Source organism: Rhizobium sp. 01N424 (genome assembly GCF_056399485.1).
The window spans coordinates 110,550-224,789 of record NZ_JBFTRK010000006.1; the positions used below are offsets into that span (position 1 = coordinate 110,550).

Here is a 114,240-nt window from a genome sequence, read left to right on the forward strand (position 1 = left end):
GCCGCGGACGTTGATCTCGTGGCTCTCGATACCCGTCATGTCGGCGCCGGCGCGCTCGGCAACCGGTTCGGAAATGACGATCGCCGCGTCGAATTCCTTGGCGGCATGTTCCAGGCGGCTGGCGACGTTGACGGTATCGCCGACGGCGGTCAGGCTGCGGACGCGGCCGTATCCCATCGTACCGACGACCGCCGGACCGGTGTGGATGCCGATAGCGATCTGCAGCGGGATCGACAGCTCCTCGGCCAGCTCATGGCCAAGCTTCTCGATCTCTTCGGCGATGGTCGCTGCCGCCTTCAGCGCCTGCCTGCAGCCCTCTTCCGGCGAGGTGTTGATGCCGAACAGAGCCATGGCGCCGTCGCCAATGAACTTGTCGACACGGCCGCCGGCCTGCTCGACAGCCTTGCCGACCAGCGCGAAATAGCGGTTCAACAGGAAGACGATATCGAAGGGAAGACGGGGCTCCGTCAGCGCCGTGAAATTGCGCATGTCGCAGAAGAGTACCGCGATATCCCGCTCGCGGCCGGGGCTCGTTTCCTGCGTGTTGGCAGGTAGAGTCGCCTCCGTTGCCGGGATCAGCAGCGGCACGACGGTCAGGTCATGGTTCGGCCGCAGCTGGCAGGCAAGCCGGACATCCGGGGCGGCATTGATCCGCCGGAGCGTCGTCTGTTCCATCTTGTCGGGTGGCGGCAGGCTCTCGTAGTCGCTGAGGATCTGGACGCGGCAAGTGGAACACTGCCCCTTGCCGCCGCAGACAGAGTAATGCGGCAAGCCGCCAAGACGGCTCGCCTCCAGCACGGTGAAGCCGCGCGGCACATGGATCGTCTCGCCAGCCGGGTAGTGGACAGCAATCTGATCGGTGGCTTCCTTCCATTTGCGCAGGCTGCGGGCGAGGACGACCGAGAGCAGCGCCAGCGAAAAGCTGCTGTAGAGACCGGCGCGGATCAAGGCGATCTGCCTTTGCGCTTCCGGGTCGGAATAGTAGCGGCGGTTCAGGTTCTGCAGATAATGGCCGGTATCGACGAGACCCTCATAGGCAGGCTCGGCGATCGTCCGGCCCATTTCGGCGAAGCCGAGAAGGGCGAGCACTGGAAGCAGGATTGCCAAAGCCAGAAGCAACGGCGAAAAAGCCTGATACCACGGGCGATAGCGCAGCCAGAAATGCAGGCCGATGCATCCGTGAGTCCAGACGACGACGACCGCAAGCGCCTGGCGCACACCCGAACTCGGCGAATTGATCCACAACAGACTGACGATCGTTTCGTAGTTGTCGGAGTAGTGAAACAGCTCGTGGACGATGCGCGTGCCGATCACATGGTCCATGATGATCAACGGGATGGCCAGGCCGAGAGCGATCTGCGCCAGCTCACCCTTCGGCATAACGAGGCTGCGCCGGATATAAAGCGAGCGCAGCGCCAGCGTCATGTGGGTGAGGATGGCGCCATAAAGAGCAACCGTCCCGACCGGGTTGCGCCACAGCATCATGAACAGCCGGCGGCCATCCTCGGCGGCTCCGACCGAAATCAGCCCGAGCGCATGGTTCGACAGATGCAGCGTCACGAACAGGAACATGATCAGCCCGGCGCCCAGCCGGGCACGCCGGATGTTCCGCTCCGTGAAAATGCTTGTGTCTGCGACGGCGGCCATTCATTCCCGTTCTTGAAGATCGAATCTCTTATGCAATAGAGATGTTCGAAGAGAAGCGGAATGCCGTCTTCTTCAACTGCGATCACATTCTATATGTTTATCAGCAACTCTTAAGGAAGCGGACCATAGCGCAGAATTTCGCCGCGGGCTGGATCGGGAATTGGAAACGCTCTGTCTCGGCGAGCGCTCGGTGATGAAGATTGCCTTTTACGCGCCGTTGAAGTCTCCCGGTCATCCGGTCCCCTCCGGCGACCGGCTGATGGGCAGGCTTCTGATGCGCGCGCTCGATCTGGCAGGCCATGAGGTCGAACTCGTCTCCAGCTTCCGGAATTTCGCCGCAACACCGGAGGCCGCAGCGCTCCTGGAAGAGGGCCGCCAGAGCGAATTGCAGTGGCTGCGGGCAGAGTTTGCTGCCGGCGCTAAGCCGGACCTCTGGTTTTGCTACCACCCCTATTACAAATCGCCGGATCCGTTCGGTCCCGTCCTTTGCGGTGAACTCGACATTCCCTATGTGACGGTCGAGGCATCCTATTCGCCGAAGCGTGATCAAGGCCCCTGGCAGCCGTCCCAGGCGCTGGTCGCCAGCGCTATCCGGCAGGCGGCGGTTAACATCGCGATGACGGCGCGGGACCGCGCCGGTGTCGAGCGGGCGATTCCCGAGGCACGCATGGCCTCGATCCAGCCATTCATCGATCCGGTGCTCTATGCAGAGCCCGGCACGGTTGCCGATCCAACGCAGTTGATCGCGGTTGCGATGATGCGCCCGGGCGACAAGATGCAAAGCTATGCGATGCTTGCTGCCGCCTTGCATCAGATCCGCGATACGGCCTGGACACTGGCGATCGCCGGTGACGGTCCTGAAAGGCATGCTGCCGAAGCGCTGTTTGCCGGTTTCGAACCCGGACGCGTCGAATGGTGCGGTGAGCGCAGCCCGGAAGATATTGCCGCGCTGCTGAAGCAGTCTGCGATATATGTCTGGCCGGGTTGCGGTGAGGCCTATGGCCTGGCCTATCTGGAGGCGCAGGCCGCCGGGCTTCCCGCCGTCGCCCAGGATACCGCGGGTGTCCCGGCGGTGATCGGCAACGGCTCCACCGGCGTATTGACACCTGAAGGCGACGTGGCGGCCTATGCTGGCGCAATCCGTGAGCTGCTGGAGCGCCCGGAGAAACAGCGTAAGATGGGGGCCGAAGCGCGCCGGTTCGTTCTCGAAGAGCGGTCGATCGCCACCGCGGCAGCGGCCCTCGACGATATCTTGAAGACCTATGCAGGAGTGAAGCGATGAGCGGCAATATGGCCTGGGAACCCCTTCGCGGCGAGTTGGCGCGGTGGACTGCCGCGGGTCGCACCGCGGCCTTCTGGTGGCGCGATGACGATGCGATCGAACCGACCGACGCGCTCGACAGACTGCTAGGCCTCGCCAATCGCTATGACGTCCCTCTGACGCTTGCCGTTGTGCCGGCGAAGACCGGACCGGCGCTGTCGCGGCGTCTGGCCAACGAGAAGAATGCAGCCGTCGCAGTTCATGGCTGGGCGCATCAAAATCACGCCCCGGCGGAGGAGAAGAAGCAGGAGCTTGGCAGCCATCGCCTGGCCGAGGCGGTGCTTGGCGAGCTCTATCACGGCTTCCTCAATCTGAAGCAGCTTCACGAGACGTCTTTCGTGCCGATGCTGGTGCCGCCCTGGAACCGGATCGACGATGCGCTGATCCCGAAGCTTTCCGCACTCGGCTTCGAGAGCCTTTCCACCTATGGACAAGCCGCGCCGGATCAGCCGATCGGCATCCTGAACACCCATGTCGATATCATGGATTGGCATGGTACCCGCGGCGGGCGGCCGGAAGAAGAGCTGATTGCAGAACTGGTCGCCGAGCTGCAAAGCCGCTTCGAGGGCAGCGACGAGCCGATCGGTCTTCTGACGCACCATCTCGTCCATGACGCCGCAGCCTGGAATTTCTGCGATGCGCTGTTCAGGGAGACAGCCGGGATCAAGGCGGTCGCCTGGACGCCCGCCGCCAGCTTGCTCAAGACCTAGATATCGATAACCTGATTGTCGCGGGCGGCAAAGGATGCCGGGAAAGCGGCCTGCGCCTCACGCTCCATCTGGCCGAGCTGCTGGTCGGTACGCGACGGGGCGTGATGGAAAAGCGCGAATTGCTTCGTGCCCGCCATCTTGGCCAACTCGACGCCGTGCTGCCAGGTCGAGTGACCGAAGCCCTTGAAGCGCTGCATCTCGTCTTCGTTGTAGGTGCAGTCGTAGATCGCCAGATCGGCGTCCTTCATCATCTCCAGCGACACCGGATCGTAAGAACCCGGGATGTGCTCGATATCGAAGATCAGCGCAACGGACCGGCCACCCCATTCGATACGGTAGCCAATGGCGCCGCCCGGATGGTTCAGCATGTAGGTCTTGATCTTGATGCCGTCGCGCGGCGACAGGACTTCGCCGGCGTGGAAATCGCGGAAATCCATCGTTGCCTGGCAGATGTCGGTCTTCACCGGGAACCAGGGCGGACTGATGAACTGGTTGACCATCTCCTTGGTGGTCATCTTTCCGTCCAGATGTCCTGACCAGATGTTCAGGTGGATCGACGGGTAATAGATGGCCTTGAAGAAGGGCAGACCGATGATGTGGTCATAGTGGCAGTGGCTGAAAAATAGATCGACGTCGCTGACGCTCTCGTTGAGCATCGCGAGCCCGGCTTCGCGCAGGCCGGAGCCAGCGTCGAAAATCATACGGTGGGCGCCGCAACGGATTTCGATGCACGTGGTGTTGCCACCATAGTGATCGAACTCGGGTCCCGAAACCGGGATGCTGCCCCGGACGCCCCAAAACTTAACCTGAAATAGTTCTTTGCTCATTCTTTCGTCGATCGGACGTTCCCGTGGATGCGATCGTAACCACAAACTGATCTGGTTGCGAAGAGCACCATGCTACGGACATGCCGTTTCCTTACCAATCCGCCTACCGCTACAGGCAGAACAAGTAGATTTTCCTAAGCAAGCGGTTTTCGCCTTGGATTGCAACTGGATATGGTTTGTTTTCGGTAAACGGAAGCGGCCGGGCCTGCAAATGGCGGAGAACGGATCCGTGTTTCCTGACATTAGATGGGTTCTAATGTCGCAAATTGCAAATTGGCGCCTAATGCGAGCTTCGTCTACACCGGACTGGTCTCGGCGCCGGAAAGAATAGGCACCGGGCCAAGCACCCTGCGATCACGCCTTGATGATGTGATCGCCAGCCAGGCCGAGGCGCGCGAATACATTGCGTGTATCGACGATCAGAGGCGCGCTCTCAGCCAGCACGCCGTAGTCAACCGCGTCGTGATCGGTGGCGATAAGAACCACATCATAGTCCGCAAGCGTCTCGGTGCTGATCTCAACGGACTTACGGCCCTTCAGCGCCTGGTATTCGCGCGTCGGCGGGATTTCGGCCACGAAAGGATCGCTGTAGTCGGCCTTGCCGCCGCGCTCCTCGATGATCTCGATCAGCCTGAGCGACGGGCTCTCGCGAATATCGGCGACGTTCTTCTTGTAGGCGAGACCGATCACCAGCACCTTGCTGCGGCTCAGCGCCTTGCCGGCGCGGATATCGAGCGCCTCGGCAAGCTTTCCGACCACATAGCGCGGCATTGCGGAATTGATCTCGCCCGCCAACTCGATGAAACGGGTCGGAAGCTCGTATTCGCGGGATTTCCAGGTCAGATAGAAGGGGTCGATCGGAATGCAGTGCCCGCCGAGACCGGGACCGGGATAGAACGGCATATAGCCGAACGGCTTGGTCTTGGCGGCGTCGATCACTTCCCAGACGTCGATACCCATGGCTGCGTAAACGGTCTTCAGTTCATTGACGAGCGCGATATTGACCGAGCGGAAGATGTTCTCCGTCAGCTTGACGGCTTCAGCGGTCGCATTCGACGAGACAGGGACGACTGTCGAGACGGCCGCCCCGTAGAAGCTCTTCATCAGCTCCAGCGCATCCGGCCCGTCACCCGCGACGACTTTGGGAATGGTCGCCGTGTTGTAATGCTGGTTGCCGGGGTCTTCGCGCTCCGGAGAAAAGCCGATGAAGAAATCGGCGCCCGACTTCAAACCGGTCTTTTCGAGGATTACTTTGACGACGTCGTCGGTTGTCCCCGGATAGGTGGTCGATTCCAGCACGACCAGCTGGCCCGGTCGCAGGTGTTCGGCAATGGCGCGCGACGTCGCCTCGACATAGGAAAGATCCGGATCCCGGTGCTTGGTCAGGGGCGTCGGCACGCAGATGACGATGACATCGCAGGCTTTCAGCCCGGCAAAATCGGTGGTTGCCGAAAAGCGGTGTGCCTCGATCTCAGCGGCGAGAGCCACATCGGTCACCGCATCGATGTAGGATTTCCGCGCATCAAGCGCGACGATCTTCTTCGGATCGATGTCGAAACCGGTGACCGGAAAGCCGCTGCGGGCGATCGCCATCGCGAGCGGCAGGCCGACATAGCCGAGGCCGATGATGCCGGCGCGGGCGGTGCGATCGCTGATCTTTGCGGAAAGGGCGGCTGATGTCTGTGAGGTGGCCAAGACGGGGTCTCTTCTGACGAGGAAAGTCATGGGTGAGATAATGCAAGATCGCAATGATTTAAACCCGCCTTCTGCCTGACAGGATGGTGAAGCGGTCGTGATCGGCGTCGCCCGATACAAGCCGTAATCGCAACGCACCTCTTTTGCACTGTGGCCGAAAAGACTCGCTGGCCGCAGACATCGAAACCGGAGGCAGAAAATTATCCGGATACCATTGTTTCGAACCCGCCAAATGCCTATTTAAATGAGATAATGAACCACCAGAAAGGACACCCGTCCTCGCTCTTTTCGGGCTCTGACAGGTAGGTTTGCCGGGTCTTCGGCAGATCGTTGACACAATAATACCGCTCGTCCATCTTGACCCCCGCCCTGCGCGTGACCGCGCTGCAGGCAGGTTTTTCGTCGCTTTCAGGAACGGACGTGCTTGATGAGGATAATACCAAAAATGAGCACGATCGAATCCAGCGTGTCCTCCATTCTTCTGGACCGCGTCGCCGAATGGCTGACCAATTCTTCGCTGGCCGGGGATGATCTGGAGAATATCGTTCGCGGTTTCTGCGAGCGCATCGCCGCTGCCGGTCTGCCGATCGCCCGCGTTCACCTGACCTTTTCCATGCTGCATCCGCTTTATGATGCGCTGAGCTTCACCTGGCGGCGCTCGAGTGGCGTCACGATCGAGGGCTACCGGCATTCGGCAGGCGCCAAGCCGGATCGTTTCCTGCAGAGCCCCTATTACTACCTGCTCGACAACAACCTGCAGCATATCCGCCGCCGGATGAGCCAGGAAGGACCGGCAGAATTCCCGATCTTCGACGACCTCCGCAAGGAGAAGATCACCGACTATCTCGCTTTCGTGCAGCCGTTCGGCGATGGCTCGGTCCAGGGCATGATGGGCTCGTGGTCGACGGATGCGCATTCCGGCTTTTCCGACGACATGATCGAAGCGCTGCTGCGCATGCAGAATCATCTGGCGGTCGCGGCCAAGATGGCGGTGCTCGGCAAGCTCGCCAACAACATGCTGACCACCTATCTCGGCGGCGATGCCGGCAAGCGGGTGCTGAACGGCCAAATTCGCCGCGGCGACGGCGAGACGATCCGTGCGGCCCTCGTCATGGGTGACATGCGGCAATCGACGATGTTCGCCGAAAAGGAAGGCCGCCAGGCCTATATCGATACGCTGAACGAGTTCTTCGACGCGATCGCTGCACCCTTCAACCGCAATGGCGGCGAGATCCTGAGCTTCCTCGGCGACGGCTTTCTCGCCGTCTATCCGTGCGGCCGCCACAAGGACCCCTCGAAAATTGCTGCACAGGCAGCACTATCGGCCGTCCATCAGGCACAGTCGCGTGTTGCCGAGCTTAACAATGAGCGCGCCGGAAAAAACATGAGCCCGGTGCGCTACGGCATCGGGCTGCATATCGGCAACGTCATGTTCGGCAATGTCGGCCTCAAGGACCGGTTGACGTTCTCGGCCTTCGGTTCGGCCGTCAACGAAGTCCAGCGCCTGCAGTCGCTGACCAAGAAGTATAATCGCGAGGTCGTCGCCAGCCAGGCCTTCGCCGGCTATTGCGGCGGCGAATGGACGACGCTCGGCGAGGAAAAGCTGCGCGGCATCCGCCAGAAAGTCACCGTGCTGCAGCCGCGCATCACGCCGCCGCCGCTCGCCGATGGCGGAACCTTCCAGGACGTCGCCCAGAATGGCCTGTCCGAAGCCGAACAGGTGATCCTGCTGCATCGTGACGCGAAGAAGCAGGAGAAGCGTCCGATGGTTGAAAGGTTCGTTCAGTAAGCGGCACTCAAAGAGGCCGATTTTTGCTTGAATATCAGCGCTAAAGCGCCAAATTCTCCAAAGCTGTCATAAACTGGACACCCCGCTTACGGTAGGCTAGTGTGCCTTAACGGGAACAGAATAAGACTGGGGAATATCATTGGTATGGCGTCCGCGTCCGACTTGTTGCGTATCGAGAATCTCGACGTCTCATTCTCGGTTTTCGGGGACAAGCTGCGTGTCGTAAAAGACGCCGGGCTACGTATCCTACCGGGTAAGGTCACCGCACTTGTCGGTGAATCCGGCTCCGGAAAATCCGTCATCAGTCAATCGATCATGGGCATTCTACCGACGCCGGCCAAGGCGACGGGCAAAATCCTGTTCACCGATCCCCTCGACGGCAAGACCACCGATATTCTGCAATATGGCCGCGACAGCGAGCAGATGCGCGATCTGCGCGGCAAGCGCATGGCGACGATCTTTCAGGAGCCTATGACCTCGCTTTCACCGCTCCATACGGTTGGGAACCAGATCAGCGAGTCGCTGCTGATCCACACCGACGCCGACAAGAAGGAAGCGCGCGAGAAGACCGAGGAGATGCTTGGCCTCGTCGGCTTCGCCAATCCGAAACGCACCTACGACATGTACTCGTTCGAGCTTTCTGGCGGCATGCGCCAGCGCGCGATGATCGCCATGGCGCTGATCTGCCGGCCGGCGCTGCTGATAGCCGACGAACCGACGACGGCGCTCGACGTGACGATCCAGGCGCAGATCTTGGAACTCCTGCGCGACCTGCAGCACAAGCTCGGTATGGCGATGCTCTTGATCACCCACGATCTCGGCGTCGTCGCCAACATGGCCGACGAAGTGGTCGTCATCTATCATGGCGAGATCATGGAAGCCGGGCCGGTCAAGGAAATCTTCCGCAACCCGCAGCATCCCTATCTCAAGGGCCTGATGGCCGCGGTCCCGCATTTCGACATGAAGCCCGGCGAACGGCTGAAGGCGCTACGCGACGTGCCGGTCAATCTCGAATCGCTGATCGGCAAGAAGAAGTCGTCCGTCGATCACGACGCGCCGAAGGTGCTGCTGTCGGTCAACAATCTCTCGAAAACCTATGCGATCCGCAAGCGCGGCCTTTTCGGCCAGGGCGAAAAATCCGTGCTGCGCGCCGTCGATGACGTCAGCTTCGACATCAGGCGCGGCGAGTGCCTGGGTCTCGTCGGCGAATCCGGATGCGGCAAGACCACCGTCAGCAAGATCCTGATGCGGGCGATCACACCGGATAGCGGTTCGGTGATCTTCAACGACGGCAAGGAAGTCATCGACGTTCTGACCGTCAAGGGCGACGAGCTGCAGGAGCTGCGCACCAAGATCCAGATGGTGTTTCAGGATCCGGTCTCATCACTCTCACCGCGCATGACGGTGCGCAATATTCTCAGCGAGCCGCTCGAGATTCACGACCGCGGCGACAGCGAGGAGCGCAAGCGTAAGGTCGAAGCGCTGATGGGCGCCATCGGCCTCGACCGCCGCTATCTGAGCCGCTATCCGCACAGTTTTTCCGGCGGCCAGCGCCAGCGCATCGGTATCGCCCGTGCGCTTGCGCTCGGTCCCAAGCTCGTCATTCTCGACGAGCCGGTTTCGGCGCTCGACGTCTCGGTTCAGGCGCAGATTCTCAACCTCTTGAAGGACCTGCAGAAGGAACTCGGGCTGACCTACCTGTTCATCTCGCATAATCTCGCAGTGGTGGACTATATGGCCGACCGCATCGCCGTCATGTGCAAGGGGCGCATCGTCGAGATCGCACCGCGCGAAATCATCCTGCGCGATCCGGTTCATCCCTACACCAAGTCTCTGCTGGCCGCCGTCCCCTTCCCCGATCTCGACCGGCCGCTCGATTTCGAAGCGTTGCGCAAAAATGGTGCTGCCGACAAGCAGAACTGGGGCCTGACCTTCACCGCCGAGCATGACGACGCTTCCGAGCTTGCCTATGCCGATCTCGGCGAAGGCCATTTCGTGCGCGCCCGAAAGGGTGCCGACGTCAAGGAGCTGCGCGCATGGTAACGCGTCGCACCTTCCTCGGCGGCATGATCGGCGCAACGGTTGCGCCTACCCTTGTCCGCGCCGCATCCGATGACCGCGACATCGAGCCGGAATTCCTGCGCGACCAGCTGCGCGCCGATGCCATTCCGCCCATGGCGCAGCGGCTGCCGAAGCATCCGCGCATCATCAACATGAAGGAAGCGGGCCTGGCGCCTGGCACCTATGGCGGCCAGGTCAAGACCATCATCGGCGGCCCGCGCGACGTGCGCTACATGACCGTCTATGGCTATTCGAGGCTGATCGGTTACGACAAGCACCTGCAGTTCCAGCCGGACATTCTCGGCGGCTACACGACAGAAGACGATCGCATCTTCACCTTCCACCTTCGCGAAGATCACAAGTGGTCGGATGGCAAGCCGTTTACGGTCGATGACTTCCGCTACTGGTGGGAGGATGTCATCCTCAACAAGGAAGCGACCCCGGGTGGCGGTGCGCTGGAGTTGCGTCCGCACGGCGACCTGCCGAAGTTCGAGGTGCTCGACGACCTCATCGTTCGCTACACCTGGGAAAAGCCGAACCCAAGCTTCCTGCCGGCACTCGCCGGTCCGCTGCCGCTCGTCATCTTCGGGCCGGCGCATTACCTGAAACAGTTCCACAAGAAGTATCAGGACGATTTCCGCCTATCGGCGCTGATGAAGGAAAACCGGGTCAAGAAGTGGGCCGACCTGCACATCAAGATGTCGCGCGCCTCGCGTCCCGAGAACCCTGATCTGCCGACGCTCGATCCCTGGAAGGTCATGACCAAGCCGCCGGCCGATCAGTTCATCTTCGACCGCAACGCCTTTTTCCACCGTGTCGATGAGAACGGCGTGCAGCTGCCCTATATCGACCGCTTCATCCTGAATGTCAGCTCGTCGTCGATCATCGCCGCCAAGGCGGGCGCGGGCGAATCCGACCTGCAGGCAACCGGCATCGATTTCAACGACTATACCTTCCTGAAGGAAGCCGAGCAGCGCTTCCCGGTGAAGGTCAATCTCTGGAAGCAGGCCCGCGGCTCGCGCGTTGCGCTGCTGCCGAACCTCAACTGCGCCGACGAGGTCTGGCGCAAGCTGTTCCGCGACGTTCGCTTCCGCCGGGCGCTGTCGCTGGCGATCGACCGCCACGAGATCAATATGGTGGCGTTTTATGGGCTTGGCACGCCGAGCGCCGATACCGTTTTGCCCGACAGCCCGCTCTTCAAGCAGGAATATGCCGACGCCTTCATCCAGCATAATGTCGATCAGGCGAACAAGCTGCTCGACGAACTCGGCCTGACCAATCGCGACGAAGAGGATATCCGCCTTCTGCCGGACGGGCGGCGTGCCGAGATCACCGTCGAGACGCCCGGCGAAAGCACGCTCGACACCGATGTGCTGGAACTCGTGCGCGATCACTTCCGCACGATCGGCATCGCGCTCTACACCCGTACCTCGCAGCGTGACATCTTCAGAAGCCGCGCGATGAGCGGCTCGATCATGATGGCGATCTGGTTCGGCATCGAGAACGGCGTGCCGACCGCCGACATGGCGCCGGTACAGCTTGCACCGACCGTAGACGATCAGTTGCAATGGCCGATCTGGGGCATGTACTACCTCTCGGCCGGCCAGGAAGGCAGTGCGCCTGATATCCCCGAGGTCGTGCAGCTCGTCGATCTGCTGAACCAGTGGGGAGCGACCGCCGACTTCAAGAAACGGGAGGAGATCTGGCACGAGATGCTGGCGCTCTATACCCAGCAGGTCTTCTCGATCGGCCTGATCAACGGTGCGCTGCAGCCGATCCTGATCTCGAAGAAGATGCAGAACGTTCCGGAACGGGCGCTCTACGGCTTCGACCCGACCTCCTTCCTCGGCATCTACATGCCTGACGCATTCTGGCTGAAGGAGGCGTGAGATGCTGAGATATATCCTCTGGCGCATCGCCGCCATGGTGCCGACGCTGTTCGTGATCTCGGCTCTCGTCTTCACCATCATCGAGCTGCCGCCGGGCGACTTCTTCGAAAGCCAGATCGCCGAGCTGCGCGCCCAGGGCGAAGCCGCCAACCTTCAGGAGATCGAAGAACTCCGGAAGCAGTACGGTTTCGACAAGCCAGAGGTCGTCCGCTATTTCTACTGGGTCGGCGGCATGCTGCACGGCGATTTCGGCTACTCGTTCGAATATCAGCTACCAGTCTCTGATGTCGTCGGCGACCGGTTGTGGTTGACGATCCTCGTCTCCTTCACCACCATCCTCGTCACCTGGCTGATCGCCTTCCCGATCGGCATCTATTCGGCCACCCATCAGTATAGCTGGGGCGACTACGGACTGACCTTCTTCGGTCTGCTCGGCATCGCCATCCCGAATTTCATGCTGGCGCTGATCCTGATGTATTTCGCCAATGTCTGGTTCGGCCTCTCCATCGGCCATCTCATGGACCAGCAATATCTGAACGAGCCGATGAGCTCGGAGAAGGCAAAGTCGATTCTGGCGCATCTCTGGATCCCGGTGATCATCGTCGGCACCGCGGGAACAGCGGGCATGATCCGCCGCCTGCGCGCCAATCTGCTCGACGAGATGCAGAAGCAATATGTAACGACGGCGCGTGCCAAAGGCCTGCACCCGACCCGGGCGCTGATCAAATACCCGCTGCGCATGGCACTCAACTTCTTCGTTGCCGATATCGGCTCGATCCTGCCGTCGATCATCTCGGGCGCCGAGATCGTCGCTATCGTGCTGTCGCTCGAAACGACCGGGCCGATGCTGGTCAAGGCGCTGCAGAGCCAGGACATGTACCTGGCCGGTTCGTTCCTGATGTTCCTCGCCTTCCTGAACGTTATCGGCGTGCTGATCTCGGATATCGCTCTCGGCTTCCTCGATCCCCGCATCCGCTTGCAAGGCAGGAGCACCAAATAATGTCGCCCTTGCCGCCACCAGGCGCCCCCCTGGAGCACTTTGTCTCGACCACGCCGTTCGATCCGCAGGCGCAGGAGACGATGACCTCTGCGCAGTCGCGCATTCATCTCGCGTCGCAGAAGCAGCTGATGTGGTGGAAGTTCAAGCAGCACCGCCTGGCGCTGATTTCCGGCATCTTCCTCGCACTAGTCTATTTCGCGATCCTGATCGTCGAATTCCTGGCGCCCTACGGCCTGCATAGCCGCAATGTCGACTACATCCATTCGCCGCCGCAGCGGGTACATTTCTTCGACAAGGGCGAGTTCATCGGTCCCTTCGTCTATGGCCGCTCGATGCGGCTCGATATCGACACGCTGCGACGCATTTACACAGAGAAACCCGATGACATTCAGCCGATCCGCTTCTTCTGCAGCGGCGATGCCTATCGTTTCTGGGGTCTGTTCGAATCCAGACGGCACCTCGTCTGCCCGGCCGAAGGCGGCCAGATGTATCTGCTCGGCACCGACCGTCTCGGCCGCGACGTGCTGTCGCGTATCCTCTACGGCGCACGCATCTCGCTGACCATCGGCCTCATCGGCATTACCATCAGCTTCGTGCTCGGCATCGTCATCGGCGGTCTCGCCGGCTATCGCGGCGGCGTCTTCGACCTGCTCGTCCAGCGCATGATCGAGGTGCTGCAATCGCTGCCGAGCTTGCCGCTCTGGATGGCGCTTGCCGCCATCATGCCGGTGACCTGGAGCCCGATCGTTATCTATTTCGGCATCACCGTAATCCTCGGTATCATCGACTGGACCGGGCTGGCACGTGCCGTCAGATCCAAGCTTCTGGCGCTTCGCGAAGAAGATTATGTGCAGGCCGCACAGTTGATGGGCGCCAGCACGCCGCGCATCATCGGCCGCCATCTGGTCCCCGGTTTTATGTCGCATCTCATTGCTTCTGCAACGATTTCCATCCCCGGAATGATCCTTGGCGAAACGGCGCTGTCCTTCCTCGGCCTTGGCCTTCGGCCACCGATCACCAGCTGGGGGATCTTGCTCACCGAAGCGAAAAGCGTCAGTGTCATCGCTTTCTACCCGTGGCTTCTGTTCCCGATAATTCCGGTGGTTCTTGTCATTCTTGCCTTCAACTTTCTGGGAGACGGGTTGCGCGATGCCGCAGATCCCTACAAATAACAACAAGCCCAGCGGATCATCGGCCCGCTGTCTCTTGGCCTCCGGCAAACGGGGGTGAACTATGTCATTCGCCCCAGAGGTACTCTCCATGGCCAGACGTGTTGAAGATGCACGTATCCTCATGTACAGCCACGACACGTTCGGTCTCGGCCATCTGCGCCGCTGTAGAACGATCGCCCATGCGCTGGTCGAAGACTATCGCGGCCTCAACATCCTGATCATCTCGGGCGCCACGATCGCCGGCGCCTTCGATTACCGAGCTCGCGTCGATTTCGTGAAGATCCCGAGCGTGATCAAACTGCGCAACGGCGAATATACGTCGATGGCGAGCCATATCGATCTGCAGGATACGCTGAAGATGCGCGAATCCAGCATTCGCCATACCGCCGAGACCTTCCAGCCCGACATCTTCATCGTCGACAAGGAGCCCATGGGTCTGAAGGGTGAAGTCGAGGATACGCTCGCCTATCTGAAAGCGCGCGGCACGACGCTGGTACTTGGTCTGCGCGAGATCATGGATGCGCCGCACCTGCTCGATGCCGAGTGGAAGCGTAACGGCATCATGCAGAAGATCGACCAGTATTACGACAGTGTCTGGGTCTATGGCCCGCCGGACTTCTACGATCCGCTGGTCGGCCTCGATGTTCCCGCCAATGTCCGACGCAAGATGGATTTCGTCGGCTTCCTGCAGCGCAGCGTTTCGAAGAGCAAGAAGTCGGTGAACACGCCGAAGGAAAAATACATTCTCGTCACGACGGGCGGCGGCGGCGACGGCTCCGATCTCGTCCATGACGTGATGAACGCCTACGAGCAGGATCCGACCCTTCAATTGAAGGCGCTGGTCGTGCTCGGCCCCTATATGCCGGCCGCTGAGCGCACGAAGCTCGTAAAGAAGGGCGAAAAGATCCCGTCCATCGAGGTCATCGAATTCGACAATCACATGGAAGAACTGATCGAGGGAGCAACGGGCGTGGTCGCCATGGGCGGCTACAATACCTATTGCGAGATCCTCTCCTTCGACAAGCCGGCGCTGATCGTGCCGCGCGTCAAGCCGCGTGAGGAGCAGTTGCTGCGGGCACAGCGCGCCAGCGAACTCGGCCTCGTCGATATGCTGCTGCCGGATCAGTCCGCCAATCCTGCCATTATGGCCGAAGCCCTGAAGCAGCTGCCATACCGCCAGCCGCCGTCGCAGAGCGGCTGTACCATGCGGCTTGAAGGGCTCGATCACATCTCGCAGACCGTTGGCCGCTGGCTCGACAATCGCGGCCGTCATCTCTCCCTCGTCGGCGCAGAGTGAAGACACCGACCTTGCCAGAGCGCCGGAAGATCCTCGTCGTCCTGAAAGGCTATCCACGCCTTTCGGAAACATTCATTGCCCAGGAGCTGCTTGGCCTCGAAAAGGCCGACTTCGACCTGACATTGATTTCCATGCGCCGCCCGACCGACAAGAAGCGGCATCCTGTTCATGACGAGATCAAGGCGCGCGTCGTCTATCTGCCGGAATATCTGCACGAGGAACCGCTTCGCGTCCTGAAGGGCTTTTTCGCCGGCTTTGGCAGGAAGGGGTTCGGAGCGCTGATGAAGCGCTTTTTCACCGACCTGCCGCGCGACATTTCCCGCAATCGCTTCCGCAGGCTTGGCCAGGCGCTGGTTCTCGCGCGTGAATGGCCTGATAACGGCCAGTGGCTGCATGCGCATTTCATCCATACGCCGGCCTCGGTAACGGAATATGCCAGCATTCTGACCGGCGTCCCGTGGACGGTTTCCGCCCATGCCAAGGACATCTGGACCTCGCCGGATTGGGAGCTGAACGAGAAGCTTTCGAGCGCCCGCTGGGCGGTGACCTGCACCCGAACCGGTTATGAACACATGCGGACACTGACCAGCCGTCCGGATGCGGTGCATCTCAGCTATCACGGGCTCGATCTTGCCCGTTTCGGCCATTTTTCCGGCGAGCGGTCGAAGCGTGACGGATCGGCCACCAGCGACCCGGTCTTCCTGCTCAGCGTCGGTCGCGCCGTCGAGAAGAAGGGTTACGACATCCTGCTCAATGCGCTGGCCCTGCTGCCGAAAGATCTGGCCTGGCGCCTCGAGCACATCGGCGGCGGCGACGAGCTTGCGAAGCTCAAGGCACTTGCCAGCGCTCTTGGTCTTTCTGAGCGCATCGTCTGGAAGGGCGCGCTCGCGCAGGAAGATGTTCTCGATCACTACAGACGGGCCGATCTCTTCGTGCTCGCCTGCCGGATAGCCGCCAATGGCGATCGTGACGGGCTGCCGAACGTGCTCGTCGAAGCATCGAGCCAACGGCTCGCTTGCCTCTCCACCAATATCTCGGGCGTGCCGGAACTGCTGGCGGACGACGAGAACGGCCTTGTCGTGCCTCCTGACAACCCGAAAGCGCTGGCCGTGGCGCTCGAGCGGGCGATCAGCGATCCGGCGCTACGCCACCGTCTCGGGGATGCCGCCGAGCAGCGGGTCCGGGCGCATTTCGACTATCATTCCAGCATCGCGCAGCTGACGCAGCTTTTTGAAGCCGAGTGGCAGAAGACCCCATGAGCGCCAAGCGAGCCTTCTTCTACGTTCAGCACCTGCTTGGCATCGGCCATATCGCCCGCGCGAGCCGGATCGCCAATGCCATGGCCAACGATGGCTTCGACGTCACCGTCGTCACTGGCGGCCTGCCGGTTCCGGGGTTTCCGGCCGAGGGACTGAAGACGATCGCACTTCCGCCTGTAGTCGCCAGCAATGCCGGTTTTTCCGGTCTTGCCGACGCAGACGGCAATCCGGCCACCGAAGCATTTTTGGCTTCTCGCCGCGACATGCTGCTTTCGGCATTTCGCGAGACCACGCCGGATGCAGTCATCATCGAAGCCTTTCCCTTCGGCCGCCGGCAAATGCGCTTTGAATTGCTGCCGCTGCTCGATGCGATCGCTTCGGTCAATCCGCGGCCAAAGCTCTTCAGCTCGGTGCGCGACATCCTGCAGGAAAACCGGAAACCCGGCCGCGACGAAGAAACGGTCAAGCTCGTCAAGGATCACTTCGATGCCGTTCTCGTTCACGGCGACCCTGACTTCGTGCGGCTGGAAGACACTTTTCCGCTGACTGCTGATATTGCCGATAAGGTGCGCTATACCGGCCTTGTCGCCCCACCCCCCGCCTCCGATCCGACAGAACGCTTCGATATCATCGCGTCAGCAGGCGGCGGCGCTGTCGGCCTGGATTTGATCCGCGCGGCCCGCGATGCTGCATCCTCGCTCCCCGTGTCCTATCGCTGGCTTCTGATTTCGGGCCCGATTCTTCCCGAACGGGATTTCGCAATGCTCCAGCACGAAGCCCCGGCAGACGTGACGCTGGTGCGGTTCCGCAAGGATTTCCCATCTCTGCTGAAGGGCGCCAAGGTGTCGATCTCGCAAGCCGGCTACAATACTGTCGGCGATCTTCTGCGCACCGATTGCCGGGCGATCCTGATCCCCTTCGTTGCCGGTGGCGAAACGGAACAGACCGTGCGCGCCGAACGGCTGAAGGCGATGGGTCTGGCCAGCATTCTTCCGGAGACCGGGCTGACAGCTGAGCATCTCGCAAGTGCCGTCTCCGAAGCCCTTGCGCGCGCGCCCCGGCAGGCCGCCGCGCTGGACCTTGCGGGCGCTGAAACCACAGCGGCGATCATTCGCTCAATGCTCGGCTGAATTGCTCACACTTTATGAAAGTCCTGTGATATAAACGGATTTCCGGCAGAATCGGCAGTTCGATGGCAGTCCGCTTCGCCTTGTTTTCGTTACGATATCCGGCGGTCCGGCGGCATGAACCTGTTTTCCGAATCCTCCTTCGTAAACGTCTCCGGACCCTCCCTTCAGGTTGACGGTTAGCAATGGAAAAGAGCCTCGCCCGCTACATCTGGTCGAACACCCGCCTCCAGCAGCTCTGGATTCTGGCGGTCGTTGCGGCGTCGATGATCCCCTACTTCCTGTCCTTCGATCTGCCGAAGCAGATCGTCAACGGACCGATCCAGGGCGACGGCTTCGACAATGCCAACGCCACCCAGACTTTCATGCATCTGGCATATGATCTGCCGCTGATTGGGCATGTCGAGTTCTTCCAGGGTCTGCAGCTCAACCGTCTGCAGATGCTGATGGCGCTCAGCCTGGTTTTCTTGGCGCTCGTGGTGCTGAACGGTCTCTTCAAATTCTACATCAATACCTACAAGGGCCGCCTCGGCGAGCGCATGCTGCGCCGGATCCGCTTTCAGCTGATCGACCGGGTGTTGCGCTTTCCGCCGGCGCATTTCAAGCGCGTGAAATCCGCCGAAATCGCTACGATGATCAAGGACGAGGTGGAGCCGATGGGCGGCTTCACCGGCGATGCCTTCGTCTCGCCCGCCCTGCTTGGCGGCCAGGCGCTGACGGCGCTCGCCTTCATCATCATCCAGAATTTCTGGCTCGGCATGATCGCCGCCGGCATCGTCGGCGTGCAGGCGATCGTCATCCCGCGCATGAGAAAGCGCCTGCTCGAACTCGGCCGCCAGCGGCAGCTGACCGCGCGCGAACTGTCGGGCCGCGTCGGCGAAATCGTCGACGGCATCGGCACCATCCATGGCAACGATACCTCAAACCTCGAGCGCGCCGATATCGCAGCGCGCCTCGGCTTGATCTTCTCGATCCGCTACGACCTCTACCAGTGGAAGTTCATGGTGAAATTCCTGAACAACTTCCTGGCCCAGGTCACCCCGTTCTTGTTCTACGCCATCGGCGGTTATCTGGCGCTTCAGGGCCGCCTCGACATCGGCCAGCTGGTAGCCGTCATCTCCGCCTACAAGGATCTGCCGGGACCGCTGAAGGAACTGATCGACTGGGACCAGATGCGCCAGGACGTTCAGGTCAAGTATCAGCAGGTCTACGAGCAGTTCAACGTCGAGCCGCTGATTGACAGCAAGATCCAGGACGTGCCCGCCGAAGCGATCGGCCCGTTGACGGCAGCACTCGTCGTCACCAACCTCGCCGTCAATGACGACAGTGGCGCGCGGCTGGTCGATCACGTCTCGGTGGAGATCAAGCCGAACGAAACGGTGGCGATCGTCGGCCCGAATGGAAGCGGCGCGGAAGCCTTTGCCGAAGCGCTCGGGCGCATCGTCTGGCCGGAAGGCGGGCGCATCAGCATCGACGGCCAGGATTTGCTTGCGCTGCCGGAATATATTACCGGCAGACGGATTTCCTACGTATCGTCGGATACCTACTTTTTCCACGGCACGCTCAAAGACAACATCCTCTACGGCCTCAAGCACGCGCCGCTGACGGATCCGGGCTACCAGGGTCAGGACGCTCTCGAATTCAAATGGCGAAACGCGGAGGCGCTGCGCGCCGGAAACCCGATTTTCGACCTCAACAGCGACTGGGTGGATTATAACGCCGCCGGTGCGACAGGCCCCGACGATCTGCTGAAAGCGATCCGCCCGGTGCTCGACGCTGTGCTGATTTCGCAGGACATTCTCGATCTCGCACTGCGGTCTTCGGTCGATACCAGCGTTCACGTGGCACTTGCCGAGCGCATCGTCGATCTGCGCGCCTCCTTGCGCGAGCGGCTGGAGGAAGAGAAGCTCGACACTATCGTCGTTCCCTTCGATTTCGACGCCTACAACGCTCAGGCGACGGTTGGCGAGAACCTGCTTTTCGGCACGATGAAGCGGCCGCACATGACCAACCGGCGTCTCGCCGCCCACCCCTATTTCCAGCAACTTTTCCGCGACACCGGCCTCAGCAACGATCTCTACGCGATGGGCCTGGAGATCGCCGAAAACGCCGTGGAACTGTTCCACGACCTGCCGCCGGATCACCCGTTCTTCCAGCAACTGACCTTCATGACCGCGGACGACATCCCCGCCTACCAGGCGCTGCTGCAGAAGCTGCAGAGCCGGAAGTTCGAGGATGCGACGGCCGAGGAGCGCTCAAGTATCATCCGCCTGAGCTTCGCCTATATCGAGCCCCGCCACCGCTTCGGTCTGCTGACCGACGAGCTGATGGAAAAGATCGTCTCGGCGCGCAAACAGTTCCACGAACATATTCCCAGTGATCTCTCGGCACTCATCGAGCGCTACGATCCTGAACGTTTCACCGCGTCCGCCAGCCTGATGGACAACGTGCTTTTCGGCCGCATCGCCTATCAGCAGGCCGATGCATCGGAGCATATCCGCTCGATCATGGGCGAGCTCTTCGACAAGCTCGATCTGTTCGACGACGTGCTGTCGATCGGTATGGAATTCGATGTCGGCTCTGGCGGCAAGCGCCTGACGATGGTTCAGCGCCAGAAGATCAACCTGGCGCGCGCGCTGCTGCGCCGTTCCGACTACTTCATCCTCAACCGGCCGCTTCTGGCCCTCGACCAGCGCGTCCAGGACCAGATCACCCGAAACGTGGTGACCGGCCTTCACGAGGAAGGCAAACGCCCGGCAATCATCTGGGTTCTGTCGAACGCGCGCCTTGCTGAGGTCTTCGACAGGATCCTGCTTTTCGAACGCGGTGGCCTGGCACAAGCCGGTGGCTATCCGGAACTTTCGGAGAAAAACACTATGTTCAAGGAACTGTTATCGTAATAATCTACTGGGGCGGCTGAGACGGCATTCTTGCGAGGGAATGCCTGGTAGAGTTTTAGAAAACGCTTTCTCCTTATACGAGAGGAGGCGCCAGGGGGTAAAACACTCATGCTGTTGAGAGATGAAGTCGAAATGCTGCGGCGGGTGCCGATCTTTTCCAGGATCGCGCCGGCAAAACTCAAGCTTTTGGCATTCACCTCCGACCGGATGACCTACAAGGCCGGTCAGAACCTTTTCCATCAGGGCGATCCGGGCGATGCAGCCTACGTGATCCTCTCGGGAACGGCCGACATTCTCGTCCATTCTCCTGCTGGCGATATCAAGGTCGCCGATGTCGAACTCAACTCGATCGTCGGCGAGATCGCCATTCTCTGCGACGTCTCGCGAACGGCAACCGTGCGCGCCACCTCGGGGCTCGAAGTCCTGCGCATCAGCAAAGAGCACTTCCTGAAGCTGCTCAGCGACTTCCCAGAAATGGCCGTCGAAATCATGCGCGTGCTGGCCGACCGCCTGAACCACACGACTGCCGAACTGACCGCGGCGCGCGCCAAGCAGCCACCGGAACCGGTTAACTGATCAGCATTAATCCGGCGGCCATTGCTGGGCGCCGTGAAGCAGGCGCAGGATCTGTATTTCCTGCGCGTTTTCATCGATGCGATAGATGATAAGATATGGACTGCCGGGAACCACAAGTTCCCGGGCTCCGTCCTTGCGTCCGCTGCGGCCTGCACGCGGGTGTGCGCTAAGGATATCCGCCTGGCTTCGTACAAGCGTCTCCAGCCGGATGGCGGCCTGCGGGTTCTGCTTAAAAACGTAGGATATCTGGCGCCGGCGATCGTTCAGCGCGCGAGGCAACCAGTTGACGATCACTTACCGTCTTCCTGTACGCGAGACATCAGGCTAGCCAGAAACGCATCCATTTCCTTGTTGGCATCTTCGTTACTGATCCAGACGGTATTCGGATCATCCGCCTCGCGAAGGCCGATCTCAACTTGCTCGCGGAACCAGCGGTCGTGTTCGGCCGCCTCATGCGCGCGCTTCAGCGCATCGGCTCGATCGGGACGCTTGCTGGATTCTGCGGCGTAGTCCGCAGCATCCACCTCGAATTGCGAGATGCCGACATCCTTGAGATAGGAGACAAGCGTCTCCATGCGCTTGAAAAGCCTGACCTGGCGGCTGCGCTGGGCGGCAAGCGAATGCTCGCTCTTTCCATATCGCACGACGATGGACCAGCCGCCGAGTTGTCCGACCACAAGGGTCTTGTCGATGGCGCCTGCTTCAGCGAGCCGCGAGAGGGTCGCATGGTCGATCATCGAATGGGTCATCAGAGCATCTCCTTGGTCTGGAAGGATATGCAATCAATTATAATTTGCAATGCGCCATTTAATAAAAAACCCGGTACGAAACCGGGCTCTTTTGTTCGATCAGGATATCAGGCGCTACTCGCGTTGTTCCAGCGCCTTGCTGAAAGCCAGCGCTGCAAGCGTGCAGATCGCGCCCGAGAGCAGGTAGTAGCCGACGAAGGTCAGGCCGAAGCTGCTGGAGAGGCTCAGCGCCACCAGCGGTGCAAAGCCGGCGCCGACGAGCCAGGCGAGGTCGGAGGTAAAGGCGGCGCCGGTATAGCGGTAGCCGCGGCCGAAGCGCGAGGAGATCGAGCCGGTGGCCTGACCGAAGGACAGGCCGAGCACTCCGAAGCCGATGATGACGAAGGCATCCTGTCCGGCATCGCCGGATGCAATCAGCATCGGCCCGACGAAGGAGAAGATCGCGATCAGCACCGCACAGACGGCGAGCTGGGCGCGGCGGCCGATGCGGTCGGCGATCAGGCCGGAGGCAATGATCGCGACGATGCCGACAAGTGCGCCGATGATCTGCACCACCATGAACGTGTCGAGCGGCTGCGTTCCATATAGACTCATCCAGCCGAGCGGGAAGATGGTGACCAGATGGAACATCGCGAAGCTCGCCAGCGGCACGAAGGCGCCGATCAGGATATCGCGGCCATGAACCTTCAGAACCTTGCCGATCGGCGCGGCCTCAAGCTCATGCTGTTCCAGCAGCGTGCCGAACTCCTGGGTCATGACCAGGCGCAGGCGGGCAAAGAGCGCCACGACATTGATCGCGAAAGCGACGAAGAACGGATAGCGCCAGCCCCAGGAAAGAAAATCCTCGTTGGAGAGATTGGCGATGAAGAAGCCGAAGATAATGCTCGCCAGCGCGAAGCCGATCGGCGCACCGAGCTGCGGGATCATCGCGTACCAGCCGCGCTTGTTCTGCGGCGCATTCAGTGCCAGCAGCGATGCGAGGCCGTCCCAGGCGCCGCCGAGCGCAAAGCCCTGGCCGAGCCGGAACAGGGCCAGAAGCGCAATCGCCCAGTAGCCGATCTCGTTATAGCCGGGCAGGAAGGCGATCGACGCCGTAGAACCGCCGAGCAGGAAAAGCGCAATCGTCAGCTTCGTGCCGCGGCCATAGAAACGGTCGATCGTCATGAAGACCACCGAGCCGACTGGACGCGCCAGGAAGGCCAGCGAAAAGATCGCAAAGGAATAGAGCGTCGCCGTCAGTCGATCCGGTGCGAAGGGAAAGATCAGTTGCGGGAAGACCAGAACCGAAGCCAGGCCATAGACGAAGAAGTCGAAGAATTCCGACATTCGACCGATGATGACGCCAAGGGCTATACTTCCGGGCGAAACCTTTTCGCCAGCATGGATCTGTCTTGCGTCGCGTTCGAGTGTCGTGGACGATGGTCCATAATTTGCTGCAGTCATTAACGCCTCCCTCGTTGAGACGCCGCGGCAAAGCGCCTCAAGACGATCTTGATCAAACCCGCAAGCTTATCAAGTCTGATGGACGTAAATAGTTCATCATCCATTCTCAAAATTAGATGTGGACGAGAAATCGGGCGTGATCCGGCGAATCGAGCCGCCGCCAGGTGGCCCTTTTCATTTTCACGGATATATTATGCCGCTAACATGCATGCGCCCGGGCCAAATCCTTCGTAATTTTATCAGGATTTCAAAGCCGTAGCGTCTTACAATTTTTGCCGCGCTGCGGCATCTTTGCTGCAGTGCGACCAAACACCTCATGTTGCCATCAGGTTCAGTGCTTTAGTCGCGGTTTGGATGAAACAACAAGAGCTTAGAGACGTGCAAAAACTCGTGAAGTTTTCCCGCCTTCTATCCGTGTTGCCGCTGATGATGCTGGCAGGATGCAATATGGTCGTGATGTCGCCGTCGGGCGATATCGCAAGTCAGCAGGCAGATCTCATTCTGGTCTCCACCTTCCTGATGCTGCTGATCATCGTGCCGGTCCTGTTCCTGACGCTGTTCTTCGCCTGGCGTTACCGGCGTTCGAACACGGCAGCGACCTACGATCCGGAATGGCATCATTCGACACGGCTGGAAGTGGTTATCTGGTCTGCGCCGCTGGCGATCATCATCGCGCTCGGCGCGATCACCTGGATTTCGACTCACAAGTTGGACCCATACCGCCCGCTCGACCGGATCGACGCGGAACGCAGCATTCCCGCGGACACCAAGCCGCTGACCGTCGAGGTCGTGGCTCTCGATTGGAAATGGCTGTTCTTCTATCCGGATCTCGGGATCGCTACGGTCAACGAGCTGGCAGCGCCGGTCGATGTGCCGATCAATTTCAAGATCACCGCATCGTCGGTCATGAACTCCTTCTACATCCCTGCCCTTGCCGGCCAGATCTATGCGATGCCGGGCATGCAGACCAGGCTGCACGCCGTCATCAACAAGGAAGGCGAATACGAAGGCTTCTCCGCAAATTACAGCGGCGACGGCTTCTCGCACATGCGCTTCAAGTTCCACGGCCTGAACCAGCAGGGCTTCGACGATTGGGTCGCCCGGGTGAAGAGCCAAGGTACGGCGCTGAATCGCGACACCTATCTGAAGCTCGAAAAGCCCTCCGAGCGCGAACCGGTTCGCTATTATGCCAGCGCCGACAAGGATCTCTACGACGCGATCCTCAATCTCTGCGCCGCACCCGGTAAGATGTGCATGAGCGAGATGATGCATATCGACATGATGGGCGGCGGCGGCAAGGAAAGTGCCGAGAACCGCGAGAAGCTGCAATATGACAACCGCCATGTGAAGAAGGGCGAAGGCACCAATGCCGCTACCTTCCCGGCAACCGGCACGCCTGCCCGCAGCGACGAGAAGCCCGCCGGCACCGGCGAAAATGGCCAGCAGCCGATGCAGAACGACATGCCTGGAATGGACATGAACGGCGGCGGCCACGATGGCCATTCGATGCCCGGAATGGACCACGGCAATGGCGATCCGGCTCCGGCCCAGCTGAACAACAATTAAACCTGGCGCTTTGCGTCGCTAAGACATCAATGAACGGGTTATTCCATGTTTTCCAATCCTGACCTCCTGAAGTTTATCTTCGGCCGGTTGACCCTCGATTCGATCCCCTATCACGAGCCGATCCTGGTCTTCACCTTCATCGGCGTGGCGATCGGCGGCATCGCTGTGCTGGGTCTCATTACCTATTTCAAGTTCTGGGGTCCGCTCTGGCGCGACTGGATCACCAGCGTCGATCACAAGAAGATCGGCATCATGTACATCATCCTCGCGGTGATCATGCTGCTGCGCGGCTTCTCCGACGCAATCCTGATGCGTATCCAGCAGGCCATCGCCTTCAACGGCAATGAAGGCTATCTGCCGCCGCATCACTATGACCAGATCTTCACGGCGCACGGCGTCATCATGATCTTCTTCGTGGCGATGCCCTTCGTCACCGGCCTGATGAACTTCGTCGTGCCGCTGCAGATCGGCGCGCGCGACGTCTCCTTCCCGTTCCTCAACAATTTCTCGTTCTGGATGACGACGGCAGGCGCGATCATCATCATGATGTCGCTGTTCGTCGGCGAATTCGCCCGCACCGGCTGGCTGGCCTATCCGCCGCTTTCGGGGGCTGATTATAGTCCGGGTGTCGGTGTCGACTATTATATATGGGGGCTCCAGGTCGCCGGTGTCGGCACGACGCTATCGGGCATCAACCTGATTGCGACGATCGTCAAGATGCGCGCGCCGGGCATGACCTTCATGAAGATGCCAGTCTTTACCTGGACCTCGCTCTGCACCAACGTGCTGATCGTCGCTTCCTTCCCGATCCTGACCGCAACGCTCGTTCTGCTGTCGCTCGACCGCTATGCCGGCACGAACTTCTTCACGAACGATCTCGGCGGCAATCCGATGATGTATGTGAACCTCATCTGGATCTGGGGTCACCCGGAAGTTTACATCCTGATTCTGCCCGCCTTCGGCATCTTCTCCGAAGTCGTCGCCACCTTCTCCGGCAAGCGCCTGTTCGGCTACGCCTCGATGGTTTACGCCACCTGCGTCATCATGATCCTGTCCTATCTCGTGTGGCTGCACCACTTCTTTACGATGGGCTCGGGCGCCAGCGTCAACTCGTTCTTCGGCATCACCACGATGATCATCTCCATCCCGACAGGGGCGAAGATGTTCAACTGGCTGTTCACGATGTATCGCGGCCGCATTCGCTACGAAGTGCCGATGCTGTGGACCGTCGGCTTCATGGTGACCTTCGTCATCGGCGGCATGACCGGTGTCATGCTCGCCATCCCGCCTGCCGACTTCGTGCTCCACAACTCGCTGTTCCTGATCGCCCACTTCCATAACGTGATCATCGGCGGCGTGCTGTTCGGCCTGTTTGCCGGCGTCAACTACTGGTTCCCGAAGGCCTTCGGCTTCAAGCTCGATCCGTTCTGGGGCAAGATGAGCTTCTGGTTCTGGCAGATCGGCTTCTTCTTCGCCTTCATGCCGCTCTACGTGCTCGGCCTGATGGGCGTGACCCGCCGCGTCTCGCAGTTCGAGGATCCGTCGCTGCAAATCTGGTTCATCATCGCCGCCTTCGGCGCCGGCCTGATCGCCCTCGGCATCGTTTCCTTCCTCGTGCAGATCTTCGTCAGCTTCCGCAAGCGCGAGGCGCTGAAGGACGAGACGGGCGATCCCTGGGAAGGCCGCACGCTGGAATGGGCGACGTCCTCGCCGCCGCCGGACTACAACTTCGCCTTCACGCCTGTCGTTCACGATCACGACAGCTGGTACGACATGAAAAAGCGCGGCTATGTCCGTCCGCACGAAGGCTTCCGTCCGATCCACATGCCGAAGAACACCGGCACCGGCGCGATCCTTTCGGCCCTCAGCATCGGTCTCGCCTTCGGCCTGATCTGGTACATGTGGTGGCTGGCTGCCGTCTCCTTCGTCGCAATCGTCGCCGTGTCGATCGCCCATACGTTTAACTACAAGCGTGACTTCTACATTCCCGTCGAGGAAGTCACCGCGACAGAGGACAAGCGCACCAAGCAGCTTGCGATGCAGGCATGACGACCATGACCGATCACACCATCGACTCGGCCGAAAAGCCCGTCTTCTATCTGACCGAGGATCATCATCCGGAGAGCAGCACCAATCTCGGGTTCTGGCTCTATCTGATGAGCGACTGCCTGATCTTCGCCGTGCTCTTTGCCACCTATGGCGTGCTCGGCCGCAATTATGCGGCCGGCCCGTCACCGAAGGATCTGTTCGATCTGCCGCTGGTGGCGATCAACACCTCGATGCTTCTGTTCTCGTCGATCACCTATGGCTTCGCCATGCTGCAGATGATGAGAGGCTACAAGGCCGGCGTGCTGTTCTGGCTGGCGATCACCGGCCTGTTCGGCGCCGCCTTCATCGGGCTCGAACTCTATGAGTTCGCGCATCTGATCCATGAAGGCGCCGGACCGTCGCGCAGCGCGTTCCTCTCGGCCTTCTTCACGCTGGTCGGCACCCACGGCCTGCACGTCACCTTCGGCATCATCTGGCTGATCACGCTGATGGTTCAGGTCTCGATGCACGGCCTGATCGAAGCCAACAAGCGCCGCCTGATGTGCCTGTCGATGTTCTGGCACTTCCTCGATGTCGTCTGGATCGGCGTCTTTTCCTTGGTCTATCTGCTGGGAGTTCTCGGATGAGCTCGAACACTCACGCCCACGACGCACATCACGACCACGGCCATGGCGGCCATGGTCACGGCGGTCACGATGCGGATCACGGCTCCTTCAAGAGCTACATGATCGGCTTCGTGCTGTCGGTCATCCTCACGGCGATCCCGTTCTGGCTGGTCATGGCAGGCGTCTTCGAAAGCCCGCTGGTAACGGCAGTCACCGTGATGGCGCTCGGCGCCGTGCAGATCGTCGTCCACATGATCTACTTCCTGCACATGAACACCCGTTCGGAAGGCGGCTGGACGATCATGGCGCTGATCTTCACCATCGTCATCGTCGCCATCGCGCTGGCCGGCTCCTTCTGGGTCATGCATCATCTGAACACCAACATGATGCCGATGAGCCCCGAAATGATGAAGAACATGCCGTAAGACAGATGCGGGCGGCCTCCGGGCCGCCCGCTGGATTTGACCATGACCGATCAATCAGGCTCCAAACTCACGGCACCGCGCTCGACCGCCAAGCTCATTCTGCTTGGCGGCCTGATGCTGCTGGCAATCGCTACCTTCGTGGCGCTTGGTATCTGGCAGGTGGAGCGGCTCTACTGGAAGCGCGATCTGATCGCCCGCGTCGATCAGCGCATTCATGCGGCACCGGTGCCCGCTCCCGAGGGCGCCGGCATCGACGCCACGGCCGATGAATACCTCCGGGTCTCCGCGACCGGCACATTCGACAACAGCAAGGAAACGCTGGTCTACGCCTCCACCGAGCTCGGCCCCGGATACTGGGTGATGACGCCGCTCCGGCTGGAAGACGGCAATGCCATCCTCATCAATCGCGGCTTCGTACCGCTGGAAAAGCGCGATCCGAAAATGCGCGCTGAAGGACAGCTTTCGGGACCGGTCAGCGTGACAGGGCTGCTGCGGCCAACAGAGCCGAAAGGTTCACTGCTGCAATCCAACGATCCCAAGACCGGATGGTGGTATTCGCGCGACGTGGCGGCGATCGCCGCGGACAAGGACATCGGCAAGATCGAACCCTACTTCATCGACGCCGATGAAGCTCCGAATCCGGGTGGCGCGCCGGTCGGCGGGCTGACGCGCGTGGTCTTCCCGAACAGCCACCTGAGCTATGCGATCACCTGGTTCGCGATGGCGCTGATGGTCATGGGGCTGCTTGGCGCCGCCGTTCGCAGCGAACTCCGCCGCCGCTGAGCGAAGCGACGGCTACATGGCCCGGCATTGCGGAAATGCACGGACCGCGACCTGTTCGGCAGCGGCATAGGCCTGGCTGACGATCTCCGGCACCAGATCGATATCCGGAAGGCTGCCGAGCCCGAGCGGACCGATGGCGAAAATCCCCTCGACGGACGATCCGTCGGCAAGATAGGGCTCGCCGCGCTGGTTGACGGCAATGCCGAGCGACAGTTCGTCCGGCATCGCAAGCCCTGAGGCAAACAGGCTCTGCATCAGCGGCACATCGAGGTCGGCTGCTCTGCAACGGCAATCGATCACCCGGTCGGCATGGATAACTTCCTCCGTTCGCGTACCTGAGGGCGTGAAGAAGATCCCGCTCAAGCCCTGACGGCCCGCCAGACCGCGGCGCAGAACGGTGTTGCCGCCTGCAAGCTCACGCTTCAGCCGCGCATACATCGCCTCCGGCAGTCTGTTCCGGTGGCTGTCGTAGATTGCCCGCAGATGCCGGTTGAATTGCTGCTTCTGGCGCGCAGGCAGCGAACGCCAGAGCGAACGCGCATGCTTGCGCAGGCCGTTCATCACGGATTGCCAGCTGCGGCCGCCCTCCTCGGCATCCCTGCAGGCCTTGCGGATGAAATGGAGAATGCCAGCGAGATCCTTGGGAAGCTCTTCGGCAGGGAAAAGCGGATCGGCGGAGTTCGGCGTATGGCTCTGCGGCAGGAAGCCATGTTTCGAAACGATGGAGATCTGGCCGGAATAGCCCTGATCCCGCAGCTGCAGCAACTGGTTGACGACGCGGATGCCGCTTCCGAGCAGAATCGTATGCGGACGGGCGACCAGCCGCTGGGCGCGCACCGGCGAAGTGTTCTCCGTCACGGCAGCGGACGGCGCAAGGCCATAGCCGGTGGCGAGGAAAACGGTGTCGAAAAGCGGATTGGCGGGACCGGCATGTTCCAGCAGGAAGCGGTTTCCGTGGCTCCTGCGGATTGCCACGACGGGCTCGTGGCAGACCTGGACGGTGATGTCCTTGCGGGTCGATAGCGCTTCGGAAAAGCGCTGGTAGACATAGTCGCTGAAAATTTCCTTGGGCACGAAGATCTGGCGGAATCCCGGGATCGCCGCCGGCACGGCAGCGCGGAATTCCGCGTTGCTACAGAGCCAGTCGTTGAAATCATCGGCATCTCCAGCCGACACCGAAAGGTCGCGGACGCGGGTGTTGAGGATGGCGGAACTCTTTGCCGACGACAGCGCCTGTCCGCCGCTGACGGAGGAATTCGGATCGAAGAGTTGCAGATGGAAGGGCGTACGCACCGTCTTCATCAGCGCAATTGCCGTCATCATCCCGGAAAAGCCGCGCCCGACAATGGCGATCCGTGGAATAGCCGATGGCTTTGCCGCAGCAGCGGCCTTCGCAGAGAAAAGTCCTTGAACCGTCATCTCAACTCCCTTGCGGTCATCACCGCATCCGTGTCTCGATCAAGGTATCGACGCAGAAAAATCAGGCTGCGTCGGCCGGGGTTCGAACCGCTATACCAGCAGTCGTCCGGAACTGGCCGGAAAGGAATTCAGGGGAGTGAGGTCTCCCGTCCATAGTCTATTAGACTAGTCGTGTATGAAAGCGCTAAAATGGCTTCGCCGCAAGCCTCTGATTTCCGCTGAGGCGAGAATGCGGGTTAAGGCATTGATTGCGGGTGCTGTTTTTTAGCTCTCTTCGCCGGGATATTGCTTCGCCTTGAGCAGTGCGGCTAGATGGGTGACGTTTCGCGCCAGCATCTCTATCATCGTGGTGACGTTCTCCGGCACCTGCTTCAGATCGGCGAAATTCGTTGATCCCATCGCTTCGCCGACCCAATAGGCAACGGCATTAGCCGGCACCGTGAAACCGACATCGTTCAGCGCCTGATAGAGTTCGGCCGAGACATGGTGCGCGCCGTCTTCATTTCCGACCACGGCGACCGCCGCCACCTTTCCATACGATACCATGCGCCCCTCCGCGTCGGTCTCCGATAGGAACGCGTCCATTCGTTCCAGGGCCCGCTTGCATACGCTCGACGGCTGCCCCATCCATATCGGCGTCCCGACAAGCAGAATGTCGGCGGTGAGGATCTTTTCGCGGATGCCGGGCCAATCGTCCCCCTCGCCTTCATCGGATGTGACACCGGGCTTGATGTTGAAATCCGCCAGCCGGAGAACCTCGGTCGTGACATCGTATTTCGCGAACTCGTCATTGATCAGCGCGATCATTCGTTCGGTCGATGACTGCTCCTGGCTTTCCGCGGTTTTCAGGGTGGCGTTGAGGGCGAGTGCTTTGAGAGACATGCGGTGCTCCATGGACTCGTATTGGTCCGTCACACGAACACGGCAAAGCATCGATTGTTCCGCCCGGAAACGGCGCGTGATCGCGCTCACGAGAAAATAACCAGTTGGTGAATTCTTTACTTGAACGACCAGGTGGAATCGGCAAAAGTAAGCGCACTATCAATCCCATCATGGAATTGCCGTGTTTTCGGGTCAGCGTCCGGATGCACTTATCTATTTGGAATCATTACCGTGAGCAGCGATGCGTCCTTAAGCGCGACGAAGCATTCGGCTTCGCTCGCGAAAGCAACTGCGGCAGGCTGGGGCAAGGGGCTCTATACACTGGTCCGCATCACCGTCATGGCCTTTAGGCATCCCTGGCAGGCAAGTCTGGCGATCGGCGCGACGCTTGTGGCTTCCACCTTTCAGCTGATGATCCCGCGGCTACTCGGCCAGGCGGTCGACCACACCCAGGTCGCCCTGAGCGGCGGCACCGTCGGCCAGGCGGCGCAGGACGCGCTGCTAACGACGGCGCTGATGCTGCTTGGCGCCAGCGTGCTGCGCGGCCTCTTCACCATGGTGCAGAACTATTATTCCGAAAGCGTCGGCCACCATATGGGCTATTCGCTGCGGCTGGCCTGTTACGAAAAGATCCAGCGGCTTTCCTTCAGCTTCCACGACACCGTGCATTCGGGCGACCTGATCACCATCGGCCTGCTCGATCTCGAGGGCGTGCGGATGTATTTCTCGACGGCGCTGGTGCGTGTCTTCCTGCTGTCGATGCTGATCGGCATCGGCGCCTATATGCTGATCACCACCGATCCGGTGCTCGGTCTCCTCGCCCTCAGCTTCGTTCCCTTCGTCGGCTGGCGTTCACCGGTCACGCAGCTGCGCCTGCGTGCCACATGGCTGGAGCTCCAGGAGCGTCTTTCGGTGCTGACCCGCATCATGGAAGAAAACCTCGGCGGCATCCGCGTCGTCCGCGCCTTCGCGGCACAGGACCATGAGATGGCGAAATTCCAAGCGGCATCCGAAAGTGCGATCGAACTCGCGCATCAGCGTGTCGGCATCCGTGTTGCCAATACGAGCGCCATGACCTTCTCGTTTTTCGTGTCGATGGGTCTCGTGCTCTGGGTCGGCGGCGGCAAGGTCATGGCCGGCGAAATCACCGTGGGCACGCTTGCCTCGTTCCTGACCTTCATGACCATCCTGCAGATGCCAGTGCGCCAGCTCGGCCTGATGGTCAACGCCTTTGCCCGGGCCTCGACCTGCGGCACGCGCCTCTTCAATCTTCTCGACCTCGAGATTGCCGTGCGCGATGCACCAGATGCGGCGGAGCTCAAGGTAACCGAGGGAACGCTTCGCTTCGAGTATGTGGATTTCGCCTATCCGAGCTCGGAGATGCACCAGGTTCTCTACGATGTCAGCTTCGAGGCGAAGCGCGGCGAAACGATCGGCATTGTTGGCCCTCCGGGTAGCGGCAAGTCGACGATCGCGCATCTGATCCCGCGCTTCTATGACGCCACCGGTGGCCGCATCACCATCGACGGTCAGGATATCCGCAAGGCGACACTGCAATCGCTGCGCCGCTCCGTTGCCGTCGTGCAGCAGGATTCCTTCCTGTTCACGACGACGATCGAGAACAACATCGCCTATGGCGACCCATGGGCGAAGGAGCCGCGTATCGAGCGCGCCAGCGAAAGCGCGCAGCTGCACAACTACGTTCTCGGCCTGCCGACTGGATATGGCACGGTCGTCGGCGAGCGCGGCGTGTCGCTGTCCGGCGGCCAGCGCCAGCGCCTGTCGATCGCCCGCGCCCTGATGCTGCGCCCCGCCGTGATGGTCTTCGATGACTCGACAGCTGCAATCGACGCGGCGACCGAACAGCGTATCCGCTCGGCGATGCGCAAATACGCCGCCGACCGGGTGACGATCATCGTCGCGCACCGGCTGAGCTCGCTGATGCATGCCGACCAGATCCTCTTCGTCGAGGACGGCCGCATCGTCGAGCGCGGCACGCATGCGGAATTGCTCGCTCTCGGTGGGCGCTACAAGGCGCTTTACGACCTGCAGGTACGGCCGGGAGATGAGGCGCTGAGTGCTTAGCACGAACAGGCGTTTGTGAGACTGTGTGTTTGCGTTTTGCTCCCTTATCCCTGTGCTTGTCACAGGGATCCAGCAGCGCCGCGTCTGCGGCGCGGAAGAACTCTTTCACGCGAAAGACTTCGCGTGGCTAGATTCCTGTGACGAGCACAGGAATGAGGGAAGAGAATTATGCCAGCCGCAGATAGAGGCATCTGCAGTGGGTCCAGACCACAAGAAGCCTCAAGACTAGGGAGTGGATGATGGCCGAGGAAATGGAAACCGAGCGCCCCGATCCGCGCGAAGACGGCAGGCGGCCGCCGCGGGCGGTGGTCGGTTCGCACCGGATCGAAGAAGAGATGTTCGGTACCGCCTTCGACGGCAACATCGTCAAGCGCATCTGGACCTTCGTCGATCCCTACAAGGACAAGATCATCTGGTCCGTCGTGGCGGTGTTGACCTTCACGGCCATGCAGCTGGTGATCCCGCTGATCATCCGCTACGCCATCGACCACGGCATGCGGCAGGGGGGCAGTTCCAACGCGCTCACCTGGTCGATCCTTGCCTTCCTCTGTGCCATCCTCGTCAACTATGCTGCCAGCTATGCGCAGGAGACGTTGGTCGGCGGGGTGGCTGAAAACGTGCTCTTTGACATGCGCAAGGCGATGTTCTCGCATCTGCAGCGCGTCTCGCTCTCCTTCATGGACAAGACCGAAGTGGGCCGCCTGATGTCGCGGCTACAGGGCGACGTCAACTCGATGCAGGAGTTTCTCGAAACGTCGGTGCTGTCGGTCGGCGATATCTTCCTGCTCTTCGGTATCGTCTTCGTGATGCTGTATCTCGATTTTAAGCTCGGATTGCTGACGCTGTCGGCCCTGCCGGTGCTCTTCGTCGTCCGCCTCTTCTGGCTGCCGCTGGCGCGCAAGTCGTTCATGGCCGCGCATGAAACGAACTCGGTGGCGAACGGCGCGTTGGCCGAGGCGATCCATGGCGTGCGCGCAGTCCAGAGCATGGATCGCCAGAGCGTGAATTTCACGCTCTATGACGACAAGGCCCATGCCAACCTTCTCACTCATCTGACGGCAGCGCGCTATGCGCAGGTGATGGTGCCGATCGTCGACAGCCTGACGGGCGTCGCCATGGCCCTCGTCATCGTCGTCGGCGGGGCGCGTGTCCTGAACCAGGCGCTTGACGTCGGCGTGCTCGTCGCCTTCCTGTTTTATATCCAGCGCTTCTTCGACCCGATCCGTTCGCTGACGCTGCAATATTCGGTGATGCAGCGCGCCATGGCCTCCGGCCAACGGCTGACAGAGGTGCTGGACGTTCCCGTCGACATCCAGGACGCCCCCGATGCCAAGGTGCTTTCGCGGGATATGGACGGCTCGGTCGAATTCCGCGACGTGGTCTTCGGCTACAACCCGAAGCATCCGGTGCTGAAACATGTGAGTTTCCGCGTCAATCCGGGCGAAACGGTTGCGCTCGTCGGACCGACAGGCTCCGGCAAATCGAGCTGCATGTCGTTGATCCATCGCTTCTACGATGTGCAGCAGGGGCAAGTGCTTGTCGGCGGCAATGACGTGCGGGATCTGACGCAGGATTCACTCGGCGACCAGATCGCCATGGTTCTGCAGGAGCCTTTCCTCTTCACGGGCAGCGTCTTTGAAAACATTCGCTATCACAAGACAAATGCCACCCGCGAACAGGTGGTCGAGGCGGCAAAGGCCGTCGGCGCGCATGATTTCATCATGCGGCTGGCAGAAGGCTATGACAGCATTCTCGGTGAGCGCGGCGGCAATCTCTCGCTCGGGCAAAGGCAGCTTCTGTCCTTCGCCCGCGCGCTCGTCGCCGATGCGAAGATCCTCGTTCTCGACGAGGCGACGGCCAATATCGACAGCTATACGGAAATGCTGATCCAGAAGGCCCTGGTGAAGCTGCTGGAGAACCGCACCGGCCTCGTCATCGCCCACCGTCTCGCGACGATCCGCGAAGCCGACCGCATCATCGTGCTGCAGAACGGCGAGCTGATCGAGAGCGGCAACCATAATGAGCTGATGAAGAACGGGAAGCTCTATTCCCGGCTCTATAATCTCAACTACGCGTCTTTCGACGATATTCCCGAAGACGTGCTCGAAGAGACGGCATCAGGCAGCTCGGCGACATAGAAGGCACGAGGCATGGCGTCGCCGGCCTCGTGCCCATCAGCACCATGGAGCTATCAGATATCCGCCCTGACGGCCTGCCGCTGGTTGCCGAGCTTTTCGATGCCGAGCTCGACGATATCGCCTGGTTTCAGATAGCGCGGCGGCTTCATGCCCATGCCGACGCCCGGCGGTGTGCCGGTCGAGATGATGTCGCCGGGATGCAGCGACATGAACTGGCTGAGATAGGAGACCAGATAGGCGGCGCCGAAAACCATGGTCTTGCTGGAGCCGTTCTGCATCGTCTCGCCGTTGACCTTCAGCCACATCTTCAGGTCTTGCGGGTCCGGCACCTCGTCCTTGGTGACGAGCCAGGGACCGGTTGGACCAAATGTGTCGCAGGACTTGCCCTTGGTCCACTGGCCAGAGCGCTCGATCTGGAAGGCACGTTCGGAGACGTCATGGATCGTGCAGTAGCCGGCAACATAATCCAGCGCATCGGCTTCGCTGACATATTTCGCCGTCTTGCCGATGACGATGCCGAGCTCGACTTCCCAATCGGTCTTCTCCGAGCCGCGCGGGATGACGAGATCATCATTCGGGCCAACGATCGCCGAGGTTGCCTTCATGAAGATGATCGGTTCCGGCGGCACGGTGGCGCGGGTTTCGGCAGCGTGGTCGGAATAATTGAGGCCGATGCAGATGAACTTGCCGGTACCGGCAACGCAGGGGCCGAGCCGCGGTGTTCCCTCGACAACCGGCAGCGTGCTGGTGTCGAGCCGCGACAGTTCGGCGAGACGATCGGGGTTCAGGGCCGCTCCGGCGAGATCGCCAAGCTGGCCGGAGAGATCGCGGATCTTGCCGCCGGCATCGAGAAGGCCAGGCTTTTCCTGGCCGGCTTCACCGTAACGAAGAAATTTCATGCGGATTCCATTCCTGTGTCGGTTCGAAGGTCAGATGGTCCAGCCGCCATCGATGGCGTAGGCCTGACCTGAGGTGTAAGTGGCGCCGGCGAGATAGACGGCGAGTTCGGCGATCTCTTCGGGGGAGCCCAGACGGCCCATCGGCTGCCGCGAGATGAAGGCGGCGCGCGCCGTCTCGTAATCACCCTGCGCCTTCATGCGGTCCTGCAGCGACGGGCTCTCGACGGTGCCGGGGCAGATGGCGTTGCAGCGGACACCCTGCGCCACGTAGTCGGCGGCAACGGATTTGGTGAGACCGATGACGGCGGCCTTGGTGACGCCATAGGCGAAGCGGTTCGGCACACCCTTGATGCTGGATGCAACGGAGGCCATGTTGATGATCGAACCGTCCTTGCGCTCGAGCATGCCGGGCAGCACGGCGCGGATGGTGCGGATCATCGCCTTGACGTTGAGATCGAGGGCGAATTCCAGATCGGCGTCCTTCATCTCGAGGATCGAGCCTGCATGGACGAAACCGGCGCAATTGAAGAGCACGTCGATCTGGCCGATCTCTGAGACCAGCGCATTGACCGCCGCTTCGTCGAGAACGTTCAACTTGTGGGTCGCAATCCCGGTTTCGGCCGTCAGCTGCGCCAGTGCATCGGTGTTGATGTCTGTGGCATGTACGGTTGCACCTGCCTGCTGAAAGGCGATCGCCGAAGCGCGGCCAATCCCCTGCCCTGCGGCGGTGGTCAGAACGGTCTTGCCGGTCAAATCCTGTGACATGATCTTATCCCTGTTTCTGTTGGCGCTCGACGAGCAGGATATGGTCTGCGGCCAGCACCACTTCATTGCGCTGGTTCAAAACCTCGCAGCGCTCGACGACGCGGCCCATATCCGGCCGCTTCGGATCGTCTTCCTTGGCCGAAATGGTCACCCGGGTGCGGATCGTGTCGCCGATATGGACCGGGCGGACGAAGCGCAGCCGGTCGTAGCCGTAGGAAAAGGCGACGGGGTTGATGAGCGTCGCCGTCAGGCCGATACCGATCGAGAAGACCATGGTGCCATGGGCGATACGCTGGCCGCCCGGCAGCGTCTTGGCGAATTCGGCGTCCATGTGATGCGGAAAGAAATCGCCGGTATGCCCGGCATGGACGACGAAATCCGTCTCGGTAATCGTGCGGCCGGTCGTCGTGCGCGACGCGTTCAGTGCGTAGTCTTCAAAATGGATGATCTGTTCCGACATCGGTCTATTCCTTCGGCAGCGGGCTGAGCGGGGTCGCCGGGCTGGCACTTGATTGATAGGCGGCTTCGACCAGCGCCATGGTCTGCCAGCCGTCCTCGACGGCGCCCACGAGCCTGTCGTCTTCGCCCGAAGCGAAGCGCTGTAGGTTCGCCATGCGGTTGGCGAAGGCATCGGGGAACCATGTGCCTTCGAGCGGCACGGAGACCCAGTCGCTGGCGCCCTCCGTCTCGATCCAGAGCTCGTCCGGCTCGCCGCGTGGATAGTCGAGATTGACTCCAAGCTTCAGGTAGGCGGCTCCCTTCGTCCCCGATATCCGGAACTCGCAGGCCTGGAAGCGGCGGCCGAAATCGTGGTCGTGGTTGATCGATAGCGCGCAGCGGATACGGTCACCGTAATCGAGGATCGCAGCCGTGCGCGTCTGCGCCACGTCATGGTTCGGATGGCCGATAGTTTTGGCGTGCACGCCGAGCGGATTGCCGAGCAGATCCCTGACGACATCGAGATAGTGGATCGAATGCATGGCGATCTCGATGCGCGGCAGGCCCTTCAGGAAAGGCCAGAGCCCCCACGGCGTTGCAAGCGCCAGCCAGGCGTCAAAATCGACGATCTCGCCGAGATGGCCCTTGGCGATCGCATCCTTGAGCGCCAGCATCATCGGCGCGAAGCGCAGCTGGAAATTGACCGCCGCCTTGATGCCGCGGGCGCGGCACAGCCTCAGGATCTCGGTCGCCTCATCGAGATTGCTGCCCATCGGCTTTTGCAGCAGAGCAAAGGAGCCCTCCGGCAGCTTCGACAGGATGGCGGCATGGGCCGCGGGCGGGGTGGCAAGATCGAAGATCGCACCTGCGGTTTGCAGAGCCTCGCTCTCGGAGGCAAAGGCCGTCGTGCCCCATTGCTCCGCCAGCGCGCAGGCCTTGGCGCGATCGGGATCGAAGATCCCGGCGACCGGGAAGCCGGCCTTCCTGTAGGCCGGCAGATGCGCGTCACCGACGATGCTGCCGGCGCCGAAGATGAGGATCGGGCGCGGCTTGGCGGGCCGCGGCCAGGATTGCTGCAGACGGCTGGGATCGAAGGTCTCAGTCATGATGGAAGACCTCCTCCATCATCGCCCACCATTCGCCGGGCTTGCGGGTTTCCAGCGGCTGTTGCTGCGGCATGCAGACGGCCCACCACTCCTTGTTCTTCGGGTGGTCGGCCATCTTCGCCATATCGGCCGCAAAGTCGCTGCCGGTATATTCCCAATAGCCGAAGAGCAGATTCTCCGGTTCCTTGAGATAGATCGAATAGTTGCGGATGTTGCATTCCGAGATCAGCGCCAGGATCTCCGGCCAGACGGCGGCGTGCAGACGCTTGTATTCGGCAATCTTCTCGGGTTTCAGCCCGACAACCATTCCCATACGCTGCATGGCCCGTCTCCTCAGCCGCGAAACTCTCGGGTGAATTCCTTGATCGACCGCTCCTCGACCGCATCCCAATCCCAGCTGATGCCGAGACCCGGTTCGGACGGAGCGATAGCCCGGCCGTCGCGGATTTCCATGCCCTTTGTGGTCAGCTGATCGAGCTGCGGAATGTACTCGACATATTTGCCGTTCTGCACGGCGCAGACGAGGCTGACATGCAGCTCCATCAGGAAATGCGGGCAGACCGGGATATCGAAGGCCTCCGCCGCATGCGCCACCTTCAGCCAGGGCGTGATGCCGCCGATGCGGGCGACATCGACCTGGACGATCGAGCAGGCGCCCTTCTGCATGTACTCACGGAAATGGCGGATCGAATAGATCGACTCGCCGACGGCGATCGGCGTCGCCGTCGAGCGCGACAGACGGATATGACCGTCGAGATCATCAGCCGGTAGCGGCTCCTCGATCCAGGCGAGATCGAGTTCCTTCAACCGGGCGGCACGGCGGATCACCTCATCGACCATAAAGCCCTGATTGCAATCGGTCATGATCTCGAAGCCATCGCCGACCGCAGCACGCACAGCCGACAGACGTGCATAATCCTCCGAGCCATGCGGCTTGCCGATCTTCACCTTGGAGCCGGAAAAGCCCTTCGACTTGGCGAGCAGCGCATCCTCGACGAGCGCTTCCTTCTCAATATGCAGCCAGCCGCCTTCGGTGGTGTAGAGCGGGCAGCTATCCTTCGCTCCGCCTACCAGCTTCCAGAGCGGCAGGCCCTGCTTTTTCGCCCTGAGATCCCAAAGCGCGGTATCGACGGCGGCAAGCGCCAGCGCGGTGATCGCGCCGATCGTCGTGGCGTGGGTCGCGAACTCCATCTTGCGCCAGATCGCCTCGATGCAATCGGCATCCTCCCCGATCAGCAGCGGGACGAGATGATCCGACAGCAGTCGCATGATCGACGATCCGCCGGTGCCGATCGTGTAGCTGTAGCCGATCCCCGTCGCGCCGTCGGAATCGGTGATCGTGACGATCGGCGTCTCCTGGCTGACAAAGCTCTGGATCGCGTCGGTGCGCTTGACCTTGGGAGCAAGGTCGACCATCCGGATGTCAATTTTCTCGATGCGGGCCATGTCTCTCTCCCCTCTCAGATCGCCAGCGTCTTGCCGGTGTCCGCAGCAAACAGATGCGCCTGTGACAGATCGAAGCTCATCCTGATCTGCTCGCCGGTTGCCAGCGCCCTTGGGTTCAACATGCGCGCCACCCATTCGCGGCCGGCGAATTCGACGAAAACCAGTGTTTCGTTGCCGAGCGGCTCGGTGATGACAACGGGCAGGCTGATTTCATGAACCGCAGATGTGCTGTCCGAGACCAGGCCGTGGCCGGTCGGGAACAGGTCATCCGGGCGCAGACCAAAGGTGACCTTCTGGCCATGAGCGACGGCATTCTTGAATTTCGGCGGCAGCGGCAGGCGATCGCCATTGGCGAAGACGATGCTGTCGCCATCGACGGTGGCATCGAGGATATTCATCGGCGGCGAACCGATGAAGCCTGCGACGAAACGGGTCGCCGGGCGCTTGAAGACTTCATCCGGCGTCCCGACCTGCTCGATATAGCCATCGCGCATGATGACGATACGGTCGGCCAGCGTCATTGCCTCGACCTGGTCGTGGGTGACGTAGATGACCGTCGCCTGGACCTTGGCGTGGAGTTTCTTGATCTCGGTGCGCATCTGCGTGCGCAGCTTCGCGTCGAGGTTGGACAGCGGCTCGTCGAACAGGAAGACCTCGGGGTTGCGCACGATAGCGCGGCCCATGGCGACCCGCTGGCGCTGGCCGCCGGAAAGCTGCGCCGGGCGCCGGTCCATCAGCGCCTCAAGGCTGAGAATGGCGGCCGCCTCGTTGACGCGCTGGTCGATCTTGGGCTGCGGAACCTTGGCGATCTTCAGCGAGAAGCCCATGTTCTCGCGCACGCTCATATGCGGATAGAGCGCATAGGACTGGAAGACCATCGAGATGTTGCGGTCGCGCGGCGGCAGATCGTTGACGACGCGTCCGCCGATCTCGATGTCGCCGCCGGAAATCGGCTCCAGACCGGCGACCATGCGCAAGGTCGTGGACTTGCCGCAGCCGGACGGGCCGACGAGGGCGATGAATTCCTTATCGGCAATATCGAGATCGATGCCGTGGACGATTTCGAGGGCGCCGTAGCGCTTGACGAGTTTTTTAAGAGAGACCTGAGCCATGGGAAATCAACCTTTGACCGCGCCGAATGTCAGGCCGGACACGAGATGCTTCTGAATGATGAAGGTGAGCGCCAGCGCCGGAACGATCATCACGACCGCAAGCGCACACATGCCGCGCCAGTCGATGGTGAATTCCGCCGTATAGTCGAGGAGCCCGACCGGGAGTGTCTTCGAATTGACGGACCGCGTCAGCTGAGAAGCCAGTGCATATTCGTTCCAGCAGGTGAGGAAGGCGAAGATGCCTGCCGACGCAATGCCGGGACCGGCCAGCGGAAACTCGACCTTCCAGAAAGCCTGCCAGCGGGTGCAGCCGTCGATCTGCGCCGCTTCCGCCAGATCCTTCGGCACCTGGCGGAAGAAGCCGTCGATCAGCCAGATCGTGAACGGTACGTTGAGCGCCACATAGGTCAGGATCAAGCCGAAATGCGTATCGATGATGCCGATGCGCGAATAGACGATGAACAGCGGCAGCGAAAGCGCGATACCGGGAACGGAGCGTGTCAGCATCAGGCCGAGGAAGGTTGCCGACTTGCCGGCAAACCGGAAGCGCGCGAAGGCATAGCCGCCGGACATGCCGATCACCAGCGCGATGACGGTCGAGGTGATCGAGATGATCAGTGAGTTGCGGAAGTAATCCCAGATCGGGATGCCGCCCTTGCCGATGCCGGAGAACATCGCTCTGTAGGCATCGAGCGACAATTCGTTGGGGATCCAGACCGGCGGCTTGGCCATGATCTCGACCGGCGGCCGCAGCGAGCTAAGAACGATCCAGAAGCCCGGCAGGCAGATGATCAGCATCGCAAGGAACAAGCCGATGAGATAGAAAACCTGGCCGATACGGCGGCGCAGACGTTGTTGAGCGTTGCGATCCATGATTACCACTCCGCGCCGATTTGGGTGCGGGCGAGCGCCAGCTTCCGGAAGAAATAGACGGTGAAGCCGATCGACAGGATGATCGAGACATAGGCCATGGCGTTGGCAAGGCCCATCTGCGCATCGGCATAGGCGGTGCGGCCGACCAGTGTCCAGAGCAGTTCCGTGCGCCGCGCCGGGCCGCCATCGGTCATGATCTTGACGATGTCATAGGCGCGCGCGACGTCGAGCGAGCGGATCGTCATGGCGATGAAGGCGAAGGGCATCAGGAACGGCCAGATGACATAGCGGAAGGTCTGAAGCGGCGTGCAGCCATCGACGCGGGCAGCCTCGACCGGCTCCTGCGGCATGGCGAGCAGCCCTGAGAGGATCAGGATCGCGAAGACCGACGTCGAGGACCAGACCTCGGCGACGACGATCGAAAACAGCGCCAGATTGCCGTCGATCAGCCACGGGATGGCATTGTCTGTCAGTCCGAGCGCCTGAAGCGCATTATTGATCAGCCCGACATTGTCGTTGAACATGAACTTGAACTGGAAGCCGACGAGCACGGGCGAGAACATCATCGGAAACATCATCAGCGTGCGCAGCACTCGCTGGCCCATCGTCGCCTTGTTGACGAGCAGCGCGAGGCCGAGGCCGAGCAGCATTTCCAGATTGAGCGCAATGGTCAGAAGCACGACGGTGCGGACGAAGGCGGCGAGGAAAACGGGATCGGTCAAGATGCGCACGTAATTGCGCAGGCCGACGAAGACGTAGAGCGTCTGCGGCCGGGTCAGGCGGAATGGCGTGAAACTGGAATAAAGCGAAAGCAGCAAGGGAACCAGGACCACTGCGACCAGCACGACGATCGCCGGTAGAAGCAGAAGAATGGGCGTCGGAATTTTTTTCAACATCGAGTGACCTGTCCACACCTGATAGGGCGCCGGGACCGCAAGAGGGAGCGCGGGAAGCGCTCCGGTCTTCCAAAAATGAGGCCCCGCACCCGTTGCCGGATGCGGGACCTGTTATGACAGGATTAGAGGGCGCCGGCGTCCTTGAGGATGCCGGTTGCCTTTTCGGCAGCCGCGTCGAGCGCTTCCTTGGAGGTCTTGTCGCCGAGGATGGCGGACTGCAGCTCCGGATAGACCGCGTTGGAGATCTCGATCCATTCCGGCGTGCGCGGAACCGGGAAGGCATGCTTCATGGCTTCCTGGAAGGCGCCGAGGGCTTCCTTCTTGTAAGGATCGCTGGCAGCCTGCTGGATATCCCAATCCCAGACAGCCTTGCGGGTCGGCAGCGTGCCGTTTGCCGCCTCGATCTTCTGCGAGTCCTCGTTGGTCAGGAACCAGACGAGCGAGGCCGCCGCATCCTTATGTTCGCAGGCTTCGGTGACCGAGAAGCCATGGTGACCGGACCAACCGGTCCGCTTGCCGGACGAGCCGGCAGGCTGGACGATCACACCGACATTGCCGGCAATCTTGGAGTTCTTTGGGTCGTTGAAGTAGGCGGCCCAGCCCGGCCAGTCGAGATCGAGCGCGACGGTGCCGGACGCAAAGCCCGCGCCGAGGTCGTCCCAGAGATAGTTGGTGGTGCCGGCCGGAACGGCCTTCGCCTTGTACATGTTGACGAACCAGTCGAGCGCTCGGATACCGGCTTCGGAGTTGAACGCAGGCTTGCCGTCCTTGTCGAGATATTCGCCACCTTCGGCGACCAGCATTTCAAAGAAGCGTCCGTTGATCGCTTCTTCCTTGCCGGGGAACTGCGTGCCGAAGAAATTCGGCGGGTTGGAGAAGAAGATCGCCTGATCCGAAACCTGCTTCCAGGTGTCCGGCGGCGTCAGATCGTAGCCGTACTTTTCCTTGAAAGCCTTCTTCTTGGCTTCGTCGGTGTAAAGGCTCTTCTGGTAATACAGCGCCGAAACGTCGAACTGGGCGCGCGGCAGCATCACCAGCTTGTCGTCGATCGTCGACGCTGAAATGGTGGAATCGACGAACTTGGCGATTTCTTCAGCCGGCAGAAGCGGCTTCAGATCGGTGTAGAGGCCTTCGTAGATCGGCGCGAAAGACGAGTGGTTGGACCCGACGCACCACTTGATATCGCCGGAAGCGATATCCGACTTCATTTCCTTGTCGAGCTCGAAATAGTTCTTCTTCGAGAGCACGTTGACCTTGGCGCCGGTCGCCTTTTCCCACTCGGCGATGCGCCCATAGAGCGGCTCGTACTGCTGTCCGCCAATCAGCTTGGCATCGATCGTCACGCCTTCGAACTTGCCCGGCAGGTCCGCAGCATTGGTAGAGCATGCAAACAGCGAAATTCCAGCCGCGAGGCTGGCTAGCAATCTTTTCATATTCCTCTCCTCCACAACGGCGATCTTGATGAGTTCGCCGACTCTCCTCACATATGAGTTTTATGTTTATATACAAACGACAAGAAAGTTGCGGCGTCAAGCGGAACTTTCCCTTCTCGAATGGTTCATCTGCGTATATGCAACTATCATTCATGGGAGATCGCACATGGACATGGACGACGCAGACCGTTACCGCGCGCCCGCGCTCGACAAGGGTCTCGATATTCTGGAACTGCTCGCCAGCGTCGAGGACGGCCTGACGCAGGCCGAGATATCGAAGCGGCTCGATCGCAGCCCGAACGAATTCTACCGTATGCTCGACCGCCTGGTGCGCCGCGGCTATGTCACCAAGCTGGAGGGCGACCGCTTCGCGCTGACGCTCAAGCTATTCGGCCTGTCGCAGCTTCATGCGCCGACAAGGCGCCTGGCATCCTTCGCAACGCCGCTGATGCGCGATCTCGCGCAAAAGACCCGCCAGGCCAATCATCTTGCCGTTTTCGACCGCGGCTATGCCGTGGTCATCGCCCAGCAGGAGGCGCCTGATTACTGGGGCATCTCGATCCGCGTCGGCTCGCATGTGAACCTTTTCGACACCGGCTCCGGCCATGTGCTTCTGGCCTTCCGTAATGCCGAAGAGCGTGAACTGATGATCTCGGAGCACGTCCGCAGCAAGGACGATCCCCGCCTGACGCCTGACTTTTACGAACGGCTCGATCAGATCCGCGAGCGGGGCTACGAGATGATGGCCAGCGCCCAGACGGCCGGCGTCTATAACCTTTCCGCGCCGATCATGGGCCCCGATGGCCGGGGTATTGCCGCCCTCACCTGCCCCTATATCGCGCTGGTCAATGCGCCGTCCGCGCCGGATATCACCCGGACGATCACCCATCTGCAGAAGACCGCCGAACAATTGTCGCTGCTGGTCGGATCGGACGTCAACGTCGCGCCCTGAGCGCGGTCCATTCATTGCAAAACGCGGAGGACGCTTTGCTTATCGATACCCATCTGCACCTGATCGACAGGTCGAAACTGACCTATCCCTGGCTCTCCGGCGTCCCGGCGCTGGACAGGGATTTCCTCTATAATACCTATGCGGCAGAAGCCCGCCGCTGCGGCATCGATGCGGCGCTTCACATGGAGGTGGATGTCGATGCCGGCGAGATGCAGCGCGAAACCGATGTGGTCAGGGAACTCTCGGATACCAGCGGCCAGCTGATCCGCGGCGCCATCGCTGCCTGCCGTCCCGAGGACGAGGGCTTTGCCGGCTATCTCGAGCGGCAGACGGCCGATCCCTTCGTCAAAGGCTTTCGCCGGGTGCTGCACGTCGTTCCCGACGAACTTTCAGAGGGTGCAGTGTTTCGCGAGAACATCAGGCGCATGTCCGGCTCGCGGCTGACCTTCGATATCTGCGCGCTGCCGCATCAGATGAGCCGGGTTTTAGCGCTCATCGACCTCGCACCCGAGGTTCAGTTCGTCCTCGATCATTGCGGCGTGCCGGCGATCAGCAGCGGCGCCTCAGACGCATGGAAGGACGGCATTCGCGAGGTCTCCAGGCGGCCGAACGTCGTCTGCAAGGTATCGGGCGTCGTGGCCTATGCCGATGCGGAGACCTGGGATGTCGAGACCTTGCGGCCCTATATCGAGCAGGTCACCGCGAATTTCAGCTGGGACCGCCTCGTCTGGGGCAGCGACTGGCCCGTCTGCACGTTGGGCGGTGGGCTCTCTACCTGGGTTGCGACCACGCACGCGCTGTTTGCAGGCAGCAGCGAAGCGGAGCGGACAAAGGTCTTCTCCGGCAACGCGAAACGGCTCTGGAATCTCTGATAACAGGTTCGCCCTGGCGCTCTCATCCTTGATGGATCGGAACGCCAGGGCAGCTCCCTAGAAGCTGGCGGCAAACAGCCTATTCAGATCGGCAACGATTGCCGCGGCACTTTCGCCACCCTTCAATCCGGCATTCAACCTGTCAGATCCCCGCTGCTGGAACGCCATGTAGCCATCGTGCCGTGGACGGACCCAGGCGCCTTCCAGCGTTGCGCGCGTGCCGCGATAGAAGTCGGCCGTTGCCAGATTGACCGCGTCGTCTTCCCATGCCGCCGCATGGCCCGGCTGGCCGCCGGCACTGGCATAGAGTCCACGCTGGATCCCCGCGGACGCAACCCAATAGGCAAAATCGACCGCCTCCTTGGGATTGCCTGAAAAGGCCGAGACGGCGATGCCCGTGCCGCCCAGCGCCGAGCCGACGGGCCCAAGATGACCTACAACGGGAATATCGGCAAACTTGATCAGCCGGTCGCGGAAACCCGGCATCGAATAGCTGACATAGCCGTAGATCAGCGGCACGCAGACGATCCTGCTATCGGCAGCCGCCATCTGCTCGAAGACCGCGATCGGATCCATCTCGAAACAGGCGGGGTCGATCAGCGCGGAGATTTCACGCATCATCTCAACGGTTTCAGCCCCCGCTTGAGGGTCGATCAACTGCCCAGCCTGCGTCCGACACGGATGCCCGCGGTTGGCCGACAGGGTGTAGAAGGTCATCAGCGTGTGAGGCGGGCGAAGCGGCAGAAGCACGCGTCCGTCCTTCGCCAGTGCGATCACCTCCTGCCAGGTCGCGGCCGGTTGCGGCAACCGATCAGGCCGGAGGGCCTGGACCTGCGTCGCCGCATCGATCGGGAAGGCCCATTGATGTCCCTGCCAGAGATAGCTCGGATAGGAGGCTCCGACGCTGCCCTTTTCGAGGGCCACGCGCTCTTCCTCACGTCCGGGAATGTCGAGCGGCAAGAGACATTTCTCGTCGGTGATCTGGCCGACATGCGGGTGATCGATGACGATGAGGTCATAGGCGCGCGCCAGCTCCTCGACCGGATAGGTCTCGAAATCCTGCAGCGAACGCTTCTCCCAATGGACCGCCACACCCGTCTGCTCTTCGAAGAGCCGCGAACAGGCCACCATCGGATCGTAACCGCGCGGATGGCTCCAGGTCATGCCTTTCAAGGTCACCTTGCTCACAGGCCGAACTCCTCGCGAATGGCAGCGCTATGCTCGCCGATCCGGGGAGCAGCGCGCTGGAAGACCGGGCGGGCGCCATCGACGCGCAGCGGCGAACGGGTCGTCAGGATCGAGACGTCGTCCTCGCGCGTCACCGTCTGCAGCATGTCGAGCGACTTGAAACCGTCGCTGTCCATAAGCTCGTTCCAATTCAGCACTTTTGCGCACCAGATATCGGCCGGCTCGAGCACTGCCAGCCACTCGTCGATTGTCCTAGTGGCGATCCGCTTGGCGATCAGTTCCTTGATACCATCGCGCTGCAGGAACCAGCTGGACGGATCGTCGCGATAGGGGTCTAGCTCGGGCATACCGAGGAGATCGGCGAGCTTCGGGATCGGCGTCATGGCGATCGCCAGATATCCATCAGAAGCGGCGTAAACACCGTAGGGAGCTGCGAGATAGGCATGGGCGCTGCGGAAGTTTGACCGCTTCGGCAGCCGCTTTCCGTCGTTCAGATGGGTGGTCAGCACCTCGAACTGGAAATCGACAAGTGCCTCCAGCAGGCTGGTCTCGACGAGCGCGCCCTTGCCAGTGATGCCGCGTCGCACGAGGGCCGCGAGAATGCCCTGGCAGGCAGCCGCTCCCGCCAGCATGTCGCCGATCGCCAGTCCGAACGGCACAGGCCCCTGGTCCTCGTCGCCGTTCAGCCACATCACGCCGGAACGCGACTGGGCGAGCAGATCCTGGCCGGGACGCTTCACCCAGGGGCCTTCATCGCCATATCCGCTGATCGATGCATAGACGAGGCGCGGATTGATTTCCTTGACCGCATCGTAGTGAAGGCCGAGCCGTTCGATCACGCCGGGGCGGAAATTCTGGATCAGCACATCCGCCTTCAAGAGCAGGGCGCGCAGCGCCTTCAGGTCGCTCTCGTTCTTCAGGTCGATCGCCAGGCTCTCCTTGGCGCGGTTGATCGCGTGGAAGATCGTCGAGTCGCCGCCTATTTCGGTGTCGCTGAGATAGAGCCGGCGCGAAAGGTCGCCGCCGTCGGGCCGTTCGACCTTGATGACACGCGCGCCGAGATCCATCAGGCGCAGTGAACAGTAGGGGCCGGAGAGGAACTGGCTCATGTCGACGACGACGAGGCCGTTTAAGGGAAGATCGCTGGATTGCGTCATTGCATCTTACTTTTCTGTCTTACCAGCGAAGTCGGCCGGGTTCTTGTACTTCACGGTTTGCAGATGCTCGCAGTAGAGCACCAATTCGCCTTCGCCCTTGAAGACCTCGTAGCTCGCGCGGATGAGGCCGAGCTCCTTGTAGCGCGGGCGTTTGTCGAGGTTCGTTCGGATCGTGTAGATCGTATCGCCGATGAAAACGGGTTTGATGAAGCGCAGCTTGTCATAGCCATAGGAAAAGGCGTTGACGCAGTTGGTGGCAACAAGGCCAAGCCCTGCCGAGAAGACGAAGGCGCCGGCGACGAGACGCCGCCCGAATACACCTTCCTTTTCCGCAAACATCTGATCCTGCACATAGGGATGGATGTCGGTCACCAGCACATTGAAAAGGTGGCTGTCGCTCTCCCCGATCGTGCGGCGGAGCGAGCGGATCTTCTGGCCCTCGGGCCAATCCTCGTAGAACCAGTTCTCGGCATTCCATACCGGCAGATCGGCATGCGCTTGCGGCATGTCGGACGGATGGGTGGACGAAATCCCGACTGTCGGCGCCTGCGCCACGATCACGCCTCCTCCCGGCCATGAATTTTCTTATGTGAAGATTATTTTCACATATGGGTTATCTTTGCAAGAGCTGTCGATTGTGCCAAGACACCATGGAAGATCAGCGCCGGACCGGCCGGCGCAATATCGGCAGCGAAATGCTGATGATGTCAGGCAGGTTCATCGACGGCGGCGTGCCGATGTGTATAAAGACGATAGCGGCGCGGCTCCCCGCCGGCGCCGCCACCAATTTCCAACCAGGGTAGCGCTTGCCGTCCGCCGGTGGCTCGCGCTTCTCGATCAATCCAAGCAAGCGACGCTCTGCGACAACGAGATTCTGGACACAAAAATGCGCCTTACGGATTGCCATAACTTCCACGACTTCCGCCATCTCGCGAAGCGCCGCCTGCCCGGCCCGATCTTCAACTACATCGACGGCGCGGCTGACGACGAGGTGACCTACCGGCGCAATACGGCCTCCTTCGAAAGCTGCGATCTGCTGCCGAGCGTGTTGCGCGGGGTTACCGATGTCGACATGTCCGTGACGGTCATGGGGCAGCGCCTGGCAATGCCGGTCTATTGCTCGCCGACGGCGCTGCAGCGGCTGTTCCACCATGACGGCGAACGGGCGGTTGCGCGGGCTGCCGGCAAGTTCGACACGATGTTTGGCGTCTCCTCGCTCGGCACCGTCAGCCTTGAGGAAGCGCGGCGGATTAGCGGCGCGCCGCAGGTCTATCAGTTCTATTTCCACAAGGACCGTGGCCTGAACCGCGAGATGATGGCCCGCGCCAAGCAAGCGGGCGTTCAGGTGATGATGCTGACCGTCGACAGCATCACCGGCGGCAACCGCGAGCGCGACAAGCGGACCGGCTTCTCCATCCCCTTCCGTCTGAACCTCGCCGGCATCGCACAATTCGCGGTCAAGCCGGGCTGGGCACTCAACTTCTTCACCCACGAGAAGTTCAAGCTGCCCCAGCTCGATAGCCACGTCGATATGGGCAGCGGCACCATGTCGATCAGCCGCTATTTCACCGAGATGCTCGACCCCGCCATGAACTGGGATGATGTCGCCGATATGGTGAAGACCTGGGGCGGCCAGTTCTGCCTCAAGGGCATCATGACCGTCGAAGACGCCAAACGCGCCATCGATATCGGCTGCACCGGCATCGTACTTTCCAACCACGGCGGCCGCCAGCTGGATGGCTCGCGCAGCGGCTTCGATCAGCTGGCCGAGATCGTCGATGCGGTCGGCGACAAGATCGACGTGATGATCGATGGCGGTATTCAGCGCGGCACCCATGTTCTGAAGGCATTGTCGCTCGGGGCCAAGGCCGTCGGGCTCGGCCGCTACTACCTCTTCCCGCTGGCCGGAGCAGGTCAGGCGGGCGTCGAGCGCGCGCTGACGCTGATGCATGCGGAACTCGAACGCGGCATGAAACTGATGGGTTGCTCGTCGATCGACCAGCTCACCCGCGCGAATATCCGTTTCCGCTAATCAGCGCCTTGCCGTTCACGATTGAGAGAGCGAGCGTTGTGTGTGACGGCACAGCGCGATAGATCTGGCGTTGTCTTTTGAAATGGAGGATTTTCAATGGATTATCGCAAGCTTGGTCCGAGCGGCACAATCGTGACCGCCTATTGCCTGGGGACCATGACATTTGGCGCAGAGTCGGATGAGGCGACCTCGCACAAGCTGCTCGACGACTATTTCGCCTGGGGCGGCAACTTTATCGATACCGCAGATGTTTACAGTGCCGGCGTTTCCGAAGAGATCATCGGCCGCTGGCTGAAGGCCCGCCCGGCGGAGGCCAACCAAGCCGTGATCGCCACCAAGGGCCGCTTCCCAATGGGCGACGGGCCCAACGATATCGGTCTGTCGCGGCGCCACCTTCACGACGCGCTGAACGCATCGCTGAAGCGTCTCGGCGTCGATTATATCGATCTCTATCAGATGCATGCCTGGGACGCGCTGACGCCAATCGAGGAGACATTGCGCTTCCTCGACGACGCCGTATCGTCGGGCAAGATCGGCTATTATGGCTTTTCGAACTATGTCGGCTGGCATATCGCCAAAGCCTCGGAAATCGCCAAGGCACAGGGCTATACCCGCCCGGTGACGCTGCAGCCGCAATATAATCTGCTGATGCGCGATATAGAACTCGAGATCGTCGCGGCCTGCCAGGACGCCGGCATGGGCCTGCTTCCCTGGTCGCCGCTCGGCGGCGGCTGGCTGACCGGCAAGTACAAACGTGACCAGATGCCGACGGGTGCAACGCGCCTCGGCGAGAATCCGAAGCGCGGCGGCGAGGCCTATGAGGCCCGCAACGCGCAGGAACGCACCTGGAATATCATCAGCACGGTCGAGGAAATCGCCCGGGCACGCGGCATCAGCATGGCGCAGGTGGCACTTGCCTGGGTCGCGGCTCGCCCGGCAGTTACCTCGGTCATTCTCGGCGCCCGCACCACCGAACAGCTGGCCGACAATCTCGGCGCCGCCGAGCTGACGCTGTCGGATGAAGAAACGCAGCGGCTGACCGACATCAGCGCCCCGACGCCCGGACAATATCCCTACGGCGTCAACGGCACCAACCAACGTCATCGTAAGCTGGAAGGCGGACGCTGACAATCGAAGGCGGCGTCAGATCCTGACGCCGCTCGTTTCGTCGAAGAGATGAAGATGGGCGGGATCGACGGTCACGCCGATCGTCTCGCCCGCGTGCGAGCCACTGCGGCCGGTCTGGACGATCGTCATTTCGGGCGTGGTTGCCGTAGCGACGAAGGTCGATGAGCCCGTCGATTCCACAAAAGCGACAGGCACATCGAAGGTCCCCTGCCCCTGCCCGGTGATGCCGAGATGTTCAGGCCGCAGCCCCGCCGTCACCCTGGCGCCCGGCTGCAGCTGATGGTTGGAAGCGATGGTTTGCTTCACCGTTCCGAAATCGAGAACCAGGCTGCGTCCATCTTCGCCGGCGATTGCCGGGATGAAGTTCATCGCCGGTGAGCCAATGAAACCGCCAACGAACTTGTTGGCCGGCTTATCGTAGAGATCGAGCGGCTTGCCCTGCTGTTCGATGATCCCGTCACGCATGACGACGACATGGTCGGCCATGGTCATGGCTTCGATCTGGTCGTGTGTCACATAGACCGACGTCGCATGCAGCCGGTCGTGCAATGCGCGGATCTCCTTGCGCATCGAAACACGCAGCGCGGCATCGAGATTGGACAAGGGTTCATCGAACAGGAAGGCCTTGGGATTGCGGATAATGGCGCGACCCATGGCGACGCGCTGGCGCTGGCCGCCGGATAGCTGCCGGGGATAGCGATCGAGCAGGCCGGTCAGCCCCGCGATTGCCGCGACCTCCTGAGCCTTCTGCTTTGCTTCCGGCTTCGGAACCTTGCGCATGCGCAGCGAGTAGGTGAGATTCTGCTCGACAGTCATATGCGGGTAGAGCGCATAGGATTGGAAAACCATGGCAATGTCGCGCATGCGCGGCGGCACATCGTTCATCACGTCGCCGGCGATCTTCATCGTGCCGCCAGTGATCCGTTCGAGGCCCGCGAGCGATCGCAAGAGCGTCGATTTTCCGCAGCCGGATGGCCCGACCAGCGCCACGAACTGCCCCTTCGGGATCGTCAAATTGATATTCTTGAGGGCGTGGTAGGCGCCGTAGTGCTTCTCGATTCCGGAGAGTTCGATCTGGATGTCCTGATTCATGCGAGGCGACCTGTGATTGGAACGGAGAGCGGATTGTTCACGAGCATCATTTCACGGCTCCCACGGCAATGCCGCGCGTCAGAGTGCGCTGGAAGATCAGGAAGAAGATCAATGTCGGCGCAATGCCGAGCAGAGCTGCGGCAGCCGTCGTCGTCGGCGTCTGTACAAACTGGCCGTTGAGCACGCCCATCGATACGGAAACCGTCTGGTTGACATTCGAGACCAGCAGCACCAACGGCAGCAGGAACTCATTCCACGTCCAGATGAAGAAGAAGGTCGCCAGCACCGCCAGCGTCGGCATCAGCATCGGCACGACGATCGTCCAGAGAATTTTCCACGGTGTCGCGCCATCCATCTCGGCCGCCTCGATGATCTCGCGCGGGAATGCGGTCATGACCGACGAGAGAAGATAGGTGCCGAAGGCGCTCTGCAGGACCGAGAAGACGATGATCACCGACCAGATCGTGTCGAACAGTCCGACGGCCTTGGAGAGATAGTAGATTGGATAGATCAGCGATTCATGCGGGATCATGATGCCGACGAGCAGGATCGTCAGCATGTATTTGCTGCCCTTGACCTTGCCGATACCGAACGCATAGGCATTCAACAGACTGAGCAGCACGGCGATAACGGCTGTCGATGCGCTGATGATCGTGCTGTTGATCAGCTTTTGCGTGAAATCGACATTGTTCCAGAACGTCTTGAGCGCTGTCAGGTCGAAGCTTCGGGGAATAGCGAGTGGCCCGTAGGTGCCGTAGTCCTCAGGTGTCCGGATCGCGTTGGTGAACGCCAGCACGAAGGGGCACAGGAAGAGGATGAGCGCGAAGGAAATAGCGGCAAGCACCCACCAGCGCGATGATCCATACATCGAGCCGGTCGATGCCGCATGCGCCGGCCGGCTGGCCGTGTCGAGGGAGATCGCTGCTTCGCTCATCGATCGTTCTCCGTGTGACGCGACTGGATGCGGATGAAAATGAAGCAGATGACGAGGGTCATCAGCATCTGCGCCGTGGTGATCGCCGCACCATATCCAACGCGGTTGGTGGCGAAGAATTCGTGGTAGGACATCTGCGACGGCACCATTGTTGCGTTGTCGGGTCCGCCAGAAGTCAGCACGAAGATCGGCGCGAAGACCTTGAGCGCAGCGATGGTCGTGGTCAGGCCGACGACGAAGATCTCGGGTTTCAGGAGAGGCACGGTGATCGTCCAGAAGCGTTGCAGCCAGGCGGCACCATCGAGCTCTGCCGCCTCCTGCAGCGAGGGATCGACGCGGGCAAGGCCGGACATGAAGACGACGAGGCAATAGCCGAGCTGCAGCCATACCATAACGACCATGATCGCCCAGAGCGCCAGCTGCGGCTCACCGAGCCAGTTCTGCTTGAGGCTGCCCATACCGGTTGCATCGAGGATGGCGTTGATGATGCCGAACGGGTTCAGCATCCAGCCCCAGAGGATGCCGGCGGCCGAGACCGGCAGGATCTGCGGCAGATAAAAGCCGGCCCGGAAGAAGCTGGCAAGCGCGTTGGAAAAGCGCGAACTGATGTAGTCGAACAGAAGCGCGGCAAGAAGAACGCCGATCGCGGTCGGGATGATCGCCATGGCGAAGACGAAGGCGGCGGTGTTGACCAGCGAATGCCAGAACGTATCGTCCGTCAGCAGCCGTTCGTAGTTGCGCAGACCGGCGAATTTCGGAATGCCGATGCCCTTCCACGTCGTGAAGCTGATTGCCAGGTTCATGACGAACGGGATGAGAATGATGGTCACGAAACCAAGCATTCCGGGTATCAGGTAAAACCAATAGACCCTGCCCGGCTGTGCGTCCGCGGATGCGCCCGACATATTTCCTCCGGCTTCATTTGAGAGGGGAAGCAGGGCGCCGTGGCGCCCTGCCGGTCAGGATGACTTACTGGTCGCCCTGCACTTCGTCGTAGGGTTCCTTCAGGCGTTCGGCGAATTCCTCGGGCGTGACCGAGCCGCCGATGACAGCCTGAGTGGCCTTCAGCATGACGTCGTAGTAGCCGGGAACCGGCCAGTCCGGATAGAAGCCGAGGCCATTCTGGGCGACGAGCTTGTTGAAGAGCTCAACCTCGATCTTGCCGACCGGATCGGTGACCATGGCCGGATCGGCGGCGATGGGCAGGCCGCCGGAATTGCCGAACAGCGCCTGGTTATCCTTCGACAGCGTGATGTCGATGAAGTCGTATGCGAGGTCCTTGTTCTTGGCATTCTTCGGCACGACCCAGATATTGCCGGTCGAAGCGGGCGAAATGACATTGCCCGGGAACAGGAACTGGCTGGCTTTGAAGTTCTTGATGGCGCCGAACTGGGCACCGTACCAGGTACCGGTCACCACCATCGGCGACTTGCCGGTTTCGAACAGGTTCGCCATGTCAGGCGCCTTGAGGCCAGTCGAATCCTTGGAGATATAGCCCTTCTTCACCCACTCCTGCAGCTTCTGGCCGGCATAGACGAAGGGGGCGGTATCGAGCGGCGTGCGGATCGCCTGGAAGTCGTTGACCCACTTCGGATCGGCCTTCGACAGCGCGAAGAGATACATCAGATGCTGGGCCGGGTAATCGTTGGCAGCCTCTGCGATCGGCGTGACGCCCTTCTTGACGAAGACGTCCATCACCTTTTCCATCTCTTCGAGGGTCTTGGGAACCTCGACGCCGGCTTCCTTGAACATGTTCTCGTTGTAGAACACCGAGACGAATTCGCCGTAATTGGCGACGCCGATCAGCGGACCGTTGCCGTAGATTCCCTTCTCGTCGTAGCGGCTCAGCTGGTTGCTGGCATCGGAGAGAACCTTGTCCCAGCCGCGCTGCTTTGCAACGTCGCCGAGATCGGTCAGCAGGCCCTGCGAGGCGGCGAGACCGGCAACGGCATTGCCCTTGTTGTATTCCATCAGATCCGGCGCTTCGGCCGAGTTCAGGATCATGGTGCCGGATTTGGTGATCTGGTCGAAGGTCTTCAGCTCGAACTGAACTTTGACGTCGGGATGCTTCTCCTGGAAGGTTTCAAGTGCCTTCTTCCAGGTGATACCGGCGGCACTTGCCGCGTCTTCATACCACCAGATCTTGAAGGTCTTGTCCTCGGCATGAACGGTGCCGGACAGCAGCATCGAAACGCCGAGCGCCAACGCCAGTTTTGATATCGCTTTCATACTTTCCTCCCAAAAGCGGCCATGCCGCGAAAGCTTAAATGATCGCGTTGCACGCCTGGCCTCCTCCGCCGGCGCACGCCGCACGATAGGTCAGTCAAACCGGATCGGCAACAAAATCGCCGCCCCGGGCATGCTTTAGGTGGTTCAGCGCATGGACCTGACCGGTCATCTCCAGCGCGTCGCGGTAAACAGGGTCATGCCAGCCTTCGATATCGATCGAACCGGACCATCCGGCGAGGCGCAGTTCGGAGATGATATCGGTCCAGTTGCTGTCGCCGAAGCCCGGCGTGCGCATAAAGACGAACTTCTCCTTGCCGAAAATGCCGTGCTCCTTGATCACATCCCAGCGGATCGTCGCGTCCTTGCCGTGAACGTGGAAGATCTTCGAGGCCCATTTGCGGATCTGCGGCAGCGGCTCGATCAGATAAACCATCTGATGGCAGGGTTCCCATTCGAGGCCGATATTGTCATCGGGTGTCTCGTTGAAGATCAGTTCCCAGGCATCCGGATTATGAGCGATGTTCCAGTCGCCGGTCGCCCAGTTGCCGTCCATTGCGCAGTTTTCGAAGGCGATCTTGACGCCCTTGTCGGCTGCCCGCTTTGCGAGATCACCGAAGACCTGCTTGTAGCGCGGCAGGCTGTCGGTCAGCACCTTGCCGCGGAGACGGCCCGTGAAGCCGGCAACGCAGGTGGCGCCGAAATGATGGGCATTGTCGATGCAATCCTTCCAGCCCTGCAGCGTCTGCAGGTCGATATCGGTCTCTTCGAGCGGGTTGCCGAACATGCCGAGAGTCGAGATGGTGATGTCGCGGTCGCCGATCGCATCCAGCGAGCGCTTGCCGAGCTCGGCGAGATCCTGGCCGTTGGTCGTCTGCCAGAAGAACGGCTCAAAACTTTCGAAACCCATATCGGCGATCTGGCCGATGCGCTTGTCAGCGCCGCCCTTGGAAGCGCTGATCATGGTGCCGATGCGGATGGACTTTGCGGGGTTGCTCACGATCTCATGTCCTATGCTGAAATTTCAATGCGCTTGCCGGTTCTGGCGCTCTCGATGGCGCCGAAAACCATGGCAAGACTTCTGATATTGTCGGAACTGACGGTCTCGGGCCGTTTGCCGGAGCGGATGGCCCCGACGAAACTGGCGATGACGCTGGCATGGCCATGCGTCTCGTCATCATGCTCGGGCTGTGGAACCTCGACGGCGCTGAAGCCATGCAACAGGCCGGGCTCCACGCCCGAAACGGCTGCGCTGAAGTTCTCCGCACCATCCCAGGTCAGCATGCCCTTCGAGCCGACCAGCCGCCACTCGCTTTCCCAGCTGGTGCGCTCGCCTTCGGCGCACCACGAGCCGCGATAGGTGAAGATCACATCATCGGCGAATTCAAATGTGGCATTGGCTGAGGCGCCATGACGGTACCACGAGCCCTTCGGATTCTTCTCGACACAATAGACGGCCAGCGGCTTCTTGCCCGCCACATAGCGGGCGGCGTCGAAGGTATGGATCGCCATGTCGAGCAAAAGGACATTGTCCATCTCCTCGCGAAAACCGCCGAAATGCGGGGCGATGAAGAAGTCGCAATGGATGCCGGTCAGGTCGCCGATCGCTCCGCTCTCGACGAAGCGGCGCATGCGGCGCACGCCCGAGATGAAGCGGCGGTTCTGGATGATGGCGTGGATCTTGCCGGTATCGGCAGCGAGATCGATCAGCGCTGCACCTTCTGCAAGCGAGGTCGCCATCGGCTTTTCGCTGAGCACATGGCAACCGGCCTTCAGGGCCGTGGAGACCACATTGAAACGGGCGGAGGGAATGACGACGTCGAAGACGATATCGGCCTTCGCCTGCTTGATCACATCGCCAAGGTCGGTGCCGATGACAGCATCGCTCAAGCCGAACTCGGCAGCGAGCGCTTCGGCGACAGCAGGGTTCAAATCCACTAGGCCCTTGACGGCGATCGCACCGGCCAGCGCCGGCGTGTCCTTGATCGCTCGCAGCCAGCCTTTCGACATGGCTCCGCACCCGCATAAAACGGCATTCAATGTCACGATTTCCTCCCGCGGCGCGCTTTCAGTCTCCTCCGAAAGCGCATCCCGTAAACGTTTACGATACTATTCGGAAAGGTTTCCCGCTGTCAAGGCACCGATAAATTAGAAAAAATGCTGCGGAAAACACCAGTGAAAGCCAGCGCTTAGGCTGGTTTGCGCCGCAGCGCAGCACAGAAATATCTGCGGTGTCATCTGGCTGTTAAACAAACATTCTACTAAGCTCCGGATCGGATTGCACAGCCGTGCAATGGGAGGAGACATGATGAACCAGGACGCGTTTCTGGAACTGAGTTCTGTTGCCTGCAGATATGGCAGCACAAAGGTTCTGAACGATATCAACCTCAGCATTCAGCGCGGCGAATTCGTGGCCCTTCTCGGCTCTTCCGGCTGTGGAAAGACGACGCTGCTGCGGGTGCTGGCCGGCTTTATCTCTCCCTCCTCGGGCGCCGTCAGCGTCCGGCATCGCGATGTCACGCATCTGCCGCCGGACAAGCGCGGCATGGCGCTGGTCTTCCAATCCTACGCTCTCTGGCCGCATATGACGGTGGCGCAGAATATCGGCTACGGCCTGAAGCTGCGCGGCGTTGCGAAGGCGGAAATCGCCACGCGCGTCGCCGCCATGCAGAGCCTGCTCGGCCTCGACGGGCTTGGCGCGCGCAAGCCGGCCGCACTGTCGGGCGGCCAGCGCCAGCGTGTCGCCCTTGGCCGCGCATTGGCCATCGACCCTGAGATCCTGCTGCTCGATGAGCCGCTTTCCAATCTCGACGCCCGCATTCGCCTCACGGTCCGCCACGAGCTTCGCGCGCTGCAGAAGCGTCTCGGCATCACCGCCGTCCACGTCACCCACGATCGCGAGGAGGCCATGGTGATGGCCGATCGCATCGTCATCCTCAATGCCGGAGAGATCGCCCAGCAGGGAACGCCCGAGGATGTCTACAACCGCCCGGCATCCGCCTTCGTAGCTGCCTTCATGGGCGCCGAGAACGTGCTGCCGCTGGAAGGCGTGCCGCAGGGCGACAGTTTCCACATCGCCGCAGGTCCTGCCAATGCCGCAGGCAGCGTGCCGCTGCTCGGCCGCAAGCTTGCGGCCGGCGCCATCGAGGCGCGGTTCCGGCCGGAAGCCGCCCAGCTGCTGCCGATGGACACGCCGATCGCGGCACCCGGCATGACCTTCGAGGGCGAGGTGACCGCCGTCAGCTATCCGGGCGGCCATTGGCGCCATTCCGTCAGGCTCGGCGAGCGCGACATCATGGCCGATGCGCCACGCGCCTTCGAGCCCGGTGACCGCGTGCAGGTCCATATCGGACCGGACGCGCTGTTTCTTTTCAATTCGCCGGAGTCCAACCCGGCCATTGCCATTTCCCGGTCCGCGGCCGGGAAAGCTCACGCATGACTTTATCTTTTTGAACCCATGGAGACATACTCATGAAGAGACTGACCTATGCAGCTTTCGCCGTCGCTCTCGCCGCCTTCCCGCTGAAGGCCGAAGAACTGACCGTTGCGACCGCTGGCGACCAGAACATGGTCGATTACATCAACCAGTATCTCGGACCGCTTTTTGAAAAGGCCTATCCGGGCAACACGGTTCGCGCCGTCGGCACCGGTCCCGGCGACGCCGGTTCGCAGAAGATCCTTGAGCGCTTCGACGCCCAGCAGGCTGCCAACACGGCAAACTGGGATATCGACGTTGCCGTCGTCCACGAGAAGTTCGCTGGCCCGATGGTCCAGAAGGGCTATCTCGAAAAGTATCGCGGCGCGATCGACACCGGCAAGCTGGTCTCGCGCGACAACGCCAAGAACGCCCTCGGTTCCGACGTCGACGGCTATGTCATGCCGATGTTCAACAGCCAGACGGCGATCGCCTACAACCCGGCTCTCGTTCCGAACCCTCCGAAGAGCTACACCGAGCTCGCAGCCTGGGCCAAGGAACATCCGAAGCAGTTCGGCTATAACGGCATCAAGGGCGGCGCTTCGGGCGTCAGCTTCGTCATGGGCTGGATCTACGCCTTCGGCGGCGGAGATGCTGCCAACCTGATGACCGGCCCGTTCAAGCAGGACGAGACCACCAAGTGGGGCGATGCCTTCAAGAGCCTCGCCGACTTCACCAAGAACGCAACGCTGACGCCTGGCAACGCCGGCACGCTCGACCTGCTGTCGCGCGGTGAGATCGCCATGGGCCCAGTCTGGGTCGACATGTTCTACTCCTGGCAGGCCAATGGCCAGCTGCCGCCGGAACTGAAGCTGGTTCTGCCGGCTCCGGGCATGCCGGGCCAGCCGATGCACTATGTCGTTCCGGCCAAGGCATCGCATAAGGACCTCGCCGAGAAGTTCATCGCGCTCGCCACCAGCCCTGAAGTTCAGGCCGACGGCATCGTGAAGAAGTTCAACTGGTATCCGGGTATCGACGCCCAGTTCGTCAAGCCGAAGCTCGACGACGCCACCTGGAACAAGCTGTTCGTCGACATCACGCCTGAAGACCTTGCCACCAAAGGCAAGCCCTTCCCGATCGCGCCTTACAACACCGCGATCCTCGAAGCCTACGAGCAGTCTGTGAAGTAACGCACTGTCTTCTCCCCAGCGGGGAGAAGATGTCCGAAGGACAGATGAGGGGGTGAGCGACAAAGGAGCGAACGGCCGGCGCAAGCAAGGCCGCTCCCCACCCAGATCGCCCCCTCATCCGGCCCTCCGGGCCACCTTCTCCCCGAGGGGAGAAGGGAACAAGAAGCGAGGTCAAACGATGTCCAGACGCCTGCTCGGTCTCTTGCTCGTGCTTCCGGCACTTGCGGTGATTGCCTTTCTCTTCATCCTGCCGCTGATCATGTCGGCGGTTGGCGCCTTCAGGATCGAAGGCGGCGGGTTCGGCTGGGACAATTTCTACAAGACCTTCGATCTCTACACCAAGGACATCATCTTTTCGGTGGTGATCATCACCATCTCGACCATCCTGATCGGCCTCGCCTCGATCGCCATCGGCTGCTATCTCACGCTCGGCGAGCATCCAGTCGCCGTTGCCATCCTGCGCTGGCTCTATCGCTGGCCGATGTTCATTCCCTTCATCGTCGTCGGCCAGATCCTGCGCACGTTCCTCGCCAAAAGCGGCCTGATGAACAGCACGCTGATCAGCCTGGGGCTGCTGACGCCGATCGACGCCCAAAGCTATCTCGACTGGCGCGGCATCGTCATTGCCTTCGTCTGGAAACAGACGCCGTTCGTGACGCTGCTCGTTGCCGGCGCCATGGCCTCGGTCAATCGCGACACGATCGAGGCGGCCCGCAATCTCGGGGCATCGCGCCTGCGCCTGCTCTTCGAAATCCTGGTGCCGCAGGTGTCGGTAACGCTGACCGTCGGCCTGATCCTGTCTTTCGTCACCATGATGTCCGTTCTCTCGGTACCGCTGATGATCAACGCGCAGTCGCCGACGATGCTGACCGCCGACATAGCCTTCCGCGTCAACGCCTATGGTGACTATGGCGTCGCCAATGCCCTCGGCCTCGTGTCGCTGGTGCTCGCCTCGTCGGTCGCCTGGATCTACCTGCGCCAGAGCCTGAAGGAGCGCGCATGACCCTCGCCACGATTTCCCCTTCGCAATCGCAAGCGAGCCCGCTCTCGGCACTCTGGTGGATCCCGCGCGGCATCATCTTCGGCCTGATGGCCTTCTTCATCTTCGGGCCGCTGGCAAACCTGCTGCTCTGGACGGTCGCCGAGAAATGGTACTTCCCGCACAGCCTGCCGCTGCAATATGGCTTCAGCAGCTGGGCCAAGGTGTTCGCGCCGCGCGGCGGCGCGCTGGAATCGCTGACCAATTCGCTGATCGTCGCCGTGCTGACCGTCGTCTTCTCGTTGCTGCTGGCGATCCCTGCCGGTTACGCGCTGGCGCGGCTGAAATTGCCTTTCCGGGCGCTGATCCTGCTGGCCTTCCTGATTCCTCAGGCCTTTCCCAACCTGACGGTCTATGTGAACGTCGCCCGCATCTTCTACGAAATCCGCCTCAACGGCACGATCCTTGGCGTCGTTCTCGTCCATGCGTCGCATGGTCTGGTCTACGCCGTCTGGATTGCCACGGCGGCCTTTTCGGCGATCGACGAGGAGCTGGAGCAGGCGGCGCGCTCGGCGGGCGCCAGTGCCATCAGGGCTTTCATGGATATCACCTTGCCGCTGGCCGCACCCGGCCTGATGGCGAGCGCCATCTTCGTTTTCCTTGAAAGTCTCGATGAATTTACCGGAAGCTATTTCGTCGGCGCACCGGATGTGAACATGCTGCCGCTTCTGCTGTATACTGCAGGTTCCGGCGGTAATTATCAGATCGCCTCGATCACTGCCCTCTTGCTGCTCATTCCTTCCTTGGTCTTTATGTTTATCGTCGAGCGATTCCTGAAGGCAGACGTCCTTTCACGCGTGGGGCATTGAGAGATTGTCATGAATGACGGCCCGATCAACGACGCCAAGAACCAGCGCAAGGAGCGGATGCGCTTCGTCAGCGCCGAGCAGGTGGCGCAGCTTGCCGGCGTTTCGCGATCGGCGGTTTCGCGCACCTTCACGCCAGGCGCCAGCGTCGCACCGCTGACGCGCGAGAAGGTGCTGAAGGCAGCCGACGAGCTCGGTTATCAGGTCAACGATCTGGCGCGCGGCGTGCTTGCCAACCAGAGCCGGCTTGTCGGCATCGTTGCGACACGGCCAGAAGTCGGCTTCCGGGCCCACCTCGCGGCGGCCTTGTCGAAGGCGCTGATCCAGCGCGGCAGCATTCCGATCCTGATCAACACCGGTCAGACCGAAGAGGAAATGCTGGCCGCCCAGAAGATGCTGATCGGCCACCGCGCCGAGGCAACGATCATCCTCTCCGGCTCGCCGCCGGCCAATTTCGTCGAGCTGGCGCATCGTAATGGCCAGCCGCTGGTGGTGATCGGCCGCTCCGAGCCGGATGCCGACCACGTGCGCGCCGGCAACTCCGAAGCCTCGCGCAAAGCGGCCAACGCCTTTTTCGAAAAGGGCCGGCGGAAGCTTGCCGTCGCCGCATCCTTCTCGGCGACCTCCAGCATCGCCGAACGCGAGAACGCCTTCAGAACCGCCGCCGAAGCGCTGGGGGCAACCGTCACCATCGGCCGCGGTAAGGATTCCGACTATGACAGCGGCATCGCCGCCGCCAGGCAGCTTTTCGCACGTCCGGACGACCATCCCAACGCCGTCTACTGCGCCAACGACCAGATCGCCTTCGGGCTGATGGACTATGTGCGCACCACGCTCGGCCTGCGCATCCCCGAAGACGTCGCCGTCATCGGCTTCGACGATGTTCCCGAAGCGGCCTGGCTGAGCTACCGGCTGACGACCTTCCGCCAAGACCCTGTCGTCATGGCGCAGCGCGCTGTCGAGCTCGTGGAAAAGCGGCTGGCCAATCCCGACCTCCCCCCCGCCTATGAGCGGGTCATTCCGGAGCTGATCGTCCGCGACAGCTTCGTTCCCTGACCCAGAAAGATCCCCATGCCCTGCGAATTCCCTGATGATCCGCGCTTCGTGCTGGCGCGGGAGGTAATCCTTGAAGCCGCGGCAAAGGCGCTCGCCTATTTTGCCGACCTGGCTTCGCTGGAAAGCAGCGAGAAGCTCAACGGCCAGGATATCGTCAGCGAGGCCGACAAGGCCGTCGAAGCGCTGATCCGCACACGCATCGCCGCCGCCTTTGCCGATGATGGCGTGCTCGGCGAGGAAGAGGGCCTAAGCGAAGGCCCATCGGGCTATCTCTGGGTGGTCGATCCGATCGACGGCACCAGCTGCTTCGTCAACGGCCTGGACCAGTGGTGCATCTCGATCGCCGTCATGAAGGGCACCGAGACGGTGCTCGGACTGATCTGCCAGCCATCGACAGGCGATCTCTTCGTTGCCAAGCAAGGCGCAGGCGCGCAGCTCAACGGGCGGCCGATGCAGGTGACCGGTACCGCCAGCATCTCGACCGGCCTGCTCGGCGTCGGCGCCAATTTCCGCATTCCGCTCCGGCAGGTGTCCGCCTTCATCGAACTGCTTCTGGAAGCGGGCGGCATGTTCATCCGCAATGGTTCGGGCGCGCTCATGCTGGCGCAGGTCGCCAGCGGACGGCTGGCTGGCTATTACGAGCCGCATATCAACGCCTGGGACTGCGCAGCCGGCCTGTTGATGATCCGCGAAGCCGGTGGCTGGACCGCGGACTTTCCGGGTGAAGGCGGAACGCTGCTGACCGGCGGCCCGGTCATCGCCGCAGCGCCGCAGATGCGCGACGAACTGCTTTCGCTTATCACTCATTCGCTTGCAAATGCCGAGGCTGCCGCATGAAGCTCATCCACATTTCCGATTTCCATCTGGTGTCCGCCGGTGAAACGCTGCTTGGCCTCGATCCCGCCGCCCGCATGGATGCGTGTCTTTCCGACGTCGAACAGTTTCACCCGGACGCTTCGCTCGTCGTCGTATCGGGCGATCTTTCGGAGACCGGTGGCACCGACACCTACGAGATCCTGAAGTCCCGCGTTCAGCGCTCGCCGCTGACCATCCGGCTGATGCTCGGCAATCACGATATCCGCGAGAATTTTGCCGCAGCGCTCCCGGATCAGATGGCTGAAAACGGCTTTGCCCAGGCAGCGATCGATCTGCCGGAGGGCCGGGTGATCACGCTCGATACGCTCGACGACGGCAAGGTGACCGGCAGGCTCTGCGCCGCCAGACTGGCCTGGCTCAAGGACAAGCTCGACGAAGCCCGTGACCGGCCGGTCTATCTCTTCATGCACCATCCGCCGGCCAAGGTGCATCTGCCTGCCCTCGACCTCTTCGGGCTTGCCGAACCGGAGCCGCTCTTCGACCTCCTGAAAAGCCATGGCAATGTGCGCCACATCTTCGCCGGCCACCTGCACCGGTTGATCACCGGCAACTGGCAGGGCATCCCTTTCACCATCGTGCGCAGTACCAACCACCAGACAGCGCTCGACTTCGTTTCACCGAAGACGACGAACTGCTTCGAGCCACCGGTCTATTCGATCATCCTCGCCGACCCGGATTCGCTCATTATTCATATCCACCAATTCGCCGATTGACGGCGGTAACGCTTTCCGGAAACGTTTTCCTGTGGCAAGAAGAGGGTTCTACGGGCTTTGATCGAGGAGGAAGATCGCCTGATATGAAAGGGATCCGACAACTTGCAAAGCATCTCGACATTTCGATCGGAACAGTTTCGCGCGCGCTGAACGGCAAGCCCGATGTGAACGAGGAAACCCGCAAGCGCGTTCTCGCCGCCGCCGAGGAGCTTGGCTATGTCGCCAATCAATCCGGCCGCAGCCTGCGTCAGGGAACGACCAACGCCATCGGCCTGATGATCGAATCCAGCAAGGAGACCGTCGAAAACAGCGACGACTTCTTCCTCGGCGTCACCGGCGGCCTGCAGAGCGTCCTGGCACGGCACAAGCTCGACCTCGTCATGCTGCCCTGCCCCAATGACGAAGACCCCTACGAATATCTGAAGCGCATGGTGGCGCGCCGCGTCGTCGATGCCATGATCATCTCGGCAACACAGCGGATCGACAAGCGCATCGATTTGCTGGTCAAGGCCAAGATCCCCTTTGTCAGCCTCGGCCGCAGCTCGTCGGGCGGCAACTACCCGTGGATCGACCTTGATTTCGAGGGCGTCGCGACGTCGGCCGTCGACCGGCTGGTTGCCAAGGGTCACCGCAAGATCGCTATCGCCGCACCGTCGAACGACATCAACCTTGGCTACATCTTCGTCGATTCCTACCGGCGGGCGCTGGAGCGGCATGGCATCAAATACGATCCCAATCTCGTCATCCGGGTGAAATCGAGCGAACAGGGCGGCTATCAGGCGGGCCATGAGCTCTTGCTGCTCGACAGCAAACCGACAGCCATCATCCTGATCTATGAGCTGATGGCATTCGGGCTCTATCGCCGGCTGGTCGAAGCGGGTGTGATTCCCGGCCGCAACCTCGCCATCATCGGCTTCCGCGAAGAGCCGCGCGGACGGTTCCTGCAGCCGTCGCTGACCTGCTTCCGCATGTCGCTACGCGATCTCGGCGTCGAACTCGCCGAGACCCTGCTTGCGACCATGCCGGCCTATGCGGAATCCTATCCGGAGGGAGCCCGCAACACGATCTGGCCACTAGAGCTGGTGCCCGGCGAAAGTGACGCGTTCTCGCTCACGTCCTGACTGTAGCCTGCGTATTCTCGTGGTCCTTGCGGGCGATCAGCTGCGTCACGAGGAAGACGAGCAGACCGCCTGCCGCCAGGCAGATCGCGAGGAAAATCATCGGTGCGATCGTGCTGCCCGTGCTGTCCTTGATCCAGGGCACGACGTTCTGGGCCACGAAGCCGCCGAGATTGCCGACCGAGTTAATCGCGGCGAGGCCGGCTGCGGCTCCCGCCCCTTTCAGGAAGCGGGACGGCAGGCTCCAGAATACCGGCTGCGGCGCAAAGATGCCGGCTGCGGCAACGCAGAGGAAGGCGAATTGCAGCGTGTTGTTGGGGATCAGCGCCGAGAGCAGCAGGCAGGCCGCACCGATAAAGGCCGGGATGACGATATAGGGCGTTTTCGACGGCGCCTTGTCGGCCATCGCAGGCACGGCATAGAGCGCGACGGCAACAAGAATCCACGGGATGACGTTGATGAAACCGTTGACCGTGTTGGTGACCCCAAAGCCGTGGACGATGGTCGGCAGCCAGTAGCTGAGACCATAGGCGGCCAGCGGAAACGCCACGTAGCAAAGCGACATCAACAGCACGCGCGGATCGATCAGCGCCTTGAAGCCGTTCTCGGCATTCTTGTCCATGCCGGCATTTTCGCTGTCGAGCCGGTTCTGCAGCCAGCTCTTTTCGTCGCTGCTCAGGAACGTCGCGGTCTGCGGGTTACCCGGCAGGTAGAAGAAGGTGACGATACCCGCGATGACGGCCGGAACACCCGTCGCCAGGAAAACCCATTCCCAGCCGGCGTAGCCATAGAGGCCATCGAGATCGAGCAGCATGCCGCCGAGCGGCGCGCCGACGGCGTTTGCCAGCGCACTGAAGATCATGAACAGCCCGACCATGCGGCCGCGATAATCCGCTGGGAACCAGAGCGTCAGCAGATAGAGCACGCCCGGGAAAAAGCCTGCCTCGCAGACGCCGAGCAGGAAGCGCAGGATGTAGAACATCGTCGCGTTCTGCGTATAGGCGAGCGCGATGGTGACGATGCCCCAGGAAACGAGAATACGCGCGAACCAGATGCGGGCGCCGAGCTTGTTGAGAAACAGGTTACTGGGAACTTCGAACAGGAAATAGCCGATGAAGAACAGCGAGGCGCCGAGGCCATAGGCATATTCGCTCATGCCGAGATCACCGACCATCTGCAGCTTGGCGAAACTGACATTCTGCCGGTCGATATAGGCGATGAGATAAAGGATGCCGAGGAACGGCATCAGGCGCCAGGTGATCTTGGAGATCAATTCCCGTTCGCTGACCATGCTTGCTTCTCCGAAATGATATTGCTCAGCAGGTACTTATGGCCCGGCCTGGGATTATCAATCGAACGTTGCACATATCGGTGCTGCCGCGCCGCCGGAGCGGCGCGGCAATGGTTCATTCGGCGGCCGCGACCGCGGCACGGCGGCCGATGGTTGCCTGCGTCACGGCAAAAGCCAGGAAAGCACAGATGGCGATACCGCTGGCCATCGGCAGGGCGGTGCCATCGGCAACGAGGCTTGAGAAGACCATGGCGACCGCTGAGATGACGAAATGCAGCGTGCCCATCAGTGACGACGCGGTGCCGGCGATCTCGCCGTGATCCTCCAGCGCCAGGACGGCGCTGGTCGGAATGACGAGGCCGAGGAAGCCGTATCCGGCGAACAGGAACACCGCCATGACAGGAAGCTGGTCGAGGCCGGCGGCCATCACGGCGACCATGGCGATCATCACAAGCGCGTAGGAGGTGACGGCGATGCGCATGACGCGGACAAGGCCGAACTTCTCACCAAGCCAGCCGGTTGCCTGTGACACGGCGAAGAACGACACCGCATTGATCGAGAAGGCGAAGCTGTATTGCGTCGGCGTCAGCCCGTAATGCTCGATGAGCACGAAGGGCGAATTGGCGAGATAGACGAGGAAGCTCGAGATACCCAGACCGCCGATGAAAGTCAGCGTCATGAAGTTGCGGTCGCGCAGAAGCATGCCGTAGGCGCGCATGGCGCCGGCGATGCTGCTTTCCTTGCGCTGGTGGGCAGGCCGCGTCTCGTCGAGCTGCGTTGCCAGCAGAAGGATACCGATGAAAGCCGCAATGGTGACGGCCCAGAACACGCCCCGCCAGCCGTAGAAGGCGATGACGGCGCTGCCGGTCAGCGGCGCAAGGATCGGCGAGATCGAGAAGACCAGCATCAGCAGCGACATCAGCCGCGCGGCCTGGACGCCGGTATGCATGTCGCGGACGACTGCACGCGGGATGACCATGCCGGCAGCACCACCGATGCCCTGGATAAAGCGGAAGGCGATCAGCGTTTCGATATTCTGTGCCAGCGCGCAGCCGACACTGGCGACGACGAAGATGCTGATACCGATATAGAGCGGCAGCTTTCTGCCCCACATGTCGGACAGCGGCCCATAGAGAAGCTGTGCCAGCGCAAATGAGATGAAGAAGGCAAGCAGGCTCAGCTGTGTCACGCTGTTATCGGAGTGAAGGTCCGCCCCGATGGACGGCAGAGCCGGTAGATACATGTCGATGGCAAACGGGCCGATGGCCGACAGCAGGCCGAGAATGAGCGCAGTGCGAAAGAATGGAGCGTTCATGGCGGTGATCTTTCATAAAAACGCAGCGGACGAGGCGGAAATTCACACCACCGCTTTGCTTTCGAAGGGGTTGAATTTGCGTGTCCGGAGCGGTCCATCGGCGTCTTGGGAGAAGCGCCAACGAATACGCATCAGTATGTCAATTATTTTGGACACTAGTGTAAAATTAGACAGCATTGTCTAAAACGTCAAGACGCATTACATTTACGGATATGAAAAATTCCGCGACACCCGAAAAGCGATCCGAAGGACCGACCCAGCGCGGCCAGTTCAAGAAGCGTGCATCGATCCTGGAGGCCGCGGCCGAGGTTTTCTGCCGCGAGGGTTTTGCCGGAGCGAGCGTCGACGAGATCGCCATCGAGGCCAATGTCTCGCGACAGACTGTCTATAATCACTACTGCGAGAAGGAAACGCTGTTCGTCGCCGTCGTCGAGGACGTCATGAGCCGCGCGGACCAGATGCTGTTCTCGATGCTTTCGACCTTCCCGGTCAATGCCGACAATCTGGAAGACGATCTCGTTGCCTTTTCAATTCGCATCAACAAGAACTGCTTCTGCAATCAGGACGGAAAATTCCTGCGCCGTCTGATCCAGAACGAAGGCGAGCGCTATCCGCATCTCTTCGAGACCTGGCGCCAGCAGGGACCGGGCAGGATTATTTCGGCGCTCGGGGCGCTGTTTGCGCGGCTGAGTGCCGGAGGGGCTCTGAAGATCGATGATTTCGATGTGGCAGCCCGCCAGTTTCTGGCGCTCGGCAATGCCGATCTGCAATTGATGCTGCTCTTCGGACAATTGCCGACGGAATCACAGCTCGAAAGCGCAGCACGCAATGCCGTGCGGACTTTCCTTCGTGCCTACGGCACGGAAAAGCTAGCCGAACGGCCGCAACTTGCGGCCGTCAGCGGCTAATTTCAGGCAAACACCATCATCTGCGGCGGCACCGACGCCAACATGCCTGCGCGGCGCGCGACGGCATATTTCAGCGACTGTTCGACCACCGCAGGCATGACGGGCTTGCTGACGACACCTAGCGCACCCTTGACGCCGTTCGCGACAGCCTCCGGGTTGCCGGTCATGAAAACGACCGTGATGCCATGCTCTTCGGCAAGGCGGCGGCCAATTTCCGGACCTGTCGCGCCATCGGACAGGTTGATATCGACGAAAGCCACGTCCGCCAGATGAGCAAGCTGCAACGCCTGCTCCTTGTTGGTCGCAAGTCCCGCGACTTCCATTCCCAAGTTTTCGACTGTCGCCTCGAGGTCGAGCGCGATCAGAAACTCGTCTTCTACAATCAATACTCTCTGGTTCATAACGTTATCCCGCAGCCATTTACGCACAACATTGATGGCCATGACGCCCTCTTCCGTTAACCCAAGCACGCGAAAGAACTTCATTCCGGAAGGTTGTGAGCCTCTGGAACTTGAGCAGATAACGGTGCTGGAAAGGATATGTTCCGGGCCGGGACGTATTTTTTTGAGTTTAACCCGTTGTTAACATTGATAAAATGTTAAAATTAGCTAAGCCTTTGAAATGATAGGCGGCTCAGGGTGCCGCCTGCGCGGTTATCCACAGGGCGGGATAACACTCGACAGACCCTCAGAGCGAGAACGGATCTTCCCGGTACGCCTCGCGAGAAAGCTTTTCGGATTTTCGACCTTGAGAGTTCGAGTGCATCCGGTGATCGCCGGTCGCCGGGATGACAGCCGCTTATTGCGGAGCGCTTTCGACGAAGCAGGAAAGCAGTGAAATCGCGGCCAGCGCGACGCGCCTTCCCGACAAAAACAGGTCCATCGGAGAGCAATTCCCTTTGCCGCGTTTCGTCTTGCCAGAAGCAGCAAAAAGGCCCAATTCCAAAGGACTTATCTCATGATGACATGATAATGCGATGGCGGCTTCTGTGCGAAAACGCGACACCGCATAAGTTGTGTTGACAACGCCATCGGGGCAGCCAAGAGTGCGGCCCGATCAGCGCAGCCGCCCGGGGGGACTTGATGTCTGTACGCTCTTTCTTCGCCTTCGCCGCCATCGCCTTTTCTGCACTTGCGATCAGCCTGCCAGCCGGCGCCGCAGATGCGAAGCGCGATATCCAGACGATCAAGGATGCGGATTTCTTCGGCTTCGATCTGAGGACGGAGCAGAACGTCTCGCTCGACCAGTGCAAGAAGTCCTGCATCGGCGACAAGAGCTGCAAAGCCTTTACCTATAATCCCAAGGTCAGCTGGTGCTTCCTGAAATCCGACTTCAAGACGATGAACGCCTTCCCGGGCGCGATCGCCGGCCGGATCGTCGAGACGACGGCCGCGGCCATTCCGCAGGAGCCGGATCTGGGCGCTGCCCCGCGCCTCAACTTTCTCTCGGCCGACGTCATCCAGCAGGCCCGCGACTACAAGACCAACAACGAGCTGACCGAGGCCCAGGAAGGTCAGTCGGTCGATAATCTCACGGCGACCGCCCGCCTCGATCTCACGGCCAACAATCTCGCCGCCGCGCTGGAATCCTTCCATGGCGCATTGGCGCTCACCCCCAACGATGGCGACCTCTGGCTCGAAACCGCGCGCGCCGCCAATTCGCTCGGCGGCACCGACAGCCAGGTCTTCGGCCAGGCGCAGCTCGATGCGTTGAACGCATATGACCTAACCCGCACTGCCTCCAAGCGCGCCGACGCGCTGGCCGTGCTTGCGACGTCGCTGTCGAAGAATTCGAACTACCGGGCGGCACTCAACGCCTACAAGGCGAGCCTGGCGCTTGCGAGCTCCAAGGAAGTCAACGACGCCTATCTGAAGCTCAAGGCCGAGCAGGGCTTCCGGATCACCGAGCATAATGTCGATGCCGACAGCGCCAATCCCCGCGCCTGCGTCACCTTCTCGGAATCCTTGGTCAAGACGACGGATTACACGCCCTTCGTGACGCTGAACGGCCAGGCGCCGAAAGCGCTCGAAGCCAAGGACAAGCAGATCTGCGTCGAAGGTCTCGTTCATGGCGAGAACTACAAGATCGTCTTCCGCTCCGGCCTGCCGTCGTCGGTCGATGAGGTGCTGGAAGCGCCTGTCAGCCTCGACATCTACGTCAAGGACCGCAGCCAGACGGTGCGTTTCACCGGCGACAGCTTCGTGCTGCCATCCACGGCGCGCCGCGGTATTCCGCTGGTTTCTGTCAACATCCAGTCGGCGGCGCTGAAGCTCTACCGCATCGGCGATCGCGGCATTGCGCCGCTGCTGACGAATTCGCAGTTCCTGACGCAGCTCGACGGCTACAGCGCCCAGCGCATCGAGGACGAAAGCGGCGAGCTGGTCTGGCAGGGTTCGATCGACATCGCCAACGACCTCAACAAGGATGTCGTCACCAGCTTCCCCGTCGATGAGGCGCTGCCGCAGCGCAAGCCCGGCGTCTACGTGCTAATCGCCTCGCCTGCCAACGCGCCAGAGAATGAATGGGACAGCAAGGCGACGCAGTGGTTCGTCGTCTCGGATGTCGGCATCACCACCTATGCCGGCACCGACGGCCTCAACGTCTTCACCCGCTCGCTGGCTTCCGCCAAGGCGATTGCCGGCGTCGAGCTGACGCTGCTTGCCAAGAACAACGAAGTGCTCGGCACCGCCAAGACCGACGATAACGGCCGCGCCACCTTCACCGCCGGCCTGATGCGCGGCACCGCGGCGCTGACGCCGGCCGTCATCACCGCCAAGAACGGCGATTCCGACTACGTCTTCCTCGACATGACGCGCGCCGGCTTCGACCTCTCCGACCGCGGCGTCACCGGCCGCGCTTCGCCGGGCGCAATCGATATCATGACCTTTACCGAGCGCGGCATCTACCGGGCCGGCGAGACGGTGCATGCGTCGGCACTGGCCCGCGACACCGACGGCAAGGCGATCGAGAACCTGCCGCTCACCTTCGTCTTCCTGCGCCCCGATGGTGTGGAAGACCGCCGCATCGTCAAGGAAACCAGCGATCTCGGCGGCTATACGGTCGATCTGCCGGTGCAGCAGAACGCCATGCGCGGCACCTGGACGATGAACATCTACACGGATCCGAAGGGTGCTGCGATCGGCACCAAGAGCTTCCTGGTCGATGATTTCGTGCCCGATCGCACCGACATGGAGCTGAAGACCGCGGCCAAGGAAATCGGCCCGGATACGCCGGCGACGATCGAAATCAACGGCAAATACCTTTATGGCGCACCGGCTGCCGGGCTGACGCTCGAAGGCGACGTCGTGCTGAAGCCGACCCGCGAAAGCGCTGCCTTCGCCGGCTACTTCTTCGGCCTTGCCGATGAAGAAGCCTCCGAAGAAAACCGCCAGACGATCGAGGGCCTGCCCGAGCTCGATGAAAACGGCAAGGCATCGACCGATCTCACGGTCGGCGACCTTCCTGCCACCACCCAGCTGCTGAACGCCACCGTCTATATCCGCATGCAGGAACAGGGCGGCCGGGCGCTGGAGCGCTCGCTGGTGATACCGGTCAAGAACCAGGGTCCGATGATCGGCATCAAGCCCGAATTCTCCGGCGATGTCGCCGAGAACTCGACAGCCTCCTTCAATGTCATCGGCATCACCGCCGAAGGCCAGAAGCAGGAGGTGAAGGGCCTGCGCTGGAAGTTCTACAATCTCGAGCGCGAATACCAGTGGTACCGCGACGGCACCGCCTGGAAATACGAGCCTGCCTACAACGCCCGCCAGGTCGCCGATGGCGTCATCGATACCGGAACGGACGGCGGCAAGATTTCCGTGCCGGTCGGCTGGGGCCGCTATCGACTCGAACTCGAAAGCCCGGATGCCGACGGCCCGACCTCAAGCTTCGAATTCGACGCCGGCTGGTTCGTCGAGACGACCTCGACGGAAACACCTGATGGTCTCGAAATCGCCCTCGACAAGGACAGCTACAAGGTTGGCGAGACGGCCAAGCTGAAGGTCACCTCGCGCTATGGCGGCGAGCTGATGGTCACCGCAGGCACCGAAAATCTGGTGGCCGTACAGAACGCCACGATGGGCGAGACCGGCGGCGAAGTCGATATTCCCGTCACCGCCGATTGGGGTGCCGGTGCCTATGTCACCGCCACGCTCTTCCGTCCCGGCGACAGCCAGGACAATCACATGCCGATGCGGTCCATCGGCATCAAATGGCTGAAAGTCGATCCCGAGCAGCGGGCGCTGCAGGTCAAGGTCGATGCACCTGACAAGATGCTGCCGCGCGGGCCGCTCAATATCAGCCTCGCAGTTGCCGGTGCCGGCGCCAACGAGGATGCCTATGTGACGGTTGCCGCCGTCGATGTCGGCATTCTCAACCTGACGCGCTATGAGGCGCCGAACCCCGAGGACTGGTATTTTGGCCAGCGCCAGCTCGGTCTCGAAATCCGCGACCTCTACGGCCGCCTGATCGACGGATCGCTCGGCGCAACCGGCAAGCTGCGCACCGGCGGTGACGGCGGCGCCGTGGCGCTCTCGGCCAGCCCGCCGACGCAGAAGCTTGTCGCCTTCTTCTCCGGCCCGGTGAAGCTGGATGCCGAAGGCAAGGCGAATGTCAGCTTCGACATTCCGCAGTTCAACGGCACGGCCCGCGTCATGGCGGTTGCCTGGTCGAAGGATGGCGTCGGCCATGGCGTCAAGGACGTCATCATCCGCGATCCCGTCGTCGTCACCGCCAGCCTGCCGCGCTTCCTGGCGCCTGGGGACAACGCCGAACTGCGCCTCGACATCGCCAATACCGATGCGCCAGCTGGCGACTTCAAGCTGGCGATATCAGGGAACGACGCAGTCGGCGTCGATGCAGCCTCGGCCTCTAAGACCATCCATCTCGATGCCGGCGCCAAATCCGACCTGACGCTTGCCCTCGTCGGCAAGCAGCCGGGCCAAGGCGCGGTGACGATCAATCTCTCGGATGCCTCGGGCCTGTCGCTCGATCAGACTGTCGATGTGCCGGTTCGCCCGGCGTCGCTGCCAGTCACCGAGCGCCGCGTCATCGCGCTGAAGCCGGGGGCCTCGTTGAAGATCGACAAGGAGCTGCTGGCCGACAGCGTGCTGCCCGGCGCCTCCGTCAGCGTCAACGTCACCCGCTCCGCCGCCTTCGACATTCCGGCGCTGCTGATGACGCTCGATCGCTACCCGTTCGGCTGCGCCGAGCAGACGACGAGCCGCGCCATGCCGCTGCTCTATCTCGGCGAACTCGCCAAGCAGGCAGGACTTGAAGACGACGCCGATGTGAAGAAGCGGGTGCAGGACGCGATCTACCGCGTGCTCTCCTATCAGGCGTCGGCAGGCAGCTTCGGCCTCTGGGGACCTGACTCAGGCGACCTCTGGCTCGATTCCTACGTCACCGACTTCCTGACCCGCGCACGTGAAGAGAAGTATGATGTGCCGGATCGGGCGCTCGTGCAGGCGCTCGAGAACCTGCAGAACGCGCTCAGCTACGACGTCGACGTCAAGACGCAGGGCGACAATATCGCCTATGCGCTCTACGTTCTCGCCCGCAACAAGAAGGCGGCGATCAGCGATCTGCGCTACTACGCGGACACGATGATCAACGACTTCCCGACGCCGCTCGCCAAGGCCCATATCGCCGCGGCGCTGGCGCTCTACGGCGATGCGACACGCTCGAAGAACATCTTTGTCGATGCGCTGCAGATGACCGAAACGTCGATGGTCCAGCGCGTCAATCTTTCGCGCACCGACTACGGCTCGATCCTGCGTGATGGCGCGGCGATCCTGGCGCTGGCTGCTGAAAGCCGTCCGGTGCCGCCGGTCATTCCGGAGCTCGCCAAGGCCGTCGCCAAGGAGTTCAACCGCTCCAAGTGGACGAGCACCCAGGAACAGGCCTGGATGTTGCTGGCAGCCCGCGCGATCCAGAGCGGCGACGATGCGCTGAAGGTCGATGTCAACGGTGCCGAACATACGGGCTCCTACATGGCGTCGATGAGCGGTGATGCGCTCCTGAACAATCCGCTGACGCTGACCAGTGGCACCAGCGACACGGTCTCCGCCGTGGTGACGACGGTTGCCGCTCCGGTGACGCCGCTGCCTGCCGGCGGCGACGGCTTTGCGATCGAGCGCAGCTACTACACGCTCGATGGCGAGGAGGCGAATGTCAGCGAAGCCAAGCAGAACGAGCGCTATGTCGTCGTGCTGCATGTGACCGAAAGCAACGACTGGCCGTCGCGCATCGTCGTGACCGACCTGCTGCCGGCCGGATTCCAGATCGACAATCCGAGCCTGGTCGATAGCGCCCAGCTGACGAATTTCGACTGGATCGGCGAACAGACGGCCGCCCATACCGAGTTCCGCGACGACCGCTTCGTGGCGGCCTTCAACCGCTCGGAAGGCGATAACCGCGAGATCAACGTCGCCTATGTCGTGCGCGCCGTGACCCCGGGCACCTACGACCATCCGGCTGCCGTCGTCGAGGACATGTACCGGCCGCAGCTCTCGGCCCGCACCGCGACCGGCAAGATGGAGGTTGTCGCAGCACAGTAATGCGGCTCTGGCACAGGCTCACCATTGCATCGGCGGCCGGCGTGATCTTCGCCGGCGCGCTGGCGCTTGGCCTCGATGCGCTCGACAAGGCCTATCCGCCGCCGCTCGATACTGCCGGGCAGGTCTCTGCCGAAGTGCTGGATGCCGACGGCCAGCTGCTGCGCGCCTTCGCAACGCCCGAGGGCCGCTGGCGGCTGAAGACGGATGTCTCCGACGTCGATCCGCAATTCCTGCGCATGCTGGTCGCCTATGAGGACCGGCGCTTTTACGACCATCGCGGCATCGATGCGCTGGCGATCGGCCGGGCAGCGCTGCAGCTTGCCACCAGCGGCCGCATCGTCTCCGGCGCCTCGACGCTGTCGATGCAGGTGGCACGGCTGATCGAGCCGCGCAGCGGCCGCTCGCTGTCGGCCAAGCTGCTGCAGGTGGTGCGCGCCATCCAGATCGAACGGCGGCTGTCGAAGGAGCAGATCCTCGATCTCTACCTGACCCATGCCCCCTATGGCGGCAATCTTGAAGGTGTGCGGGCCGCAAGCCTTGCCTATTTCGGCAAGGAGCCGAAGCGGCTGACGGTGGCGCAGGCCGCTCTCCTCGTCGCCTTGCCGCAGCTTCCCGAAAAACGGCGCCCTGATCGCAATCTCGCTGCCGCCGAAGCGGCGCGCAAGCGGGTGCTGGAGCGTGTCGCCGTGGCCGACGCCGTCGGTGATGGCGAAGCCGGGCGCGCCGAGGCGACGCTGGTGCCAGCGCGGCGCATGCAGCTGCCGGCGCTTGCAGCGCATGTTGCCGAAGCGGCACTGCGCAAGGCGCCCAAGGAGCGCGAGCACAAGACGACGCTGAAGAAACAGGTCCAGGAAGGATTGGAACTGACCGCCCGGAACGCGGCCATGCGGCTCGGCCCGAAGCTGTCGATCGCCATGGTGATGGCGGATGCCCGCTCCGGCGAGATCGTTGGTGAGGTCGGCTCGGCCGATTATTTCGACGCCAGCCGCTCCGGCTGGATCGACATGACCCGCATCAGCCGCTCGCCGGGCTCGACGCTAAAACCCTTCATCTATGGTCTCGCCTTCGAGCAGGGCCTCGTCGCCCAGGAAACCATCATCGAGGACCGTCCGGCGGATTTCTTCGGTTACCGGCCGCGCAATTTCGACATGAGCTATCAGGGCGACGTGACGATCCGCGAGGCGCTGCAGCTGTCGCTGAACGTCCCGGCCGTGAAGCTTCTCGATGCGGTGAATCCGACACGGCTGATGGTGCGCTTCCGCCGCGCCGAGGTTCAGCCGAGCCTGCCGCCAAATGAGACGCCGGGTCTGGCCATTGGCCTCGGCGGCGTCGGCATCACGCTGAAGGATCTGGTGCAGCTCTATACGGCGCTCGCCAACAACGGCCAGCCGGTCAGGATCGGCGATGGCGTGACCGGCATTCCCGGCAAGATCGATGGCGAGCCGTTGCTGGAACCCGTCGCCGTCTGGAACATCGCCGATATCCTCTCCGGCGTCATCCCGCCCGCCGGCGCGCCGCAGCGCGGCATCGCCTACAAGACGGGCACGAGTTACGGCTACCGTGACGCCTGGTCGGTTGGCTATGACGGCCGCTATGTCCTCGGCGTCTGGGTTGGCCGCCCTGACAACGGCGCAGTTCCCGGACTGACGGGATATGGCACCGCGGCGCCGATCCTGTTCGAAGGTTTCGCCAAGTCCGGCATCGCCACCACGCCGCTGCCCCGCCCGCCCTCCGGCGCGATCCGCATCGCCAAACAGGACCTGCCGGTCAGCCAGCGCCGTTTTGCACTGAATGCCAGCGGGCTCCTCGTCAATTCGTCACGCGAATCCGCGCCGCAGATCGTCTATCCGCCCGAGGGCGCGCATGTAGACCTCGGCGCCAAGAGTGGCGATCTCTCGCCGCTCGTGCTGAAACTGCAGGGCGGCCGGGCACCATTCCGATGGCTGGCAAACGGCAAGCCGCTGCCGGATCTCTCGCGCCGCCGCACCAATCAGTGGCTGCCGGACGGCGCCGGCTATTCGAAGCTGACCGTTATCGACGCGATGGGCCGTGCGGCCAGTGTCGGCGTCTTCATCGACTGACGTCCCGATTTTCCGGCGGCGTTGTCGGAACCTGCGCCCTCGCTACGTCCTTGGATCAGAACAACGCTAGGAGAGAGCAATGCGAGACCTGATCCTGACCATGGCCATGTCGCTCGACGGCTTCGTCTGCGGTCCCGAAGGCGAAATCGACTGGATCTTCAACGGCGACCAGGAAGCGATTGCCTGGAAGGTGGAGACGGTAGCGAATGCCGGCCTGCACATCATAGGCAGCCGCAGCTTCAGGAGTATGGCCGGATTCTGGCCGACTGCGGCAGGGCCATTCGCCGCGCCGATGAACGAGATACCGAAGGCCGTCTTTTCGAAGTCGGGATCGGCCATCCTGGAGGCTGCCGAGACCGGCAACTGGCCGGACGCCTATGTGGCGAGCGGTGATCTCAGCGAGGAGATCGCCAAACTCAAGGCCACCGACGGAAACCCGATCGTTGCCCATGGCGGCGCCAGCTTCGCCCGGAGTCTCATCGCCGCCGATCTGGTCGATCAGTACCGGCTGATGGTCTACCCGTTGGCGCTCGGCAGCGGCCTGCCGATCTTCTCCGGCGTCATGCCGCTCCGCCGCTTTGAGCTGGTCGGTTCAAAGACCTTTCCAAAGGGGACACAGGCACAGATTTTCCGCCGCGCATGACCATGACTGCGCGGGCCTGACAATGGGCGGAAGGAGATTGCCCGCTGCCTGCTGCAAGAATGAAACGGCGGGAACAAAAGCCCGCCGCCGCCGTTCCGGATCGTTATCCTTCCGAACAAAGGCGGCTCATGACGCTTCCCACATCCACCTACCGGCTCCAGTTTCGCAACGGCATGACCTTCGACCATGCGGCCGAACTCGTGCCCTATCTCAAGGCGCTAGGCATCAGCCATCTCTATGCCTCGCCGATCTTCACGGCGGTCTCAGGCTCGCCCCATGGCTATGACGTCACCGATGCCAACGAGATCGACCCCGCGATCGGCGGGCGCCAGGGGTTCGAGCGGCTCTGCGCCGAACTCAAACAGGCCGGTCTCGGGCTGATCCTCGATATCGTGCCGAACCACATGGCGGCCTCGACCGAAAATGCCTGGTGGCGGGACGTGCTGCGGTATGGAAAACAGAGCCGCTATGCCGGCTATTTCGACATCGACTGGTCCGAACCGCTGACGCTCCCCATCCTCGGCAAACCCTTCGAAGAAGTGCTGGCCGACGGCGAACTCAAGGTAGTTCGAGACCCGGAGACCGGCGAGCAGACCCTTGCTTATTTCGAGACGCATCTGCCGTTGCATCCCGATAGTGCCGAAACCGGCGACATCGGCCGACTCCACGTGGCGCAGCACTGGCGGCTCACGCACTGGAAGACGGCCGCATCTCATCTGAGCTACCGCCGCTTCTTCGAGGTCACCGGCCTCGCCGGCCTGCGCGTGGAGGACGAGGCCGTCTTCGAGGACAGCCATCGCGTCATCCTCGATCTTGTCCGGTCGGGCAAAGTGCAAGGCTTGCGCCTCGATCATATCGACGGCCTTGCCGACCCCAAGGCCTATCTGGACCGGCTGCGAAAGGCCACCGGACCGGAGACCTATATCATCGTCGAAAAGATCCTCGGCCATGGCGAGAGCCTGCCTGCGGATTGGCCGATCTCGGGGACGACGGGCTATGAGTTCATTTCCGCTCTTGCCGATCTCTTCATCGACCCCAAGGGAACGGCCGAGTTGCAGAAGGCGTATGCGACCATCGCGCCGGCCAACGCGGATTTTCAAGCGGGGTTGAGAGCCGCCAAGATGCTTATGGTGGAGCGGAATTTTGCCGGCGAGGTGAACCGCCTAGGCAAGCTCGCGACCGCCGCGCTCCCCGATACACCGGAAGCGGATATCAGGAACGCAATTCGCGAGCTTCTGATCGCCTTTCCTGTCTATAGGACCTACGGCCAAGGCGGTGCGATGGACGCACGCGAGGCCACGGTGCTGGAAGAGATAAGAGGATCGGCCGCCAGGCATGTCAAAGACCGCAGGGCGCTCGACGGCGTCTGCGCATTGCTGACCAACGGCCGCGCGGAAGAATTCCAGCGGCGCTTCCAGCAGTTGAGCGGTCCCATCATGGCAAAGGCGATGGAGGACACGCTGTTCTATCGCCACAACCGGCTTCTCGCCGCAAACGAAGTCGGCGGCGAGCCGGACGCGATTCCCGAAGGCGTTGAGGCTTTTCACCGCTTCATGCAAAAGCGTGCGGAAGAACAGCCGCATGGGCTTTCGGCAACCTCGACACACGACACCAAACGCGGTGAAGACGCCCGCGCGAGACTTTATGCCCTCAGCGAGGAACCGGACCTCTGGCGCCGCAGCGTCGAGCGCTGGCGCGAAATGAACCGCGAACACCTCACCGAACTACCGGGCGGCCTGACGCCAGAGGGCAATGTCGAATGGATTCTCTATCAGGCGCTGGCCGGCATCTGGCCTGAAGATTTCAGCGAAGGCCGGGCGGAAGCTTTGACGGAGCGATTTGCCGCCTATGCCGAGAAAGCGATCCGCGAGGCGAAGCTCGGTACCAGCTGGGACGAGCCGCATGCGGGATACGAAGCCGCGGTGAATGCTTACGCATCAGCGCTCACAGCCTCATCGAACCTCACCTTCCATGAGGACTTTGCCGAAACGCTGCGGCCCCTCCTTTCCGCCGGCTATCTCAACAGCCTGTCGCAGACGCTGATCAAGCTGACCGCTCCCGGCATCCCCGATATTTATCAGGGCGCGGAAGGCTTCGATTTCAGCCTCGTCGATCCCGACAACCGCCGCCCGGTCAATTTCAAGGCAATCCGCAAGTCGCTTTCGGCGCATGGCGAAATCGATGAGCTGACGGCACCGGTGCTGAAACAGCGGATTATCGAGATCGGCCTGCACCTGCGCCGCCGCCAGCCACAGCTGTTTGCCGCTGGCCGGTATCTGCCGCTCAGCATCACGGGAAGCCGGAAGGACCACGCCGTCGCCTTCGCCCGGCAGCTCGACGGCGACTATGCGATTGCGGTCGTACCACGCCTGATGCTCGGCTGGCTGGACCCTGGCGTGTTGTTTTCAGGGCCGGAGTTCTGGGCCGATACCGCAATCGAGATCCCGCCAAGTCTGCAGGGCATCAAATGCGATCTCCTTACCGGACATCATCTTGACCCCGGAGCTAGGCTGCCGCTCGCCGGTATTCTCGGCGTTCAGCCTGTCGCCCTGATCGAGCCCGACTGACGATTTTCAGGCGGGGCGAAATTTCCCGCTTGACCTTCCAGTTGCTGGAAGGTTCATAAGCCTATCCACTGCCCTTGCGGGCAAAGGAGAGTCTTATGGATAATCACGATCATTCCCACCATCACGGCCACGGAGCGCAGGGCTGCTGCTCCGGCCATAGGCACGGCACACCGGCCGAGGCGCCCGTAACCCGTGATCCCGTCTGCGGCATGACGGTCGATCCGGATGCCGGCAAGCCGAGCCTGGTCCATGAAGGCCATACCTACCATTTCTGCTGCGACGGCTGCCGCAGGAAGTTCGAAGCAGCGCCCCAGGATTATCTCACCGCCAAGGATCCGGTCTGCGGAATGTCCGTGGATCGCTCGACGGCGACGCATTTTCTGAGGCACGAGGGCGAAAAGTTTTACTTCTGCTCGGCAGGCTGCAAGGCGAAGTTCGAGGCAAGCCCGGGCGATTATCTCGATGGTAATCGCCCAGAGGCAAAGCCGATGCCGAAGGGCACGCAATATACCTGCCCGATGCATCCGGAAATTGTCGCCGACCACCCCGGCGACTGCCCGAAATGCGGCATGGCGCTGGAGCCGATGGGCATCCCACCGGCAGACGAAGGCCCGAACCCGGAGCTCGTCGATTTCACCCGCCGCTTCTGGGTTAGCGCTGCGCTGGCCGTTCCGCTGCTGGCGCTGACTATGGGGCCGATGATCGGTCTGCCGCTGCGCGAGATGATCGGCGAGGCGCGTGCCGTCTGGCTCGAACTGGCGCTGGCGACGCCCGTCGTGCTCTGGGCCGCCATCCCCTTCTTCCGGCGTGCATGGGCTTCGCTCGTCAATCGCAGTCCGAACATGTGGACACTGATCGGCCTCGGCGTCGGCACCGCCTATCTCTACAGCATCGTCGCGACATTCGCGCCGGGCCTCTTCCCGATGAGCATCCGCGGCCACGGCGATACGGTGCCTGTCTATTTCGAGGCAGCCGCCGTCATCGTCACGCTCGTCTTCGTCGGCCAGCTTCTGGAGCTGAAGGCGCGCGAGCGCACCGGTTCGGCAATCCGTGCCTTGCTCGATCTTGCCCCGAAAACCGCGCGGCGGATTACCACCGATGGCAGCGAGATCGATATCGAAGTCGATGACATCGCCAAGGGCGACCGCCTGCGGGTCCGCCCCGGCGAGCGCGTGCCGGTGGATGGACGGGTGAGCGAAGGACAATCGACCGTCGATGAATCGATGATCACGGGCGAGCCGCTGCCGGTCGAAAAGACCAAGGGTGATGCCGTCACCGGCGGCACGATGAACCGCAACGGCAGCTTCATCATGACCGCCGAACGGGTGGGCGCCGAGACCACCCTATCACAGATCGTCGACATGGTCGCCAAGGCGCAGCGTTCCCGTGCGCCGATCCAGGGTGCCGTCGACCGCGTCTCTGCCGTCTTCGTTCCCGCCGTCGTCGCTGTTGCAATCCTCGCCTTTGGCGCCTGGATGATCTTCGGCCCGGAGCCACGGCTTGCCCATGCACTGATCGCGGCCGTCGCCGTGCTGATCATCGCCTGCCCCTGTGCTCTCGGTCTGGCAACGCCGATGTCGATCATGATCGCCACCGGCCGCGGCGCTCAGGAAGGCGTATTGATCAAGGATGCCGAAGCGCTGGAGTGCTTCTCCAAGGTCGATACGCTGATCGTCGACAAGACTGGCACCCTGACCGAGGGAAAGCCGCGCCTCACCGACGCCGTCGCTCTCGGCGGCATCGATGAAAACCAGTTGCTCGCCGCTGCTGCCAGCCTCGAACGCAGCTCGGAACATCCGCTCGCCGAGGCGATCGTCGCCGGTGCCGAAGAGCGCGGCATTGCAACCATCGACGTCGCCTCCTTCGAAGCGGTCACCGGCAAGGGTGTGTCCGGCCTCGTCGGCGGCGCGCAAGTCGCGCTCGGAAATGCTGCGATGATGCAGGATCTCGGGATCGATACCTCGGAGCTCTATCAACACATCATCGCGCTGCGCGACGAGGGCAAGACGGTGATGTTCGTCACCATCGACGGCAGCCTCGCCGGCTTCGTCGCAGTGGCCGACCGGATCAAGCCGACAACGGCGACAGCTATCCGCGCGCTGCACGAAAGCGGTCTGCGGATCATCATGGCGACCGGCGACAACGAGCGGACCGCAAAGGCCGTTGCCAAACAGCTCGGCATCGACGAGGTGCGTGCCGATGTGTTGCCTGAAGGCAAGAAGGCGCTGATCGACGAGTTGCATGCCAAGGGCGCAATCGTCGCCATGGCCGGCGACGGCGTCAATGACGCTCCCGCTCTGGCCGCCGCTGATGTCGGCATCGCCATGGGCACCGGCGCCGATGTGGCGATGGAAAGTGCGGGCATCACGCTGGTGAAGGGCGATCTCACCGGCATCGTCCGCGCCCGGCGTCTGGCCGAGGCGACGATGCGCAACATCCGCCAGAACCTTGGCTTCGCCTTCGGCTATAACGCGCTCGGCGTTCCCGTCGCTGCGGGCATCCTCTACCCGGTACTCGGCCTGCTGCTCTCGCCGATGATCGCGGCGGCGGCGATGAGCCTGTCATCTGTCTCGGTCATCGCCAACGCGCTCAGGCTGCGCGTGCAGAAACTCTAGGAGGCTGCCATGAATATCGGCGAGGCATCGGACCGGTCCGGTCTTCCGGCAAAGACGATCCGCTACTACGAGGATATCGGCCTAGTCCGCCCTGAAAGGGGCGGAAACGGCTATCGTGACTACGACCTGTCCGATGTCCACAAGCTGCGCTTTCTGCAGCGTTCCCGCGGCCTCGGTTTCTCGGTCGAGGAATGCCGGCAGCTTCTGGCGCTCTACGAAGACAAGAGCCGCGCCAGCGCCGACGTCAAGGACATCGCCCAGACCAAGCTGACCGAGATCGACCAGAAGATCCGCGAGATGATGGAGCTGCGCCGCACGCTCGAGCATCTCGTCCACGCCTGCCACGGCAATGACCGGCCCGATTGCCCGATTTTGGATGGGCTTTCGGATGGGACGTCCTAAGTCTTATTTGAAATCAGCGGCCGGTGCTCAATTCGTCGAAGAAAGATTTGTCCAGTGGAACATCGCTGTCCGGCGGGTTGGCGACATGATCCTGTAACGGCTTTAGCCGCTCGGTGAGCGGCAACGTCGCTTTACATTGAAGAAGATGCGCTTCCAGCGCGAGCCGAACTGCCTCGATCTTACTAACCCGCATCTTCGCTGCCAACTCCGAGGCTAGCTGAACAACACGCTCATTTCTGATATTGAGAGCCATGCGCATACCCCTGTCGATGCCTTCAATATAACAGGCAGAACAGCAGCATCCGAACAACCAGAAAAAATTTGATGCCGCCACGGAATAAATCCCGGCCAGCATCCGTATACTCAATCATGGAACGGAAAGAACGCCCATTCGATGTTATCGGACAGCTCGCAGCGCTTAGGCGCTACGCGCGTGCTCTGGTGCGCAACTCGGATGACGCGGAAGATCTGGTGCAGGATGCCCTGCTGCGGGCTTACGAGAAGCGTCAGAGCTTCCGCGGCGGCGGCAATCTTCGCACCTGGCTGCTTTCCATCGTTCACAATGCCCATATCGATCGCGTTCGCCAGAACCGGTCGCTGACACGCAGGCATGACGAAGCGGCCCTCGAGGTGGACCAGTCGCTGCCGGCGGGACAGGAACATGCCGTGCGCCTGCAACAGGTTCGCGACGCGTTCTTCAACCTGCCGGAAGAACAGCGAGAGGCGCTGCATCTCGTCGCCATCGAAGACCTTTCCTATCAGGAAGCGGCCGCATCGCTCGGCATTCCTGTGGGAACGCTGATGTCGCGCATTTCGCGAGCCCGCGCCCAGCTTCGTGAATTCGAGGAGAAGACACCGCGCGTTTCGCATCTGCGCCTAATCGGAGGGAACGGCAATGAAAGCAGTTGATCCGATCATCGACACCGATCTCGACGCCTATGTGGATGGCGAGCTCGATGTGGCACGCCGCATCCAGGTGGAATCCTATCTTTCGGAGAACCCGGATATCGCTGCGAAGGTGATGGCCGATCTCAGCATCAAGGGCGAACTGCGCCTGGCGCTGGCCGGCGAGAATGCCTTCGGCCGGATCGAAACCCGGGATGCCGCACGGCGGCTGGAGCGTGGCCTGTCCTATGGCCGCATCCTGCACACCGTTCAGCGGATCGCTGCCGTTGCCGTACTGGTTGCTGCCGGCTGGGTCGCTCATACGACCTTCGGTGCCTTCACGGCCACTGAAGTGGCAGCCTCGACGCCGGCTCCGGCCTATGTCGAAGACGCCGTTCGCGCCTACCAGACGGCGCAGCTGCGCCAGACCGTGCCGTCACAGGCTGCGGCACCACATTACAACGCCGACGAGATCCGTGCGGCGACTGCAATTACCATGCCCGAACTGCCGAAGGGCTGGAAGGTCTCTGATGTTCAGATCTTCCCGTCTGCATTCGGCCCGAGCGTGGAGATGGCTATCCAGGAAGCGAACGGCAAACAGCTCTCGTTGTTTGCCGTTAGGCCGGGGGCGTTTGCCGTGCAACCGGTTGGCCATCTCGCGCTCGACAATACCGAAGCTGCCTACTGGCAAATCGGCGAAGTGGCCTATGCCCTCGTTGCCGGTGATGGTGGCCTCAATCTCGACAGGGCGGCCGAAGGCCTAGCCCGCTCGCTCTACTAGTTCAACCCGAGGAGATCGCAATGAACCAGATCAATCCGCGTTACGGCTACGGCTCTGCCGCCGGCTCGCAGGCGCTCTTCGACGAGGGACTGCGCCAGCATATGCTGCGCGTCTACAATTACATGGGTGTCGGCCTCGTCATCACCGGCATCGTCGCCTTTATCGTTGGCTCGACCCCGGCGCTCTACGTGCCGATCTTCCAGTCGCCGCTGAAGTGGGTCGTCATGCTCGCTCCGCTGGCTTTCGTCTTCTTCTTCTCGTTCAAGATCCAGACGATGTCGGCGAGTGCCGCACAGATGATGTTCTGGGCATTCTGCGCCGTGATGGGCCTGTCGCTGGCCTCGGTGTTCCTGGTGTTCACCGGCACGAGCATCGCCCGTACCTTCTTCATCGCCGCAACGATGTTCGGCGCGACCAGCCTCTACGGCTATGTCACCAAGCGTGATCTGGCGAAGGTCGGCTCGTTCCTGATGATGGGCTTGATCGGCGTCGTCATCGCCAGCATCGTCAACATTTTCCTTGGCTCGTCTGCGCTGCAGTTCGCCATCTCGGTCATCGGTATCGTCGTCTTCGTCGGCCTGACCGCCTGGGACACGCAGAACATCAAGGAACAGTATTCCGAAAACCACGATCAGGAATCGAACCAGAAGCTTGCCGTCTTCGGCGCTCTGTCTCTCTACCTGAACTTCGTCAACATCTTCCAGCTGCTGCTCAACTTCACGGGCGAGCGGGAATAGGACTGCGCTTCTGGGGGCAATGGAAGCGCTAGAGCGTCCGGCCTGCAATCTGTGACAGGATGGCGGGCCGGACGTTCACCCTTAGAGAAAAGGCCGGGGCGAAAGCTCCGGCCTTTTTTCCGCGTTGCTTAGAGGATGCCCCAGGCACGGTAGCGGCCACGGCCGGTCATCTCGCGGATGCCGATCTCGTTCAGCAGATTAAGCGCGCCGCGGCTCGTGACCTTCAGCTGCTTGGCGACCATCGCCGAGGAGACCATCGGCCGCGACAGCACAAAATCGGCAAGCTGCGGCAGGCTGCTGTTGGAGCGCCGGTCACGGAAGCGCAGCTCCATCTGGGTGCGGGCCAGCGTCAGGCGATCCATCTCCCTGAGACCGGTGGCCGCGCTTTCACTCATCGCTTCTAGGAAGGCCAAAAGCCGGGTCAGCCTGTCGCGCGAGCGGCGGCGCTCGTGGCGCACCGTCTTCAGTCCGCCGTAGAAAGAGAAGAGATGCGAGGCGACCTTGCCCCGCGCACGCAGATGGCTGGAGACCAGCAATCCACCGAGCCAGTTCTGCCGCCGGAGCGGCTCGATCCTTTCCCAAGCCTCGAAAAGAACGGCGGCGGCGAGCACCGGAGGCAGATCGCCGGCAAGCGGCAGGACTGCACGCCAATCCGCAAGCCGCAGCCCCTCGTCCCACTCGTCGTCGCCGAAAAGCCCGAGCGGATCGTCGCTGCGCTTTTCCTTCGGCCGTTCTTCCGGCTCGGCCTCCTTGCCCATATGGGCATCGAGCAATTTCTGAGAGCGGGCGAGAACCGCATCGATCTCGGCAAGCTCGGCGGCCAGAAGCTCGTCGGGATCGTCTGCCTCCTCCTCGACGGGGCGCAGGCTCTTGATCTCCGGCGCCGTCCCCTCGTCCAGCCCGGCTCCGGCAAGCGCGTTCAATCCTGCGGCGCTCAGCGCCCAGGTGGGGTCCGCAGTCCAGATCCGCCGCCTTGCGCGAAGAACCGCATGCGCGATCGTCAGTTCGTGGCTCGGCGTGCGGCTGTCCATATGGGCGTCGTGCAGAACGAGATCCTCGATATGAACGAGCTCTCCAGCGACCCAGAGCGCGCCTGCGGCATCGAAAAAATGGCCACGCTCGGTAAAGCCTTCGCCGACAGGCGAGCGCGCGGCGCGCTCATCGAGACGCGCCAGCATGTCCTCGGCTTGCACCACCGCTGGCAGCAGGCTTTTCAGCAGGGCGTTGTCGATCTCATAGCGCATATCATTTTCCGGAAGCCATCTTGGCTTTTACTTCCGCTATTTGGCGCATGATTCGCAATAAGCAGGCGGTCGATTCTCAGGAAGCCGGGCTGAAACGGGCGACGAGCGCATGCCGGTCGCCAGGATAGGTAAAGCGCACGTGGGTCACCGGCCCGGCATTGCTCCAGGTCCGGCGCTCGATGACGAGGCAGGCCGCGCCGCGGGCAATATCCAGCGCATCGGCAGCGGCATTGCCCGCAGACAGCGCATGGATCTTGTGCTCAGCCGTCGTCCACGGCACCTGCTTCAGAAGCCAGGCCCCTGGCGCAACATCGCCGAAATCCGCAGTCGCGGCATCGGGCACGGTTTCGAGATTGATCAGACGCTCCTCCAGGCAAAAGGGGCGCGGCCCGGCAAAGTGAACGCAGGCGAGCTCCAGAAGCGGCGTACCGGCTGCCAGATCCGGCAACCGCCCGTCTCCCGCCTTTGCCTTCCGGCTTGCCTTCGACACGACGCGATACCTGTAGGGCAGGTTCAGCGATTGAACCTCGGCCTTTATATCGTGGATCTCAAGAACGGCCGATTGCGCCTGCGGCTGGGTGACGAAGCTGCCGGATTTCTTCCGCCGCTCGATCAGCCCGGCCTTGGCAAGCTGCGTCATCACCTTGTTCACGGTCATCCGCGAGCAGCCATACTGCTGGGCAAGATCGACCTCGAAAGGAATGCGATGCCCCGGTGGCCACTCGCCGGAGACAATACGGCCCTCGATCTCGCTCAAGATGCTTTGATGCAGTGTCGCATCCTTGCTGCCGTTCATCTCTGGCTCCGGTTGGCGTCCTCCCCGCTCTAGAGCTTATACGGAAGGAAGGGAAGGCTCATGCATCCAGCAGCTCGCGCATCGCGGCAAGGAAGCGGCGATTGATGGCCTCCCGCTTCTTATGGCGGCCACCTTCGACCTGCTTGCGTCCGAGCGACCAGACACTGTCTATCCCGACGCCACCGGCAAAGATCCAGTGATCCAGCAGCTGATCGCCTGAGAGATAGGGGATGGCGGTGCAATCGAGCGAGATGATGTCAGCATCCCTTCCTTCGCCAAGCCCGGCGGCGGCAGACAGTGCCGCATTGCCGCCCTTGAGGGCATTGTCGAACAGGGCGCGCGCCGTCGAACCGCCGGGCGCGGCGATGACGTTGCGGGCGCGCCGATGCAGGCGCTCGGAATATTCGAGCTGGCGCAGCTCGCCGGACAGCGAAATCAGCACGTTGGAATCGGACCCGACGCCGTAACGCCCGCCCTCTTCCAGAAACAGCGGAGCGGCAAACGTACCATCGCCGAGATTGGCCTCAGTGATCGGGCAAAGGCCGGCAATCGCGCCGCTTCTCGCCATGCCGCGCGTCTCGTCATTCGTCATGTGGGTCGCATGAATCAGGCACCAGCGGCCGTCGACCGGGGCGTTGGCAAGCAGCCACTCGACCGGCCGCGCGCCGGACCAGGCGATGCAGTCCTCGACCTCCTTGACCTGCTCGGCGATGTGGATGTGAACAGGGCCGTTGCCTGCCAGCGGCAGAACCGCATTCAGCTCGTTCGGCGTTGCAGCCCGGAGACTATGCGGCGCGATACCGAGTTTGGCGCCCTCGATCCCGCCCGTTATCGCCGTGCAGCGCTCCATCAGGCTACCGAAGCTCTCCACAGAGTTGATGAAGCGGCGCTGCCCCTCGATCGGTGCCGCGCCGCCGAAACCGGAATGGGCATAGAAGACAGGCAGAAGCGTCAGACCGATACCGGTATCGGTACTGGCGCTGGCAATGCGCCCGGCAAGCTCGGCAATATCGCCATAGGGGCGGCCGTCCTTGTCGTGGTGCAGGTAGTGAAACTCGCCGACGCGGGAGAAGCCCGCCTCCAACATTTCCATATAGAGCTGCGCAGCAACGGCTTCGACATGGTCCGGCGTCATCGACAGCGCAAACTTGTACATCACTGTGCGCCAGCTCCAGAAGCTGTCATCCGTGGGGCCGCGGACTTCGGCGAGGCCCGCCATGGCACGCTGAAACGCGTGGCTGTGAAGGTTGGGCATCGCCGGGACCAGCACCGAATGCCGCTCATCGCCTGCGGCGGCCGCGACACCGGTCTCGATCTTGGCTATACGGCTGCCCTCGATCGTCAACCGCACATCGCTCTGCCACCCCTGCGGCAGCAGCGCGCTTTTTGCATGAAGTGTCGTCATCGGCTTCTCCCTTCAGGACGTCCCATCTTTCTTTTCCATGGAAGCGCCCAAAATTCCACTTGTCACCTGATTATTATGTATATACATGTTTCGACATAAGGAAAGGCGTAAAGCTGATGACAGGGGATAATCTTTTCACCGGAACGGACCGTCCAAGCCTCTGGCGCAACGCCAGACTGGCGACGCTCGATCCTGCGCAGCCGGGTCTGGGCATCATCGAAAAAGGTGCTGTCGTAACCGAAGGTGGCCGGATCACCTATGTTGGCCCGGAGGGCGAGTTGCCGGTCGCGATGATCGAGCGTGCCGAGATCACCGATCTCGAAGGACGCTGGGTCACCCCCGGCCTCGTCGATTGCCACACGCACATCGTTTATGGCGGCAACCGCGCCCGCGAGTTCGAGATGCGCCTCGAAGGCGCGACCTACGAGGAAGTCGCCCGCGCCGGCGGCGGCATCGTGTCTTCGGTGAAAGCGACCAATGCGCTGTCTGTCGATGGTCTCGTGCAGGCTTCGATCCGGCGGCTGGACACGCTACTTTCCGAAGGCGTCACGACTATCGAGATCAAGTCCGGCTACGGGCTGACCAGCGATGGCGAGCTGAAAATGCTGGAAGCCGCCCGCGCGCTCGGCGCCATGAGACCAGTTCGGGTCAAGACCAGCTATCTCGGCGCCCACGCGACACCCGCGCATTACAAGGGCCGCAACGGCGACTATATCAACGATGTCGTGCTGCCGACGCTGGATGAAGCGCACAAGCGCGGTCTTGCGGACGCCGTCGATGGTTTCTGTGAAGGCATCGCCTTCTCGACCGACGAGATCGCCCGCGTCTTCGATCGTGCCAAGGCGCTCGGCCTGCCGGTCAAGCTGCATGCCGAGCAGCTTTCGAACCTTGGCGGCGCCAAGCTCGCAGCCGGTTACGGCGCACTGTCCGCCGATCATCTGGAATATCTCGACGGCGAAGGCATTGCGGCCATGGCTGCGAGCGGAACCGTTGCCGTGCTGCTGCCCGGCGCCTTCTACGCCATCAACGAAAAGCAGAAGCCGCCGGTCAAGGCGTTGCGCGCCGCAGGTGTGCCGATCGCCATCGCGACCGACTGCAATCCCGGCACCTCGCCGCTGACGTCTCTGCTGCTGACGATGAACATGTCGGCAACGCTTTTCGGCCTGACCGTCGAGGAATGCATCGCCGGCGCCACCCGCGAGGGTGCCCGCGCGCTTGGCCTTCTTGGCGAGACCGGAACGCTGGAAGCCGGAAAATCCGCCGATATGGCAATCTGGGATATCGAGAGCCCCGCCGAGCTCGTCTACCGCATCGGCTTCAACCCACTTCATGCACGCATCTACAAGGGCGAAAGGATCGGCCGTTGACCATCACCCTCCATCCGGGCTCCGTTTCTCTGAAACAGCTGGAAACAATCTACTGGACCGGCGAACCGGCCAGGCTCGATCCATCCTTCGACGCCGGGATCAACAAGGCTGCCGCGCGGATCGCCGAGATCGCCGCGGGCAATGCCCCAGTTTACGGCATCAATACTGGCTTCGGCAAACTGGCCTCGATCAAGATCGATGCCGCCGATGTCGCCACGCTTCAGCGCAACCTCATCCTCTCACATTGCTGCGGAATCGGCGCGCCGCTGCCCGAGAATGTCGTGCGGCTGATCATGTCGCTGAAGCTCGTCTCGCTCGGCCGTGGCGCGTCCGGTGTACGGCTTGAGCTTATACGGCTGATTGAAGGCATGCTCGAAAAGGGCGTGATCCCTGTCATCCCGGAAAAGGGCTCCGTCGGCGCCTCGGGCGACCTCGCACCGCTCGCCCATATGGCAGCCGTGATGATGGGCGAAGCCGAAGCTTTCTTCGCAGGCGAACGCCTCTCCGGCGCTGCGGCATTGCAAAAGGCCGGGCTGAAGCCTGTCGTGCTCGCCGCCAAGGAAGGCCTGGCGCTGATCAACGGCACACAGACCTCGACGGCGCTGGCGCTGGCCGGATTGTTCCGTGCCCACCGCGCCGCCCAGGCTGCGCTGATTACCGGCGCAATGTCGACGGATGCCGCGATGGGCTCCTCCGCGCCCTTCCATCCCGACATTCATACGCTGCGCGGACATAAAGGCCAGATCGATACGGCAGCGGCGCTGCGCGCCCTGCTCGACAACTCGGTCATCCGCCAGAGCCATATCGAGGGCGACGAGCGCGTGCAGGATCCCTATTGCATCCGCTGCCAGCCGCAGGTCGACGGCGCCTGCCTCGATCTTCTGCGCTCCGTTGCCCGCACGCTTGAGATCGAATCCAATGCGGTGACCGACAACCCTCTGGTTCTCTCCGACAACTCCGTCGTCTCGGGCGGCAATTTCCATGCCGAGCCGGTCGCCTTTGCCGCAGATCAGATCGCCATCGCCGTCTGTGAAATCGGCGCGATCGCGCAGCGCCGCATCGCGCTTCTCGTCGATCCGGCGCTTTCCTACGGTCTGCCGGCCTTCCTCGCCAAGAAGCCCGGCCTGAACTCCGGCCTGATGATTGCCGAGGTGACTTCGGCGGCGCTGATGAGCGAGAACAAGCAGATGTCGCACCCGGCATCCGTCGACTCAACGCCGACCTCGGCGAACCAGGAAGACCATGTTTCCATGGCCTGCCATGGCGCCCGCCGTCTGCTGCAGATGACCGAGAACCTCTTCGGCATCGTCGGCATCGAGGCGCTGACCGCCGCACAGGGCGTCGAATTCCGCTCGCCGCTTGCCACCAGCCCGGAACTGTTGAAGGCGATCGGCACGATCCGCGCCGTGGTCCCGACGCTCGAAATCGACCGCTACATGGCCAACGACCTCGAGGCTGCAAGCAGCCTGATCGCCACCGGGGCGCTCAACGCGTCCGTTTCCGCCAACATCCTTCCTTCCCTGGAGATCTGAGATGAGCAATCCGCGTCACAATATCCGCGAAATCCGCGCACCTCGCGGCAATGAATTGAATGCCAAGAGCTGGATGACCGAAGCGCCGCTACGCATGCTGATGAACAATCTCGATCCCGATGTGGCCGAGAACCCCAACGAACTGGTCGTCTACGGCGGCATCGGCCGCGCAGCCCGCACCTGGGAGGATTTCGACCGCATCGCCGCAACACTGAAGACGCTCAACGAGGACGAGACGCTGCTCGTTCAGTCCGGCAAGCCGGTCGGCGTGTTCCGCACCCACAAGGATGCGCCGCGCGTTCTGATTGCCAATTCCAACCTCGTGCCGCATTGGGCCACGTGGGATCATTTCAACGAGCTCGACAAGAAGGGCCTTGCGATGTACGGCCAGATGACGGCCGGTTCGTGGATCTATATCGGCACGCAGGGCATCGTTCAGGGCACCTACGAAACCTTCGTCGAAGCCGGCCGCCAGCATTATGACGGCAATCTCAAAGGTAAGTGGATCCTTACCGGTGGTCTCGGCGGCATGGGTGGCGCTCAGCCACTGGCAGCCGTGATGGCCGGCGCCTGCTGCCTCGCCGTCGAATGCGACGAGACCCGCATCGATTTCCGTATCCGCACCCGCTATGTCGATGAAAAAGCAAAGACGCTCGACGAGGCCCTAGCCCTTATCGACAAGTGGACCAAGGCCGGAGAGGCCAAGTCCGTCGGCCTGCTCGGCAATGCCGCTGAAATCTTCCCGGAACTCCTCAAGCGGATGAAGGCCGGCGGCCCGCGCCCCGATATCGTCACCGACCAGACCTCGGCGCACGACCCTCGCAACGGCTACCTGCCGGTCGGCTGGACGGTCGAGGAAGCCAAGGCCAAGCGCGAAACCGATCCGAAATCCGTCGAAGATGCCGCCCGCGCCTCGATGCGCCAGCATGTCGAAGCCATGGTCGCCTTCTGGGATGCGGGCGTTCCGACGCTCGATTACGGCAACAACATCCGCCAGGTCGCCCAGGACGAGGGCCTTGAAAACGCCTTCGCCTTCCCGGGCTTCGTGCCGGCCTATATCCGCCCGCTCTTCTGCCGCGGGATCGGCCCGTTCCGCTGGGCTGCCCTGTCGGGCGACCCCGAGGATATCTACAAGACCGACGCAAAGGTGAAGGAACTGCTGCCTGACAACAAGCACCTGCACAACTGGCTCGACATGGCGCGCGAACGCATCGCCTTCCAGGGTCTGCCGGCACGCATCTGCTGGGTCGGCCTCGGCGACCGCCACAAGCTCGGCCTTGCCTTCAACGAGATGGTCCGGAACGGCGAACTGAAAGCACCCGTCGTTATCGGCCGCGACCATCTGGATTCCGGCTCGGTGGCCTCGCCGAACCGCGAGACCGAAGCGATGAAGGACGGCTCGGACGCCGTTTCCGACTGGCCGCTGCTCAACGCATTGCTCAACACCGCATCGGGCGCCACCTGGGTGTCGCTCCACCACGGCGGCGGCGTCGGCATGGGCTTCTCGCAGCACTCGGGCATGGTCATCTGCGCCGATGGCACCGACGATGCGGCGCGGCGCCTCGGAAACGTCCTCTGGAACGACCCGGCCACCGGCGTCATGCGCCACGCCGATGCGGGCTATGACATCGCAATCGATTGCGCCAAGGAGAAGGGCCTGCGGCTGCCGGGGATTTTGGGGAACTGACGATCACATCAGCCGGACAGAACCACCGTATTGCGCGAGGGTTCTGTCCACTGTCAGCAGGACCAGACGTTCGATTGGCTTTCCTGCCTTGAAGGATGAAGGACTCGCCCTTGGCAACCCTCGCCATCAAGCGCGATAGGTTGATCTTCTCTTCATGGATATCCATGATTTCCAGAGTGCGTGACTATTGAGCTAGTTCGCTAAACCTTAGTCCACTCGCCTGCAGCTTTCCATCCGGAGCCCGCCATGCCACGCATCACCCATCTCAAGGCCAGCAACCATCGCCGCATGCCTTGGAAGAATGGCGGCGGGGAGACGGTGGAGATTGCTGTCTTCCCCGAGAACGCGGCGCTCGGGGCATTCGACTGGCGGGTCAGTATGGCGACGGTTGCCAACGATGGACCGTTTTCGATTTTCGAAGGAATCGACCGGACACTGTCAATTCTCACTGGCAGCGGCATGTCGCTCGCCATCGGCGGCCGGGCTCCCGTTTTGCTGACCAGATCGAGCGAGCCGCTCGCCTTCCCTGCCGACGTTTCGGTGGCCGCCACCCTCGCCGATGGCACGATCACCGACCTGAATGTCATGACGCGGCGCGGGGGACTTGCACACAGCGTCATACGGCTTGCAGTCGATGGTGAATGGACTGGGACAGCGAATGCCGGCACGGTTCTGCTTCTTTGCCGCGACGGCAGCCTCGTCTGCGAATACGGTGGAGAAAATGCAGCACTCGAGAATGACGACGCGGTTCTGGCCGCAGTGGAACACCCGTCTCCATTCGTTCTTCGCGGCCGCGCAACCTGCTATCTGATCCACATCCGGCAGGCGTAGCACGCCACGCCCGCCGCCTCGCCAAGCAATCAGGCGCGATCCAGCTCGCTGCGCAGCCGGTGCAGGAAGAGTTTCAGCTGCTCTTCATCGACGCCGACGAGGTGCCGCTTTTCCGGATAGGCGCCGGTTTTGACATCCTCGGCGAATTCGGTGAAGGCCGCGATACGCTCGCGCTGCAACCGGTCATGCTCGGCTGCGAAGTTGCGATAGACCTTGGCGTGGCGTGGATAGTGGTCCCGATTGGCGCCGAGCACATCGTCGGCGAAGAGATATTGCGCATCGCAGCCGGTTCCGGCCCCCATGGAGATCATCAGCATAGAAGTGTTCTGGCTGATCGCAGCCGCGACCTCGCCGGGCACGACCTCGATCTCGGCCGCGAAGGCGCCCGCTTCCTCCAGCGCCTTGGTCTGGCGCCAGATCTCGAAGGCGCTCGCTGCCGTCTTGCCGACGGCGCGAAAGCCGCCGGTCCAGGTCGCCTTGGATGGAATGAGGCCGACGTGACCGCAGACGGGAATCCCCTCCTCGCGCATCCGCCGGATGGTGGAGAGCCCGGCAGCGCAATAGACGGCATCACCGCCGGCTTTCAGCGCCTTGAACGCCTCGCGCATATACTCGTCCGCCGAGACCAGATCGCCATATTCAAGCCCCGGGATGGCAAATGGGCTCGGCGCCACCTCGCGAAAGACCGGCCCCAACAGCGCTGGCGGAACCGAGACGATATCGATCTTCGCCTTCTCTGAAGCTTCCGCTTCCTCCAGCGAGGTCACGCGCAACATCGTAAGTTGCCGCTTACCTTTTTCCGCCAAAAGATCGGCGACGGTCGGCCGGATATGCTTCTTCATTCTGTTCTCCATTCAGGCCGCGAGCAGCGACTTCAATTTGACATTGGTTGAGGTCAGGGCCGCCGGATCGGGATGGGCGCGCGCTGCAATGAGCATCTCCGCAAGGCGGATGTCGCGGGCGACGGCATTGCCGGTACCGATGCCGCTTGCTGCCAGCAGACGGCCGCCGACATCGAGATGGAAGAGGATGAAGGCGCCGTCGCCGAGATCGCGCCTCAGATGCGTCACGGCTCCCTCGGCGAGGCCTGCAATCTGCAGCGTCAGATCATACTGATCCGACCAGAACCACGGCACGGCGGAAATCGTCTCGCTGCCGCCCATCATATTGGCGGCGGCGAGGGTGCCCTGCTCCTGCGCATTGCGCCACGATTCGAGTCGCACGCGTTTACCGCCGTAAATTTCAAGAGGAAAAGAGCAGCAGTCTCCGGCAGCATAAATGTCCGCCCTGGAGGTCTGCAGATGGGTGTCGACAGCGATACCGTTATCAACAGCAAGGCCTGCTTTTTCCGCCAGTTCGACATTCGGCCGGGCACCGATCCCAACGAGAATCATGTCGGCTTCCAGCGTCTCGCCCGTCATACGGATGAAGGCATGTTCCTTCGCTTCGCCGACCGCTTCGATCGCCGCTCCGCAGCGCAGATCGATGCCTTCGCCCCGATGGCGCTCTGCGAGCGCATGGGCGATCTCCTCAGGCACACCACGCTTCAACACCCGCTCAAGCCCCTCGACGAGGGTGACGCGCGCGCCGAGCTTGATCGCCGTCGCCGCCACCTCGAGGCCGATGAACCCGCCGCCGATAATGGCGATATGCTTGCCCGGCTGCATGACGCCGCGCAGGGCAATCGCGTCCTGGTGCGTGCGCAGCGCTCGAATCCGCGCGCTCATTGCAGGCGCACCGGGAAACTCCCTGGCGCTGGCACCCGTCGCCAGCAGCAGCTTGTCATAGGAGATCACCGCGCCATCGGAGAGCACCATATTCCGAGCTTCCGCATCGAGACTCTCCATCGAGACGCCGTTCAGCAGGCGGATATTCGCCGCCTCATAGCGTTCGGCAGCAGCGATCAGCTTGGGTTCGATGGTTTCGCCGAGGCTTGCCTTCGACAGCGGTGGCCGCTCGTATGGCAGCAGGGTCTCGGTTCCGACAAGCGTGATACCGCCGTCGAAACCCTTTTCGCGCAGCGCAAAGGCAGCGCGGGCGCCGCATTCTCCGGCCCCGACAATGACGAAATGAGACACGGGAGCCTCCTAGAGAGAGATGAAGACGGCGCCGCCTTCGACCTTGACCGGATAGGTCTTCAGGTTGACGCAGACGGGAGCGCCCTTGGCCTCGCCGGTCTTGTAGCTAAAGCGGCCGTTATGTTTCGGACATTCAATGATGTCGTCCATCACCAGACCATCCGCGAGGTGAATGCGCTCGTGCGTGCAGAGCCCGTCCGTCGCAAAGAACCCGTCGTCGGGGCTGCGATAGACCGCAAAGGTTTTGCCGTCGTGATCGAAGCGGATGACATCCTCCTCGTCGATATCATCGGCCGCGCAGACTTCGATCCAGTTTCCGCTCATGTTCTTTCCTCACAGATATGTCGTTTATTGTGCGGCGGGGGCGAGCTCGCCGTGGAACTCCTCGCGATACGGCCGCGCCGTCTGCGGCAGTTCGCGCTTCAGGAAATAATCCTCGTTCCGCAGCTGGCGCAGGAAGGCCGGGATCATTTCCTTGTAGCCCGACCACATCGAGGCGTTCGGCGCCGGAAGATCGTGTTTGATCATCGCGTGCAGCTGCGGCAGCGCGTGATAGGGCACCATCGGGAACATGTGATGCTCGACGTGATAGTTCATGTTCCAGTAGATGAAGCGGCTGATCGGGTTCATGTAGACGGTGCGGCTGTTCAGCCGGTGATCGATGACATTGTCGGCAAGGCCTCCATGCTGCAGCAGACCGGTCAGCACATGGTGCCATGCACCGTAGAGACGCGGCAGACCAATCAGCATCAAAGGCAGGAACGAGCCCAGATAGATCGCGAGCGCGATGGTCACGACATAGATCGCCAGCCAGATGCGCGCCACCTGGATCGTCTTCGGCTGCTCCATCTCCGGGATAAAGGTTTTCTCGGCAGCGCTGATGACACCGAAGGCGTTTCGCAGCATATCGATGACAGCATATCCGGCGTCGAGAATGCCGAAGAAATTGAGGATCAGCCGGAAGAGATCCGGCGGGCGCATGACGGCAATTTCGGGGTCGCGGCCGACGATGACGGTGTCGGTGTGATGGCGGGTGTGGCTCCAGCGCCACGTCACCGGATTGCGCATGATCATGAAGCAGGCGATCTGATAGACGGCGTCGTTCATCCAGCGCGTCTTGAATGCCGTGCCATGACCACACTCGTGCCAGCGGCTGTCGGACGCCGAGCCGTAGAGCACGCCGTAGGCTAGGAAAAACGGCACGCAGAGCCAAGAGCCCCAGAAATAGATGCCGAGGCCGGCGAAGATCACCATGCTGCCGAGCCAGATGACCGTATCGCGGATCGCTGCCGCATCAGAGCGCTGCATCAGCGCCTTCATCTCCTTGCGCGACACTTCGGTGTGATACCATTCGGCCGCGGCAAGCCCAGTCTCAACCGCCCGGCGGCTGCTCTCGCCCAGCAGGCTATAGTCGCGTTTCATCGTCTCGGTCATTCTTGCCTCCCGCCGCTCCTTGGCCGCCATGAAGGTTAAGTTGACTTTGCGCCGGGCTCAATGCAGTCTTGATATATTCTATCAAAACACATCACGGCTGACTTTCATTCGTGATGGAATCCATCAGGAAGAACGATGCGCCGGCCAACCATTTCCGATCTCGCCCGCACCTCCGGCGTCAGTGTGGCGACCGTCGATCGCGTGTTGAACGGCAGGCATAAGGTGCGCGAGGAGACCGCGCGCCGGGTCTATGACGCGGCGCAGTCGATCGGTTATCACGCGGTCGGCCTCATCCGGCAGCGGGTGTTTGAGGATCTGCCGCGCTATCAGCTGGCCTTTCTGCTGCAGAAGCCGACGCAATCCTTCTACCAGGCCTTTGCCCGCGAGATCGAGCTTGCGGCTGCGGCCTGCACCACGGCACGGCTGCAGGTTCAGATCGATTATCCCGCCGCCTCCACCCCTGCCGCCATTATCGAGAAGCTCAAGAGCCTGACCGCCCGCAATCAGGCGGTGGCCATGGTGGCGCCCGATTATCCGGCGGTGACGGCCGCCGTGGAGGAGCTGAAGCAGAAGGGTATTGCGGTCTTCACCGTTCTTTCCGACTTCGCAGAGGGCGTGCGCGCCGGCTATCTCGGCCTCGACAACCGCAAGGTCGGGCGCTCGGCAGCTTGGACGATCGCCCGCACGGCCCGGAAACCCGGAAAGGTAGCCTGCTTCGTGGGCAGCCATCGCTTCCATGGCCATGAGCTGCGCGAAATGGGTTTCCGCTCCTATTTCCGCGAGGAGGCGCCGGAATTCGATCTGCTGGAGACTTTGATCAATCTCGATACGGTCGAGATCACCCACGAGGCGACGTCGACATTGTTGCAGAAACATCCCGATCTTGCCGGCCTCTATGTCTGCGGCGGCGGCATGGAGGGGGCGATTGCCGCGATACGCGAGGAGAAGCGCACCGGCGAAGTGGCGCTGATCGTCAACGAACTCGTTCCCGAGAGCAAGGAGGGCCTGATGGACGGCACGGTGACAATGGCGATCAGCACGCCGCTGCCGGCACTTTGCCGCGAGCTGATTACCCAGATGACCACCGCGATCGAAACCGGGGAAGCGGGGAGCGCCGGCCAGACCTTTCTGCCGCTTGAGATCTATATTCCCGAGAATATCTAGAATGATGTAATTCCATCATTTCGGTTGAAATTCTATCACAGATGATAGGGACGCATGGCCTTCTGCCGCTAGCGGCGCATCGAATTTCAGATAGAGATTCGATCGACCATTGATCCGCACTTGCGCACCGCAACCGCGCCCCGGGAGGACCCACATATGACATCCATTCGCTACGCGCTGAACCATATGGCCGCGCCGAAGCTTGGCATCGACGATTTCTTCGCGCTGGCGAAGAGCCTCGGCATCGATGCGGTTGAGATCCGTAACGACCTCGATGGCAACGCCATTCTCGACGGAACGCAGCCGTCGGCGATCAAGGCGGCGGCAGCCCGCCATGGCGTGACGATCATCTCGATCAACGCCCTGCAGCGCTTCAACGAGTGGAACGACACCCGTGCCGCCGAAGCCCGGGAACTCATCGACTATGCCGCAGCATGTGGCGCCAAGGCACTAGTGCTGGTGCCGAAAAATGACGGCACCGGCCGCGAGGATGGCGTACGTCAGGCCAATCTGCGCCAGTCGCTCACCGCCCTGAAGCCGATGCTGGATGCCGCCGGGATCATCGGTCTCGTCGAGCCGCTCGGCTTCGAGATCTGCTCGCTGAGCTCGAAGACCGAGGCAGCCGAGGCGATCCGTGAACTCGGCGCCGAAGGCAGCTTCAAGCTGGTGCATGACACGTTCCACCATCACCTTGCCGGCGAGGCCGCGATCTTCGCTGATCTCACCGGGCTGATCCACATTTCCGGCGTCGACGATACCAAGGTGAGCGTATCGGACATGCGCGATCCGCACCGGGTTCTGGTGACGTCAGCCGATCGGCTCGACAATGCCGGTCAGGTACGTGCGCTGCTGCAGGCGGGATACACGGGTCCCTGCTCCTTTGAGCCCTTCTCCCCGGAAGTCCACGGCTTGCAGGACCCGGCCACAGCGCTGCGCCAGAGCATGGACTACCTCGCGTCGGCGGTCTAAAGCGTTTCGCGGCCGCGGAAGCGGCGCTGATAGGCGGGATCGTAGAGCGAACTCTCGCGGAAGTCGCTTGCTGACAGGGACGGACCGGCGAAGATGATCGCCGTCCGTTCGATCGGTTCAGCGGCAACCTTCGCCTCGATGTCGCCAAGCGTGCCGCGAATGATCCGCTCATCCGGCCAAGATGCCTTGACGACGATCGCAACCGGGCAATCGGCGCCATAAAGCGGCGTCAGCTCGGTCACGACCTGCGGCAAGGCATGGATCGCCAGGTGAATGGCGAGCGTCGAGCCCGTCGCCCCGAATTTCTCCAGCGTTTCGCCATTCGGCATCGGCGATGCCCGGCCGGAGACGCGCGTCAGCACAAGGCTCTGCGCAACCGCCGGGATCGTCAGCTCGCGGCCGAGCGCCGAAGCGGCGGCGGCAAAGGCCGGAACACCCGGCGTCATCGTGTAGCCGATACCATGCTTTTCCAGGCGGCGGATCTGCTCGGCGACAGCGCTCCAGACGGAGAGATCGCCGGATTGCAGGCGGGCGACATCTTCGCCCGCATCGGCAGCCCGCAGATATTCCGCCTCGATCTCGTCAAGCGACATCGGTGCGGTATCGACGATCCGGGCGCCGGCCGGGCAATGTTGCAGCAGTTCCGGCGAGACGATCGAGCCCGCATAGAGGCAGACCGGGCATTTCGCGATCAGATCGCGGCCGCGAACGGTGATGAGGTCTGCGGCACCTGGCCCGGCACCGATGAAATGTACGGTCATTCCTGATCCTTTATCCAGCGCCATTGCGTGACGGGCATGGCCGGCCGCCAGCCGCTCATCGTGCCGACAGGCGCTACGCGAGAAATATCGAGGCGGGTTAGTGAGCCGCCGCGTTTTGCATACTCGGACAGCAGCAAGACTTCCATCTCGAGCGTCACGGCATTGGCAACCAGCCGGCCGCCAGGCTTCAGCGCCGCGATCGCCGCTTCCAGGACACCCGGCTCGCTTCCGCCGCCGCCGATGAAGATCGCATCCGGTTCCGGCAGGCCGGCAAGGGCAGCGGGCGCCGCACCTTCGACAAGGGCCAGATGCGGCACGCCAAGCGCCGTTGCATTACGCGCCGCACGGGCGGCGCGTTCCGGCGACTGTTCGATGGCGATCGCTTTCAGCGACGGGTCTGAGAGTATCCACTCGATGCCGACGGAACCGGATCCGGTACCGATATCCCACAACAATTCGCCATGGCGCGGCGCAAGCGCAGACAGCGTCACCGCGCGGATCTCGCGCTTGGTGATCTGGCCGTCATGCTCGAACAGCGCATCGTCAAGGCCGCTTGCAAAGGAGATGATGCGGGCAGCCTTGTCCGCCACGACCTCGATCGCGCAGACATTCAAGGGATCGATGCCCTCAAGCGCAAACTCGGCCGCGGTAATCGTGCGAACGCGCTCGCGCTCGCCGCCGAGGGCTTCAAGCACGGTCAGGCGGGAGCGTCCGAAGCCGATACCGGTCAGCAGCGCCGCGATGGCTGCCGGGCCATTCTCGTCGGAGGTCAGCGCAATGATCCGGCGCCCGTCGTGCAGATGGGGCAGGATTAGCTCGACCGGGCGGCCGTGAAGCGAGATTGCCGCGGCGTCCTGCAGCGGCCAGCCAAGCCGCGATGCGGCAAGAGTGAATGCCGAAGGTGCCGGAATCACACGCATCTCGCCAGCACCGATGCGCCGGGACAGCGTTGCGCCGACGCCGTAGAGAAAGGGATCTCCCGATGCGAGAACGACGACGGGCGTGCCCCTATGCGCAACAATGTCTTCGACCGAGCGCTCGAACGGGCTCTGCCAGACCCGCCGCTCACCCGAGATGAAGCCGTCCATCAGCGCGTGATGCCGCACCCCGCCGTAAACCACCGGCGCGCCTGTGATCAGACGCTTTGCCTCTTCGCCCAGCCCATCTGGACCATCCTCGCCGATACCGATAATGGTCAGCCAGGGCTTTTCGGATCGGGATGGCAGATCAGACATGGCGGCATACCGGGTTCTGATTTTGGGCGGGACGAGCGACGCGCGCGCATTGGCGGCCGCCCTTCGCGATCGTGACGGGCTCGATATCCTGCTGTCGCTGGCGGGAAGAACCGAAAAACCGTCCAAACAGCCGGTTTCCATTCGTATTGGCGGATTCGGCGGCGCGGAAGGTCTCGCGGCGTTCCTCTCCGAAGGAAAATTCGATCTGCTTGTCGACGCGACCCATCCGTTTGCCGCGCGGATCTCGGCGAATGCCGCCGAGGCTGCGCGGATATCCGGCGTTCCGGCCGTCGCGCTGCGCCGTCCACAGTGGCGCGAAGAGCCGGGCGACCGATGGATCCAGCTCTCTACCATCCCGGCCGCAATTGCGGCGCTTGGCACAGTACCACGCCGCGTCTTTCTGGCAACCGGACGCCAGGAGGCGCATGCGGCCGAGGCGGCGGCGCAGCATTTCTATCTTGTCAGAAGCGTCGATCCGGTGACCCCGCCTCTGGCGCTGGGCAATGCGACCTTCATCCTCGATCGCGGCCCCTTCGCGCTCGATGCCGAACTGGCGCTTCTTCGGGAATATCGGATCGATGCGATCGTCGCCAAGAACAGTGGTGGCGACGCCACCTACGCCAAGATCGAGGCGGCGCGCATTCTTGGGATCGACGTCTTCATGATCGGCCGTGCCGCAACACCCGCCATGGAGACGGTCGAGACTGTCGGCGAGGCGCTGGCGGCGATCGATCACCGGCTTCCTCCGGCCATGAAGCGTGGCGTGTAGACAAGATCGGATTTGCCGTCCCGGGCGATGATGCGGGTCTCCGGCGAGCCGATGATCACACAGGTTGCCATATCGGCAACCCCCGCGTCGGCAGTCGCGAGCGGCTGGATAACGATGCGCTCGTCAGGCCTTCCGGCCGCTCGCCCGAAGATGACGGGCGTGGCGCCGGGCAACTCCCGGCGCAACAGCTCGAAGGCCCGTCCCAGCTGCCAGGGCCGCGCCTTGCTGATCGGATTATAGAGGGCAATCACGAAGCCAGCCTTAGCCGCAAGCGCCAGCCGCTTTTCGATGATCTCCCAGGGCTTCAGATTGTCCGACAGCGAGATGGCACAGAAATCGTGCCCGAGCGGCGCGCCCGTGCGCGCAGCGACAGCCAGCATCGCGGTGATACCGGGCAGAACGACGAGATCGACGGCGCGCCATGCGGGATCACCCTTGTCGATCGCCTCGCAAAGAGCGGCAGCCATGGCGAAAACACCGGGATCGCCGCCGGAAACGACGCAGACCGTCCGTCCTCCGGCCGCCATCGTCAGCGCGGCCGCGGCACGGTCGAGCTCCTCGCGATTGTCGGAGGTGTGGCGCGTCTGGTGCGGCTCATAGGCTATGCGGTCGAGATAGGGACCATAGCCGAAGAAATCGGTCGAGACGGCAACAGCGCGTGCCGCTTCCGGGGTCATCTGGTCCGGATTGCCGGGGCCGGTGCCGATCACATAGAGCCTGCCGCTCATCGGTTCGACTCCCAGCCGGGTACGAGCACCAGCGAGAAATACGGCGCTTCGCCATCCGGCCGTTCGGCGAGCTTGACCATCGCCGCATTGGCCATCGTGCCGCGCTCGACATAGACGGCTTCTCGCAACCGGCCAGCTGCTTCCAGCGCCCGCCGGATCTTCGGCAGATTGCGACCGACCTTCATGATGACGGCCGCCTGCGTGTCGGCCAGCCTGCGGGTCAGTTCCACTTCCGCCATCGTGCCCGGAAGAACGGACAGCACGTCGTCACCCTGGACGATCGGCATGCCCGCGACCGACCAGCAGCCGGACATGGCGGTAATCCCGGGGATCACCTCGGCCGTGTAGCGATGCGCCAGCCGCACATGCAGATGCATGTAGGAACCATAGAACATCGGATCGCCTTCGCTAAGGATGGCGACGGTCTTTCCGGCATCGAGACGAGCGGCGACGGCTGCGGCCGACGCGTCGTAGAAGGCGGTGATCTGGCTCTGATAGGCCGCCTCGCCCTTATCGATCTCGGTGGTGACAGGATAATAAAGCGGAAGAAGCTCGGCGCTTGCGGAAATCAGATGCTGCACGATGGCGCGTCCGTTTCCGCTGCGCCCCTGCTTGGCGAAATAGGCGATGACATCAGCCGCCTGGATCGCCTTAGCGGCCTTGATGGTCAGCAATTCCGGGTCGCCCGGTCCGGTGCCGACGCCGATCAGACGGCCGGGAGCGCTCATAGGCCGGGCCTCGCCAGCGCGTTGACCGCAGCCGCCGTCATCGCACTGCCGCCAAGCCGGCCGCGCACGATCGCATAGGGCACGCCATAGGAATTCTCCGCCAGCGCATCCTTGGATTCCGCCGCGCCGACAAACCCGACAGGCATGCCGAGGATGACCGCAGGCTTCGGGCCGCCGTCACGAAGCAATTCCAGGAGATAAAAGAGGGCTGTTGGCGCATTGCCGATCGCGACGACGCTGCCCGCCAGCCGGTCGCGCCAGAGTTCGATCGCCGCTGCCGAGCGCGTGTTGCCCTTGGCCCTGGCCAGATCGGGCGTGCGCGGATCGCGCAGCGTGCAGATCACCTCGTTGCCCGCCGGAAGCCGGGCGCGGGTAATGCCATGGGAGACCATTTCCGCATCGCAGAAAACCGGCGCGCCCGACTGCAGAGCCGCACGAGCCGCCTGGACGAAACCGGGCGCGAAGTCGAAATGTGCAGCCGCTTCCACCAGCCCGCAGGCATGGATCATGCGGACCGCCACGTCGGCCTCGTCAGGCGCAAATCGCGACAGATCGGCTTCGTTGCGGATGATCGCGAAGGAGCGCTCGTAGATCGCGTCTCCCTCGCGGATGTAATCGTAGTCTGGCATCCCTAGTCCTGTTGCAGCGCTTTCGCGATGGTGCTGGCGCCAAGCCGCTGAAGGCAGGCAGCCACCGTTTCTCCGGCCCGCCGTTCTGTTCCGGCAAGCTGGGCGAGCCTCTCTATAGCGGATTCGATCCCGCCGCCAGCAATCGTTGCATCCGGCGGGTCCCCGGCCTTGCCGTTCATGGAAAGGGCATAGGCATTTCCGCGTCCAGCCAGCGTCAGCGCCGCCTGCGGATGAGCGCAGCCCTTGGCGCAGCCGGACAGATGCACCGTCAGAGATCCATCCAGCAAATCTGGAGCGGTATCTATGATCCGGGCGGCGAGCTTTCGCGTGTCGTAAAAACCCGATGCGCAGGCGCCAGCACCGGCGCAGGCTGCGATGTTGGCAGATGGATCGACCGGGTCGGCGCTGAAACCGCAACTGCCTGCGCGAGCTGCGAGCGCCTCTGCGTCTGCCGCGGCAAGGCCGGTGAGAAAAAGCTGCCGGTCGGGCGCCAGCCGGGTCTCGATGTCATCGGCAAGATCCGCCAGAAAGGCCGTCAGCGCATCTGCCCGCATCTGGCCAAATCGCGGCCGCAGGCAGAGAACGGTTCTTCCATCTGGCAATGCGAGAATCCCCGGCGCCGGTTTGCGCGACGGTGAAAGGGATATGGTCTGCGGAGAATTGGGAAAGGTGACGCGCAACGTTTCCATATCGATATCGCGGGCACGGCTATGGCGGCCGGTCGCGATCAGGATGTCGAGGATATACCCGACGGCAGCCACGACCCCGTCGACACCACCTGAAAACACAGGCCGCGCCATCCGCGTGGTGCCGCCGACTGTTACTAACCAGTTGTGATCCGCAAGCGCAACGATGCGGATATCGGCGCTCAGATGATCGAGGCAGAAAACGCCGCGGCCATCGACCAGGACGGCAAGCTTGGGCGCGATCTCGACTGATTGCAGTTTGCCGGCAAGAGTGCTGCGCAACTGCGCTTCCAGCGCAGCCGCATCGCCAAGTTCCGCGCTGTCTATGCCATGCAGCGGCGAAAGCTCGATTGCAGGGCCGGGCGGAACCACGATGCCCGCAACATCGATCGCCAAGGCGAGAGTGCCAACGCTATCGGGTCGCAAGCCGCGGACCTGCAGATTGCCGCGGGCGGTGATTTCAAGGATACCGTTGCCACAGGATGCCGCCGCACTTGCCAGCGCCTTGAGCTGTGCAACCGTCAGGGCGCCGCCGGCCGGGCGCAGACGGACGAGCAGACCGTCACCGGTCTGCATCGGCGCGGCAAGCGTCGGGCAGGCGCCGCGTCGAAGCCCGGCAACCAACGTTTCCTGCAATTGTCTGTTAGCGGCCGCAGCCATGACACACCCTTCCATCCCCTGTCCTTACAGGATGACGGCGATCTCGGCAAAGCCGCTCACGCCTCGAAGTCGCGCCCCTTGCGCAGCAGATAGATATCCATGATCCATCCATGCCGCTCGCGCGCCGCGGCACGCATTCTGACGATCTCGTCCGAAACGTCGCCCAGGCGCCCGGAATGGACGATCTCGTCGGCGGTGCCAAGATAGGCACCCCAGAAGATCTCCGCATCCGGATCGTCGATCTGCGAAAACGCCTGGATCCCGTCCAGCATCACGACGGTGCTGTCGGCAGTCAGCCCCTCGTCGGCAAGCCGACGCCCGGTGGTGATCTCGACCGGCTTGCCGACGAGATTGACCGGGATCTTGTGGCTGGCGGCAAGCGCCTGGATGCTGGTGATCCCCGGAATGACCGTCACCTCGAAGGCGATGCTGCCACGGATCCGCTCAAGGATGCGCAAGGTGCTGTCATAGAGGCTGGGATCGCCCCAGACCAGAAAGGCCGCGGCTTCGTTTTCGCCGAGATCGCCGATCATCGAGGCATAGTTCGCAGCGATGGCCGCATGCCATTCATCGACACTCTGGACGTAACTCTTTCCCTCGATCTGCCGCTGCGGCACGGCAAACTCGATCGTCTTCGTCTTTCCGGCGTCGAGATAACGCTCGCAGATCTCGCGGCGCACGCTCGCAAGTTCCTCCTTCTTCGCTCCCTTGGTGGGGATGAAGACGCGGTCTGCGCCCTTCATGGCGTTGATCGCCTGAATGGTCGCATGATCGGGATTGCCGGTCCCGATGCCGATGACGAAGATCTGTCTCATGACGCCTCCGGCCGCTAGCGGATCAAAAGCGCCGTCCCATAGAGCCCGATCGCAAAGACCGTGTGGGCAATCAGGTTCATGGCGCGTGCCTTGGCCGGGTTCGGCGTCTTCGACGCTGCAACGCCGATGCCGAGACCGGGCTGCAGCAGAAACCAGCCGGCACCGACGGTGACGATACCGAGAATCCAGGCTGGAATGAAGGTCGGCTCTGCGAGCCAGACCGGGCCCATGATGATCGCAAGCGCCAGACCGTAGACGATGCCGGTGACGTAGTGGCTGATCCAGCCGAGCGCCAGTTCATGCTCGTAAGGCGCGGCGTTGGCGATGCTGTCGTGAAACACCTTGCCGTTCTTGAGGTGGTAGAACCAGCGTCCGACCGGCGCCCAGTTGGCGGCGCTCTGCCCGAAGAAGCGGTGCAGAACGATCGCCCAGATGTCCATGAGAACGGTCGCACCGATGCCGATCACGATGCCGCGCCAGATGATATCGAACATGTGAGAATATCCAGATGTGAGAACCCATTACCGTCTTAGCGGCGGCAGGCTCTGCCTGCAACAGAGCCCGACGTCATTGATGGAGCAAAACGGCTATTTCGGTTGATCACCCTTCATGGCCTGCCTAAGCTCGCGCAAAACGAGGAGGATCCAGATGAAGCTCGACCATACCGTCAAGGGCGTTTACGCCATTGCTGCCACGCCCTTTCACCCGGATGGACGGCTCGATACCGTCTCGGTCGATCGCCTGACGGATTTCTATCTCGAATGCGGCATCACCGGCCTGACCATTCTCGGCATCATGGGCGAGGCGCCGAAACTGGAGCCGGAGGAATCGCTGGCGATCACCCGCCAGGTCGTCGGCCGCGCCGGCGTGCCCATCATCGTCGGTGTCTCGGCGCCGGGTTTTGCGGCGATGCGTTCGCTTGCGCGCGGCGTCATGGATCTCGGCGCCGCCGGCGTCATGATCGCCCCGCCACCTTCGCTGCGCACCGACGACCAGATCATCGGCTACTATGCACAGGCCGTCGAAGCGATCGGCGAGGACATTCCCTTCGTCATCCAGGACTATCCGTTGACGCTGACCGTGGTGATGACCCCTGGCGTCATCCAGAAAATCGTCAACAATCACCGCTCCTGCGTCATGCTCAAACATGAGGACTGGCCGGGGCTGGAGAAGATTTCCAAGCTGCGCGCCGCGCAGAAGGCAGGCGAGATGCGGGATATCTCGATTCTCTGCGGCAATGGCGGGCTGTTCCTCGATTTCGAGATGGAACGCGGCGCCGATGGCGCGATGACCGGTTATGCCTTCCCCGACATGCTCGCCGATGTCGTCCGCCTGCAGCAGGAAGGCAGGCGCGACGAAGCGCATGATCTCTTCGACGCGCATCTGCCGCTGGTGCGCTACGAGCAGCAACAGGGCGTCGGCCTTGCCGTGCGCAAATATGTTCTGCAGAAGCGTGGCGCGATCGCCAGCGACGCTCAGCGCAAACCAGCCAGCGTGATCAGCGACAAGGCAAGAGCCGAGGTCGATTATCTCCTCTCGCGCCTCGCCAGATACGACAAGCGCGCCGCGTTTTAGGCCGTCACGCGGCTTACACGCATCTCTGACCAAATTGACGCAGGCGGGTGCCGCCGATTGTGCGGGGCTAAAAGTGGAATATAGTGATTTCAGAAATTTCTGAAATCACAGACATTACGGAAATCACCGTCATGAACCTTCCACCACTCGTTCAATCCTTCGTTCTGCATTTCGGCGAAATGGGCTCGCGCTGGGGGATCAACCGCACCGTCGGCCAAATCTACGCGCTGCTTTACGTCTCGCCTGAGCCGCTCTGCGCCGAGGACATTGTCGATGCGCTCGACATCTCACGTTCGAACGTGTCGATGAGCCTTCGCGAACTGCAGGCGTGGAACCTCGTGCTGATGAAGCACAAGCCGGATGACCGGCGCGATTTTTTCTCGACGCCTGACGACGTCTGGCTGATCCTGCGCACGCTTGCCGAAGAGCGCAAGAAGCGCGAGGTCGATCCGACTCTCTCCGTGCTGCGCGAAATCCTGATGCAGCGGCCGGCGAGCGACCACGAGCGATATGCCCAGCAGCGCATGGGCGAGATGCACGGGCTGATCGAGCAGCTGACGCATTGGTACGAAGACGTAAAACAACTTGAAACCGAGCGCCTCGCAACATTACTATCTCTGGGGGCAAAAGTTACGAAGCTTCTGGAAGCCAAAGACCGGGTGATTTCGCTCGGCCGCGGCCGCCGTCCTGCGAACAAGAGTTAGCGCCATGGGGAGTGCTTTCTTAGACGCGAATGACGAGCCAGAACCGGGCGCGCAAAAGCGCGGCCGTCGCAGACAGCGTGTCGGCAAAAACAGACCCGGCTCCAAGGCCGCCGCGCTGTTGCAGACAGCAGGCGCCCTCGTCTTCATTCCTCAGGCTGCTTTCATCGCTCTTTCCGTCGGCCGCATCGCCAACGGCGGCGGCCTCGCCGCCGTGCTGTGGCCGGCACTCTTCATCATCATTCTCGGCATCGCCAAGAGCTGTCTTGAAGCGGCTGGTGGCCGCCTGGCATTCAAAGCCGCCCGCGCCGAACTCAGCAAGCGCCGCGCCGCCGCCGTGGCAGCACTCGCGCGCCGCTCGCCTGTCGATCCTTGGCGGCCAGCATCCGGCGAAGCGGCCAGCGTCATCGGCGAACAGGCCGAACTGATCGTGCCCTATATTGCCCGGTTCCAACCGGCGCGCTTCAAGGCGACGGCCGTGCCCTTGGCGATACTCGCCTGCATATTCCCGATTTCCTGGATCGCAGCGCTCATCCTGCTGATCGCCATGCCGCTGATCCCGCTCTTCATGGCTCTGATCGGCTGGCGCGCCCAGGCGGCCAGCGAAAAGCAGCTTGCCGCCACCGGCGGGCTGAACGGCTTCCTCCTCGACCGGCTGCGCGGCCTGACGACGATCCGCGCGCTCGGCGCCGTCGATCAGACGGCGAGCCACTTGCGCGCCGATGCCGATGATCTGAAAACCCGGACGATGGCGGTATTGCGGATCGCCTTTCTCTCCTCGGCGGTGCTCGAACTCTTTGCTGCGCTCGGCGTTGCGCTGCTCGCCGTCTATGTCGGCTTCAGCCTGCTCGGCGAAATCACCTTCGGCGCCTGGACCGGCGGGCTTGACCTGACCACCGGCCTGTTCCTGCTGCTGCTTGCTCCGGCTTTTTTCGAGCCGCTGCGCGATCTCTCGTCGGTCTGGCACGACCGCGCGAGCGGCGAAGCCGCGCTCTCGGCGCTGGCGGCAATTGCACCCGGCGGGCTCGATATCGTTCCGGAAGCTGCCGGCAAGCAAACCACGCGTTTCGATATCGAACTTGCCGATGCCGGCTTCCGCTATGCTGCCGAGAAGCCACCGGCCATCGAAGCGTTCAGCTGTCGCATCATGCAGGGCGAGCATGTCGCCCTGCTCGGCGCCAGCGGCAGCGGGAAATCGACTTTGCTGGCGATGATTGCCGGCCTTGCTCCGGTCTCGGATGGTGCGATCCGCATCGGCGGCCTGCCGCTCAACGAAGCGGGCGACTGGCGCCGCCATATCGCCTGGATCGGCCAGAAGCCGCATATCTTTGCTGGTTCGCTCGCGGGCAACGTTACGCTCGGCCGCGCCGGCACCAAGGCGGATGAGGCACTCCGTGCCGCCAAGCTCGACCAAGTCGCGGCAGCTTACGGCAAGCGCCCGCTTGGTGAAAGCGGGCTCGGCCTGTCCGGTGGCGAGGCGCTGCGGCTTGCCATCGCCCGCGCCGCCTGCAATCCCGACATCCAGATCATTCTCGCCGACGAACCGACTGCACATCTCGATGCTGCGACAGCGGCGGATATCACCGAAAGCCTCATCCATCTCGCCAAGGGCAAGACGCTTGTCGTCGCCACCCACGATCCGCGGCTTGCCGCCCGCATGCGGCGGGTGATCGCGATCGGCGCGGAGACGCTTCGGGAGGCAGCGGAATGAACACGCGCCTCGGTGATCTTAAACCCGTCGTCTATCTGTTTATCGCCGAACGGCGCCGCGGCCTGCTGATCGGCGCGCTGATGTCGGCGCTGACGGTGCTGGCCGGTATCGCCCTTCTCGGCCTCTCCGGCTGGTTCATCACCGCCGCCTCGATTGCCGGACTATCCATTGCCACGGCCGTCACCTTCGACGTTTTCGCGCCATCGGCTGGTATCCGCCTGCTGGCGATCGGACGTACCTTCTCGCGCTATGGCGAGCGGATGACCACCCACGATGCAACGCTGTCGGTACTGGCGGCCCTCCGGGAGCGCCTGTTTAGCGGATGGGCGAAGGACGGCGCGGCGCGCGATCTCGCAGCCCGGCCCTCAAAGCTTCTGTTCCGCCTGACGGCCGATATCGACGCACTCGACGGCCTCTATCTGCGCGTCCTCGTTCCCGCTGCCGTTGCGATCTGCACCGCGATCGCGGCAAGCGTGGCGCTCGGCATGATCCATCCGCTGATTGGCGCCGCGACCGGGTTGATCCTCCTGCTTGCCGGGCTCGGCATTCCCTACCTCGCCGGCCGTGCCGCCGCAAAATCCGCACGCCGCCGCATGCATGGTGTCGAAGCGGTCCGCGGCCGCGTCATCGATCTCGTCTCCGGTCAAACGGACCTGCTGATGGCTGGGCGTCTGGACGCTCAATCTGCCGCAGTTGTCACGGCCGATGCCTATATCTCGGCGGCGGACGACCGTCTGAACCGGATCGAAACCGCCGTCACCTTCGGTTTCGGCCTGACCTCCTCGCTGCTGCTCGCCGGATCGCTGCTGGCGGTCGCCGCCCTTGCCGGGACAGGCAGCATCGGCGCACCAGTTGCCGCGCTCGGCCTGCTGGTTGCCTTCGCCGCCATCGAGCCCTTTGCCGCCCTGCGGCGCGGCGCCATCGAGCTTGGACGAACACTCATCGCTGCACGCCGCGTCGGCGCCCGTCTGACCGCGGCGGATAAGGCGACGGGACATGGCGCGCCGGAAAAAGGCATTGCCTTTGCGCTGACAGATGTTGCAATCGCTCACGACGGGGCCGGGAAGCTAGCCCTTCGTAAGCTGACGATTACGTTGAAATCTGGCGAGACGCTGGCGCTTATCGGATCCAGCGGCGCCGGAAAGTCGTCGTTTCTGGCTCTTCTCGCAGGCGAGTTGCAGCCGCGAGGTGGAAGTGCGGTCATCACGGATTCGACGCTGCTGACACAGCACCCCGAACTCTTCGCCGACAGCATCCGCGGCAATCTCCTGATCGCCGATCCCTCGGCCAGCGAGGCACAGCTTCGCGATGCTCTCGAGGCTGCCGGATTGCTCACCACTATCGATGCCCTGCCGCAAGGGCTCGACACGAAACTTGGAGAGGGCGGGCTCGGCCTGTCCGGCGGGCAATCGCGCCGCCTGGCGCTTGCCCGGTTGTTTCTCCGCAACGCATCCCTCTGGCTGCTCGACGAGCCGACAGAGGGCCTGGATGGCGAAACCGCCCGCGACGTGATGAGCCGCCTTGCCGAAAAGGCATCCGGTCGCGCCGTGGTCATCGCCAGCCACATCCGCCGGGAGGCGGCAATCGCCGATATCATCGCGGTGATTGCGGATGGGTGCATCGTCGAAATTTCGCGCCGTGGAGAGGCGGCGTTCGAAAAGGCTCTGAACCGGCTGCGGCCGGATTGAGCGGCATGACCGCGGACGCCGGCCGGCGCCCGCGGAACTCTTGATACCGCGTGGGACCGTGGGAGAAAGATAATGGAACTCGACATAGT

The 114,240-nt window shown here is 62.1% G+C and carries 100 protein-coding genes (2 of these 100 running past the window's edge); 53 read left to right on the forward strand and 47 right to left on the reverse strand.

All coding sequences use genetic code 11. The annotated features are described in order from the left end of the window. Nucleotides 1-1,647 carry the 5' portion of an adenylate/guanylate cyclase domain-containing protein gene (locus AC1DNK_RS16975; RefSeq protein ID WP_112386653.1) on the reverse strand. Its footprint begins 72 nt before the window's first position, so the window shows 1,647 of its 1,719 coding nt (coding positions 1-1,647); it begins with the start codon at nucleotides 1,645-1,647; its stop codon lies off the left edge, out of view. Between the two features lie 193 nt (nucleotides 1,648-1,840). On the opposite strand from AC1DNK_RS16975, the gene AC1DNK_RS16980 reads away from it, so the two are divergent. After that, on the forward strand, nucleotides 1,841-2,929 hold the full coding sequence (locus AC1DNK_RS16980) for a glycosyltransferase family 4 protein (protein ID WP_477942509.1): 1,089 nt from the start codon (nucleotides 1,841-1,843) through the stop codon (nucleotides 2,927-2,929). Further along, nucleotides 2,926-3,678, forward strand: coding sequence for a polysaccharide deacetylase family protein (locus AC1DNK_RS16985; protein ID WP_477942279.1), 753 nt, complete (start codon nucleotides 2,926-2,928; stop codon nucleotides 3,676-3,678). Before AC1DNK_RS16980 ends, AC1DNK_RS16985 begins: the two co-directional genes overlap by 4 nt. Here the strand turns inward: AC1DNK_RS16985 and AC1DNK_RS16990 are convergent. Together AC1DNK_RS16990 and AC1DNK_RS16995 are read right to left on the reverse strand one after the other, a co-directional pair. Next, nucleotides 3,675-4,505, reverse strand: coding sequence for an MBL fold metallo-hydrolase (locus AC1DNK_RS16990; protein ID WP_112598448.1), 831 nt, complete (start codon nucleotides 4,503-4,505; stop codon nucleotides 3,675-3,677). The two genes, AC1DNK_RS16985 and AC1DNK_RS16990, sit on opposite strands and share 4 nt — an antisense overlap. A gap of 354 nt (nucleotides 4,506-4,859) precedes the next feature. After that, nucleotides 4,860-6,230, reverse strand: a complete 1,371-nt coding sequence (locus tag AC1DNK_RS16995; protein ID WP_477942280.1) for a nucleotide sugar dehydrogenase — start codon at nucleotides 6,228-6,230, stop codon at nucleotides 4,860-4,862. 415 nt (nucleotides 6,231-6,645) lie between these two features. On the opposite strand from AC1DNK_RS16995, the gene AC1DNK_RS17000 reads away from it, so the two are divergent. The 10 genes from AC1DNK_RS17000 to AC1DNK_RS17045 all read left to right on the forward strand — a co-directional run bounded on the left by AC1DNK_RS17000 (nucleotide 6,646) and on the right by AC1DNK_RS17045 (nucleotide 21,270). Further along, on the forward strand, nucleotides 6,646-7,989 hold the full coding sequence (locus tag AC1DNK_RS17000; protein ID WP_112516534.1) for an adenylate/guanylate cyclase domain-containing protein: 1,344 nt from the start codon (nucleotides 6,646-6,648) through the stop codon (nucleotides 7,987-7,989). A gap of 144 nt (nucleotides 7,990-8,133) precedes the next feature. Continuing rightward, nucleotides 8,134-10,032, forward strand: coding sequence for an ABC transporter ATP-binding protein (locus tag AC1DNK_RS17005; protein ID WP_477942282.1), 1,899 nt, complete (start codon nucleotides 8,134-8,136; stop codon nucleotides 10,030-10,032). Then, a complete protein-coding gene (locus AC1DNK_RS17010) occupies nucleotides 10,026-11,939 on the forward strand; it encodes an ABC transporter substrate-binding protein (protein WP_477942283.1) in 1,914 nt (637 codons plus the stop codon). Before AC1DNK_RS17005 ends, AC1DNK_RS17010 begins: the two co-directional genes overlap by 7 nt. A gap of 1 nt (nucleotide 11,940) precedes the next feature. Then, nucleotides 11,941-12,939, forward strand: coding sequence for an ABC transporter permease (locus AC1DNK_RS17015; protein ID WP_477942285.1), 999 nt, complete (start codon nucleotides 11,941-11,943; stop codon nucleotides 12,937-12,939). Further along, nucleotides 12,939-14,111, forward strand: coding sequence for an ABC transporter permease (locus tag AC1DNK_RS17020; protein WP_162708505.1), 1,173 nt, complete (start codon nucleotides 12,939-12,941; stop codon nucleotides 14,109-14,111). The genes AC1DNK_RS17015 and AC1DNK_RS17020 overlap by 1 nt, the downstream gene beginning before the upstream one ends. Before the next feature lie 88 nt (nucleotides 14,112-14,199). Beyond that, the gene (locus AC1DNK_RS17025; protein WP_477942287.1) at nucleotides 14,200-15,408 is read left to right on the forward strand and encodes a glycosyltransferase family protein; all 1,209 of its coding nucleotides are present in this window, start codon (nucleotides 14,200-14,202) and stop codon (nucleotides 15,406-15,408) included. A gap of 11 nt (nucleotides 15,409-15,419) precedes the next feature. Further along, entirely contained in the window at nucleotides 15,420-16,667 is a 1,248-nt protein-coding gene (locus AC1DNK_RS17030) for a glycosyltransferase family 4 protein (RefSeq protein ID WP_477942288.1), read from the forward strand. Beyond that, nucleotides 16,664-17,797, forward strand: coding sequence for a glycosyltransferase family protein (locus tag AC1DNK_RS17035; protein WP_477942290.1), 1,134 nt, complete (start codon nucleotides 16,664-16,666; stop codon nucleotides 17,795-17,797). The genes AC1DNK_RS17030 and AC1DNK_RS17035 overlap by 4 nt, the downstream gene beginning before the upstream one ends. Nucleotides 17,798-17,979: 182 nt before the next feature. Beyond that, nucleotides 17,980-20,694: an ABC transporter transmembrane domain-containing protein gene (locus tag AC1DNK_RS17040; protein ID WP_477942292.1), complete on the forward strand. Its 2,715-nt coding sequence runs from the start codon at nucleotides 17,980-17,982 to the stop codon at nucleotides 20,692-20,694. Nucleotides 20,695-20,802: 108 nt separating this feature from the next. After that, nucleotides 20,803-21,270, forward strand: coding sequence for a cyclic nucleotide-binding domain-containing protein (locus tag AC1DNK_RS17045; protein ID WP_112386639.1), 468 nt, complete (start codon nucleotides 20,803-20,805; stop codon nucleotides 21,268-21,270). Between the two features lie 6 nt (nucleotides 21,271-21,276). Here the strand turns inward: AC1DNK_RS17045 and AC1DNK_RS17050 are convergent, their stop codons facing one another. From AC1DNK_RS17050 to AC1DNK_RS17060, 3 genes are all read right to left on the reverse strand, one after another. Further along, nucleotides 21,277-21,564: a type II toxin-antitoxin system RelE/ParE family toxin gene (locus AC1DNK_RS17050; protein ID WP_477942294.1), complete on the reverse strand. Its 288-nt coding sequence runs from the start codon at nucleotides 21,562-21,564 to the stop codon at nucleotides 21,277-21,279. Further along, nucleotides 21,561-22,019, reverse strand: coding sequence for a hypothetical protein (locus tag AC1DNK_RS17055; RefSeq protein WP_477942296.1), 459 nt, complete (start codon nucleotides 22,017-22,019; stop codon nucleotides 21,561-21,563). Before AC1DNK_RS17055 ends, AC1DNK_RS17050 begins: the two co-directional genes overlap by 4 nt. A 114-nt stretch (nucleotides 22,020-22,133) precedes the next feature. After that, nucleotides 22,134-23,462, reverse strand: coding sequence for an MFS transporter (locus AC1DNK_RS17060; protein ID WP_477942298.1), 1,329 nt, complete (start codon nucleotides 23,460-23,462; stop codon nucleotides 22,134-22,136). 378 nt (nucleotides 23,463-23,840) lie between these two features. Here AC1DNK_RS17060 and cyoA point away from each other — a divergent pair, with 378 nt between their 5' ends. The 5 genes from cyoA to AC1DNK_RS17085 are packed head-to-tail and all read left to right on the forward strand — an operon-like array spanning nucleotide 23,841 to nucleotide 28,890. Then, on the forward strand, nucleotides 23,841-25,028 hold the full coding sequence (gene cyoA, locus AC1DNK_RS17065) for a ubiquinol oxidase subunit II (protein ID WP_477942299.1): 1,188 nt from the start codon (nucleotides 23,841-23,843) through the stop codon (nucleotides 25,026-25,028). 45 nt (nucleotides 25,029-25,073) lie between these two features. After that, complete coding sequence (cyoB, locus tag AC1DNK_RS17070) at nucleotides 25,074-27,077, forward strand: cytochrome o ubiquinol oxidase subunit I (RefSeq protein WP_477942300.1); 2,004 nt, start codon at nucleotides 25,074-25,076, stop codon at nucleotides 27,075-27,077. A 5-nt stretch (nucleotides 27,078-27,082) separates the two neighbouring features. Next, complete coding sequence (cyoC, locus tag AC1DNK_RS17075) at nucleotides 27,083-27,703, forward strand: cytochrome o ubiquinol oxidase subunit III (protein WP_112386745.1); 621 nt, start codon at nucleotides 27,083-27,085, stop codon at nucleotides 27,701-27,703. After that, the gene (gene cyoD / locus AC1DNK_RS17080; protein WP_477942302.1) at nucleotides 27,700-28,107 is read left to right on the forward strand and encodes a cytochrome o ubiquinol oxidase subunit IV; all 408 of its coding nucleotides are present in this window, start codon (nucleotides 27,700-27,702) and stop codon (nucleotides 28,105-28,107) included. The genes cyoC and cyoD overlap by 4 nt, the downstream gene beginning before the upstream one ends. Before the next feature lie 42 nt (nucleotides 28,108-28,149). Beyond that, entirely contained in the window at nucleotides 28,150-28,890 is a 741-nt protein-coding gene (locus AC1DNK_RS17085; RefSeq protein ID WP_477942304.1) for an SURF1 family protein, read from the forward strand. A 12-nt stretch (nucleotides 28,891-28,902) separates the two neighbouring features. Here AC1DNK_RS17085 and AC1DNK_RS17090 read toward each other — a convergent pair whose 3' ends face one another. Next, the gene (locus AC1DNK_RS17090) at nucleotides 28,903-30,309 is read right to left on the reverse strand and encodes an FAD/NAD(P)-binding protein (protein WP_477942306.1); all 1,407 of its coding nucleotides are present in this window, start codon (nucleotides 30,307-30,309) and stop codon (nucleotides 28,903-28,905) included. Between the two features lie 264 nt (nucleotides 30,310-30,573). Continuing rightward, complete coding sequence (locus tag AC1DNK_RS17095; RefSeq protein WP_477942307.1) at nucleotides 30,574-31,191, reverse strand: flavodoxin family protein; 618 nt, start codon at nucleotides 31,189-31,191, stop codon at nucleotides 30,574-30,576. Between the two features lie 231 nt (nucleotides 31,192-31,422). On the opposite strand from AC1DNK_RS17095, the gene AC1DNK_RS17100 reads away from it, so the two are divergent. After that, nucleotides 31,423-33,276 (forward strand): ABC transporter ATP-binding protein, encoded by a 1,854-nt coding sequence (locus AC1DNK_RS17100; protein WP_477942309.1) that lies wholly within the window; start codon nucleotides 31,423-31,425, stop codon nucleotides 33,274-33,276. Between the two features lie 239 nt (nucleotides 33,277-33,515). Then, nucleotides 33,516-35,414: an ABC transporter ATP-binding protein gene (locus AC1DNK_RS17105; RefSeq protein ID WP_477942511.1), complete on the forward strand. Its 1,899-nt coding sequence runs from the start codon at nucleotides 33,516-33,518 to the stop codon at nucleotides 35,412-35,414. Between the two features lie 53 nt (nucleotides 35,415-35,467). Here AC1DNK_RS17105 and AC1DNK_RS17110 read toward each other — a convergent pair whose 3' ends face one another. The 10 genes from AC1DNK_RS17110 to AC1DNK_RS17155 form a co-directional block, all read right to left on the reverse strand. After that, nucleotides 35,468-36,313 (reverse strand): fumarylacetoacetate hydrolase family protein, encoded by an 846-nt coding sequence (locus tag AC1DNK_RS17110; RefSeq protein WP_477942311.1) that lies wholly within the window; start codon nucleotides 36,311-36,313, stop codon nucleotides 35,468-35,470. A 30-nt stretch (nucleotides 36,314-36,343) separates the two neighbouring features. Beyond that, the gene (locus AC1DNK_RS17115; RefSeq protein WP_477942313.1) at nucleotides 36,344-37,078 is read right to left on the reverse strand and encodes an SDR family oxidoreductase; all 735 of its coding nucleotides are present in this window, start codon (nucleotides 37,076-37,078) and stop codon (nucleotides 36,344-36,346) included. A gap of 4 nt (nucleotides 37,079-37,082) precedes the next feature. Then, entirely contained in the window at nucleotides 37,083-37,538 is a 456-nt protein-coding gene (locus tag AC1DNK_RS17120; protein ID WP_442209148.1) for a MaoC family dehydratase, read from the reverse strand. Nucleotides 37,539-37,542: 4 nt separating this feature from the next. After that, the gene (locus AC1DNK_RS17125; RefSeq protein ID WP_477942314.1) at nucleotides 37,543-38,622 is read right to left on the reverse strand and encodes a Gfo/Idh/MocA family protein; all 1,080 of its coding nucleotides are present in this window, start codon (nucleotides 38,620-38,622) and stop codon (nucleotides 37,543-37,545) included. After that, nucleotides 38,615-38,944 carry an L-rhamnose mutarotase gene (locus AC1DNK_RS17130; protein WP_477942315.1) on the reverse strand — a complete coding sequence of 110 codons (330 nt, stop codon included), beginning with the start codon at nucleotides 38,942-38,944 and terminating at the stop codon, nucleotides 38,615-38,617. The genes AC1DNK_RS17125 and AC1DNK_RS17130 overlap by 8 nt, the downstream gene beginning before the upstream one ends. 11 nt (nucleotides 38,945-38,955) lie before the next feature. Beyond that, nucleotides 38,956-40,068 (reverse strand): mandelate racemase/muconate lactonizing enzyme family protein, encoded by a 1,113-nt coding sequence (locus AC1DNK_RS17135; protein WP_477942317.1) that lies wholly within the window; start codon nucleotides 40,066-40,068, stop codon nucleotides 38,956-38,958. Nucleotides 40,069-40,082: 14 nt separating this feature from the next. Continuing rightward, on the reverse strand, nucleotides 40,083-41,180 hold the full coding sequence (locus AC1DNK_RS17140) for an ABC transporter ATP-binding protein (RefSeq protein WP_477942319.1): 1,098 nt from the start codon (nucleotides 41,178-41,180) through the stop codon (nucleotides 40,083-40,085). Nucleotides 41,181-41,186: 6 nt separating this feature from the next. Beyond that, complete coding sequence (locus tag AC1DNK_RS17145) at nucleotides 41,187-42,053, reverse strand: carbohydrate ABC transporter permease (RefSeq protein WP_477942321.1); 867 nt, start codon at nucleotides 42,051-42,053, stop codon at nucleotides 41,187-41,189. A 2-nt stretch (nucleotides 42,054-42,055) separates the two neighbouring features. Further along, nucleotides 42,056-42,949, reverse strand: a complete 894-nt coding sequence (locus AC1DNK_RS17150; protein WP_112516510.1) for a carbohydrate ABC transporter permease — start codon at nucleotides 42,947-42,949, stop codon at nucleotides 42,056-42,058. 122 nt (nucleotides 42,950-43,071) lie between these two features. Further along, entirely contained in the window at nucleotides 43,072-44,382 is a 1,311-nt protein-coding gene (locus AC1DNK_RS17155) for an extracellular solute-binding protein (RefSeq protein WP_477942323.1), read from the reverse strand. 166 nt (nucleotides 44,383-44,548) lie between these two features. On the opposite strand from AC1DNK_RS17155, the gene AC1DNK_RS17160 reads away from it, so the two are divergent. Beyond that, complete coding sequence (locus tag AC1DNK_RS17160) at nucleotides 44,549-45,334, forward strand: IclR family transcriptional regulator (RefSeq protein ID WP_477942325.1); 786 nt, start codon at nucleotides 44,549-44,551, stop codon at nucleotides 45,332-45,334. Nucleotides 45,335-45,369: 35 nt separating this feature from the next. Then, nucleotides 45,370-46,206, forward strand: coding sequence for an amidohydrolase family protein (locus tag AC1DNK_RS17165; RefSeq protein WP_477942327.1), 837 nt, complete (start codon nucleotides 45,370-45,372; stop codon nucleotides 46,204-46,206). 57 nt (nucleotides 46,207-46,263) lie between these two features. On the opposite strand, the gene AC1DNK_RS17170 is transcribed toward AC1DNK_RS17165, so the two are convergent. The 4 genes from AC1DNK_RS17170 to AC1DNK_RS17185 form a co-directional block, all read right to left on the reverse strand. Next, nucleotides 46,264-47,370 (reverse strand): extracellular solute-binding protein, encoded by a 1,107-nt coding sequence (locus AC1DNK_RS17170; RefSeq protein WP_477942513.1) that lies wholly within the window; start codon nucleotides 47,368-47,370, stop codon nucleotides 46,264-46,266. 20 nt (nucleotides 47,371-47,390) lie between these two features. Beyond that, nucleotides 47,391-48,551, reverse strand: coding sequence for a CaiB/BaiF CoA transferase family protein (locus AC1DNK_RS17175; RefSeq protein ID WP_477942329.1), 1,161 nt, complete (start codon nucleotides 48,549-48,551; stop codon nucleotides 47,391-47,393). A 6-nt stretch (nucleotides 48,552-48,557) separates the two neighbouring features. Further along, a complete protein-coding gene (locus AC1DNK_RS17180) occupies nucleotides 48,558-49,058 on the reverse strand; it encodes a MaoC family dehydratase (protein ID WP_112598618.1) in 501 nt (166 codons plus the stop codon). A gap of 151 nt (nucleotides 49,059-49,209) precedes the next feature. Continuing rightward, nucleotides 49,210-49,458 carry a hypothetical protein gene (locus AC1DNK_RS17185; RefSeq protein WP_477942330.1) on the reverse strand — a complete coding sequence of 83 codons (249 nt, stop codon included), beginning with the start codon at nucleotides 49,456-49,458 and terminating at the stop codon, nucleotides 49,210-49,212. On the opposite strand from AC1DNK_RS17185, the gene AC1DNK_RS17190 reads away from it, so the two are divergent. Together AC1DNK_RS17190 and AC1DNK_RS17195 are read left to right on the forward strand one after the other, a co-directional pair. Continuing rightward, complete coding sequence (locus tag AC1DNK_RS17190; RefSeq protein ID WP_477942331.1) at nucleotides 49,438-50,583, forward strand: alpha-hydroxy acid oxidase; 1,146 nt, start codon at nucleotides 49,438-49,440, stop codon at nucleotides 50,581-50,583. The genes AC1DNK_RS17185 and AC1DNK_RS17190 overlap by 21 nt on opposite strands. Nucleotides 50,584-50,679: 96 nt before the next feature. After that, entirely contained in the window at nucleotides 50,680-51,711 is a 1,032-nt protein-coding gene (locus AC1DNK_RS17195; protein ID WP_477942333.1) for an aldo/keto reductase, read from the forward strand. 15 nt (nucleotides 51,712-51,726) lie between these two features. On the opposite strand, the gene AC1DNK_RS17200 is transcribed toward AC1DNK_RS17195, so the two are convergent. The 6 genes from AC1DNK_RS17200 to AC1DNK_RS17225 form a co-directional block, all read right to left on the reverse strand. Continuing rightward, on the reverse strand, nucleotides 51,727-52,803 hold the full coding sequence (locus AC1DNK_RS17200) for an ABC transporter ATP-binding protein (protein WP_477942335.1): 1,077 nt from the start codon (nucleotides 52,801-52,803) through the stop codon (nucleotides 51,727-51,729). A 46-nt stretch (nucleotides 52,804-52,849) separates the two neighbouring features. Further along, nucleotides 52,850-53,737 carry a carbohydrate ABC transporter permease gene (locus AC1DNK_RS17205; RefSeq protein ID WP_477831177.1) on the reverse strand — a complete coding sequence of 296 codons (888 nt, stop codon included), beginning with the start codon at nucleotides 53,735-53,737 and terminating at the stop codon, nucleotides 52,850-52,852. Next, a complete protein-coding gene (locus tag AC1DNK_RS17210; RefSeq protein ID WP_477942336.1) occupies nucleotides 53,734-54,642 on the reverse strand; it encodes a carbohydrate ABC transporter permease in 909 nt (302 codons plus the stop codon). Before AC1DNK_RS17210 ends, AC1DNK_RS17205 begins: the two co-directional genes overlap by 4 nt. Nucleotides 54,643-54,706: 64 nt before the next feature. Further along, nucleotides 54,707-55,966 carry an ABC transporter substrate-binding protein gene (locus tag AC1DNK_RS17215; RefSeq protein ID WP_477942337.1) on the reverse strand — a complete coding sequence of 420 codons (1,260 nt, stop codon included), beginning with the start codon at nucleotides 55,964-55,966 and terminating at the stop codon, nucleotides 54,707-54,709. A gap of 94 nt (nucleotides 55,967-56,060) precedes the next feature. Next, on the reverse strand, nucleotides 56,061-56,963 hold the full coding sequence (locus AC1DNK_RS17220; RefSeq protein ID WP_477942338.1) for a sugar phosphate isomerase/epimerase family protein: 903 nt from the start codon (nucleotides 56,961-56,963) through the stop codon (nucleotides 56,061-56,063). 11 nt (nucleotides 56,964-56,974) lie between these two features. Further along, nucleotides 56,975-58,009 (reverse strand): Gfo/Idh/MocA family protein, encoded by a 1,035-nt coding sequence (locus AC1DNK_RS17225; RefSeq protein ID WP_477942339.1) that lies wholly within the window; start codon nucleotides 58,007-58,009, stop codon nucleotides 56,975-56,977. Between the two features lie 262 nt (nucleotides 58,010-58,271). Here AC1DNK_RS17225 and AC1DNK_RS17230 point away from each other — a divergent pair, with 262 nt between their 5' ends. The 8 genes from AC1DNK_RS17230 (at nucleotide 58,272) to AC1DNK_RS17265 (ending at nucleotide 66,179) form a co-directional block, all read left to right on the forward strand. Beyond that, nucleotides 58,272-59,402, forward strand: coding sequence for an ABC transporter ATP-binding protein (locus AC1DNK_RS17230; protein ID WP_477942515.1), 1,131 nt, complete (start codon nucleotides 58,272-58,274; stop codon nucleotides 59,400-59,402). 32 nt (nucleotides 59,403-59,434) lie between these two features. Then, nucleotides 59,435-60,568 carry an ABC transporter substrate-binding protein gene (locus AC1DNK_RS17235; RefSeq protein ID WP_112388930.1) on the forward strand — a complete coding sequence of 378 codons (1,134 nt, stop codon included), beginning with the start codon at nucleotides 59,435-59,437 and terminating at the stop codon, nucleotides 60,566-60,568. Nucleotides 60,569-60,746: 178 nt separating this feature from the next. Continuing rightward, nucleotides 60,747-61,571 (forward strand): ABC transporter permease, encoded by an 825-nt coding sequence (locus AC1DNK_RS17240; protein ID WP_477942341.1) that lies wholly within the window; start codon nucleotides 60,747-60,749, stop codon nucleotides 61,569-61,571. After that, complete coding sequence (locus AC1DNK_RS17245) at nucleotides 61,568-62,416, forward strand: ABC transporter permease (RefSeq protein WP_477942343.1); 849 nt, start codon at nucleotides 61,568-61,570, stop codon at nucleotides 62,414-62,416. The genes AC1DNK_RS17240 and AC1DNK_RS17245 overlap by 4 nt, the downstream gene beginning before the upstream one ends. 9 nt (nucleotides 62,417-62,425) lie before the next feature. Further along, complete coding sequence (locus tag AC1DNK_RS17250; RefSeq protein WP_477942345.1) at nucleotides 62,426-63,469, forward strand: LacI family DNA-binding transcriptional regulator; 1,044 nt, start codon at nucleotides 62,426-62,428, stop codon at nucleotides 63,467-63,469. Nucleotides 63,470-63,484: 15 nt separating this feature from the next. Beyond that, nucleotides 63,485-64,306 (forward strand): inositol monophosphatase family protein, encoded by an 822-nt coding sequence (locus AC1DNK_RS17255; protein WP_477942347.1) that lies wholly within the window; start codon nucleotides 63,485-63,487, stop codon nucleotides 64,304-64,306. Next, nucleotides 64,303-65,058 (forward strand): phosphodiesterase, encoded by a 756-nt coding sequence (locus AC1DNK_RS17260; RefSeq protein WP_477942348.1) that lies wholly within the window; start codon nucleotides 64,303-64,305, stop codon nucleotides 65,056-65,058. The genes AC1DNK_RS17255 and AC1DNK_RS17260 overlap by 4 nt, the downstream gene beginning before the upstream one ends. A gap of 83 nt (nucleotides 65,059-65,141) precedes the next feature. Beyond that, nucleotides 65,142-66,179, forward strand: a complete 1,038-nt coding sequence (locus AC1DNK_RS17265; protein ID WP_112388925.1) for a substrate-binding domain-containing protein — start codon at nucleotides 65,142-65,144, stop codon at nucleotides 66,177-66,179. Here the strand turns inward: AC1DNK_RS17265 and AC1DNK_RS17270 are convergent. Next, nucleotides 66,169-67,467 (reverse strand): MFS transporter, encoded by a 1,299-nt coding sequence (locus tag AC1DNK_RS17270; protein WP_477942350.1) that lies wholly within the window; start codon nucleotides 67,465-67,467, stop codon nucleotides 66,169-66,171. The genes AC1DNK_RS17265 and AC1DNK_RS17270 overlap by 11 nt on opposite strands. A gap of 115 nt (nucleotides 67,468-67,582) precedes the next feature. Beyond that, nucleotides 67,583-68,782, reverse strand: coding sequence for a multidrug effflux MFS transporter (locus tag AC1DNK_RS17275; protein ID WP_477942353.1), 1,200 nt, complete (start codon nucleotides 68,780-68,782; stop codon nucleotides 67,583-67,585). Between the two features lie 176 nt (nucleotides 68,783-68,958). On the opposite strand from AC1DNK_RS17275, the gene AC1DNK_RS17280 reads away from it, so the two are divergent. Beyond that, nucleotides 68,959-69,690, forward strand: coding sequence for a TetR/AcrR family transcriptional regulator (locus tag AC1DNK_RS17280; protein WP_477942354.1), 732 nt, complete (start codon nucleotides 68,959-68,961; stop codon nucleotides 69,688-69,690). A 2-nt stretch (nucleotides 69,691-69,692) separates the two neighbouring features. On the opposite strand, the gene AC1DNK_RS17285 is transcribed toward AC1DNK_RS17280, so the two are convergent. After that, nucleotides 69,693-70,133 (reverse strand): response regulator, encoded by a 441-nt coding sequence (locus tag AC1DNK_RS17285; protein ID WP_112388921.1) that lies wholly within the window; start codon nucleotides 70,131-70,133, stop codon nucleotides 69,693-69,695. A 639-nt stretch (nucleotides 70,134-70,772) separates the two neighbouring features. On the opposite strand from AC1DNK_RS17285, the gene AC1DNK_RS17290 reads away from it, so the two are divergent. The 6 genes from AC1DNK_RS17290 (at nucleotide 70,773) to cueR (ending at nucleotide 84,555) form a co-directional block, all read left to right on the forward strand. Further along, nucleotides 70,773-76,247 (forward strand): MG2 domain-containing protein, encoded by a 5,475-nt coding sequence (locus AC1DNK_RS17290; RefSeq protein WP_477942355.1) that lies wholly within the window; start codon nucleotides 70,773-70,775, stop codon nucleotides 76,245-76,247. Next, entirely contained in the window at nucleotides 76,247-78,328 is a 2,082-nt protein-coding gene (gene pbpC / locus AC1DNK_RS17295) for a penicillin-binding protein 1C (RefSeq protein WP_477942356.1), read from the forward strand. Before AC1DNK_RS17290 ends, pbpC begins: the two co-directional genes overlap by 1 nt. A gap of 79 nt (nucleotides 78,329-78,407) precedes the next feature. Then, entirely contained in the window at nucleotides 78,408-78,971 is a 564-nt protein-coding gene (locus tag AC1DNK_RS17300) for a dihydrofolate reductase family protein (RefSeq protein WP_477942358.1), read from the forward strand. A 128-nt stretch (nucleotides 78,972-79,099) separates the two neighbouring features. Next, a complete protein-coding gene (gene treY, locus AC1DNK_RS17305; protein ID WP_477942359.1) occupies nucleotides 79,100-81,538 on the forward strand; it encodes a malto-oligosyltrehalose synthase in 2,439 nt (812 codons plus the stop codon). A gap of 95 nt (nucleotides 81,539-81,633) precedes the next feature. Continuing rightward, a complete protein-coding gene (locus AC1DNK_RS17310) occupies nucleotides 81,634-84,153 on the forward strand; it encodes a heavy metal translocating P-type ATPase (RefSeq protein WP_477942361.1) in 2,520 nt (839 codons plus the stop codon). Nucleotides 84,154-84,162: 9 nt separating this feature from the next. Further along, nucleotides 84,163-84,555, forward strand: a complete 393-nt coding sequence (cueR, locus tag AC1DNK_RS17315; RefSeq protein WP_477942363.1) for a Cu(I)-responsive transcriptional regulator — start codon at nucleotides 84,163-84,165, stop codon at nucleotides 84,553-84,555. Between the two features lie 13 nt (nucleotides 84,556-84,568). On the opposite strand, the gene AC1DNK_RS17320 is transcribed toward cueR, so the two are convergent. Next, on the reverse strand, nucleotides 84,569-84,910 hold the full coding sequence (locus tag AC1DNK_RS17320) for a type II toxin-antitoxin system VapB family antitoxin (RefSeq protein ID WP_477942364.1): 342 nt from the start codon (nucleotides 84,908-84,910) through the stop codon (nucleotides 84,569-84,571). A 14-nt stretch (nucleotides 84,911-84,924) separates the two neighbouring features. Here AC1DNK_RS17320 and AC1DNK_RS17325 point away from each other — a divergent pair, with 14 nt between their 5' ends. From AC1DNK_RS17325 to AC1DNK_RS17335, 3 genes are read left to right on the forward strand one after another with little or no spacing between them, the layout of a single operon-like run. Continuing rightward, entirely contained in the window at nucleotides 84,925-85,464 is a 540-nt protein-coding gene (locus AC1DNK_RS17325; RefSeq protein WP_477942365.1) for a sigma-70 family RNA polymerase sigma factor, read from the forward strand. Beyond that, a complete protein-coding gene (locus AC1DNK_RS17330) occupies nucleotides 85,451-86,221 on the forward strand; it encodes an anti-sigma factor family protein (RefSeq protein ID WP_477942366.1) in 771 nt (256 codons plus the stop codon). The genes AC1DNK_RS17325 and AC1DNK_RS17330 overlap by 14 nt, the downstream gene beginning before the upstream one ends. Nucleotides 86,222-86,241: 20 nt before the next feature. Further along, nucleotides 86,242-86,958: a Bax inhibitor-1/YccA family protein gene (locus tag AC1DNK_RS17335; RefSeq protein ID WP_442209196.1), complete on the forward strand. Its 717-nt coding sequence runs from the start codon at nucleotides 86,242-86,244 to the stop codon at nucleotides 86,956-86,958. Nucleotides 86,959-87,086: 128 nt separating this feature from the next. Here AC1DNK_RS17335 and AC1DNK_RS17340 read toward each other — a convergent pair whose 3' ends face one another. The 3 genes from AC1DNK_RS17340 to AC1DNK_RS17350 all read right to left on the reverse strand — a co-directional run bounded on the left by AC1DNK_RS17340 (nucleotide 87,087) and on the right by AC1DNK_RS17350 (nucleotide 90,403). Continuing rightward, a complete protein-coding gene (locus AC1DNK_RS17340; protein ID WP_477942368.1) occupies nucleotides 87,087-88,202 on the reverse strand; it encodes an RHE_PE00001 family protein in 1,116 nt (371 codons plus the stop codon). Nucleotides 88,203-88,278: 76 nt separating this feature from the next. Continuing rightward, nucleotides 88,279-88,998, reverse strand: a complete 720-nt coding sequence (hutC, locus tag AC1DNK_RS17345; RefSeq protein WP_477942369.1) for a histidine utilization repressor — start codon at nucleotides 88,996-88,998, stop codon at nucleotides 88,279-88,281. Between the two features lie 58 nt (nucleotides 88,999-89,056). Further along, complete coding sequence (locus AC1DNK_RS17350; RefSeq protein ID WP_112388908.1) at nucleotides 89,057-90,403, reverse strand: formimidoylglutamate deiminase; 1,347 nt, start codon at nucleotides 90,401-90,403, stop codon at nucleotides 89,057-89,059. Nucleotides 90,404-90,519: 116 nt separating this feature from the next. On the opposite strand from AC1DNK_RS17350, the gene hutI reads away from it, so the two are divergent. From hutI to AC1DNK_RS17370, 4 genes are all read left to right on the forward strand, one after another. Next, a complete protein-coding gene (hutI, locus tag AC1DNK_RS17355; protein ID WP_477942370.1) occupies nucleotides 90,520-91,770 on the forward strand; it encodes an imidazolonepropionase in 1,251 nt (416 codons plus the stop codon). Continuing rightward, nucleotides 91,767-93,302: a histidine ammonia-lyase gene (gene hutH / locus AC1DNK_RS17360; RefSeq protein WP_477942372.1), complete on the forward strand. Its 1,536-nt coding sequence runs from the start codon at nucleotides 91,767-91,769 to the stop codon at nucleotides 93,300-93,302. Before hutI ends, hutH begins: the two co-directional genes overlap by 4 nt. A 1-nt stretch (nucleotide 93,303) precedes the next feature. After that, nucleotides 93,304-94,989, forward strand: a complete 1,686-nt coding sequence (gene hutU, locus AC1DNK_RS17365; RefSeq protein ID WP_477942373.1) for a urocanate hydratase — start codon at nucleotides 93,304-93,306, stop codon at nucleotides 94,987-94,989. A gap of 246 nt (nucleotides 94,990-95,235) precedes the next feature. Beyond that, nucleotides 95,236-95,820 (forward strand): HutD/Ves family protein, encoded by a 585-nt coding sequence (locus AC1DNK_RS17370; RefSeq protein ID WP_477942375.1) that lies wholly within the window; start codon nucleotides 95,236-95,238, stop codon nucleotides 95,818-95,820. Nucleotides 95,821-95,849: 29 nt separating this feature from the next. Here AC1DNK_RS17370 and AC1DNK_RS17375 read toward each other — a convergent pair whose 3' ends face one another. The 4 genes from AC1DNK_RS17375 to AC1DNK_RS17390 are packed head-to-tail and all read right to left on the reverse strand — an operon-like array spanning nucleotide 95,850 to nucleotide 99,332. Continuing rightward, nucleotides 95,850-96,662: a 3-methyl-2-oxobutanoate hydroxymethyltransferase gene (locus AC1DNK_RS17375; protein ID WP_477942377.1), complete on the reverse strand. Its 813-nt coding sequence runs from the start codon at nucleotides 96,660-96,662 to the stop codon at nucleotides 95,850-95,852. A 12-nt stretch (nucleotides 96,663-96,674) separates the two neighbouring features. Continuing rightward, nucleotides 96,675-97,898, reverse strand: a complete 1,224-nt coding sequence (locus AC1DNK_RS17380; protein ID WP_477942378.1) for an NAD(P)/FAD-dependent oxidoreductase — start codon at nucleotides 97,896-97,898, stop codon at nucleotides 96,675-96,677. Between the two features lie 9 nt (nucleotides 97,899-97,907). Then, a complete protein-coding gene (locus AC1DNK_RS17385) occupies nucleotides 97,908-98,222 on the reverse strand; it encodes a MocE family 2Fe-2S type ferredoxin (protein ID WP_477942380.1) in 315 nt (104 codons plus the stop codon). A gap of 24 nt (nucleotides 98,223-98,246) precedes the next feature. Next, nucleotides 98,247-99,332: a fatty acid desaturase family protein gene (locus tag AC1DNK_RS17390; protein ID WP_477942382.1), complete on the reverse strand. Its 1,086-nt coding sequence runs from the start codon at nucleotides 99,330-99,332 to the stop codon at nucleotides 98,247-98,249. Nucleotides 99,333-99,467: 135 nt separating this feature from the next. On the opposite strand from AC1DNK_RS17390, the gene AC1DNK_RS17395 reads away from it, so the two are divergent. Next, entirely contained in the window at nucleotides 99,468-100,496 is a 1,029-nt protein-coding gene (locus AC1DNK_RS17395; protein WP_477942384.1) for a LacI family DNA-binding transcriptional regulator, read from the forward strand. A gap of 156 nt (nucleotides 100,497-100,652) precedes the next feature. Further along, nucleotides 100,653-101,465: a TIM barrel protein gene (locus tag AC1DNK_RS17400; protein WP_477942386.1), complete on the forward strand. Its 813-nt coding sequence runs from the start codon at nucleotides 100,653-100,655 to the stop codon at nucleotides 101,463-101,465. Here the strand turns inward: AC1DNK_RS17400 and cobM are convergent. Both cobM and cbiE read right to left on the reverse strand, forming a co-directional pair. Further along, the gene (cobM, locus tag AC1DNK_RS17405; RefSeq protein ID WP_477942388.1) at nucleotides 101,462-102,226 is read right to left on the reverse strand and encodes a precorrin-4 C(11)-methyltransferase; all 765 of its coding nucleotides are present in this window, start codon (nucleotides 102,224-102,226) and stop codon (nucleotides 101,462-101,464) included. The genes AC1DNK_RS17400 and cobM overlap by 4 nt on opposite strands. Next, on the reverse strand, nucleotides 102,223-103,461 hold the full coding sequence (gene cbiE / locus AC1DNK_RS17410) for a precorrin-6y C5,15-methyltransferase (decarboxylating) subunit CbiE (protein ID WP_477942390.1): 1,239 nt from the start codon (nucleotides 103,459-103,461) through the stop codon (nucleotides 102,223-102,225). The genes cobM and cbiE overlap by 4 nt, the downstream gene beginning before the upstream one ends. Between cbiE and AC1DNK_RS17415 the strand changes: the two genes are divergently transcribed. Then, the gene (locus AC1DNK_RS17415) at nucleotides 103,460-104,230 is read left to right on the forward strand and encodes a cobalt-precorrin-6A reductase (protein ID WP_477942391.1); all 771 of its coding nucleotides are present in this window, start codon (nucleotides 103,460-103,462) and stop codon (nucleotides 104,228-104,230) included. The genes cbiE and AC1DNK_RS17415 overlap by 2 nt on opposite strands. Here the strand turns inward: AC1DNK_RS17415 and AC1DNK_RS17420 are convergent. The 6 genes from AC1DNK_RS17420 to AC1DNK_RS17445 are packed head-to-tail and all read right to left on the reverse strand — an operon-like array spanning nucleotide 104,194 to nucleotide 108,970. Continuing rightward, nucleotides 104,194-104,958 carry a precorrin-3B C(17)-methyltransferase gene (locus AC1DNK_RS17420; protein WP_477942393.1) on the reverse strand — a complete coding sequence of 255 codons (765 nt, stop codon included), beginning with the start codon at nucleotides 104,956-104,958 and terminating at the stop codon, nucleotides 104,194-104,196. The genes AC1DNK_RS17415 and AC1DNK_RS17420 overlap by 37 nt on opposite strands. Then, nucleotides 104,955-105,686 carry a precorrin-2 C(20)-methyltransferase gene (locus tag AC1DNK_RS17425; protein WP_477942394.1) on the reverse strand — a complete coding sequence of 244 codons (732 nt, stop codon included), beginning with the start codon at nucleotides 105,684-105,686 and terminating at the stop codon, nucleotides 104,955-104,957. Before AC1DNK_RS17425 ends, AC1DNK_RS17420 begins: the two co-directional genes overlap by 4 nt. Next, nucleotides 105,683-106,315, reverse strand: coding sequence for a precorrin-8X methylmutase (locus AC1DNK_RS17430; protein WP_477942396.1), 633 nt, complete (start codon nucleotides 106,313-106,315; stop codon nucleotides 105,683-105,685). Before AC1DNK_RS17430 ends, AC1DNK_RS17425 begins: the two co-directional genes overlap by 4 nt. A gap of 2 nt (nucleotides 106,316-106,317) precedes the next feature. Next, entirely contained in the window at nucleotides 106,318-107,661 is a 1,344-nt protein-coding gene (gene cobG, locus AC1DNK_RS17435; RefSeq protein WP_477942398.1) for a precorrin-3B synthase, read from the reverse strand. Between the two features lie 56 nt (nucleotides 107,662-107,717). Beyond that, nucleotides 107,718-108,476, reverse strand: a complete 759-nt coding sequence (cobF, locus tag AC1DNK_RS17440) for a precorrin-6A synthase (deacetylating) (protein WP_477942400.1) — start codon at nucleotides 108,474-108,476, stop codon at nucleotides 107,718-107,720. 14 nt (nucleotides 108,477-108,490) lie between these two features. After that, a complete protein-coding gene (locus AC1DNK_RS17445; protein WP_477942402.1) occupies nucleotides 108,491-108,970 on the reverse strand; it encodes a DUF2938 domain-containing protein in 480 nt (159 codons plus the stop codon). A 154-nt stretch (nucleotides 108,971-109,124) separates the two neighbouring features. Between AC1DNK_RS17445 and AC1DNK_RS17450 the strand changes: the two genes are divergently transcribed. The 5 genes from AC1DNK_RS17450 to AC1DNK_RS17470 form a co-directional block, all read left to right on the forward strand. Further along, entirely contained in the window at nucleotides 109,125-110,051 is a 927-nt protein-coding gene (locus AC1DNK_RS17450; protein WP_477942403.1) for a dihydrodipicolinate synthase family protein, read from the forward strand. Between the two features lie 131 nt (nucleotides 110,052-110,182). Further along, nucleotides 110,183-110,755, forward strand: coding sequence for a GbsR/MarR family transcriptional regulator (locus AC1DNK_RS17455; protein ID WP_477942405.1), 573 nt, complete (start codon nucleotides 110,183-110,185; stop codon nucleotides 110,753-110,755). Between the two features lie 4 nt (nucleotides 110,756-110,759). Then, nucleotides 110,760-112,463, forward strand: a complete 1,704-nt coding sequence (gene cydD / locus AC1DNK_RS17460; protein ID WP_477942407.1) for a thiol reductant ABC exporter subunit CydD — start codon at nucleotides 110,760-110,762, stop codon at nucleotides 112,461-112,463. Beyond that, nucleotides 112,460-114,151: a thiol reductant ABC exporter subunit CydC gene (cydC, locus tag AC1DNK_RS17465; protein ID WP_477942409.1), complete on the forward strand. Its 1,692-nt coding sequence runs from the start codon at nucleotides 112,460-112,462 to the stop codon at nucleotides 114,149-114,151. The genes cydD and cydC overlap by 4 nt, the downstream gene beginning before the upstream one ends. 72 nt (nucleotides 114,152-114,223) lie before the next feature. Next, nucleotides 114,224-114,240 carry the beginning of a cytochrome ubiquinol oxidase subunit I gene (locus tag AC1DNK_RS17470; RefSeq protein ID WP_477942411.1) on the forward strand. Its footprint extends 1,564 nt past the window's final position, so 17 of the gene's 1,581 nt are visible here — the first part of the coding sequence; its start codon is at nucleotides 114,224-114,226; its stop codon lies beyond the right edge, outside the window.

What these genes read in the sequence shown, in the direction of transcription:
- AC1DNK_RS16980 (WP_477942509.1), top strand. Translation starts at nt 1,841, where the DNA reads ATGAAGATTGCCTTTTACGCGCCGTTGAAGTCTCCCGGTCATCCGGTC.
- AC1DNK_RS16985 (WP_477942279.1), top strand. Translation starts at nt 2,926, where the DNA reads ATGAGCGGCAATATGGCCTGGGAACCCCTTCGCGGCGAGTTGGCGCGG.
- AC1DNK_RS16990 (WP_112598448.1), bottom strand. Translation starts at nt 4,505, where the DNA reads ATGAGCAAAGAACTATTTCAGGTTAAGTTTTGGGGCGTCCGGGGCAGC.
- AC1DNK_RS16995 (WP_477942280.1), bottom strand. Translation starts at nt 6,230, where the DNA reads ATGACTTTCCTCGTCAGAAGAGACCCCGTCTTGGCCACCTCACAGACA.
- AC1DNK_RS17000 (WP_112516534.1), top strand. Translation starts at nt 6,646, where the DNA reads ATGAGCACGATCGAATCCAGCGTGTCCTCCATTCTTCTGGACCGCGTC.
- AC1DNK_RS17005 (WP_477942282.1), top strand. Translation starts at nt 8,134, where the DNA reads ATGGCGTCCGCGTCCGACTTGTTGCGTATCGAGAATCTCGACGTCTCA.
- AC1DNK_RS17010 (WP_477942283.1), top strand. Translation starts at nt 10,026, where the DNA reads ATGGTAACGCGTCGCACCTTCCTCGGCGGCATGATCGGCGCAACGGTT.
- AC1DNK_RS17015 (WP_477942285.1), top strand. Translation starts at nt 11,941, where the DNA reads ATGCTGAGATATATCCTCTGGCGCATCGCCGCCATGGTGCCGACGCTG.
- AC1DNK_RS17020 (WP_162708505.1), top strand. Translation starts at nt 12,939, where the DNA reads ATGTCGCCCTTGCCGCCACCAGGCGCCCCCCTGGAGCACTTTGTCTCG.
- AC1DNK_RS17025 (WP_477942287.1), top strand. Translation starts at nt 14,200, where the DNA reads ATGGCCAGACGTGTTGAAGATGCACGTATCCTCATGTACAGCCACGAC.
- AC1DNK_RS17035 (WP_477942290.1), top strand. Translation starts at nt 16,664, where the DNA reads ATGAGCGCCAAGCGAGCCTTCTTCTACGTTCAGCACCTGCTTGGCATC.
- AC1DNK_RS17040 (WP_477942292.1), top strand. Translation starts at nt 17,980, where the DNA reads ATGGAAAAGAGCCTCGCCCGCTACATCTGGTCGAACACCCGCCTCCAG.
- AC1DNK_RS17045 (WP_112386639.1), top strand. Translation starts at nt 20,803, where the DNA reads ATGCTGTTGAGAGATGAAGTCGAAATGCTGCGGCGGGTGCCGATCTTT.
- AC1DNK_RS17055 (WP_477942296.1), bottom strand. Translation starts at nt 22,019, where the DNA reads ATGACCCATTCGATGATCGACCATGCGACCCTCTCGCGGCTCGCTGAA.
- AC1DNK_RS17060 (WP_477942298.1), bottom strand. Translation starts at nt 23,462, where the DNA reads ATGACTGCAGCAAATTATGGACCATCGTCCACGACACTCGAACGCGAC.
- cyoB (WP_477942300.1), top strand. Translation starts at nt 25,074, where the DNA reads ATGTTTTCCAATCCTGACCTCCTGAAGTTTATCTTCGGCCGGTTGACC.
- cyoC (WP_112386745.1), top strand. Translation starts at nt 27,083, where the DNA reads ATGACCGATCACACCATCGACTCGGCCGAAAAGCCCGTCTTCTATCTG.
- cyoD (WP_477942302.1), top strand. Translation starts at nt 27,700, where the DNA reads ATGAGCTCGAACACTCACGCCCACGACGCACATCACGACCACGGCCAT.
- AC1DNK_RS17085 (WP_477942304.1), top strand. Translation starts at nt 28,150, where the DNA reads ATGACCGATCAATCAGGCTCCAAACTCACGGCACCGCGCTCGACCGCC.
- AC1DNK_RS17090 (WP_477942306.1), bottom strand. Translation starts at nt 30,309, where the DNA reads ATGACGGTTCAAGGACTTTTCTCTGCGAAGGCCGCTGCTGCGGCAAAG.
- AC1DNK_RS17095 (WP_477942307.1), bottom strand. Translation starts at nt 31,191, where the DNA reads ATGTCTCTCAAAGCACTCGCCCTCAACGCCACCCTGAAAACCGCGGAA.
- AC1DNK_RS17105 (WP_477942511.1), top strand. Translation starts at nt 33,516, where the DNA reads ATGGCCGAGGAAATGGAAACCGAGCGCCCCGATCCGCGCGAAGACGGC.
- AC1DNK_RS17110 (WP_477942311.1), bottom strand. Translation starts at nt 36,313, where the DNA reads ATGAAATTTCTTCGTTACGGTGAAGCCGGCCAGGAAAAGCCTGGCCTT.
- AC1DNK_RS17115 (WP_477942313.1), bottom strand. Translation starts at nt 37,078, where the DNA reads ATGTCACAGGATTTGACCGGCAAGACCGTTCTGACCACCGCCGCAGGG.
- AC1DNK_RS17120 (WP_442209148.1), bottom strand. Translation starts at nt 37,538, where the DNA reads ATGTCGGAACAGATCATCCATTTTGAAGACTACGCACTGAACGCGTCG.
- AC1DNK_RS17125 (WP_477942314.1), bottom strand. Translation starts at nt 38,622, where the DNA reads ATGACTGAGACCTTCGATCCCAGCCGTCTGCAGCAATCCTGGCCGCGG.
- AC1DNK_RS17130 (WP_477942315.1), bottom strand. Translation starts at nt 38,944, where the DNA reads ATGCAGCGTATGGGAATGGTTGTCGGGCTGAAACCCGAGAAGATTGCC.
- AC1DNK_RS17135 (WP_477942317.1), bottom strand. Translation starts at nt 40,068, where the DNA reads ATGGCCCGCATCGAGAAAATTGACATCCGGATGGTCGACCTTGCTCCC.
- AC1DNK_RS17140 (WP_477942319.1), bottom strand. Translation starts at nt 41,180, where the DNA reads ATGGCTCAGGTCTCTCTTAAAAAACTCGTCAAGCGCTACGGCGCCCTC.
- AC1DNK_RS17145 (WP_477942321.1), bottom strand. Translation starts at nt 42,053, where the DNA reads ATGGATCGCAACGCTCAACAACGTCTGCGCCGCCGTATCGGCCAGGTT.
- AC1DNK_RS17150 (WP_112516510.1), bottom strand. Translation starts at nt 42,949, where the DNA reads ATGTTGAAAAAAATTCCGACGCCCATTCTTCTGCTTCTACCGGCGATC.
- AC1DNK_RS17155 (WP_477942323.1), bottom strand. Translation starts at nt 44,382, where the DNA reads ATGAAAAGATTGCTAGCCAGCCTCGCGGCTGGAATTTCGCTGTTTGCA.
- AC1DNK_RS17160 (WP_477942325.1), top strand. Translation starts at nt 44,549, where the DNA reads ATGGACATGGACGACGCAGACCGTTACCGCGCGCCCGCGCTCGACAAG.
- AC1DNK_RS17170 (WP_477942513.1), bottom strand. Translation starts at nt 47,370, where the DNA reads ATGACCTGGAGCCATCCGCGCGGTTACGATCCGATGGTGGCCTGTTCG.
- AC1DNK_RS17175 (WP_477942329.1), bottom strand. Translation starts at nt 48,551, where the DNA reads ATGACGCAATCCAGCGATCTTCCCTTAAACGGCCTCGTCGTCGTCGAC.
- AC1DNK_RS17180 (WP_112598618.1), bottom strand. Translation starts at nt 49,058, where the DNA reads ATGCCGCAAGCGCATGCCGATCTGCCGGTATGGAATGCCGAGAACTGG.
- AC1DNK_RS17190 (WP_477942331.1), top strand. Translation starts at nt 49,438, where the DNA reads ATGCGCCTTACGGATTGCCATAACTTCCACGACTTCCGCCATCTCGCG.
- AC1DNK_RS17185 (WP_477942330.1), bottom strand. Translation starts at nt 49,458, where the DNA reads ATGGCAATCCGTAAGGCGCATTTTTGTGTCCAGAATCTCGTTGTCGCA.
- AC1DNK_RS17195 (WP_477942333.1), top strand. Translation starts at nt 50,680, where the DNA reads ATGGATTATCGCAAGCTTGGTCCGAGCGGCACAATCGTGACCGCCTAT.
- AC1DNK_RS17200 (WP_477942335.1), bottom strand. Translation starts at nt 52,803, where the DNA reads ATGAATCAGGACATCCAGATCGAACTCTCCGGAATCGAGAAGCACTAC.
- AC1DNK_RS17205 (WP_477831177.1), bottom strand. Translation starts at nt 53,737, where the DNA reads ATGAGCGAAGCAGCGATCTCCCTCGACACGGCCAGCCGGCCGGCGCAT.
- AC1DNK_RS17210 (WP_477942336.1), bottom strand. Translation starts at nt 54,642, where the DNA reads ATGTCGGGCGCATCCGCGGACGCACAGCCGGGCAGGGTCTATTGGTTT.
- AC1DNK_RS17215 (WP_477942337.1), bottom strand. Translation starts at nt 55,966, where the DNA reads ATGAAAGCGATATCAAAACTGGCGTTGGCGCTCGGCGTTTCGATGCTG.
- AC1DNK_RS17230 (WP_477942515.1), top strand. Translation starts at nt 58,272, where the DNA reads ATGAACCAGGACGCGTTTCTGGAACTGAGTTCTGTTGCCTGCAGATAT.
- AC1DNK_RS17235 (WP_112388930.1), top strand. Translation starts at nt 59,435, where the DNA reads ATGAAGAGACTGACCTATGCAGCTTTCGCCGTCGCTCTCGCCGCCTTC.
- AC1DNK_RS17240 (WP_477942341.1), top strand. Translation starts at nt 60,747, where the DNA reads ATGTCCAGACGCCTGCTCGGTCTCTTGCTCGTGCTTCCGGCACTTGCG.
- AC1DNK_RS17245 (WP_477942343.1), top strand. Translation starts at nt 61,568, where the DNA reads ATGACCCTCGCCACGATTTCCCCTTCGCAATCGCAAGCGAGCCCGCTC.
- AC1DNK_RS17250 (WP_477942345.1), top strand. Translation starts at nt 62,426, where the DNA reads ATGAATGACGGCCCGATCAACGACGCCAAGAACCAGCGCAAGGAGCGG.
- AC1DNK_RS17255 (WP_477942347.1), top strand. Translation starts at nt 63,485, where the DNA reads ATGCCCTGCGAATTCCCTGATGATCCGCGCTTCGTGCTGGCGCGGGAG.
- AC1DNK_RS17260 (WP_477942348.1), top strand. Translation starts at nt 64,303, where the DNA reads ATGAAGCTCATCCACATTTCCGATTTCCATCTGGTGTCCGCCGGTGAA.
- AC1DNK_RS17265 (WP_112388925.1), top strand. Translation starts at nt 65,142, where the DNA reads ATGAAAGGGATCCGACAACTTGCAAAGCATCTCGACATTTCGATCGGA.
- AC1DNK_RS17270 (WP_477942350.1), bottom strand. Translation starts at nt 67,467, where the DNA reads ATGGTCAGCGAACGGGAATTGATCTCCAAGATCACCTGGCGCCTGATG.
- AC1DNK_RS17275 (WP_477942353.1), bottom strand. Translation starts at nt 68,782, where the DNA reads ATGAACGCTCCATTCTTTCGCACTGCGCTCATTCTCGGCCTGCTGTCG.
- AC1DNK_RS17285 (WP_112388921.1), bottom strand. Translation starts at nt 70,133, where the DNA reads ATGGCCATCAATGTTGTGCGTAAATGGCTGCGGGATAACGTTATGAAC.
- AC1DNK_RS17290 (WP_477942355.1), top strand. Translation starts at nt 70,773, where the DNA reads ATGTCTGTACGCTCTTTCTTCGCCTTCGCCGCCATCGCCTTTTCTGCA.
- pbpC (WP_477942356.1), top strand. Translation starts at nt 76,247, where the DNA reads ATGCGGCTCTGGCACAGGCTCACCATTGCATCGGCGGCCGGCGTGATC.
- AC1DNK_RS17300 (WP_477942358.1), top strand. Translation starts at nt 78,408, where the DNA reads ATGCGAGACCTGATCCTGACCATGGCCATGTCGCTCGACGGCTTCGTC.
- treY (WP_477942359.1), top strand. Translation starts at nt 79,100, where the DNA reads ATGACGCTTCCCACATCCACCTACCGGCTCCAGTTTCGCAACGGCATG.
- AC1DNK_RS17310 (WP_477942361.1), top strand. Translation starts at nt 81,634, where the DNA reads ATGGATAATCACGATCATTCCCACCATCACGGCCACGGAGCGCAGGGC.
- cueR (WP_477942363.1), top strand. Translation starts at nt 84,163, where the DNA reads ATGAATATCGGCGAGGCATCGGACCGGTCCGGTCTTCCGGCAAAGACG.
- AC1DNK_RS17320 (WP_477942364.1), bottom strand. Translation starts at nt 84,910, where the DNA reads ATGCTGGCCGGGATTTATTCCGTGGCGGCATCAAATTTTTTCTGGTTG.
- AC1DNK_RS17325 (WP_477942365.1), top strand. Translation starts at nt 84,925, where the DNA reads ATGGAACGGAAAGAACGCCCATTCGATGTTATCGGACAGCTCGCAGCG.
- AC1DNK_RS17330 (WP_477942366.1), top strand. Translation starts at nt 85,451, where the DNA reads ATGAAAGCAGTTGATCCGATCATCGACACCGATCTCGACGCCTATGTG.
- AC1DNK_RS17335 (WP_442209196.1), top strand. Translation starts at nt 86,242, where the DNA reads ATGAACCAGATCAATCCGCGTTACGGCTACGGCTCTGCCGCCGGCTCG.
- AC1DNK_RS17340 (WP_477942368.1), bottom strand. Translation starts at nt 88,202, where the DNA reads ATGCGCTATGAGATCGACAACGCCCTGCTGAAAAGCCTGCTGCCAGCG.
- hutC (WP_477942369.1), bottom strand. Translation starts at nt 88,998, where the DNA reads ATGAACGGCAGCAAGGATGCGACACTGCATCAAAGCATCTTGAGCGAG.
- AC1DNK_RS17350 (WP_112388908.1), bottom strand. Translation starts at nt 90,403, where the DNA reads ATGACGACACTTCATGCAAAAAGCGCGCTGCTGCCGCAGGGGTGGCAG.
- hutI (WP_477942370.1), top strand. Translation starts at nt 90,520, where the DNA reads ATGACAGGGGATAATCTTTTCACCGGAACGGACCGTCCAAGCCTCTGG.
- hutU (WP_477942373.1), top strand. Translation starts at nt 93,304, where the DNA reads ATGAGCAATCCGCGTCACAATATCCGCGAAATCCGCGCACCTCGCGGC.
- AC1DNK_RS17370 (WP_477942375.1), top strand. Translation starts at nt 95,236, where the DNA reads ATGCCACGCATCACCCATCTCAAGGCCAGCAACCATCGCCGCATGCCT.
- AC1DNK_RS17375 (WP_477942377.1), bottom strand. Translation starts at nt 96,662, where the DNA reads ATGAAGAAGCATATCCGGCCGACCGTCGCCGATCTTTTGGCGGAAAAA.
- AC1DNK_RS17385 (WP_477942380.1), bottom strand. Translation starts at nt 98,222, where the DNA reads ATGAGCGGAAACTGGATCGAAGTCTGCGCGGCCGATGATATCGACGAG.
- AC1DNK_RS17390 (WP_477942382.1), bottom strand. Translation starts at nt 99,332, where the DNA reads ATGACCGAGACGATGAAACGCGACTATAGCCTGCTGGGCGAGAGCAGC.
- AC1DNK_RS17395 (WP_477942384.1), top strand. Translation starts at nt 99,468, where the DNA reads ATGCGCCGGCCAACCATTTCCGATCTCGCCCGCACCTCCGGCGTCAGT.
- AC1DNK_RS17400 (WP_477942386.1), top strand. Translation starts at nt 100,653, where the DNA reads ATGACATCCATTCGCTACGCGCTGAACCATATGGCCGCGCCGAAGCTT.
- cobM (WP_477942388.1), bottom strand. Translation starts at nt 102,226, where the DNA reads ATGACCGTACATTTCATCGGTGCCGGGCCAGGTGCCGCAGACCTCATC.
- AC1DNK_RS17415 (WP_477942391.1), top strand. Translation starts at nt 103,460, where the DNA reads ATGGCGGCATACCGGGTTCTGATTTTGGGCGGGACGAGCGACGCGCGC.
- cbiE (WP_477942390.1), bottom strand. Translation starts at nt 103,461, where the DNA reads ATGTCTGATCTGCCATCCCGATCCGAAAAGCCCTGGCTGACCATTATC.
- AC1DNK_RS17420 (WP_477942393.1), bottom strand. Translation starts at nt 104,958, where the DNA reads ATGAGCGGCAGGCTCTATGTGATCGGCACCGGCCCCGGCAATCCGGAC.
- AC1DNK_RS17425 (WP_477942394.1), bottom strand. Translation starts at nt 105,686, where the DNA reads ATGAGCGCTCCCGGCCGTCTGATCGGCGTCGGCACCGGACCGGGCGAC.
- AC1DNK_RS17430 (WP_477942396.1), bottom strand. Translation starts at nt 106,315, where the DNA reads ATGCCAGACTACGATTACATCCGCGAGGGAGACGCGATCTACGAGCGC.
- cobG (WP_477942398.1), bottom strand. Translation starts at nt 107,661, where the DNA reads ATGGCTGCGGCCGCTAACAGACAATTGCAGGAAACGTTGGTTGCCGGG.
- cobF (WP_477942400.1), bottom strand. Translation starts at nt 108,476, where the DNA reads ATGAGACAGATCTTCGTCATCGGCATCGGGACCGGCAATCCCGATCAT.
- AC1DNK_RS17445 (WP_477942402.1), bottom strand. Translation starts at nt 108,970, where the DNA reads ATGTTCGATATCATCTGGCGCGGCATCGTGATCGGCATCGGTGCGACC.
- AC1DNK_RS17450 (WP_477942403.1), top strand. Translation starts at nt 109,125, where the DNA reads ATGAAGCTCGACCATACCGTCAAGGGCGTTTACGCCATTGCTGCCACG.
- AC1DNK_RS17455 (WP_477942405.1), top strand. Translation starts at nt 110,183, where the DNA reads ATGAACCTTCCACCACTCGTTCAATCCTTCGTTCTGCATTTCGGCGAA.
- cydD (WP_477942407.1), top strand. Translation starts at nt 110,760, where the DNA reads ATGGGGAGTGCTTTCTTAGACGCGAATGACGAGCCAGAACCGGGCGCG.
- cydC (WP_477942409.1), top strand. Translation starts at nt 112,460, where the DNA reads ATGAACACGCGCCTCGGTGATCTTAAACCCGTCGTCTATCTGTTTATC.